Origin of the sequence: Streptomyces rubradiris, assembly GCF_016860525.1 — a bacterium.
GTDB classification, from domain to species: Bacteria; Actinomycetota; Actinomycetes; order Streptomycetales; family Streptomycetaceae; genus Streptomyces; species Streptomyces rubradiris.
In genome coordinates this window covers 169,895-273,460 of sequence record NZ_BNEA01000001.1, presented here as the reverse complement: position 1 = coordinate 273,460, position 103,566 = coordinate 169,895, and the positions used below count along the sequence as shown (strand labels likewise).

The 103,566-nt window shown below is 72.2% G+C and carries 140 protein-coding genes and 4 pseudogenes (2 of these 144 only partly in view); 35 read left to right on the top strand and 109 right to left on the bottom strand.

Going from position 1 to position 103,566, the window contains the following annotated elements; all coding sequences use genetic code 11:
* The 12 genes from Srubr_RS01350 to Srubr_RS01295 form a co-directional block, all read right to left on the bottom strand.
* Positions 1-568 carry the beginning of a phage major capsid protein gene (locus Srubr_RS01350; protein ID WP_189999715.1) on the bottom strand. Its footprint begins 797 nt before the window's first position, so only the first 568 of its 1,365 coding nucleotides appear in the window; it begins with the start codon at positions 566-568; its stop codon lies off the left edge, out of view.
* 11 nt (positions 569-579) lie between these two features.
* Positions 580-1,653: a head maturation protease, ClpP-related gene (locus Srubr_RS01345; RefSeq protein ID WP_189999714.1), complete on the bottom strand. Its 1,074-nt coding sequence runs from the start codon at positions 1,651-1,653 to the stop codon at positions 580-582.
* Positions 1,650-1,919 (bottom strand): hypothetical protein, encoded by a 270-nt coding sequence (locus Srubr_RS01340; protein WP_189999713.1) that lies wholly within the window; start codon positions 1,917-1,919, stop codon positions 1,650-1,652. The genes Srubr_RS01345 and Srubr_RS01340 overlap by 4 nt, the downstream gene beginning before the upstream one ends.
* A complete protein-coding gene (locus tag Srubr_RS01335) occupies positions 1,916-3,388 on the bottom strand; it encodes a phage portal protein (RefSeq protein ID WP_189999712.1) in 1,473 nt (490 codons plus the stop codon). The genes Srubr_RS01340 and Srubr_RS01335 overlap by 4 nt, the downstream gene beginning before the upstream one ends.
* 261 nt (positions 3,389-3,649) lie before the next feature.
* Entirely contained in the window at positions 3,650-4,963 is a 1,314-nt protein-coding gene (locus Srubr_RS01330; RefSeq protein WP_189999711.1) for a phage terminase large subunit, read from the bottom strand.
* Positions 4,960-5,478, bottom strand: a complete 519-nt coding sequence (locus Srubr_RS01325; protein ID WP_189999710.1) for a hypothetical protein — start codon at positions 5,476-5,478, stop codon at positions 4,960-4,962. Before Srubr_RS01325 ends, Srubr_RS01330 begins: the two co-directional genes overlap by 4 nt.
* Positions 5,479-5,623: 145 nt before the next feature.
* Positions 5,624-5,776 (bottom strand): hypothetical protein, encoded by a 153-nt coding sequence (locus tag Srubr_RS01320; RefSeq protein WP_189999709.1) that lies wholly within the window; start codon positions 5,774-5,776, stop codon positions 5,624-5,626.
* 31 nt (positions 5,777-5,807) lie between these two features.
* Entirely contained in the window at positions 5,808-6,029 is a 222-nt protein-coding gene (locus Srubr_RS01315; protein WP_189999708.1) for a hypothetical protein, read from the bottom strand.
* A 26-nt stretch (positions 6,030-6,055) separates the two neighbouring features.
* Entirely contained in the window at positions 6,056-6,481 is a 426-nt protein-coding gene (locus Srubr_RS01310) for a hypothetical protein (protein WP_189999707.1), read from the bottom strand.
* A gap of 28 nt (positions 6,482-6,509) precedes the next feature.
* Positions 6,510-6,869, bottom strand: a complete 360-nt coding sequence (locus Srubr_RS01305; protein ID WP_189999706.1) for a beta barrel domain-containing protein — start codon at positions 6,867-6,869, stop codon at positions 6,510-6,512.
* A gap of 15 nt (positions 6,870-6,884) precedes the next feature.
* The gene (locus Srubr_RS01300) at positions 6,885-7,562 is read right to left on the bottom strand and encodes a hypothetical protein (RefSeq protein ID WP_189999705.1); all 678 of its coding nucleotides are present in this window, start codon (positions 7,560-7,562) and stop codon (positions 6,885-6,887) included.
* A gap of 43 nt (positions 7,563-7,605) precedes the next feature.
* Complete coding sequence (locus Srubr_RS01295) at positions 7,606-7,944, bottom strand: hypothetical protein (RefSeq protein WP_189999704.1); 339 nt, start codon at positions 7,942-7,944, stop codon at positions 7,606-7,608.
* A gap of 102 nt (positions 7,945-8,046) precedes the next feature.
* On the opposite strand from Srubr_RS01295, the gene Srubr_RS01290 reads away from it, so the two are divergent.
* The gene (locus Srubr_RS01290; protein WP_189999703.1) at positions 8,047-8,298 is read left to right on the top strand and encodes a hypothetical protein; all 252 of its coding nucleotides are present in this window, start codon (positions 8,047-8,049) and stop codon (positions 8,296-8,298) included.
* Positions 8,295-8,618, top strand: a complete 324-nt coding sequence (locus Srubr_RS01285; protein ID WP_189999702.1) for a hypothetical protein — start codon at positions 8,295-8,297, stop codon at positions 8,616-8,618. The genes Srubr_RS01290 and Srubr_RS01285 overlap by 4 nt, the downstream gene beginning before the upstream one ends.
* A 150-nt stretch (positions 8,619-8,768) precedes the next feature.
* Here Srubr_RS01285 and Srubr_RS01280 read toward each other — a convergent pair whose 3' ends face one another.
* On the bottom strand, positions 8,769-9,179 hold the full coding sequence (locus Srubr_RS01280) for a hypothetical protein (protein WP_189999701.1): 411 nt from the start codon (positions 9,177-9,179) through the stop codon (positions 8,769-8,771).
* Positions 9,180-9,322: 143 nt separating this feature from the next.
* Here Srubr_RS01280 and Srubr_RS01275 point away from each other — a divergent pair, with 143 nt between their 5' ends.
* A complete protein-coding gene (locus tag Srubr_RS01275) occupies positions 9,323-9,508 on the top strand; it encodes a hypothetical protein (protein WP_189999700.1) in 186 nt (61 codons plus the stop codon).
* Positions 9,509-9,560: 52 nt separating this feature from the next.
* Here Srubr_RS01275 and Srubr_RS01270 read toward each other — a convergent pair whose 3' ends face one another.
* The 11 genes from Srubr_RS01270 to Srubr_RS01220 form a co-directional block, all read right to left on the bottom strand.
* Positions 9,561-9,827 (bottom strand): hypothetical protein, encoded by a 267-nt coding sequence (locus tag Srubr_RS01270; RefSeq protein ID WP_189999699.1) that lies wholly within the window; start codon positions 9,825-9,827, stop codon positions 9,561-9,563.
* 8 nt (positions 9,828-9,835) lie between these two features.
* Entirely contained in the window at positions 9,836-9,973 is a 138-nt protein-coding gene (locus Srubr_RS01265; RefSeq protein WP_189999698.1) for a hypothetical protein, read from the bottom strand.
* A gap of 88 nt (positions 9,974-10,061) precedes the next feature.
* Positions 10,062-10,232 carry a hypothetical protein gene (locus Srubr_RS01260; protein ID WP_189999697.1) on the bottom strand — a complete coding sequence of 57 codons (171 nt, stop codon included), beginning with the start codon at positions 10,230-10,232 and terminating at the stop codon, positions 10,062-10,064.
* A 44-nt stretch (positions 10,233-10,276) separates the two neighbouring features.
* Entirely contained in the window at positions 10,277-11,113 is an 837-nt protein-coding gene (locus Srubr_RS01255; protein ID WP_189999696.1) for a hypothetical protein, read from the bottom strand.
* On the bottom strand, positions 11,110-11,694 hold the full coding sequence (locus Srubr_RS01250) for a hypothetical protein (RefSeq protein ID WP_189999695.1): 585 nt from the start codon (positions 11,692-11,694) through the stop codon (positions 11,110-11,112). The genes Srubr_RS01255 and Srubr_RS01250 overlap by 4 nt, the downstream gene beginning before the upstream one ends.
* Positions 11,691-11,984, bottom strand: coding sequence for a hypothetical protein (locus tag Srubr_RS01245; RefSeq protein ID WP_189999694.1), 294 nt, complete (start codon positions 11,982-11,984; stop codon positions 11,691-11,693). The genes Srubr_RS01250 and Srubr_RS01245 overlap by 4 nt, the downstream gene beginning before the upstream one ends.
* Positions 11,985-12,262: 278 nt before the next feature.
* On the bottom strand, positions 12,263-12,742 hold the full coding sequence (locus tag Srubr_RS40155; RefSeq protein ID WP_229927003.1) for a hypothetical protein: 480 nt from the start codon (positions 12,740-12,742) through the stop codon (positions 12,263-12,265).
* A 161-nt stretch (positions 12,743-12,903) separates the two neighbouring features.
* Positions 12,904-14,028: a hypothetical protein gene (locus Srubr_RS01235; protein WP_189999693.1), complete on the bottom strand. Its 1,125-nt coding sequence runs from the start codon at positions 14,026-14,028 to the stop codon at positions 12,904-12,906.
* 275 nt (positions 14,029-14,303) lie between these two features.
* Positions 14,304-14,555 carry a hypothetical protein gene (locus Srubr_RS01230; RefSeq protein WP_189999692.1) on the bottom strand — a complete coding sequence of 84 codons (252 nt, stop codon included), beginning with the start codon at positions 14,553-14,555 and terminating at the stop codon, positions 14,304-14,306.
* Entirely contained in the window at positions 14,552-14,794 is a 243-nt protein-coding gene (locus tag Srubr_RS01225) for a hypothetical protein (RefSeq protein WP_189999691.1), read from the bottom strand. The genes Srubr_RS01230 and Srubr_RS01225 overlap by 4 nt, the downstream gene beginning before the upstream one ends.
* The gene (locus Srubr_RS01220; RefSeq protein WP_189999690.1) at positions 14,791-15,000 is read right to left on the bottom strand and encodes a hypothetical protein; all 210 of its coding nucleotides are present in this window, start codon (positions 14,998-15,000) and stop codon (positions 14,791-14,793) included. The genes Srubr_RS01225 and Srubr_RS01220 overlap by 4 nt, the downstream gene beginning before the upstream one ends.
* A gap of 153 nt (positions 15,001-15,153) precedes the next feature.
* Between Srubr_RS01220 and Srubr_RS01215 the strand changes: the two genes are divergently transcribed.
* From Srubr_RS01215 to Srubr_RS01200, 4 genes are all read left to right on the top strand, one after another.
* Positions 15,154-15,453, top strand: coding sequence for a helix-turn-helix domain-containing protein (locus tag Srubr_RS01215; RefSeq protein WP_189999689.1), 300 nt, complete (start codon positions 15,154-15,156; stop codon positions 15,451-15,453).
* Positions 15,446-15,742: a hypothetical protein gene (locus tag Srubr_RS01210; RefSeq protein WP_189999688.1), complete on the top strand. Its 297-nt coding sequence runs from the start codon at positions 15,446-15,448 to the stop codon at positions 15,740-15,742. The genes Srubr_RS01215 and Srubr_RS01210 overlap by 8 nt, the downstream gene beginning before the upstream one ends.
* A 196-nt stretch (positions 15,743-15,938) precedes the next feature.
* Entirely contained in the window at positions 15,939-16,145 is a 207-nt protein-coding gene (locus tag Srubr_RS01205) for a hypothetical protein (RefSeq protein ID WP_189999687.1), read from the top strand.
* Between the two features lie 21 nt (positions 16,146-16,166).
* Complete coding sequence (locus Srubr_RS01200) at positions 16,167-16,454, top strand: hypothetical protein (protein ID WP_189999686.1); 288 nt, start codon at positions 16,167-16,169, stop codon at positions 16,452-16,454.
* A gap of 133 nt (positions 16,455-16,587) precedes the next feature.
* Here Srubr_RS01200 and Srubr_RS01195 read toward each other — a convergent pair whose 3' ends face one another.
* From Srubr_RS01195 to Srubr_RS01080, 24 genes are all read right to left on the bottom strand, one after another.
* Entirely contained in the window at positions 16,588-16,758 is a 171-nt protein-coding gene (locus Srubr_RS01195; protein ID WP_189999685.1) for a hypothetical protein, read from the bottom strand.
* A 161-nt stretch (positions 16,759-16,919) separates the two neighbouring features.
* Positions 16,920-17,120, bottom strand: coding sequence for a hypothetical protein (locus Srubr_RS01190; protein ID WP_189999684.1), 201 nt, complete (start codon positions 17,118-17,120; stop codon positions 16,920-16,922).
* A complete protein-coding gene (locus tag Srubr_RS01185) occupies positions 17,113-17,400 on the bottom strand; it encodes a hypothetical protein (protein ID WP_189999683.1) in 288 nt (95 codons plus the stop codon). Before Srubr_RS01185 ends, Srubr_RS01190 begins: the two co-directional genes overlap by 8 nt.
* A complete protein-coding gene (locus Srubr_RS01180) occupies positions 17,397-17,648 on the bottom strand; it encodes a hypothetical protein (RefSeq protein WP_189999682.1) in 252 nt (83 codons plus the stop codon). The genes Srubr_RS01185 and Srubr_RS01180 overlap by 4 nt, the downstream gene beginning before the upstream one ends.
* A 53-nt stretch (positions 17,649-17,701) precedes the next feature.
* Positions 17,702-17,908, bottom strand: a complete 207-nt coding sequence (locus tag Srubr_RS01175; RefSeq protein WP_189999681.1) for a hypothetical protein — start codon at positions 17,906-17,908, stop codon at positions 17,702-17,704.
* A gap of 147 nt (positions 17,909-18,055) precedes the next feature.
* The gene (locus tag Srubr_RS01170; RefSeq protein WP_189999680.1) at positions 18,056-18,406 is read right to left on the bottom strand and encodes a hypothetical protein; all 351 of its coding nucleotides are present in this window, start codon (positions 18,404-18,406) and stop codon (positions 18,056-18,058) included.
* Between the two features lie 19 nt (positions 18,407-18,425).
* Positions 18,426-18,896: a hypothetical protein gene (locus Srubr_RS40150; protein WP_229927002.1), complete on the bottom strand. Its 471-nt coding sequence runs from the start codon at positions 18,894-18,896 to the stop codon at positions 18,426-18,428.
* A gap of 153 nt (positions 18,897-19,049) precedes the next feature.
* A complete protein-coding gene (locus Srubr_RS01160; RefSeq protein WP_189999679.1) occupies positions 19,050-19,757 on the bottom strand; it encodes a hypothetical protein in 708 nt (235 codons plus the stop codon).
* A 96-nt stretch (positions 19,758-19,853) separates the two neighbouring features.
* Positions 19,854-20,027: a hypothetical protein gene (locus Srubr_RS01155; protein ID WP_189999678.1), complete on the bottom strand. Its 174-nt coding sequence runs from the start codon at positions 20,025-20,027 to the stop codon at positions 19,854-19,856.
* Positions 20,024-20,467: a hypothetical protein gene (locus Srubr_RS01150; protein ID WP_189999677.1), complete on the bottom strand. Its 444-nt coding sequence runs from the start codon at positions 20,465-20,467 to the stop codon at positions 20,024-20,026. Before Srubr_RS01150 ends, Srubr_RS01155 begins: the two co-directional genes overlap by 4 nt.
* Before the next feature lie 32 nt (positions 20,468-20,499).
* Positions 20,500-20,682, bottom strand: coding sequence for a hypothetical protein (locus Srubr_RS01145; RefSeq protein WP_189999676.1), 183 nt, complete (start codon positions 20,680-20,682; stop codon positions 20,500-20,502).
* Positions 20,679-20,993: a hypothetical protein gene (locus Srubr_RS01140; protein WP_189999675.1), complete on the bottom strand. Its 315-nt coding sequence runs from the start codon at positions 20,991-20,993 to the stop codon at positions 20,679-20,681. Before Srubr_RS01140 ends, Srubr_RS01145 begins: the two co-directional genes overlap by 4 nt.
* Before the next feature lie 49 nt (positions 20,994-21,042).
* The gene (locus Srubr_RS01135) at positions 21,043-21,234 is read right to left on the bottom strand and encodes a hypothetical protein (RefSeq protein ID WP_189999674.1); all 192 of its coding nucleotides are present in this window, start codon (positions 21,232-21,234) and stop codon (positions 21,043-21,045) included.
* A 26-nt stretch (positions 21,235-21,260) separates the two neighbouring features.
* Positions 21,261-21,461, bottom strand: a complete 201-nt coding sequence (locus tag Srubr_RS01130) for a hypothetical protein (RefSeq protein ID WP_189999673.1) — start codon at positions 21,459-21,461, stop codon at positions 21,261-21,263.
* Complete coding sequence (locus tag Srubr_RS01125) at positions 21,458-22,300, bottom strand: hypothetical protein (RefSeq protein ID WP_189999672.1); 843 nt, start codon at positions 22,298-22,300, stop codon at positions 21,458-21,460. Before Srubr_RS01125 ends, Srubr_RS01130 begins: the two co-directional genes overlap by 4 nt.
* Positions 22,301-22,328: 28 nt before the next feature.
* Positions 22,329-22,625: a hypothetical protein gene (locus Srubr_RS01120; RefSeq protein WP_189999671.1), complete on the bottom strand. Its 297-nt coding sequence runs from the start codon at positions 22,623-22,625 to the stop codon at positions 22,329-22,331.
* A gap of 41 nt (positions 22,626-22,666) precedes the next feature.
* On the bottom strand, positions 22,667-22,990 hold the full coding sequence (locus Srubr_RS01115) for a MazG-like family protein (RefSeq protein ID WP_189999670.1): 324 nt from the start codon (positions 22,988-22,990) through the stop codon (positions 22,667-22,669).
* Between the two features lie 15 nt (positions 22,991-23,005).
* Positions 23,006-23,209 carry a hypothetical protein gene (locus Srubr_RS01110; RefSeq protein WP_189999669.1) on the bottom strand — a complete coding sequence of 68 codons (204 nt, stop codon included), beginning with the start codon at positions 23,207-23,209 and terminating at the stop codon, positions 23,006-23,008.
* Complete coding sequence (locus Srubr_RS01105) at positions 23,206-23,478, bottom strand: hypothetical protein (protein WP_189999668.1); 273 nt, start codon at positions 23,476-23,478, stop codon at positions 23,206-23,208. Before Srubr_RS01105 ends, Srubr_RS01110 begins: the two co-directional genes overlap by 4 nt.
* Positions 23,475-23,747, bottom strand: coding sequence for a zinc finger domain-containing protein (locus Srubr_RS01100; protein ID WP_189999667.1), 273 nt, complete (start codon positions 23,745-23,747; stop codon positions 23,475-23,477). The genes Srubr_RS01105 and Srubr_RS01100 overlap by 4 nt, the downstream gene beginning before the upstream one ends.
* Positions 23,748-23,765: 18 nt before the next feature.
* The gene (locus tag Srubr_RS01095; RefSeq protein WP_203854905.1) at positions 23,766-24,236 is read right to left on the bottom strand and encodes an NUDIX hydrolase; all 471 of its coding nucleotides are present in this window, start codon (positions 24,234-24,236) and stop codon (positions 23,766-23,768) included.
* Positions 24,233-24,532 (bottom strand): hypothetical protein, encoded by a 300-nt coding sequence (locus Srubr_RS01090; protein ID WP_189999666.1) that lies wholly within the window; start codon positions 24,530-24,532, stop codon positions 24,233-24,235. Before Srubr_RS01090 ends, Srubr_RS01095 begins: the two co-directional genes overlap by 4 nt.
* Entirely contained in the window at positions 24,529-25,224 is a 696-nt protein-coding gene (locus Srubr_RS01085; protein WP_189999665.1) for a zinc finger domain-containing protein, read from the bottom strand. The genes Srubr_RS01090 and Srubr_RS01085 overlap by 4 nt, the downstream gene beginning before the upstream one ends.
* A complete protein-coding gene (locus Srubr_RS01080) occupies positions 25,224-25,511 on the bottom strand; it encodes a hypothetical protein (RefSeq protein WP_189999664.1) in 288 nt (95 codons plus the stop codon). Before Srubr_RS01080 ends, Srubr_RS01085 begins: the two co-directional genes overlap by 1 nt.
* An 881-nt stretch (positions 25,512-26,392) precedes the next feature.
* Here Srubr_RS01080 and Srubr_RS01075 point away from each other — a divergent pair.
* Positions 26,393-26,677: a type II toxin-antitoxin system Phd/YefM family antitoxin gene (locus Srubr_RS01075; protein WP_189999663.1), complete on the top strand. Its 285-nt coding sequence runs from the start codon at positions 26,393-26,395 to the stop codon at positions 26,675-26,677.
* A 133-nt stretch (positions 26,678-26,810) separates the two neighbouring features.
* On the opposite strand, the gene Srubr_RS01070 is transcribed toward Srubr_RS01075, so the two are convergent.
* From Srubr_RS01070 to Srubr_RS00970, 21 genes are all read right to left on the bottom strand, one after another.
* Complete coding sequence (locus Srubr_RS01070; RefSeq protein WP_189999662.1) at positions 26,811-27,005, bottom strand: hypothetical protein; 195 nt, start codon at positions 27,003-27,005, stop codon at positions 26,811-26,813.
* Complete coding sequence (locus Srubr_RS01065; protein ID WP_189999661.1) at positions 27,005-27,331, bottom strand: hypothetical protein; 327 nt, start codon at positions 27,329-27,331, stop codon at positions 27,005-27,007. The genes Srubr_RS01070 and Srubr_RS01065 overlap by 1 nt, the downstream gene beginning before the upstream one ends.
* 169 nt (positions 27,332-27,500) lie before the next feature.
* A complete protein-coding gene (locus tag Srubr_RS41555) occupies positions 27,501-28,067 on the bottom strand; it encodes a WhiB family transcriptional regulator (RefSeq protein WP_203854904.1) in 567 nt (188 codons plus the stop codon).
* Between the two features lies 1 nt (position 28,068).
* Complete coding sequence (locus Srubr_RS01055; RefSeq protein ID WP_189999660.1) at positions 28,069-28,938, bottom strand: helix-turn-helix domain-containing protein; 870 nt, start codon at positions 28,936-28,938, stop codon at positions 28,069-28,071.
* On the bottom strand, positions 28,938-29,294 hold the full coding sequence (locus Srubr_RS01050) for a restriction endonuclease (RefSeq protein WP_189999659.1): 357 nt from the start codon (positions 29,292-29,294) through the stop codon (positions 28,938-28,940). Before Srubr_RS01050 ends, Srubr_RS01055 begins: the two co-directional genes overlap by 1 nt.
* Positions 29,291-29,512, bottom strand: coding sequence for a hypothetical protein (locus Srubr_RS01045; RefSeq protein ID WP_189999658.1), 222 nt, complete (start codon positions 29,510-29,512; stop codon positions 29,291-29,293). Before Srubr_RS01045 ends, Srubr_RS01050 begins: the two co-directional genes overlap by 4 nt.
* 412 nt (positions 29,513-29,924) lie before the next feature.
* Positions 29,925-30,164, bottom strand: coding sequence for a hypothetical protein (locus Srubr_RS01040; protein ID WP_189999657.1), 240 nt, complete (start codon positions 30,162-30,164; stop codon positions 29,925-29,927).
* Positions 30,161-30,532, bottom strand: a complete 372-nt coding sequence (locus Srubr_RS01035; protein ID WP_189999656.1) for a hypothetical protein — start codon at positions 30,530-30,532, stop codon at positions 30,161-30,163. The genes Srubr_RS01040 and Srubr_RS01035 overlap by 4 nt, the downstream gene beginning before the upstream one ends.
* Positions 30,532-31,284 (bottom strand): exonuclease domain-containing protein, encoded by a 753-nt coding sequence (locus tag Srubr_RS01030; RefSeq protein WP_189999655.1) that lies wholly within the window; start codon positions 31,282-31,284, stop codon positions 30,532-30,534. Before Srubr_RS01030 ends, Srubr_RS01035 begins: the two co-directional genes overlap by 1 nt.
* Positions 31,285-31,348: 64 nt before the next feature.
* The gene (locus Srubr_RS01025) at positions 31,349-31,651 is read right to left on the bottom strand and encodes a hypothetical protein (protein WP_189999654.1); all 303 of its coding nucleotides are present in this window, start codon (positions 31,649-31,651) and stop codon (positions 31,349-31,351) included.
* On the bottom strand, positions 31,648-32,439 hold the full coding sequence (locus Srubr_RS01020) for a hypothetical protein (RefSeq protein ID WP_189999653.1): 792 nt from the start codon (positions 32,437-32,439) through the stop codon (positions 31,648-31,650). Before Srubr_RS01020 ends, Srubr_RS01025 begins: the two co-directional genes overlap by 4 nt.
* Entirely contained in the window at positions 32,436-33,317 is an 882-nt protein-coding gene (locus tag Srubr_RS01015) for a PD-(D/E)XK nuclease-like domain-containing protein (RefSeq protein ID WP_189999652.1), read from the bottom strand. Before Srubr_RS01015 ends, Srubr_RS01020 begins: the two co-directional genes overlap by 4 nt.
* Positions 33,314-33,544, bottom strand: a complete 231-nt coding sequence (locus Srubr_RS01010) for a DeoR family transcriptional regulator (RefSeq protein WP_189999651.1) — start codon at positions 33,542-33,544, stop codon at positions 33,314-33,316. Before Srubr_RS01010 ends, Srubr_RS01015 begins: the two co-directional genes overlap by 4 nt.
* Positions 33,541-33,738: a hypothetical protein gene (locus tag Srubr_RS01005; RefSeq protein WP_189999650.1), complete on the bottom strand. Its 198-nt coding sequence runs from the start codon at positions 33,736-33,738 to the stop codon at positions 33,541-33,543. Before Srubr_RS01005 ends, Srubr_RS01010 begins: the two co-directional genes overlap by 4 nt.
* A complete protein-coding gene (locus Srubr_RS01000; protein ID WP_189999649.1) occupies positions 33,735-34,202 on the bottom strand; it encodes a hypothetical protein in 468 nt (155 codons plus the stop codon). The genes Srubr_RS01005 and Srubr_RS01000 overlap by 4 nt, the downstream gene beginning before the upstream one ends.
* Complete coding sequence (locus Srubr_RS00995; protein ID WP_189999648.1) at positions 34,199-34,579, bottom strand: hypothetical protein; 381 nt, start codon at positions 34,577-34,579, stop codon at positions 34,199-34,201. The genes Srubr_RS01000 and Srubr_RS00995 overlap by 4 nt, the downstream gene beginning before the upstream one ends.
* Positions 34,576-35,640 (bottom strand): hypothetical protein, encoded by a 1,065-nt coding sequence (locus Srubr_RS00990; RefSeq protein ID WP_189999647.1) that lies wholly within the window; start codon positions 35,638-35,640, stop codon positions 34,576-34,578. Before Srubr_RS00990 ends, Srubr_RS00995 begins: the two co-directional genes overlap by 4 nt.
* On the bottom strand, positions 35,637-35,819 hold the full coding sequence (locus tag Srubr_RS00985) for a hypothetical protein (RefSeq protein ID WP_189999646.1): 183 nt from the start codon (positions 35,817-35,819) through the stop codon (positions 35,637-35,639). Before Srubr_RS00985 ends, Srubr_RS00990 begins: the two co-directional genes overlap by 4 nt.
* The gene (locus Srubr_RS00980) at positions 35,816-36,250 is read right to left on the bottom strand and encodes a DUF6197 family protein (RefSeq protein WP_189999645.1); all 435 of its coding nucleotides are present in this window, start codon (positions 36,248-36,250) and stop codon (positions 35,816-35,818) included. Before Srubr_RS00980 ends, Srubr_RS00985 begins: the two co-directional genes overlap by 4 nt.
* A gap of 89 nt (positions 36,251-36,339) precedes the next feature.
* Positions 36,340-36,642 (bottom strand): DNA-binding protein, encoded by a 303-nt coding sequence (locus tag Srubr_RS00975; RefSeq protein WP_189999644.1) that lies wholly within the window; start codon positions 36,640-36,642, stop codon positions 36,340-36,342.
* A 3-nt stretch (positions 36,643-36,645) separates the two neighbouring features.
* Positions 36,646-36,909 carry a helix-turn-helix domain-containing protein gene (locus tag Srubr_RS00970; protein ID WP_189999643.1) on the bottom strand — a complete coding sequence of 88 codons (264 nt, stop codon included), beginning with the start codon at positions 36,907-36,909 and terminating at the stop codon, positions 36,646-36,648.
* 174 nt (positions 36,910-37,083) lie between these two features.
* On the opposite strand from Srubr_RS00970, the gene Srubr_RS00965 reads away from it, so the two are divergent.
* On the top strand, positions 37,084-37,500 hold the full coding sequence (locus Srubr_RS00965) for a helix-turn-helix domain-containing protein (RefSeq protein WP_189999642.1): 417 nt from the start codon (positions 37,084-37,086) through the stop codon (positions 37,498-37,500).
* A gap of 426 nt (positions 37,501-37,926) precedes the next feature.
* A complete protein-coding gene (locus tag Srubr_RS00960; protein WP_203854903.1) occupies positions 37,927-39,288 on the top strand; it encodes a tyrosine-type recombinase/integrase in 1,362 nt (453 codons plus the stop codon).
* A gap of 75 nt (positions 39,289-39,363) precedes the next feature.
* On the opposite strand, the gene Srubr_RS00955 is transcribed toward Srubr_RS00960, so the two are convergent.
* Entirely contained in the window at positions 39,364-40,632 is a 1,269-nt protein-coding gene (locus Srubr_RS00955) for a serine hydrolase domain-containing protein (RefSeq protein ID WP_229927017.1), read from the bottom strand.
* 309 nt (positions 40,633-40,941) lie between these two features.
* Here Srubr_RS00955 and Srubr_RS00950 point away from each other — a divergent pair, with 309 nt between their 5' ends.
* Together Srubr_RS00950 and Srubr_RS00945 are read left to right on the top strand one after the other, a co-directional pair.
* Complete coding sequence (locus tag Srubr_RS00950; RefSeq protein WP_189999859.1) at positions 40,942-42,723, top strand: M4 family metallopeptidase; 1,782 nt, start codon at positions 40,942-40,944, stop codon at positions 42,721-42,723.
* 202 nt (positions 42,724-42,925) lie between these two features.
* Complete coding sequence (locus Srubr_RS00945) at positions 42,926-43,792, top strand: universal stress protein (protein WP_189999858.1); 867 nt, start codon at positions 42,926-42,928, stop codon at positions 43,790-43,792.
* Position 43,793: 1 nt separating this feature from the next.
* Here the strand turns inward: Srubr_RS00945 and Srubr_RS00940 are convergent, their stop codons facing one another.
* From Srubr_RS00940 to Srubr_RS00930, 3 genes are all read right to left on the bottom strand, one after another.
* The gene (locus Srubr_RS00940) at positions 43,794-45,029 is read right to left on the bottom strand and encodes a DUF4032 domain-containing protein (RefSeq protein ID WP_189999857.1); all 1,236 of its coding nucleotides are present in this window, start codon (positions 45,027-45,029) and stop codon (positions 43,794-43,796) included.
* A gap of 108 nt (positions 45,030-45,137) precedes the next feature.
* On the bottom strand, positions 45,138-45,920 hold the full coding sequence (locus Srubr_RS00935) for an MBL fold metallo-hydrolase (protein ID WP_189999856.1): 783 nt from the start codon (positions 45,918-45,920) through the stop codon (positions 45,138-45,140).
* Between the two features lie 84 nt (positions 45,921-46,004).
* A complete protein-coding gene (locus Srubr_RS00930; RefSeq protein WP_189999855.1) occupies positions 46,005-46,634 on the bottom strand; it encodes an alpha-ketoglutarate-dependent dioxygenase AlkB in 630 nt (209 codons plus the stop codon).
* Positions 46,635-46,752: 118 nt separating this feature from the next.
* Between Srubr_RS00930 and Srubr_RS00925 the strand changes: the two genes are divergently transcribed.
* Together Srubr_RS00925 and Srubr_RS00920 are read left to right on the top strand one after the other, a co-directional pair.
* Entirely contained in the window at positions 46,753-47,382 is a 630-nt protein-coding gene (locus Srubr_RS00925; protein WP_189999854.1) for a TetR/AcrR family transcriptional regulator, read from the top strand.
* A 129-nt stretch (positions 47,383-47,511) separates the two neighbouring features.
* Positions 47,512-49,185, top strand: a complete 1,674-nt coding sequence (locus tag Srubr_RS00920; RefSeq protein ID WP_189999853.1) for an FAD-binding dehydrogenase — start codon at positions 47,512-47,514, stop codon at positions 49,183-49,185.
* 65 nt (positions 49,186-49,250) lie between these two features.
* On the opposite strand, the gene Srubr_RS00915 is transcribed toward Srubr_RS00920, so the two are convergent.
* A complete protein-coding gene (locus tag Srubr_RS00915; protein ID WP_189999852.1) occupies positions 49,251-49,601 on the bottom strand; it encodes a DUF488 domain-containing protein in 351 nt (116 codons plus the stop codon).
* A gap of 179 nt (positions 49,602-49,780) precedes the next feature.
* Here Srubr_RS00915 and Srubr_RS00910 point away from each other — a divergent pair, with 179 nt between their 5' ends.
* Together Srubr_RS00910 and Srubr_RS00905 are read left to right on the top strand one after the other, a co-directional pair.
* Positions 49,781-51,214: a M1 family metallopeptidase gene (locus Srubr_RS00910; RefSeq protein WP_189999851.1), complete on the top strand. Its 1,434-nt coding sequence runs from the start codon at positions 49,781-49,783 to the stop codon at positions 51,212-51,214.
* A 148-nt stretch (positions 51,215-51,362) separates the two neighbouring features.
* Positions 51,363-51,812, top strand: a complete 450-nt coding sequence (locus tag Srubr_RS00905; protein ID WP_189999850.1) for a DUF6098 family protein — start codon at positions 51,363-51,365, stop codon at positions 51,810-51,812.
* A gap of 63 nt (positions 51,813-51,875) precedes the next feature.
* Here the strand turns inward: Srubr_RS00905 and Srubr_RS00900 are convergent, their stop codons facing one another.
* Complete coding sequence (locus tag Srubr_RS00900) at positions 51,876-52,130, bottom strand: WhiB family transcriptional regulator (protein WP_189999849.1); 255 nt, start codon at positions 52,128-52,130, stop codon at positions 51,876-51,878.
* 248 nt (positions 52,131-52,378) lie between these two features.
* The gene (locus Srubr_RS00895) at positions 52,379-53,266 is read right to left on the bottom strand and encodes a LysR family transcriptional regulator ArgP (RefSeq protein ID WP_189999848.1); all 888 of its coding nucleotides are present in this window, start codon (positions 53,264-53,266) and stop codon (positions 52,379-52,381) included.
* Between the two features lie 66 nt (positions 53,267-53,332).
* Here Srubr_RS00895 and Srubr_RS00890 point away from each other — a divergent pair, with 66 nt between their 5' ends.
* Together Srubr_RS00890 and Srubr_RS00885 are read left to right on the top strand one after the other, a co-directional pair.
* Positions 53,333-53,947 carry a LysE/ArgO family amino acid transporter gene (locus Srubr_RS00890; RefSeq protein ID WP_189999847.1) on the top strand — a complete coding sequence of 205 codons (615 nt, stop codon included), beginning with the start codon at positions 53,333-53,335 and terminating at the stop codon, positions 53,945-53,947.
* An 86-nt stretch (positions 53,948-54,033) separates the two neighbouring features.
* Positions 54,034-55,359 carry an MFS transporter gene (locus tag Srubr_RS00885; protein WP_189999846.1) on the top strand — a complete coding sequence of 442 codons (1,326 nt, stop codon included), beginning with the start codon at positions 54,034-54,036 and terminating at the stop codon, positions 55,357-55,359.
* A gap of 13 nt (positions 55,360-55,372) precedes the next feature.
* On the opposite strand, the gene Srubr_RS00880 is transcribed toward Srubr_RS00885, so the two are convergent.
* A complete protein-coding gene (locus tag Srubr_RS00880) occupies positions 55,373-55,831 on the bottom strand; it encodes a cyclic nucleotide-binding domain-containing protein (RefSeq protein ID WP_189999845.1) in 459 nt (152 codons plus the stop codon).
* Between the two features lie 287 nt (positions 55,832-56,118).
* Positions 56,119-56,361 (bottom strand): hypothetical protein, encoded by a 243-nt coding sequence (locus Srubr_RS00875; protein ID WP_189999844.1) that lies wholly within the window; start codon positions 56,359-56,361, stop codon positions 56,119-56,121.
* Positions 56,362-56,690: 329 nt separating this feature from the next.
* On the opposite strand from Srubr_RS00875, the gene Srubr_RS00870 reads away from it, so the two are divergent.
* On the top strand, positions 56,691-57,545 hold the full coding sequence (locus Srubr_RS00870; RefSeq protein WP_189999843.1) for an RNA polymerase sigma factor SigF: 855 nt from the start codon (positions 56,691-56,693) through the stop codon (positions 57,543-57,545).
* Between the two features lie 4 nt (positions 57,546-57,549).
* Here the strand turns inward: Srubr_RS00870 and Srubr_RS00865 are convergent, their stop codons facing one another.
* The 5 genes from Srubr_RS00865 to Srubr_RS00845 all read right to left on the bottom strand — a co-directional run bounded on the left by Srubr_RS00865 (position 57,550) and on the right by Srubr_RS00845 (position 64,220).
* The gene (locus Srubr_RS00865; protein WP_229927016.1) at positions 57,550-59,796 is read right to left on the bottom strand and encodes an FUSC family protein; all 2,247 of its coding nucleotides are present in this window, start codon (positions 59,794-59,796) and stop codon (positions 57,550-57,552) included.
* Positions 59,797-59,860: 64 nt separating this feature from the next.
* Complete coding sequence (locus tag Srubr_RS00860; protein ID WP_189999842.1) at positions 59,861-60,070, bottom strand: DUF4287 domain-containing protein; 210 nt, start codon at positions 60,068-60,070, stop codon at positions 59,861-59,863.
* A gap of 95 nt (positions 60,071-60,165) precedes the next feature.
* A complete protein-coding gene (locus tag Srubr_RS00855; RefSeq protein ID WP_189999841.1) occupies positions 60,166-61,542 on the bottom strand; it encodes an NAD(P)/FAD-dependent oxidoreductase in 1,377 nt (458 codons plus the stop codon).
* A 213-nt stretch (positions 61,543-61,755) separates the two neighbouring features.
* The gene (locus tag Srubr_RS00850) at positions 61,756-62,190 is read right to left on the bottom strand and encodes an ATP-binding protein (protein ID WP_189999840.1); all 435 of its coding nucleotides are present in this window, start codon (positions 62,188-62,190) and stop codon (positions 61,756-61,758) included.
* Positions 62,191-62,333: 143 nt separating this feature from the next.
* Positions 62,334-64,220, bottom strand: a complete 1,887-nt coding sequence (locus tag Srubr_RS00845) for an AMP-dependent synthetase/ligase (protein WP_189999839.1) — start codon at positions 64,218-64,220, stop codon at positions 62,334-62,336.
* Between the two features lie 150 nt (positions 64,221-64,370).
* On the opposite strand from Srubr_RS00845, the gene Srubr_RS00840 reads away from it, so the two are divergent.
* Positions 64,371-64,604: a DUF6480 family protein gene (locus tag Srubr_RS00840; protein WP_189999838.1), complete on the top strand. Its 234-nt coding sequence runs from the start codon at positions 64,371-64,373 to the stop codon at positions 64,602-64,604.
* Positions 64,605-64,623: 19 nt separating this feature from the next.
* Here Srubr_RS00840 and Srubr_RS00835 read toward each other — a convergent pair whose 3' ends face one another.
* From Srubr_RS00835 to Srubr_RS00810, 6 genes are all read right to left on the bottom strand, one after another.
* A complete protein-coding gene (locus tag Srubr_RS00835) occupies positions 64,624-65,712 on the bottom strand; it encodes a glutamate--cysteine ligase 2 (protein WP_189999837.1) in 1,089 nt (362 codons plus the stop codon).
* A gap of 93 nt (positions 65,713-65,805) precedes the next feature.
* On the bottom strand, positions 65,806-68,007 hold the full coding sequence (gene glgB, locus Srubr_RS00830) for a 1,4-alpha-glucan branching enzyme (protein WP_189999836.1): 2,202 nt from the start codon (positions 68,005-68,007) through the stop codon (positions 65,806-65,808).
* Positions 68,008-68,010: 3 nt separating this feature from the next.
* A complete protein-coding gene (locus tag Srubr_RS00825) occupies positions 68,011-69,375 on the bottom strand; it encodes a maltokinase N-terminal cap-like domain-containing protein (RefSeq protein ID WP_189999835.1) in 1,365 nt (454 codons plus the stop codon).
* A gap of 32 nt (positions 69,376-69,407) precedes the next feature.
* Positions 69,408-71,126: a maltose alpha-D-glucosyltransferase gene (gene treS, locus Srubr_RS00820; RefSeq protein WP_203854902.1), complete on the bottom strand. Its 1,719-nt coding sequence runs from the start codon at positions 71,124-71,126 to the stop codon at positions 69,408-69,410.
* Complete coding sequence (locus Srubr_RS00815) at positions 71,123-73,114, bottom strand: alpha-1,4-glucan--maltose-1-phosphate maltosyltransferase (protein ID WP_203854901.1); 1,992 nt, start codon at positions 73,112-73,114, stop codon at positions 71,123-71,125. Before Srubr_RS00815 ends, treS begins: the two co-directional genes overlap by 4 nt.
* Positions 73,115-73,225: 111 nt before the next feature.
* Positions 73,226-73,525: a DUF5133 domain-containing protein gene (locus tag Srubr_RS00810; protein ID WP_189991810.1), complete on the bottom strand. Its 300-nt coding sequence runs from the start codon at positions 73,523-73,525 to the stop codon at positions 73,226-73,228.
* 302 nt (positions 73,526-73,827) lie between these two features.
* Here Srubr_RS00810 and Srubr_RS00805 point away from each other — a divergent pair, with 302 nt between their 5' ends.
* Entirely contained in the window at positions 73,828-74,340 is a 513-nt protein-coding gene (locus Srubr_RS00805) for a pep a2 (RefSeq protein WP_189991808.1), read from the top strand.
* A complete protein-coding gene (glgX, locus tag Srubr_RS00800) occupies positions 74,337-76,481 on the top strand; it encodes a glycogen debranching protein GlgX (protein WP_189991805.1) in 2,145 nt (714 codons plus the stop codon). The genes Srubr_RS00805 and glgX overlap by 4 nt, the downstream gene beginning before the upstream one ends.
* 15 nt (positions 76,482-76,496) lie before the next feature.
* Here the strand turns inward: glgX and Srubr_RS00795 are convergent, their stop codons facing one another.
* Positions 76,497-77,312, bottom strand: coding sequence for a VOC family protein (locus Srubr_RS00795; protein WP_189991803.1), 816 nt, complete (start codon positions 77,310-77,312; stop codon positions 76,497-76,499).
* 129 nt (positions 77,313-77,441) lie between these two features.
* On the opposite strand from Srubr_RS00795, the gene Srubr_RS00790 reads away from it, so the two are divergent.
* Positions 77,442-77,756 carry an ANTAR domain-containing protein gene (locus Srubr_RS00790; RefSeq protein ID WP_189991801.1) on the top strand — a complete coding sequence of 105 codons (315 nt, stop codon included), beginning with the start codon at positions 77,442-77,444 and terminating at the stop codon, positions 77,754-77,756.
* A 79-nt stretch (positions 77,757-77,835) separates the two neighbouring features.
* On the opposite strand, the gene Srubr_RS00785 is transcribed toward Srubr_RS00790, so the two are convergent.
* Positions 77,836-78,627, bottom strand: coding sequence for an RNA polymerase sigma factor SigF (locus Srubr_RS00785; RefSeq protein WP_189991799.1), 792 nt, complete (start codon positions 78,625-78,627; stop codon positions 77,836-77,838).
* A 403-nt stretch (positions 78,628-79,030) separates the two neighbouring features.
* Between Srubr_RS00785 and Srubr_RS00780 the strand changes: the two genes are divergently transcribed.
* The gene (locus tag Srubr_RS00780; RefSeq protein WP_189991797.1) at positions 79,031-79,555 is read left to right on the top strand and encodes a hypothetical protein; all 525 of its coding nucleotides are present in this window, start codon (positions 79,031-79,033) and stop codon (positions 79,553-79,555) included.
* Positions 79,556-79,781: 226 nt separating this feature from the next.
* On the opposite strand, the gene hemC is transcribed toward Srubr_RS00780, so the two are convergent.
* The 3 genes from hemC to Srubr_RS00765 all read right to left on the bottom strand — a co-directional run bounded on the left by hemC (position 79,782) and on the right by Srubr_RS00765 (position 83,408).
* On the bottom strand, positions 79,782-80,717 hold the full coding sequence (gene hemC / locus Srubr_RS00775; RefSeq protein WP_189991795.1) for a hydroxymethylbilane synthase: 936 nt from the start codon (positions 80,715-80,717) through the stop codon (positions 79,782-79,784).
* Positions 80,718-80,820: 103 nt separating this feature from the next.
* A complete protein-coding gene (locus Srubr_RS00770; protein WP_189991881.1) occupies positions 80,821-81,801 on the bottom strand; it encodes an ATP-dependent DNA ligase in 981 nt (326 codons plus the stop codon).
* Positions 81,802-81,938: 137 nt separating this feature from the next.
* On the bottom strand, positions 81,939-83,408 hold the full coding sequence (locus tag Srubr_RS00765; protein WP_189991793.1) for an MFS transporter: 1,470 nt from the start codon (positions 83,406-83,408) through the stop codon (positions 81,939-81,941).
* A gap of 254 nt (positions 83,409-83,662) precedes the next feature.
* Here Srubr_RS00765 and Srubr_RS00760 point away from each other — a divergent pair, with 254 nt between their 5' ends.
* Complete coding sequence (locus tag Srubr_RS00760; protein ID WP_189991791.1) at positions 83,663-84,337, top strand: TetR/AcrR family transcriptional regulator; 675 nt, start codon at positions 83,663-83,665, stop codon at positions 84,335-84,337.
* A 22-nt stretch (positions 84,338-84,359) separates the two neighbouring features.
* On the opposite strand, the gene glpK is transcribed toward Srubr_RS00760, so the two are convergent.
* Both glpK and Srubr_RS00750 read right to left on the bottom strand, forming a co-directional pair.
* On the bottom strand, positions 84,360-85,874 hold the full coding sequence (gene glpK, locus Srubr_RS00755) for a glycerol kinase GlpK (protein ID WP_189991789.1): 1,515 nt from the start codon (positions 85,872-85,874) through the stop codon (positions 84,360-84,362).
* A gap of 45 nt (positions 85,875-85,919) precedes the next feature.
* Positions 85,920-86,687 (bottom strand): IclR family transcriptional regulator, encoded by a 768-nt coding sequence (locus Srubr_RS00750; protein ID WP_189991787.1) that lies wholly within the window; start codon positions 86,685-86,687, stop codon positions 85,920-85,922.
* Between the two features lie 319 nt (positions 86,688-87,006).
* Here Srubr_RS00750 and Srubr_RS00745 point away from each other — a divergent pair, with 319 nt between their 5' ends.
* The 3 genes from Srubr_RS00745 to Srubr_RS00735 all read left to right on the top strand — a co-directional run bounded on the left by Srubr_RS00745 (position 87,007) and on the right by Srubr_RS00735 (position 88,394).
* Positions 87,007-87,378, top strand: a complete 372-nt coding sequence (locus Srubr_RS00745; protein ID WP_308439891.1) for an ATP-binding protein — start codon at positions 87,007-87,009, stop codon at positions 87,376-87,378.
* A 171-nt stretch (positions 87,379-87,549) separates the two neighbouring features.
* Positions 87,550-87,930 carry a DoxX family protein gene (locus Srubr_RS00740; RefSeq protein WP_189991783.1) on the top strand — a complete coding sequence of 127 codons (381 nt, stop codon included), beginning with the start codon at positions 87,550-87,552 and terminating at the stop codon, positions 87,928-87,930.
* Positions 87,927-88,394, top strand: a complete 468-nt coding sequence (locus Srubr_RS00735) for a peroxiredoxin (RefSeq protein ID WP_189991781.1) — start codon at positions 87,927-87,929, stop codon at positions 88,392-88,394. The genes Srubr_RS00740 and Srubr_RS00735 overlap by 4 nt, the downstream gene beginning before the upstream one ends.
* Positions 88,395-88,414: 20 nt before the next feature.
* On the opposite strand, the pseudogene Srubr_RS40140 reads toward Srubr_RS00735, so the two are convergent.
* Together Srubr_RS40140 and Srubr_RS00730 are read right to left on the bottom strand one after the other, a co-directional pair.
* Positions 88,415-88,555: pseudogene (locus tag Srubr_RS40140) on the bottom strand (cupin domain-containing protein); the annotation flags it as partial.
* 4 nt (positions 88,556-88,559) lie between these two features.
* On the bottom strand, positions 88,560-89,597 hold the full coding sequence (locus tag Srubr_RS00730; RefSeq protein ID WP_189991779.1) for an LLM class flavin-dependent oxidoreductase: 1,038 nt from the start codon (positions 89,595-89,597) through the stop codon (positions 88,560-88,562).
* Between the two features lie 439 nt (positions 89,598-90,036).
* On the opposite strand from Srubr_RS00730, the gene Srubr_RS00725 reads away from it, so the two are divergent.
* Entirely contained in the window at positions 90,037-90,504 is a 468-nt protein-coding gene (locus Srubr_RS00725) for a MarR family transcriptional regulator (RefSeq protein WP_189991777.1), read from the top strand.
* A 52-nt stretch (positions 90,505-90,556) separates the two neighbouring features.
* Here Srubr_RS00725 and Srubr_RS00720 read toward each other — a convergent pair whose 3' ends face one another.
* Complete coding sequence (locus tag Srubr_RS00720) at positions 90,557-91,354, bottom strand: SAM-dependent methyltransferase (protein ID WP_189991775.1); 798 nt, start codon at positions 91,352-91,354, stop codon at positions 90,557-90,559.
* Positions 91,355-92,038: 684 nt separating this feature from the next.
* On the opposite strand from Srubr_RS00720, the gene Srubr_RS00715 reads away from it, so the two are divergent.
* From Srubr_RS00715 to Srubr_RS00705, 3 genes are all read left to right on the top strand, one after another.
* Positions 92,039-92,857: an SDR family NAD(P)-dependent oxidoreductase gene (locus tag Srubr_RS00715; protein WP_189991773.1), complete on the top strand. Its 819-nt coding sequence runs from the start codon at positions 92,039-92,041 to the stop codon at positions 92,855-92,857.
* Positions 92,854-93,843 carry an alpha/beta hydrolase gene (locus tag Srubr_RS00710; RefSeq protein WP_189991771.1) on the top strand — a complete coding sequence of 330 codons (990 nt, stop codon included), beginning with the start codon at positions 92,854-92,856 and terminating at the stop codon, positions 93,841-93,843. The genes Srubr_RS00715 and Srubr_RS00710 overlap by 4 nt, the downstream gene beginning before the upstream one ends.
* Positions 93,844-93,925: 82 nt before the next feature.
* The gene (locus tag Srubr_RS00705) at positions 93,926-94,591 is read left to right on the top strand and encodes a TetR/AcrR family transcriptional regulator (RefSeq protein WP_189991769.1); all 666 of its coding nucleotides are present in this window, start codon (positions 93,926-93,928) and stop codon (positions 94,589-94,591) included.
* Between the two features lie 70 nt (positions 94,592-94,661).
* Here the strand turns inward: Srubr_RS00705 and Srubr_RS41285 are convergent, their stop codons facing one another.
* The 10 genes and pseudogenes from Srubr_RS41285 to Srubr_RS40135 form a co-directional block, all read right to left on the bottom strand.
* Entirely contained in the window at positions 94,662-95,303 is a 642-nt protein-coding gene (locus Srubr_RS41285; RefSeq protein ID WP_268257567.1) for an MsnO8 family LLM class oxidoreductase, read from the bottom strand.
* 98 nt (positions 95,304-95,401) lie between these two features.
* Positions 95,402-95,665 (bottom strand): annotated as a pseudogene (locus Srubr_RS41280) (hypothetical protein); the annotation flags it as partial.
* Between the two features lie 103 nt (positions 95,666-95,768).
* Entirely contained in the window at positions 95,769-97,295 is a 1,527-nt protein-coding gene (locus Srubr_RS00695; RefSeq protein WP_189991767.1) for an MFS transporter, read from the bottom strand.
* 168 nt (positions 97,296-97,463) lie between these two features.
* Positions 97,464-98,168 carry a TetR/AcrR family transcriptional regulator gene (locus tag Srubr_RS00690; protein ID WP_189991765.1) on the bottom strand — a complete coding sequence of 235 codons (705 nt, stop codon included), beginning with the start codon at positions 98,166-98,168 and terminating at the stop codon, positions 97,464-97,466.
* Between the two features lie 499 nt (positions 98,169-98,667).
* Entirely contained in the window at positions 98,668-99,465 is a 798-nt protein-coding gene (locus Srubr_RS00685; protein WP_203854900.1) for an LLM class oxidoreductase, read from the bottom strand.
* Between the two features lie 40 nt (positions 99,466-99,505).
* On the bottom strand, positions 99,506-100,630 hold the full coding sequence (locus tag Srubr_RS00680; RefSeq protein WP_189991764.1) for an LLM class flavin-dependent oxidoreductase: 1,125 nt from the start codon (positions 100,628-100,630) through the stop codon (positions 99,506-99,508).
* 47 nt (positions 100,631-100,677) lie between these two features.
* Positions 100,678-101,163 carry a flavin reductase family protein gene (locus tag Srubr_RS00675; RefSeq protein WP_189991762.1) on the bottom strand — a complete coding sequence of 162 codons (486 nt, stop codon included), beginning with the start codon at positions 101,161-101,163 and terminating at the stop codon, positions 100,678-100,680.
* A gap of 54 nt (positions 101,164-101,217) precedes the next feature.
* Positions 101,218-101,610: pseudogene (locus tag Srubr_RS00670) on the bottom strand (3-ketosteroid-9-alpha-hydroxylase); the annotation flags it as partial.
* On the bottom strand, positions 101,556-102,044 hold the full coding sequence (locus tag Srubr_RS41785; RefSeq protein ID WP_373313396.1) for a hypothetical protein: 489 nt from the start codon (positions 102,042-102,044) through the stop codon (positions 101,556-101,558). The pseudogene Srubr_RS00670 and the gene Srubr_RS41785, both read right to left, overlap by 55 nt.
* A 199-nt stretch (positions 102,045-102,243) precedes the next feature.
* Positions 102,244-102,450, bottom strand: a complete 207-nt coding sequence (locus tag Srubr_RS40135; RefSeq protein WP_229926539.1) for a hypothetical protein — start codon at positions 102,448-102,450, stop codon at positions 102,244-102,246.
* Between Srubr_RS40135 and Srubr_RS00665 the strand changes: the two genes are divergently transcribed.
* The 3 genes and pseudogenes from Srubr_RS00665 to Srubr_RS40130 all read left to right on the top strand — a co-directional run.
* On the top strand, positions 102,440-103,150 hold the full coding sequence (locus Srubr_RS00665) for an IclR family transcriptional regulator (RefSeq protein WP_229926538.1): 711 nt from the start codon (positions 102,440-102,442) through the stop codon (positions 103,148-103,150). The two genes, Srubr_RS40135 and Srubr_RS00665, sit on opposite strands and share 11 nt — an antisense overlap.
* Before the next feature lie 113 nt (positions 103,151-103,263).
* Positions 103,264-103,434: pseudogene (locus tag Srubr_RS41780) on the top strand (tyrosine-protein phosphatase); the annotation flags it as partial.
* Between the two features lie 22 nt (positions 103,435-103,456).
* Positions 103,457-103,566, top strand: the 5' end (the start) of a protein-coding gene (locus Srubr_RS40130; RefSeq protein WP_229926537.1) for a tyrosine-protein phosphatase. 196 nt of this gene lie beyond the right edge of the window; 110 of the gene's 306 nt are visible here — the first part of the coding sequence; the start codon lies at positions 103,457-103,459; the stop codon falls past the right edge of the window.

Below are 103,566 nucleotides of genomic sequence, written 5' to 3'. Positions count from 1 at the left end.
CCCGCAGCGTCTCCATCGGGATGACGCGGGCACGCGGGCGGACCACGGACTGCTCCAGTGCGACCTTCAGCATCTCGGACCGGAGGCTCTCGGGGATGAGGAACCCGCCGTCGGCCGGCACGTCGCTGCTGAAGTTCTTCAGCTGGGCGAGCTTAGCCTGCGCCTCGGCGGTGTCCCGGCTGGAGCTGCCGCGCCAGATGGCGTGGAAGTACTCGCCCGAGCTGGCAAAGAGGTTGTCGACCTTGGCGCCGAGCGCGGCCCTGTTGTAAAGGCCCTTCGACCGCTCGGTCTTCGTGGCCTGGGCGTACGGGTCGGGCATTGCGGCGCGCAGGTCGGGCCGCTTGATGTCCTCGGCTCCCTGCTCGCGGAGGAAGTTCGCGAAGCCAGCCTGCACGGCTTCGTCTACCTGCCGCTGGAGGTCGGTGCCGTCGCCCTGTTGCTTCTCGGCATACGCCTTGATGAAGTTCGTCAGGTCCTGCGGGGAGCTGACGACGTCCTTGGCCTTGGCCGGGTCCGCGAGCATCTCCGCCAGTTCGTCGGCGTTGCGCGGGATGGTGGTGGGTGCCACAAGTGCCTCCTTCAGGCTTCCGTCGCCGCGCTGGACGACGCCGTGGTGGTGAGGTGGGAGACCAGCACCGACCACGCGTCGGGCTCGTCCTGGGTGAGGTGGGCGGTGAGCGCCGCCCACTCGTCTACGGGTGCTTCTGGGGCCGGCTCGCTGGCCGGTGCCGGGGCGGGTTCGACGGGCGTGGCCTCGGCGACCGGCTCACACGCGGCCGTGTCCTCGGCGGGCGGGGTCGTGGTGCCGCCTAGTTCCTCGGCGCTGCGTTCGCGGACGGCCTCGCGCAACTTGGCCACGGTTGTCTCATCGAGGAGGTCGGCGATGCTGATGACGAGCTGGGGCTCCGGCTTGTCGGTCTCGGCCTTCGGCTCTTCGCGGCGCGGCCCGGTGTAGCCGTAGGCGGCGAGGTCGTAGGCGCGGTGCATGTCCGGCTCAGCCTCATCGGGCTCCGCGGGGGTGCCTGCCTTCGGCGCCTGCACGGCCTCGTCGGCGAGGCCAGCGGCGACGGCGTCCTCGGGGAGGTACCAGGTCTCGGCGCGCATCCGGGCCCGCCACTCGTCGCGGGTGCCGCCCGCGCGCTGAGCGTAGGCGTCGGCGATGTTGTCGCTGATCAGATCGAGGAGTTCGGCCATCTCTTCCATGTCGGCCGCGTTGCCCATACACACACCACTGGCGTCGTGGATCATGAGCATGGTGTTCGGGGCCATCTCGATCCGGTCCCCGGCCATCGCGATGACGGAAGCGATGGAGGCGGCGATCCCGTCGACCTGCACGGTGACCTGCGCCGGGTGCGAGCGGAGGGCGTTGGCGATGGCCACGCCTTCGAACACGCTGCCACCGGGGCTGTTGACTCGCAGCCGGATGCTGGGGGCGGTGATGCCGCGTAGGTCCGCGATGAACTCGTCCGCTGTCGCGCCGAGCCAACCGCCCACCTCGTCGTACAGCATGACCTCGGCTTCGTCCGCCGACGCCGCGTTGCTGATCCGGTACCACGAGCGGGCCTCCACGCCGAGGCGTGCGCGCTCTCGGTCGGCCTGCTCGCGCTGGCTGGCCTGGAAGGTGGCCGCCTTACCGGGCAACGTGATCATCATGGCTGCGCCTCCTCGGCAGGCGGGGTCCAGCCGAGCCGGACCAGCAATTCCTTCGTTGCGTCCGGCAGGACGACATGAACCTGCGCCTCGATCGGAAGCTCCTCGGCGATCACATCGAGACGGGCCTCTGCGAGCGGGCTGCTGTCGAGCTTCAGCGACAGTCCGACCAGCGCCCGGGAGATGTCGTGACCGTCCAGTTCGACGGCCCACCCGGCTCGACCAGTTGGCTTGTTGATCCGCAGCGTGCGCGGTTGGCGCTCGCTCATGAGCCCTCTCCCTTGCGGCCGCGCTTGACGACCTTGCAGCGGCAGTCGTTGCCGTACCGGGCGCCCTCGCAGTGCACGTAGCCGGAGCCGCCCGGGTAGTCCCGGTACGCCTGCGCGCGGTTCCTGTACGTGCGGCCGTCCTGCTCCGCGCACGGCTCGCACCGGTCGTCGTCGTCCGTCGTGACCACGACCCACCGCTGCGCGTTCTCGATGTCCTCACCCAGCAGGCCGGCCACCGACTCACGCCACGCGGCCGTCGCAGCCGGGGCCGAAACGCGCCGCATCTCCGGCAGACCAACCGCCGAGAGGATGTCGTCGGGGTCCCACGCACCAGCGTCCGCGAGCGCCTTGGCCGCGTTCGCGCGGGCCGTAAGCTGCATGGCCTCCGTCTCGGCGTCGTCCGGGACAGGGTTGACGAAGTCGAACTCCAAGCCTTGCCCGGTCGCGCCGTACAGCGGCAGCAGCTGGTGGTTGAGCGCGTCCCGGATCGCTTCGAGGTCGGGGACGACGAGCCAGCGAGCGAACATCCTCTCCCCGGCGTCGCCGTTGGCCCGGTTGACGTCGTCCACGGATCCGAGCATGGGCTTGGGAAACCCGAACGCCTCGCGGATGACTTCGCTGCCAATGCCGCGCAGCTCGGCGAACTGCATGTCGCGCTGGCTGTACTTGCGGTCGATCCACTCACCCTGTTCGAGGATGGCGACGCGGTGGGCGTTGGCGATGCCCTTGTGCTGTTCGTTCCAGCGGTCGCGGATCTCGTTGAACTGGTCGTCGTCCAGGCGCTGGTCGAAGCGGAGGATGCCGCCCGGCTCGGCGCTGTTGAGGAAGAAGTTGCGGTTCCATTCGGCGGAGTAGCGGACCGCATCGAGGTCGGTGAGGATCGCCTGCACCGGGCCGATCCCGCGGTAGGGGTCGGTGGGGTGTGGGGTCCTGATGAAGATCACGTCTTCCTTGCGGAGCGCGATCTGCTGCCCGTCCGGGGATGTGTACATGTACCCGGCGAGGAAAGTGTCCGGGTCGGGTACGGGGGTCATGCGGTCCGGGCGCACGGGCCAGAGTTCCAGCGGCAGGTTCACGCCCTCCCGGCGCGCTACGACCCACCACTGCTCACCGGTCAACAGCTTGTGCTGCGCGCCGGCTTCCACGAACACGGACTGCGTGTAGAAGTCGTTCGGCCGGTTCCACAGCTCCAGGGCCGCGTGCGACGTGACCTGAACGCGGTCTTCCTTCTTGCCCGATCTCGCCTTACGGAAGAGGCCCCACTCGACGCCGGCTTCGGCCTTGGCGGTCCTGTTGACGATGGCGAAGAGGGTGCCGACGGAGCCCATGGCGTTGAGTTGGGCCGTGGTACTGCGGTTGGCGCCGAACAGGCCGCGGCCGTAGGACTGGGAGCGGGAGGCGAAGGGGACCGGGGTCTGAGCTGCCGTGGCTGCTCGGTTGAGGAGCGCGCCGAGGAGGGTCCGTGCCAACGCCCCTCCAGTTCGCTACTGGCTGCGTCTGCCCTCGTGGATCCGGAAGTTGAGGACGAAGCACCCGATGCCTGCTGTTGCCATGCCTGCTGCCAGGCCCAGCCACACCATGGCGGAACCCGACAATAGGATGATCCCAGCCGTGTCAAGCAAGAACGGCGCCAACTTCCGCCACAACAGGGCCCACCTGCGGAATCGATCGTTTCGGCTGGTCATTGCGTCCTCGTCTCGTCGGTGGCGGCATGTATGGTTTCGACACTCTTACAGCCAGCGAACCCGCGGCCGACCGAGGAGATCCCGCGCGGCGACCATGTACCGGGCGGCATCCATCGAGTGGTCATTGGCCTTGACCGGCTCCTCTTTCAGCCCGCCGACGTTGCCGGGTTTCACGGCCCAGACGTAGCCGGAGACTTCCTCGGCGAGGCCGATCGGGAGGGACTGCGCGTCCATCTCTGGGTCGCGCTCCAGCAAGGCGTCCCGGAAGACGTGCAGCCGCGCGCGGCCGTCGGGCTGGACCTTCAGCCGGGACTGGAGCGCCTGGATGCCGTCCGAGACGCCCTTGTGTGCGGCCTGTGTGCCCATGCCGAGTTTCCGCTCCAGGGTGGCGCGGTCTTCGGCGTCGTGGTCGGTGATGACGGCGCGCGGGCGGGGCTGCCCGGCGAGGAGCCGGTCGCGGATGACGTCGGCGTGGTCCTCAACCAGCATGCGGGTACGGACCCATTCGCGGATGAGGTAGAGCCGGCCGTCGGGGTCCTCGGCCCAGAGTTGAGCGACGAATGGCGCTGTGTATCCGAAGTCGATCGTGACCCACCGCGTCCAGCCGGCGGGCACGTCGAACGGTTCGATGACGTGCACCGGTTCGGACCAGCCCTCGTAGACCAGGCCCTCTGCGGCAGCCCAGATGCCGTCGCGGTAGCGGAGCCGGCGGACGCCCGTCAATGCGTCGAGCTTGGCCATGTAGTCGACGCCACGCTCGGTCAACGACCCGTCTTCGCGGACGTAGAGGGGGTTGTCGCGGTGCAGGCTGTGCAGCATCCGCATGGTGCCCTCGTCGCACCGCTGCTTGATCCAGTGCTTCGGGTGGTCGGGGTTGCAGGCGAGGACGATCTGCCGGTACGTCGGCGCGGTCCCGCGGAGCCGGGTGATCAGGGTCTCCAGCGCGGTCAGCGTGATCTGGGTGGCCTCGTCCACGTAGATCCGGGAGAACTCGGTACTAAGGAACTTCTCCGGCCTGTCCAACCCGCCGACGAGGATCTCGGCGCCGTTCGCGAACTGGTACGCCGCCGGCTTCCTGGGCGAACCGCCGAACCACTTCACGACGCCCTCGGCGAGCGCGGCCGGCGCGACCTGCTGCTCGAACGTCACCAGCGTCGACCCGGTGAGGCTGGCGTGGGTCTGCCGGACGATCAGGCTGCGGCAGCCCGGCACCATCAGCGAGGTGTAGAACGCCTTCTGGAGCATCGCCAGGGACTTCCCAGTGCCCGCCGGCCCGGCGATGCAGATCTCCTGATCGCGCGCGGACAGCAGGGTCTTGGCGCCGCCGCGGGGTTCGTACCGGACGACTGTGGAGGTCACACGAGATCCTCTGGGTCGACACCGACGAGCTGGTAGGTCACGCCGCCGGAGACTTCCGTCTTGGCGGGCTGGTCGACGCCGTGGAGTTTGCGGTAGCTCTCGCGGATTCGGAGGGCGGTCTGGATGGCCTGCATGCGGGGCCCGTCGTCGGGGAGGGGTTGGCCGTCGTCGCCGACGACGATCCTGCCGTGGCTGACGACGACGTGGTTGCGGTCGATGATCTCGCGGGCGAGGAGGTACAGCTCGTCCAGCTGTTCGGACTCGGTCTGAATCAGCTTTTCGACGGCGGGTCTGATGACGTCGGCCTTGGCGTTTTGGATGGCTCGCCAGGCGCCGCTGCGGTCGTGGTAGCCGAAGAGGTCGGCGATCTGCTGGAAGGTGGTGCCGGGGTGGTCGGCGAGGTATTGGGCGGCTGCGGCGTCGCGTTTGACGGTGTCGATGCTGCGTTGGAATTTGCCGTTGCCGTCGCGGGGGCGGGCGCGGAAGTCGTAGTCGGGGTCGTGGTTGGCGGTCACGGTGGCCCCTCTCGTGTAGTTATACGTATAACGGTTGGCGTGGTTTGATGGTAGGTGATGCGTGCAACCGGGGTGGCGGCTGAGGGCGCGCGCAGGACGGAGGCCCCGCACCGGTGGCGTGTGCGGGGCCTTCAGTTCGCGGGGGTCAGTCGTCGTAGTAGGTCATGAGTCGCCACTGCTCGATAGCCTGCTCGGGCGGAAAGTGGTCCTCGGGGGCGCATCCGCCGCCGGGGTGGAAGGGGCAGTAGTTGTCGGGGACGTCCGTGTGTTCCCAGTCCTCGTAGCTGTCGTCGGGCATGGGGTTCCTCTCGTCCTGTCGTTTCGGGTGGTCAGGCAGAGCGGATGATTGCGAGGCAATCCGAGCACCAGCGCTCGCCCGGCTTGTCGAGCTTGAGCGGCACGTCCTGCTTGGGCCACGGCATCACGATGCCCTCGGTATCGGAGCAGGCGATCGCCTGGAACTCCTCGATCACGCGGCCGACCGGTTTGTGCCAGACCAGCATCTCGGTCAGGCCACCGTCACCTCGGATGCGTTCGGGGGTAGCGAGCATGGGGTTCGTCCTGTCGTGTCGGGCGGTCAGGCGGCGGGGGTCGCGTAGGACCGGAACCCGATGCGCGCGGCTTCAGCGGCCAGCGTCTCGCGCCAGCCGTCCGGCGGCGGGTGCTCGGCGTCCTTGCCGTCACCCTGGTAGTACAGCCACGGTTCGGAGTCGGCCCCGACCGCGATGAACTCGATGCCGAGCCGCTTGGCGTCAGCAAGCAGGGTGTCCACGGCGATGGACAGCCCGCTGCGGATCTTGGCGTTGCGTACCGGATAACGGGTCTGGAGCGTGCCCTCGGTGGAGACCTGTCCGGTCTCAGGGTCGTTGTCGGCGAACCCGTCGTCCATGTAGTCGAGCTTGGCGTGCCAGCCTCCGTAGGGCTCGCCATGAATGCGTTCGGCGAGCGGGCTGTAGGTGACGGTGATTCCGGTGGACCAGTAGCGGCCCAACTTGCTGATCACGGCGGAGTCCTCTCGTGATGGTGGGCGGTCAGGTGGTGGGCTTGATGACGGCGAGCAGGGCGCGGAGCTGGTCCGTCGTCACCTTGGGACGCGCCTCGTCCTTGACGTCGATCCCGGCCGCCGACAGCTCCATGAACAGCGCCGCACGCTGCTTCATGTCGTCGTACTGCTGCTGCGTCATCAGGCGCGCACGGATACCGCGGTTGCCCTCCTCGACTCCCGTTTTGCGATCGAACCGCTCGCGGCGCTCGTGACCGTGCAGGGTGACGTACAGGTACCTCGTGCCGATCCGGGAGACCGTGACGGGCTCGTCTCCTCGGAAGCGGTTGCCGGTGACGAGGATCAGCGGGTCGCCGACCTTCACGTTGGCGAGTCCGGTAGCGGCCATGACAGGCTCCTTTCGTCAGACGGTGGGCTGGAAGGCGGTGCAGGGGCAGACCTGGATGGGCCCCAAGGTGCCGTCCGGCTGGCGGTCCCGAGGCAGGTTGACCCAGCAACTCCTGCCACTGTGGTGGTGGTCGGCTCCCGAGTGCCCGCACTCCGGGTTCGCACAGATCGCGTCACGCGGCGGGAGCACCCCGGCCACGGGCTGCGGCGCGCCCTCCTCCCGGAAGTCCACCAACGCCACCGGGTACGGGCCGTTCTGGTCGGGGTCGACGCGGTCCCGGAAGTCGTCCCAGCCCTCGCGCCAGTCGTTGCTGTAGAGCCCCTCGTTGTCCGCGCCCGCCCGGACCGCGCCCGCGTCCTCGACGGTCTGGGCGATCGCGTGCTCGCCGATGGTCTGCTGGAAGCGGAGGTAGACGTCCTCGTCGAGGATCGTGCGGAGGTAGGCGTCGATCTCGGTGGGCGTGGCATGGAAGCGGGAGGGCAGCGCAGGCGCGGCGGCGAGCGCGCGGAGGTCGCCCATCGTGAGGCCGGTGGCGACGCCGTCGCCGTAGATGTTGCGGGTGGCCTCCACCATCAGGCGGGTGTCGTCCTCGTCCTTGTAGACGGCGAGCACGTGCGCAAGCGCCTCCTCCGGAGTGGACGGCTCCGGGTGCTCGTTGATGAACGCGTAGGTCTCACGGGTCCGACGGATCACGGCAGAGTCCTTTCGTGGCGGTGGGTTGAGCGTATGGCGGGGGTCAAGCAGCGAGGGTGAGGCGGGCGCGGGCGGCCTTGAACTGCGGCTTGCGCGGCCGGTAGATGACGGCAATGCGGGCGACCTCGGCCGGCGTGTACCGGGTGCACTGGCGGGCGCGGCCGTGGGTGTAGCTGACGGAGGGGGTGCCGGTGACGCCCGCCTTGGTGGCGTTCTTGCGGAGGGAGCCGGCGACCGAGCGGGCCTCACGGACGGGGAGCCCAGCGGCCAGACAGTGGGTGGCGAGGGTGCCGGTGCCTTGGCGGCGGATCTTCGCGGCGGCCTGGTGCTGGGTGCGGCGGGCGCGGAGGATGGCGCGGCGGGTGCGGTTGGCACTGATCATCTGGTCCCCCTCGGTTTCTTTAACCTTGTGGGTACACGGTAATCGTTAACCGTGTACCCACACAAGGGGTTGTCGCGAAAAATCCGTGTGGGAACATGAGGTATGGCCCCAGACGACAAGGACCACACCTTCGCCACCCGCTTCCGCATCCCCCGCCGCATGTGGGACGCCTACGGAACAGCCGCCGACCGCCAAGGAATCGACCGCAGCGCCGACCTGGTCGACCACGTCCGCTCGTTCATCAAGCAGCACGGCAACGACCACGAACTAGCCGAACTGGCTGCCGCCGAACAGGAGCTGGCCGAACGCCGCGCACGCAAGGGCGGCAGGCCACGAAAGGAGAAGACCGGGTGAATGCCCTGGAGACCGTCGAGCGCTGGATCGAGTCGCTTCAGATCCTCGCGAGCCACGCCGACAGCCCGACGGAGGAGCAGCGCGCGGAGATGGCGGCTGTCCGTCAACGGATGCTCCACGCCTACGTGCATGAACTCGCGAATCAGCAGCGGGCGGTGGGCTTCGACTGGTACGAGGAGCACGCCGAGGGCGCGGTGATGGCGCGTGACTACCTCGCCGACCTCATCGACTCCCACGTTGGGGCGGGCCCGGTGCGCCCGGACGAGGAGCCCGTCACCGGAGACGACCACGACTTCCAGCGCGGCGACGGCCACGTCTAGCGGTGCACCCGCTGCCAGCTTCCGCACGCACAGTGGGCGGGCGGCCCGTGCCCGGGGCGCCCGTTCAAGCCGGGCGAGTATGTCTGAGCCCACCGCATGACGACGACCCCGCCCGGACGATCCGGTGCGGGGCCGCTGCACATCCTGGGGTCAGTACTCGCCCATCTCCCGCAACTCCTTCTTCACCTGCCCCTGGTGCTTCGGGCAGTACACCCGCACCCCCATCACCAGCAACTCGTACGCAGCATCCTTCGGCGTCCCCCAGTCCGACCCGTAGGGGTACAAGCCGCCCTCGCCGAACAGCCAGTTCACGCTGTGCCCCTGCTCCAGGCCGGCGCACCACTGGCCCGGGAGCGCGGCCAACTCCTCGTCGGACGGCGGCTTGTCGATCCAGCTCTGGATGCCCGCCGAGCGGGCCGCCGTCAGGAACGTCTCCCGCTTGTCGACGGTCGGCGTCGGGCTCGGTTTCGTCTTGGCTGTCTCGCCGCCGCTCTCTCCGCACCCGGCGAGCGCGAGCATGGCGGTGAGCAGGGCGGTGACGGCGGTGGTGCGGCGGCGCATGGGTCCCCCCAGGTGGCGGCAATCGTCCGCCGCATCATCCGCTGCCGTGTAGGCCGCGTGAAGGCGTCGTCACTGATCTGTGACCGACCCTCGTTCGAGCGAACCGGTGGCCCCACCCGCGCGCCCCCGGCACACTGCTGCTCATGGCGATCAGGTACGGAGTCCAGGCAGACACCCGCGAGGAGTGCATGCAGGCGCTGACCGAGCTGTGTGAGCGGCTCGGCGCGAGCCCCGCCATGCTGCCCTCCGACACCTTCGGCAACGGCTGGCTCGCCCGCGCCCGCGCCGTCCCGCCGGCCGACCGCGCGCCCGAGCCGGGACAGCAGTAGACCCCCGCCGACGGGGGACGGCGGGGGTCTCACAACTCAGTCTGGCAGTCGATCAGGTGGTGAGGTCGCGGGGAACTTTGCCTGCGGCGTAGGCGGGGAGGTCCGGGCGCAGCTCGTTGAGGAACTCGACCGTGTACTCCAGGCGCCTGGTCGAGATTGCTACGAAGCGGGCGCCGCAGGGCCGGGCTTCTGGATCGGGGGTGCCCCAGCCGGACATGAGGCGGGTGTGATGGGTGTCCTCGATGCGCGTCCCCTTCCCGCATTTGCTGCACTTGGTGGAGTACGAGTCGACCAGAAGCACGGCGGTCCCCTCAGTCATGGTGCCCATCATCCCTTCTTCGGCGTGCCGGGGACGGGCTTTTCGGCACGCTTCACCCAGCCACCGCGCGAACTGCTGTACGTCGTCTCGTGGCCCTTCAGCCGGGGGTCGGTGGGCTCTGGGGATTTCTTCCAGCCGAGTGCCATGATGGCGGTCTCCTGTCTCCTGAATCGGGATGGGAACCGGGGCGGCCGGGTCGCCTGGCAGCAGTCGGCCGCCCCGGGATCTGGTCGGTCAGGCGCCGCGCTGGCGACGCATCTCAGCGGCGATCTCGTCGGAGTTGGCGCCAGCGGCGAACGCCTGCTTGATCGCTTCCATGGGGATGTGCGGATCGGTGAGGCAGTCCGGCCCACCGTGCGCGAGCACCACTCGGGCGGCTTCCTCGATCGCGGTCTGCTTGTCCATGACGGGTCCTCTCTGGTTGAACCGGGGCGGCTGCCCCGGGGGCTTTATGCGCGGACGGTGCCGCGTCGGCGGTGGGTGTCAGCGAGGTCGTAGACGATCAGCCCGCCATCGGTGCGCACTACACGCACCCCCTCTCCGGGTCCCTCTTCACCGCTGTCGTCGTCGTTGTCGTCGGCGGGCTGACCTGCACCGACGACACCCGAAGAGGGGTCGACAGGGGGTAGGGAGGGGACCTCATCCCCGCGCAGGCCGGCCGCCGACGACCGGCCCTTCATCCGGACGTCCTTCACCGGCCACCCCATCCCGGCGGCTGCGGTGCGCACCGCCTCGGTGGTGGTGCCGAGGTGCTCGGCGAGGGGGACGAGTTGGGCGTGCGGGGTGCCGATGTCCCGGACTGCGGCAATGAGCGCGACAGGGGAGACGGGCGGCGGACCAGCGGAGGCGGGGACCTGCTCGACGGCGGGCTCCGACGGCGCCTGCTTCGCCTCAGCCGCGTCGTCCCCGCCGGGTACAACGTCAGCTGGCGCCGGGACCGGAGCCGGCTGCCAGTCGGCCCGGCCGGCGCGGTACGCCGCGGCGATCCACACCGTCGAGCACGCGGCCAGCAGCCACCACCAGGCGCCGGACTCGATCCGGTGGTACGCCCACCCGCCCAGCCGAACGCCGACCTTGCGGAGGATCCAGACGGCGGCGGCCAGCAGCGCCAGACGGAATGCCTTGTCGAACCCGGACGCCTCGCCCACCCAGGTCCTGGCGCGCCGGCTCGTGCGGCGCAGCCGCTGGATCGTGCGTCGCGCCCAGTGGGCGCCCAGCCGTGGGCTGCCGACGGCGACCCGGTCGACGGCCGCGCGGAGCCACTGGGCGGTGGTCGGGGCGCTCACGCCAGATCCCCGAGGTCCGCATTCTTGATGATGCCGAAGGCCTGGCGCCCGAGGTCGTTGGTGCCGCCGATGACGGTCTGCGCGACGAGCGCGGCCGTGCCGGTGCTGATGCACAGCATCAGGCCGATGAAGACGCCCTTCTTCCACTTGCCCTTGGGCAGCTTGGGGATCTTCTTCCGGACGATCCAGAGGGCGATGACAAGGGCGGTGACAAGGACGGCACCGTACTCGTCAAGGCGCGGCGCGGTGGCCTGTGCGAACTCGGCGCCGTCCTGGCCGGTCACGAACCCCATGATGGCGCCGCCAGCCCCGTTGCCGCCCCAGCGCAGCACGCTGCCCGCCTTGCCGAGGGCTCCGGAGGGGCACCCGACCATGAGGATGCCGAAGACAATGCCGAAGACCAGGGGGATCAGGGCCTTGGGGTCACGGGCTGGGCCGCCGGCCTCGGCGGGGGCGCCTGCCTTGCCCTTGCCGCCTCCCCCACTTCCGCCCTTCCACCACTGCCACAGCTCAGCGCCGAGGAGGCCGAGGGCGAGGGCGAAGCCAGCGGTTGTGACCGTGCTGGTCGCGAATTGGTTCATGACGTGTGCACTCCGGTGGTCCAGAAGACGAGCGTGGTGATCGGGAGAGTCAGGGCGGTGGCCTCGGCGGTGGCGTACAGGACGAGCCGGGCCGCGGTGGCGCGGACCTTGGGCCCCCACAGGTCCGGGTCAGCGTGCCGGGCCTGGATCCGGGCGGCGTTGTCCCACCAGGCGACGATGGCCAGTGGGGTGACCGCGATCACCCAGGTCCCGGTGAGGGAGGCCTGCTCGCGGACATCGGCGAGGACCCAGGCCCACGGCCCGGACAGCGGGAACGCGGCGAGGGCCATCACCGCGTGGTAGCCCCAGCGGATCCGGCGCCACCAGGGTGGATCCGGGGGCGGCTCAGGCGGTCCGGCGTCGATGGTGACGTGGACGTGGACGTCGACCGGGACCGGCTGAGGCGGTACGACGGCCGGTCGCGGGCGGTGCCGCCACCAGTCCGGACCGGGGCCCGGGGCGGGCGGGAACGGAGGCGGGGGTGGAGGAGGTGGCGGGGGCGTGCCCGGCGCGGGCAGCGCCTCCCCCGCGGGGATGACTCGGGTTGGGGTGATCGGGTGACGACCGCTCACAGCGACCACCCCGCGCAGGCGAGCGCCACGGCAGAGACGGTGGCCAGGGCAGTTGCGGCCCAGATCCGGCCGGCGCCGAACGCGTCCAGCGCGGCCAGGCCAGCGGCGATACCGACCGCGAACCCGAGCGGCGGGAACACGACCAAGGCGGTGAGCAGCAAGAACGGCAGGGCTGCGGTGGCTCCGATGCCGGCGAGGAGGGCGATGGCCCATCCTCGGTGGCGCATCAGCCAGGTGGTGATAGCGCCGGGCAGCAGTGCCGCGGCGAGCAGGGCGAGCAGCATTGAGGGTGGCCCTTCGGGGCGGGAAGGCGGGCGGGCCGGTGGCCCAACGGGCAGCAGCGCGCCGGCGGGGATGATGCGGGTGGGGGTCACGAGGCGTGGCTCCACGGTGGGCTCCTGATGGCCGAGGGGGCGGGCGCCTAGACCACGGAGGTAGTGGCGGGCGCGTAGCTCGTCGGCGCCCTCGCTGGTCATGCGGCGGTCCTCACGGGTCGGAGTGGGTAGGTCGGGGTCTGCTCGCCGGGTCTGCACGGGGTGCTCGCCGGTCACTCGCCGTCCCTGGACTGCTTCCGGCAGTCGCAGCGAGGGCCAGACCCGGGTGGTGCTGGCCCTCACTGGTGGTGCCGGACGCTGGGCTACTCGCCTGCGGGAGCGGTCTCTTCCTTCGTCATCAGGGCGGCCCAGGCGCGGCGGACGCGCTCCTCGCTGCCGACGAATCCGAGGTCGCGGAAGTCGGCGCTGGCCTGCCGGTAGGAGCGGGGAGGGTCGTCGGAGTAGCGCAGGAACCGCAGCACGACATCGAGCTGCTCGTCCGTGAGCGGCTCACCCGGCACGGGGGTCGGCACGCCCGTCACGGCGGCGAGGTCGGCGAGCGTGACGGGGGGTACCAGGGGCGTGTCGACCGTGCCGGGATCCGGGTCGGTGTGGTCGTTGACCTGCGTGTCGGTGTCCGTCACGGGCTCAGGGACATCCGTGTCGAGGGCGGGCTGAGGAGCCGGGTGCACGGTGGGGTCCGTGTCGTCGGCGGCACGGTCCGTGCCGGTGGGGAGGGCGGGCGTGCCGGGTGCCGTGACGGCCAGTGCCAGGGGCCGTGCCGCGAACGCTGCCGCCAGCTCGCCGTGCTCCTTGTCGGACTTCCGCAGCCGCTGCTCCGCCTCGGCGCGGACCTTGCTGATCCGCTTCTCCGCCTTCGTGAGCGTCTCGGCGCGGGCGATCTGCCGCTCCATCTCCGCGAGGTGGCCAGCGGTCTCGGTGAGGACGTCGGTGGTGGCCTCGGACCGTAGGTGCCGGGCGTCGGCGGCGGCGAGGGCGCGGGCGTTGCGGTCGGCGGCGGACTGGGCGGCGATCTTGTCGGCGGTGGCGCCGTCGGCGAGGACGTTCCCGGCGAACAACCTGAGCCCCATGAAGAGGGCGGCGGCGACGGGGACGAAGGCGAACACCTTGGCGTGGCCGAGGATGAACAGGGTGCTGGTGGAGACGCCGAGTGCGAGCGCGGACAGCCCGAGCATCACGGTCATGCCGATGCGGGAGCGCTGCCGGATCGCAACTTCCGACATGCGGAGGGAGCCGATCCACAGGGCGTCGTAAACGAGGGCGACGGACCAGCCAACGATCATGCCCAGCTTGCCGTGCAGGCCGAGCATGGGGCCGAGCTGGCCGCCGACGGTGATGGCCACGAGGGCGAGCGCGGCCAGGGTGAGGAGCGTCTCCACGACGGCGAACACGTCGAGCCGCGCCGCGGTGGCACGGATGCGTTTCATCGGGTTCCTTTCTGAGGTGCCGGCCCCCGCGGACGGGGTTGGGTTGGGGTGCGGGGGCCGGCGGTCTGGTGGGTCAGTGGAGGTGACGGCCGAGGAGGATGGCGCCGAGGATCAGCGGCCAGGCCATGGCGAGGAGGTAGAAGGCGCGCATCAGGTGGTCCCCCTGCCGCCGCAGGTGGTGCAGGGTCGCCAGACGGTGACGTGTCCGCCGTCGGGCTTCGGTGTGGTTTCGGGGAAGCCGCCTTGGCCGCCGCAGCCCTGGCATGTGGGGGCGGTCACGGGGTCACCTCGGGGCGGGGCAGGGCGCGGCAGCGCTCGGCGTGGGCCTGGGCCTGGCGGTGCGCGGAGTCCTCGAATTTGAAGCTGTCCTCGTGGGGGCAGCCGGTGCACTTGGTGTCGTAGCGCCGGCTCCCGGCGCGCCCGTTGTCGGTGAGGTCGACGGTGGCCCCTGCGACGGTCCAGTAGCGGGCGATGGTGCCCTCGGGCCATGGGACCTGCCACGGGGTAGAGACGGGCTGCTGGATCATCGGGTCACCGCCGGGCGCAGCGTGTCGAGGTAGCAGCGGATCTGCTCGTTGCTGAAGCCGTGGCCGTGGGCGGCGGCCTGGTAGCGGTCGAACGCGGTCCGTTCGTCGTCGGTGAGGGGGTTGCCCTGCTGCGCGCGGGCTTCGGCGAGGCCGAGGGCGACGGCGGCCCAGTGGAGGGCGGCGGCGTGGTCGCGGGTGGGGGTGCCGTCGTTGATGCTGCTGGGCTGCTGGGTGCTCATGCGGTCACCGCTGTGGTGCGGCGCAGGCCGAGGGTGCGGCGGTCGCGGCGCGCGATGGACTCGGCGTTCTCGGTGGCCGTGGCCTCGCTGGCGGCGTTGATCTCCCGGCAGCGGGTGCAGTGGGTGAAGTGGTAGGCGCGGGCGGCGGCCACGTACAGGTTGCCGGGGGTGGGCTGTGCCGGTTGGGGCTGGGTACGATCGGGCACGGTCTCTCCTGGTCTGATCAGGGGAAGGCTGGCCCCGGCGGAGGTGCGAACTCCGGCCGGGGCCGTTCTGTTAAGCGACTCCCGGTCGCTTGCCCATGACTGTAGGGGTCCCCTACGCTCTTGGCAAGCGGCCCCACGAATGAAGGGCCAGGGATGGACGACGAGGAGGTGCGCCGCGTGTCAGACGCCCTCGATGCGGTCGAACAGATCGCGGACCGGGAAGAGCGGGTCAGAGCCCAGAGCAAGATCATGGCTGAGCAGGTCCGCCGAAATAAGGTCTGGGCGCAGGAGCGCAGCGAGCTGATCCGCGAGCTGTGGAACGACGGCAACGGGCTCTCGTATCGGCAGATCGCCGACCGCCTCGGGATCAAGCTCAGCACGGTGCAGGACGTCTTCCGTGGCTACAAGGGGTCGGGGACCGTGCGACCGAAGAAGGAGGCGTCGGATGGATGAGCTGGCGAAGTGGCGTGACGAGGTGTCCCGCCTGCGGAAGCTGCTGCACGAGGTAAGCGAGTTCCTGTACAGCGATCCGTCTCCAGAGGGGATGCGGCTCCACCATGAAACGCACGAGGCGTTCAAGAGGACCAGCACGATGCTCATGGGCGATGAGACGCCGATGAAGGATGTGAGCTGGATGCCGACGGCGCCGGGCTGCGAGAACTGGCGACGGGAGCACCGGGCGGACGTATGTCCGATGGGTACCTGTCAGCGGTGCCGATATCTGGAACGCTTCGGATCTTGAACAGACGATAGCCCCGGTCCACTGTGGCCGGGGCTATCGTCATGCTGGGCGGGTTCCAGGCGCCGTAGCAGTGCTGCCGGTGCGCGAGCAGCTGGTCCGCCCGGCAGCACTCCCAGAATCACACCCCTGTCAAGCGGCGCTCCGTCCGGCCGTACCCAGCAGGCCGTTGTCAGTGCCGTGCGGCAGGCTGTCCACCATGCCTGTGGTGATCGTGTACCCGCCCGACGAAGAAGGCGGCCGGCGCATCCGAGTCGACGGAGAGATCTCGGGCCGCGCGTTCGGGCTGAAGGACATGGTCGAGTTCCTACGCCGGGCCGGCCTGGACACGATCGAGGACACCGACGTGGTGACAGCCGGCTGGATCGAGTGGCGGGGCGGCGGACCGGACGCGTGGGAGCACTGACCGGGGCTATCTGCCGGGCGGGTGACACGGCGCGAGAATCCCGTGCCGTCGGCGGCGGCCGGCCGTTGGCAGGGCATGGAGCCGGTAGACGAGGAACTGTCGAAGCTGCTGGACGAGGGCGGCGAGTTGATGCCGCTGCTGACGTTCGGGGAAGCGCGTGCGCTGCACTACGTCGCCCACCTGTTGGGCCTCGGTGATGCTGCGGCGGCGGATGCTGCTCGGGAATTGGAGACGCGGTTGGAGCGTCGGCTCAAGGTGATGTTCCCGGGGCAGGACATCCTGCTGAAGACGGCGTACTACGAGTACTGACGCACGACCGCCCCGTCTCAACCGTGGAGACGGGGCGGAAGGCTGTGCGCCGGGTAGCTACTCCGGTGCTTGGCAGCCGATCGGTCGACACCACCCTGGGTGCCGTACTGCCACGCTCAGGATGCCACGGCCGTCAAGCCGGGCGCTGGGTACGCAGCCGCTCGAAGCTGCGCCCCATCTCTTCGCCCGCCTTCTGCACAGCCGGGGCCATGGCGCGGACCATGGCGCCCAGAGCGGCGCCGACCTCGGTTACGCGCTGCGCGGTCTTCGGGTTCGGTCGGGGCTTGATGATTTGGACGGGCATGGTCTCCCCCTTCGGACGGCTGAGTTCAGGATGGCACGGCAGCGGCTTGAGTTCACCACATGCGGCAGGCCCGCCACAGCAGCTCGGCGGCGAGAAGGTGGCCGCGTTCCACGAGCCAGCAACCAACGACGTCGATGCGGCGGGTGATCCAGCCGTGCAGGTCAGGCACGATCGTCTCCCTGGGTGGCGACGACGAGCAGTTGGACGAGGTTCTGGAACCAGACGGGTTCAGACACCCGCTCGGGCGGGACGGGCCAGCCGTGCGGGCAGGTTGGTGGCGGAGTGCTACGCCACCACGGGGCGTGGGAGCGCCCGCAGACGCACTCCCACGGGGTCACGGCCCAGCCGTGCGGGTCAGTCATGGGGCTGCTCCTGGTCGATGGTGTCGAGGATCTTGCGGGGGCTGAGGTCCGACCAGCCGTTGAGGGCCCATCCGGCGAGGGCGCGGACTCGGGTAAGGGCGGCTTCGGCGCGCGCCGCCCGTGCCCGCTGCTCCTCGTAGGCCTCGGGTGGTGGTGTGGCGTCGCCGCGCCCGCAGTGCTCGCAGTAGCCGCGCGCCACTTCGCGGAGCGCGTTGAGGGCGTCGTACAGCTGGTCGAGTTCGGTATCGGTGATCGTGGACGCGGTCCGGCGGTCGGTCACTTCTGTTCCCTGGTCGCGGCGGTCGTCCAGCGGGTAACGGGCGGCCGGCATCCGACCTGGGTGACGTAGTCGATGACGTCGTGGATCTGATCGATCTCGGTGTCCCTGTCGTCCAGGTCGAGGCTGGCCATCAGGTCCACGAGTGCAGGGATGGTGTGTTCGGAGATCTCGCCGGTGGCGTAGAGGCGGCTGATGGAGCCGCCGTCGCGGTAGGGGCGGAGGATGTCGCGGATCTGCTGCTCGGTCACGTGCTGCTCCTGGTGGGAGGGGCCGCCCCCGCGCGGGGGCGGCCGTGGTCAGGTCAGGGCTCGGTGGGGTGTCGTTCGATGGCGATGATGGCGCTGTCGCGGAGTGCGATCTCACTGCCGCCAGCGAGGATGAAGGTGGCCAATTCACCGCCGCTCCTGTTGCGGGGGTCGAGTCGTTCGAGGTGGTCGATCAGCGTCATGCCGCCGGTGAGGACTTCAGCGGTGTGTTCGGTGGTGCCGACCGCGTAGCGGATGGTCATGGTCTCGGTGGTGAAGGCTGCGATGGCCTTCCGTGCTTCGGTGTCTTTGTCGGTGTTGATGGCGGGTTCTCCTTCGGTTACGGCTGTTCGGTCATGCTGCTGCTCCTGGTGGTGTGGGCCGCCCGGGTGTGCCGGGCGGGCGGCGGCCTACTGCTTGTTGAGGGCGCGGGCCACGGCGAGGGCCCACGGGTTGACCACGCCCTCGTCGTCGCCGTCGGCGAGGTCGTCCAGTAGGTCGGTCAGCAGGAGGCCGACGGCGGGGTCCATGGCGGCGGCGTAGTTGCCGACGGGGGCGTGGACGTAGGGGACTCGGCCTCTGCCGCCTCCGCCGAGGAGCGGGCGCGCTCCGGTCGCCCACAGGGTGGTGAAGGTGGAGTCGGGTTGGTCGGGGAAGTGGCGGGTGGCATGCCAGGTGCTGCTGCCGCTGTTGTCGGCTGCTGCGGTGGCGAGCGCCCGGAGCTTCTCGGCGGCGGTTCGGATTTCGTCGGCGGGTGTCACGGGTTCTCCTCGATGTGGGTTATGGCTGGGAGTTGAGGCGTGCGCGGATCCAGTCGGCGTCGGACTCGGCGACGTGCGCGCCTGCGACTCGGGCGACGATGATCTGGGTCGGCTGCCCGTAACCGTCCCGCTCGGGTCCGATGCGGGCGCCCCAGGGCTGGCCGTGGTCGGGCGGGGTGTGGCCGTCGGGGCAGTGGGGGCAGCCGGGCACCAGTTCGTAGCGGGGTGCGTCCTCGATGGCGCGCAGGACAGCGATTGGGTCGTCGGCGGCGGGGTCGTCCCAGACGATGCGGGTGTGGCCGCCGTGTCCGTGGACGGCTTCGGCGTCCGCCAGGCTCTCCCAGAAGACGGTGGACGGCCGTTCTCCGCGCCAACGGATGGACACGGTCCCGTCAGGCCACCGGACGCCGTCGGCGACCCGGCCGGTGCCGGAGACGCCGGTGATGTCGGTGGTGCGCTGAAGGTGGAAGCGGCGGGGCTGTTCGGTCATGGGTCTCTCCTCGGAGTGTGGGGCTCTGTGCGCCTGCCTGTGGCGCGTTGGCGGTGCGGGGTGAAGTGAGGGGCCGGGCAGGACTGTTCGGGGCGCACAGGCCCGTGCAGCCCCTCTGTGGGGGCCGCGCAGTCTCACGCGGCCCCGGCAGGCTCAGTCCGTCTCGGGCTGCCCGGACCGCGCCTCGTCAGCCAGCCGACGCAGCCAGCCGATTACCGTCTGCCACTCGGCGTAGGTCTGGCTCTCGGGGCGGAGGATGGCGACGGCTCGGGCGTCGAGGTGCGCGGCGAGGCTGGTCAGGGTCTGCGGGCGGACGTCTGGGACGGCCTCCTGGTCGGGCGCGGGCAGCACGGCCAGGACCGCGTCGGCGAGGGCTTCCACGTCGTAGGTGCAAAGGGCGCAGCGGGCGTCGAACCGGTACTCCCGGTGGTTGGCCTTCACCCCGAGGTCGGCGTAGTCCGCACGCCGGGTGGTGAGCAGCACCTCGGCGATTCGCCCCCGCAGCGCCTCCCGGGCGGTGGCGGGCGCCAGGCGGGCGGTCAGGTGGGCGGCCGGGTCACCGCAGCTGTCCTGCGGCTGGCATCCAGCGGGCGGCTGGGTGGCCTGGTCCGCGGGCGGGGTGGGCTGCGTCTGGTCGGCCAGGTCCTCGGGCTGGGGCTGGTACCCGCCGCAGGGGCACTTCCCCTCCCCGCGCCCGTAGTACCACTGGCACTGGCAGTAGACCCCGCCGAGCTTGACGTGGCGATCCTTCGGATGCCTGCACGTGCACGACGCGTCACTGTCCTGGAGAGCACGCCGGGCGGCCTGGCGTTCCTCAATAGCGTTCCGCCAGTCGGCGCGGTCGGTGGTCGGTTCGTTCACGGTCACTCCTGGCGGCTGGTGCGGTCGGTCGGGGTGTGGGAGGCTGGGCCGGCCCGGCCGCGGTACGAACGCGGCCGGGCCCTTGCGTTCGGGTGCTCAGCGGCCGCGGAGGGCACGAGCAAGATCCCGCGTGCGGAAGGCGGCTGGCCGGGTATCGATGGGCAGGCCAGCGCCGCGTGACCCGGTGGCCAGGTACTCGCGCCGCTGGTCCGGTGTGGCCCGGCGGATCCATTCGAGGCAGGCGATGGTGATCGGGTCGGTGGCAGTCACGCCGTCTCCATGGTGGCGGCCCACTGCTGGATGACCCGCTCCAGGGCAGCAGCGCCATCCCACCGGCCGGCGCGCTGCGAACCGGTGGGATGGCCGGTGTTGAGCAGGCTGTGGACGGCGGCGAGCACGCTGGCCGGGTCGGCCCAGCCGTCGACCCGAAGGGCAGCCGGCTCGCTGTGGGTGCCGGTGTCGTGGCGGCGCAGCCACTCCCAGGACGGGCCGGGCGGGTAGATGCCGTCGGGGTCGGTGCCGTGCCATTCCCAGCGGAGGAGGATGCCGTCGGGCCACGGGCTGGTGTCGAGGGTGATGACGGCGGTGAGCTGGGGGTGGGTGCCGGGGCCGTCGGCGGTGGTGGTCCAGGCGTCCTCGATGTGGTGGCCGGCGGTGGTGAGCGCCTGGATGACGGTGGAGATGTAGGGGGCGTGGGGTGTCTCGGTCACGTTGCTGCTCCTGGTGGCTGGTGTGGGTGTGGTCACGGCCGGGTGGATCGCAGTTCCCGGCAGCGCTCGCCGTCGGCCTCGTGCCGCTCCATCGCCGGCGACTTGCGGTCGCCGTGGTCGGGGCAGTCGGGGTCGGGGATGATCCCGCCGCACACCTGGACCGGGCAGCGGCAGGCCGGGGACGGCTGCACGTAGGGGACGCGGTGCAGGATCACGACGGGCTCCCGGTGGTGAGGAGCAGGTGCACGCGGGCGGCGATCTCGGCCGGCGTGGCGGCGTCGAGCGACTGCGGGTCGCCGACCTGGTCGACGCGGCCGAGTCCCCAGTCGACGCCGTACCGCTCGGTCCAGCCGATGACCAGCTGCTCGCCCGGGTCGGCGTCCAGGACGCGCATCGCGTGGGGGGTGAGGTCGATGACGATCGCGGACTCGTGGGCGTCGACCACGGTGTGGTCGTAGACCTCGATGGCGGCGGCGACCTCACGGACCCAGGTGTCGGGCATCTCGTCGTAGAACTGCATGGTCATTTCCTCCTGTTTTGTGTCGTTTTGGGACGGTAGCGGTGGGGTCTGACAGTCAGTGGCGGTGCAGCCGGGGCAGCGGGATGACGAACTCCAGGCCGGCGGGCAGCGGGTGGGTGTCGCACCAGGCGCGCATGCGGTCGCGCCAGTTGGCAGCGGCGATGATGCCGTTGCAGGTGGCGGTGACCGGGGTCCAGCTGTGGCCGGTGCGGGACTCAACGGTGAGGCGGACGGTGTAGGTGTGCATGGTCGTCTCCGGTGGTGTGGGTGTGGTCACGGCCGGGCGGCGTCAGACACGGCGGCTCGGAGGTTCTCGATGGCGCGCGCCTCATCGGCAGCGGCGGCACGGAGCGACTGGCAGGCGGCCCGCAGCCGTGCGGACCGGTCCTCGCTGCGGGCGATCAGCCAGTCGATGATGGTCTCCGGGCTGTAGCGGACGATCTGGTCGGCCGGGATGCGGGCAAGGTCGCTCATCGGCGGGCCTCGCTCTCCGCGGTCTCGCACCCGGGGCAGTCGTCCACGTGCTCGGGGTCGTCGCTGTCGTCGGCGACCACGTGTGTTTCTTCCTCGTCCGGTCCGGCGAGGTTCTCCCGCAACGCGGTGGCCCGCTCCGGGTCCAGCTCCAGCCAGTACGGTTCGCCAGCGGGTCCGGACAGCAGCACGGTGACGCTGTCGTCGTCGCCCCACATGACGTCGTCCAGGCCCCAGCGGAGCAGCGTGGGCTCGGGCGCGTCTCCGTCTGTGACGCCGGGGCCGAGGATGTTGGCGATCTCGTCGTCGCCGAATCCGTCGCGGCGGAGGCTCGCGGCCATCTCGTCGCTGTCGTCGGCGACGACGAGCGTCTCCACGGCGGTGGGAATGTCGACGGTGCGCACCAGGTACGCCGGGACCTTCTGGCCGTGCTCGCTCAGCCAGTTACCGACATCCGTGATCGCCTGCTCGCGCGCGGTGGCGAGTCCGGCGCGGAGCCTGTTCAGCTCGGCCACGTCGAGGTCGTGCTGCTCGCGGAGACGCTGCTCGTATGCGCGCTGGCCGGCACGTTCGGCGCGGAGGCGCTCGATCGTGCCGCGCATCTTCTTCATCGCGGTCTCGTCCTCGCCGTGCCAGCGGATCAGCTTCGCGATCTCGGCTTGCTGCTCGCTCGCGTCAACGCGGAGGCGGCGGATCTCGGCGGCCATCTGAGGCACGTCGGTCCCGGCGAGGATGTCGGCCTCGTCCTGCCAAGCAGCGTCGAGGCCGGTCGCGTACTCGTACAGGCCGGCCGCGCGGGCTTCGATCTCGTCGAGGTCGAGGGGCTGCGGGTCGTGTGGCATCAGGTCTCCAGGGGTGTGAGGCGGGTGGTTAGACGGTGGGCTGCGGCTGGGCGGCAGGGCGGCGACGAGTGCAGACGCGGTCGGTGTGCCAGACCTGTACGAGGTGCCGGGGACCGAGGAACTTGGTCTGCTCGCTGGCCAGGCCCCAGGCGATGGGCATGCCGTCGCGGTTCCACAGGCGGGCCGCGGGTTCGGTCACGCCTCCGAGCCAGTCGGACGGCGGGGCTTGGCAGAGGCAGGTCCGGAGTTCGTCGATGCCGTCGTTCGCACGCCGCATGGGCGGTAGGACGGTGAGGCGGATCCAGTCCGCGGCTTCGGGAGTCATGGCGGCGTGCTCCTTGGTGGTTGGGGTTGCGGTGTGCGGGGTCAGGTGGTGGGGGTGCGGGGCCGGTCTGCGATCGCCTTGAGCTTGTGGGCGAGGACGGTTTCTGGTTGGTCGGTGATGGAGGTGAGAGCGACCGTGGCGGTGACGATCACGTCGACGAGTTCGTCGGCGACGTCGGCGGTCGTGTGGGTGGTGCCCTTGCGGGGGTTCTGGCCGACGGTGCCGATCCAGGCCTGGGCGACCTCGCCGGCCTCCTCGGTCAGCTTGAGGATGCGGAGGGTGATCTCCTGCTGGGAGCGGCCGTTCTGCTGGTCGAGCCAGGTGGTGAGGTTGTGGATTGTTGTCCACTGGTCGGGGGTGAGCATGGGTCTCCTTCGGGGTTAGGCGGCGTTCTGGCGGGCGTTCACGCGTTCGGCGGGGCGTGCGGCCCCGGGTGTTCCGACGGCGTCGCAGAGGGCCTGCCAGTGGGCGTCACGCTGGGCCTGGGTCCAGTGGCTGGGCTGGTGGTCGCGGGCCTGGGTGCCGGGTGCGGGTTGGGGGCGGATGGGGATGGTCTCGGCGAGGAGCCGGTCGAGGGGGCTCACAGCTGGTGGTCCTTGATGTGCCGCTCCTCGTCCTCGCGCTCCTTGTCGTGGCAGCGGATGCAGAGCTTGGCCTGAGGCTTGTGGTGGAGGCGCCGTGAGCACCAGCGGTCGTCGGTGTCCTCGATCTGCTCGATCCACTCCAGGGCTTCGGGGAGGCGCACGAGTCCGGCGACGTCGATGCAGTCGTGTTCAGGCTGGTAGGTGAAGAGGGGGCGGGGCTGCTTGCAGCGTTCGCACTGGCCTTCGATGGGGGTGGGCGTGGTGGTCATGCGGCGGTTTCCTCGGCTTCCTGGTAGCGGCGGTTGTGGACGGTGTGGCGGGCGCGGCCGTCGTCGTGGCAGGGCACGGTGGGCTCGACTTGGCAGGTGGGGCAGACGGCGGTCTGCTGCGCCCAGGCGGAGATGCGCTTCGGGTGGGGTTCGGGGAGGTGTTGGCCGGTGGTGCGGAGGGTGCAGGGTCGGCCGGCGGGTGCGTGGCAGTGGGGGCAGGCGATGGTGCGGGCGGGGTGGGTGGTGGTGCTGTGGATGAGGGCGCGCAACGCCGGGCTTGCGGGTGGTCACCGGGCTTCGCCGCCGGTGCGGCGGTCGATAGCGCCGATCCACGCGACAGCGACAGCGGCGACCTGGATCAGCTCGGCGCGCAGTCGGGCCGGGACCCGTTCTGCCTCGGCCTCTGCGACCTCCTCGGTGAGGATGTCGGCCCAGGTGCCGTATCCCGATCCGAAGGCGCTCTCGCACCAGCGGCGCGCTGCCTCGGCGCGGTCCTGCTGGCTCTTGTTGCCAGTGCCGTCGGGGTGGTTCTTCTCGCCCCACTTGGCGTCCTGGCGGGCGCGCTCAGCCTGGATCTCGCCGAGGATCGGGGCGTCGGGGCCGAGGGTGCGGCCCATGTAGGCGGCGACGTCAGCGAGGAGGCGGGCTCCGAGGACGGTGCCCCAGTCGTCGGTGCCGAGCCGGATCGGGGTCTCGGCGATAGCGGCTTCGATGACGGCGGCGAGGGGCTTCAGCTCGGCGAGCTGGTCGGCGTTCATGCGGTCTCCTCGGTGTCGTTGGTGCGGCGGATGGTGACGGCGGGGCTGCGGGGTGGGAGCGGGTCGTTGCGGTGCTGCCAGGCGTGCCAGCCCTGGACGGGGTGGGTGATGAGCCAGGCGATGTTCTCGACGGACAGGAGCGTCCAGACGGCTGCTCGGCGGAGGCCGGTGGCCCGGGTGGTGCTGTAGAGCTGCCAGTTGGCCCAGTTGAGGGCGCGGTGTACGGGTCGGCCGCGACCGATGCCGTATCCCCCGAGCCAGGCGAGGATGAGCGCGACGACGAACAGCGTGGTCATGCGGTCTCCTCGGTGCGGGGCTGGAGGGTGGCGTGGCTGGCGGCTTCAAGGCGGCTGGGGTGCGGCTTGGTACGGCGGCGGCTGGTGGTGGCCCCCTTGGGATCGACACGGCGGGAGCGGCACGGCTCGCCAGCGGGGGCGTGGCACCAGTCGCAGGTGACCGCGAGGGGGTCGGGGAGTCCTGCGGCTATGGCTGCGCGCCGTGACGCCTTGATGGGGCGGTAGCCGTCGAGGACTTCGTCGACGTGGCGGGGCACGTAGCTACCGAGTTGTTCGAGACGACGTTCCGCTTCTTCTGCGGCGGTCCCTGCGGTGATCTCTTTGACGGCAGCGGGGGCGGCTTCACCACGGACGACGGCCTGTCGCTCGTTGCGCAGGGCGGTGATGTAGCCACTGATGTCGTCGGGATCCAGCTCGGGGTGGGCTGTGGGCTCGAAGGTGCCGTTGTGGCGGTTCATGCGGTCGCGAACGGTGGCGGCCCAGCGGGTGGCGATCTCGGCGGGAAGAATCGGCCAGGTGCTGGTGGCGTAGTGCTCTTGCGCGGCCTGGACGGCGTAGTCGTAGGGGACGTCAGTGAGGATGCCGGCCCACATGAGGATCTGGGCGCGACGTTCGGTGGGGTCTTCGCGACGGACGCGGGGATCAGCGAGTGCGATCTGCGCGATCAGGTGGGGGATCTGCTCGGGCTCCATCAGGCGCCTTTCGACTTCTGCTGCCGCAGCTCTTCGGCGATAGCGGCCATGTCTTCGAGGTACTCGGTCGTCTTGCTGGGGCCGGCGACGGGGCGGGGGCCGGTGTAGGTGGTGGGTTCTTGGAGGCCGGTCCAGCCGCGGAGGAAGTACTTGGCGCTGTAGGGCTGGGTCTTGGCGGCCTGCCATGCGCGGGCTGCGTGGTCGACGAGGGCGGGGACTCCGGCGCGGCGGACGGCGTTGCGGAGTTCGAGCCACTCGGCTGCTTGGAAGCTCCAGGAGACGGTCATGCCGCGGGCTTCCATGGCTTCGATGAGGGGTTGGACTTCCCCTCGTCCCGAAAGCGGGACCACGTTGGCGCCCGGCTGTGTTCCGGAGGGGGGAGGGGGAGGTGGTACCTCCGTAGGAGGTACCTGGGACGGGACGGGTGGGGTGGGGACGGGGGCAGCGTCACCGTGACGGCTGGTAGACGCGTCTACATGGGCGTCTACATTCCGGGGCGCACTATCGTTGACCTGCCCGTTTCCGTTCCAGGCACCAGCATTCTGTTGTGAGTTGGCACCCGAACTCGATGCGAACTCGTCCTCAACTCGATGCGAGTTGCGTTTCGTTTTGGGGGCAACTCGCATTGAGTTGCCTTCCGAATCCGAGCCGTGTCCGTTTCGTCCGTCGTGCTGAGACGCGTCTACACCGGCGTCTCCGGCTGCGGCGCGCTTACCCTCGCGCCACCGCTGCTGCCGCTCGGATTTGGCCTTGCGTGCGATGTCGGTCTCGGCTCGGCTGGGGTTCTTGTCGAGGTAGTCGTGGATGACGTAGGAGTTGACGTCGACTTCGGGGCACGAGGCGCAGTCGTGGCCGTGCTGGTGCCACAGTCCGGCGTCCACGAGTGCCTTGATCATGCGGGGGGTGCCGTACATCTTGGCGACGTGCTTCGGCACGACTCCGTCGGTCACCTGCTGGGCGACCCAGGATCCGCACCGAACGTAGAGACCGACGGCCGGCGTGCCTGCGGCGAACACCTTGGGATGGCAGTGAAAGCCATCATCGATCTTGAACCAGGACATCGGCACTTCTTTCGGTCGTGCGGAACCAAGGGGCTTGCGCGTCTTGGCAGCGCTGGCCTTGCACTGCCATGCTACTTTAAAGATTGGCCAACTTGGAAGGATTGGTAATGACTTACACTCTGGCCATGGCCCTTCACCCGAAGATCGAGATCAAGGAAGACGGCGTGGCCGAAGTCGGCATGACCGACGCGCGCGCCGCGCTGACGTCGCTGATCCGCGAGGTCAGCTGGGGCCAGCGGCCAGGAGCCTTCACTGAGCGCGGCAAGCGGGTGGCAATGCTCGTGCCGCCCGAGTTCTACGAGCAGGCGGTCAGAGAACGGGCTGCCCTCGAACGCGTGCGCAACCAGTGGCCTGACGTGTACTCGGACCTGTTCGGCGATCTCCCCGGATGACACCGTTCCCCTCCCCCTCTCCGGGCCCCGCACCGCGCTGGTGCGGGGCTCTGCTGTCACTGGCCGATGGGTGCGCCGCAGCGTCGGCAGAACCCGGCGGACGGCGGCAGCGGATCCCCGCACCCCGGGCAGCTCATGAACTGGTCTCCTCGGTCACGGGCCCGTGCTCGGCAACGAGGACCCGCCAGCGGATGAAGTGGGAGCCTGTCGCGGTCCAGCGGGCGCCCTGCTTGGACCAACGGCGGCCGGTCCGGTCGCTGACCGCCCGGACGTCGGTCGGGGCCTGGAAGCTGCCGGGCCCGTCGGGGCGCCAGGTACGGGCGGCCATCACGTGATCCTCCCGGCCTGCGCCGCGCGGGTGCCGCGCCACACGGACACCGCGGAGTGCTCACCCGACGGGCGGAGCGTACGGTCGAACCCGCAGTGCTCCAGGAGCCCGTCCCGGACGAGGGCCTGCGTGAGGTTTCCCCAGTCCGCGCGCGGGTTGCCGGGCTCCGGGAGGTCGTTGTCCTTCGCGACCTCGTACACCGTGAACCTGCGGCCGGACTGCGCGGCGGCCACGAACACGGGCCGAACCAGGTCGCACCAGCTGTGGTAGTCCACGGCCGGCGCGGGCACGCTGCCGTCCAGGGCGGGCTGTATCGGCGCGATCATCGGGCGTCCTCCTCCTGCTGCGGGCGCGGCGTGTAGGCGGGTGGTGGTTCGGGGAGGCCCGCCGCCCGCCAGGGGCTGTGCGTCGAGCACAGCCACCCGGCGGGGGTACAGGCGGACCGGAACATCTGCGGGACGGGGATGCCGCAGACCGGGTCGGCAGCGGCGTCCATCAGGCCGCGGCCGGTGTACTCGCGGCCTGTCGTTCGGCGCCGTCGGACAGGTGCTCGGGCCGCACGCACTCCGGGGTGCCGCAGGTGCGTCGTACCGCGCCCTCGGGCGCCCGGCCGCGGCCGACGATGAACGCGAACTGGGCGGGCGTGTAGGCGCGGCCCCGGAACTTCGGCTTGACGGAGCCCGTCCATGCGAGGTGGTCGCCGAGCGTTGCGAGGGTGCTCTCCGCGAACACCTCCTGCATCGTCCGCTGCCGTGGCGGCTGCTCGGCGAGACGGAGGCGCCGCTGGGTTTCCAGGGCTGTCAGCTTCCACTGGACGGCCCTGCGGCGGATGTCGCGGCGCTCGTCGTCCGTGAGTCCGCCCCACACGCCGTCCTCAATGCGCTCGTCCAAAGCGTGGTTGAGGCACTCCTCGCGCACCGGGCAGCCGCGGCACACAGCCTTCGCGGTCCCCTCGGCGCCCGTACTGAAGAACAGCTCGGGGTCGTAGTCCTGGCACGCGCTGCGGGTCCGCCAGTCTGGCTGCCGGACCGTGTCAGGGACAGCGCCGGTGTAGTTGCTCATGTCAGGCTCCGAAGATCGCGTTGAAGAGGGACGCCGTGCGCTGCCGCATAGGCCGGTCTTCCAAGTGCCCACCGGCCAAGCACCCCGGCACGCCGCACACGGGCCGGGCTTGGCCCTCGGGGACGCGGCCGTAGTGGAGACGGAATGCGATCCGGTACGCCGAGTGATTGGCGCCCCGGTATCTCAGATTCGGCGTGGTGTTCGTGATGGGGCCCGTCCAGCGGACGTGCCCACCGTCGATCGGTTTGGCGCGCAGCCGGAACGCCTCTTCCAGGGATGTGGCCCGCGGCTTGATCCGGCGCGGCATGGACGGGTCGCGCTGGGCGCGCTTGTCCAGCACCTTGCACATGCCGCAGTAGGCGCTGCCGTCGGGCTCCAACCTGCCGTGCTCTGCTTGGTCGTGGCCTCGAACGCACTGGGTGGGCAGGTCTCCGAGACCGCGCTCAGCCCGCACTTTCCGCCGGGCTTCCTGCCGTCCGGCTTCGTCGTTGACGTGGTCGGGGGCAACGCAGTGCGGGTATTCGCACTCGGCCTTGACGTAGCCCTGCGGGGGCCGACCGTGTTTCTTCTCGAAGGCGATTGCGGCGGGGCTGTAGCTGGCCTCCTTGTACCGCATGACCGGCGTGCTGGTAGCACCGGCGCGTTCGCCGAGCCATTCCAGGTGTCCGCCGTCGATGAGCTTGGTACGGGTGGCCCACTTTTCTTCGAGGGTGAGGGGCTGCAAGGTGACGTTGGGGATGTCGTACTTGCGGCGCAGGCGGGCGACACGGGTCTTATCGACGTGGAGTTCGCGGGAGATCCGCAGGTTGCTGTACCCGTCGCGGAGCAACGCGAGGATGTCCGTGTCCGAGGCGTTCACGGGGGCGGGCATCAGGCAGTCACCCCCGCGGCGAGTTCGTCCAGCGTCAGCTCGACGTACGGCTGCCGGGCGCCCGGACGGTCCTTGCGGGCGGTGAGCCGCCAGTAGCGGCGCCCGCGCGGGAGTTGCTCGGCGAGGACCGGGACCGCGCCGATCATCTGCGCGAGGTCCCACAGCGCGTTCCACTCGGCCGGCGGCAGGGCGCCGCTGCGCTTGCACTGGACGAGCAGGATCTGCCCCGGCTTGATCGCGACCAGATCGACCTTGCTCTTGGAGCCGGCGGTGCGCAGGACTTCGTAGCCCTCCTCGCGGAGGTGGGCGCGGACGCGGTGCTCCAGCGCGCGGCCCTTCTCGTAGTTGCTGGTCATCGCTGACCCCTTTCCATCAGGCGGCGCAGCCCTGTGGCGGCGACGGCGGCCGGCCAGAACACGGTGACCAGGGCCAGGGAGAGGCAGGTGCGGACCGGGTCGGTGAACATCGCCGCGTCGACCAGCGGGTGTTCACGTCCGGCTACGGCGAGTGCGACGGTGAGGGCGACGATGCCGAGCGCCCACACGGCGAGGACGATGATGGCTGCGACGGTCATGCTGCCCTCCCAACGTGATCACGGTGCGCCGCGCCGGAGGGCGCCAGGCCGAGGGCTTCGAGGACGAGGCGGCAGTCCGCGACCCCTTTGGAGCGAGCCGCGACAGCCACTGCGGCCTGTGCCTCTTCGCGGCTCCAGTGACTGGAGACCGAGTGGCGTCGTGTGTAGGAACGCTGCTTGGCGGCGTGCGCGTCGCGGCATGCCTGGCAGGGCTCCTCGCCTTTGCGGAGGTGTCGCTGGTAGGCGCCGTCCGTGCCGCACGGTGCGGGCGAGAGGGCAGGGGGCGGTCCATCAGCAGGCCGACCGTGGTAAACCCACCGGGTGAGGCAGGTCCGGCACCAGCCGTGGCCTCCGTGCTCACGGCGTTTCCCGCACGCGTCACAGGTGATGATGCGACGACGCTTCCGGCTGCTCACAGCCCCTCCCCGACGAGGTGGCCGGCGTCGCAGCGCAGCGTGGTCCCGTGCACGGTCGCGGGGAGGGTGGTGCCGCAGGTCGGGCAGTACGTCCACTGCTGGACCATGACCGCGCCGTGCACCGGTGCGTGGCGGGGCCGGGCCGCCGCCAGGCGGACTGCCCAGCGGACGGCGGCGGTGGCGATGACGAGGGCTCCCATGAGGGAGGCGGCGCCGAGGGTGATCGCCGGGGTCACGACGCGCTCTCCTCGACCGGCTGGAGGGCGGCGAGCTGCGCGCGCAGCACCACGATCTCCTGCTCCTGCTGCATGTTGACCTTGTGCAGGGCGCGGACCTGCTCGTCCAGTGAGCGCCGGGCCCGCTCCAACAGGGCCAGCTGCTGCGCGACCCGGGCGCCACCCACCGCGGGCTGCACCGAGACGGGGGTGTCCGGGTGCTCGTCCTGGAGGTGCTGGAGCTGCGAGCGGAGGTCGTCCCGCTGAGCCTGGAACCGGGCGATCGTCGTGGCCTGCTGCTCGATCTTCGCCTCGGCCAGCTCCCGGCGGCCGGTCTCGACCTTCAACGCGCGCTGGATGTCGACGTACTTGGACTTGGCGACCAGCATCACTGGCCCTCCGTTCGCTGAGCAGGGATCAGGGGCCAGTCACCGCGCACGGTTTTTGCGCGGTCCTCTTTGCCGGGGGTGTTCCGGAAGTACTTGGCGAGCGATTCGGCCTGCTCGCGCGCCCACTCGACCTGCATCTCGTGCAGCTGGGCGAGGGTGGCGTTGCCGATCTTCGAGTGGACGTTGGCAATCCGCCACGCCACCCGGCACGCGGCCAGCGCATCCGCCGCCGCGTCATGCGCGCCGTCCAGCGGCACCTGGTAGTGGCGGCACAGGTCCGTCAGCGTCCGCTTCCCGCTCCGGTACGGGTCGACGTGCTTGTCCAGCACGAACGGGTCGACGACCCGCAGGTCCGGGCCCACGGTGTCAGCGAGCGGCTGGACGCCGTGCCGGCGTGCCTCCCGGTCCAGCATGGTCAGGTCGTAGGCCGCGTTCATGACGATGATCGGGATCCCGGACATGACCACCGCGGTCAGCGCGGTGACGACCTGCTCGACAACCTCGCCGGCCGGACGACCCTCGGCACGGGCTAGCTCGGTGGTGATGCCGTGCACCGCAGCGGCCTGCTCGGGGATCTCGACGCCGGGGTCGGCCATCCAGGTGGCGGATGCGACCGGCTGAGCGCCGCCGCACTGCACGACGCACGCGGTGACGATCCGGTCCCGGACCGGGCTCACGCCCGTGGTCTCCAGGTCGAAGCCGCAGAGGCGGCCGAGGTACCACGGCGGGGCCGCGGTGTGGTTCTGCTCCATGAGCTGTGGTCTCCTTGGGGTGGCCGCCCCGCACTGCCCGCGGGGCGGCCGATCTGTGTGCGGGCTAGAACGGCGGCGTGTCATCCCACGGATCGCCGAGGACCGGCTCTTTGCGGGCGGTGGGCGACTTCCAGGCCCACGCGGGCCGCGTGTCCCACGTGCCGGTGATGAAGGAGTCGATGAGGTCGTCCAGGTTCAGCCCGGCTTCATCGAGACCCCGCGCGAAGCGGGTCAGCCGACGGTGTTCGGGGCCATCGCCGTGCACCAGGGCCTCGGCCAGGTACTCGGCGAGCATCGTGCGGAGAGTGCCGAACGCTGCGCGGTAGGCGGTCACGTCGAGGGCTACGGTCTCGGTGCGCTCGCTCATGCCTGACCGCCGGGCTGCGCGACCTCGGGCCAGTTGCCGGAGCCGGCGGGCGGGGCATCGTCCCACAGGGCGTCGGCGGCGGCGTCGGCATCCGTCTCGACGTCGATGGCTTCCGGCTCACCGTCGGGCTGCTGCGGCGCGGGCGCCGGGACCGGGGCGGTGATGGCGGCCACCGACAACGGAGCCTTCTGCGGGACCAGCTCGCCGTGCACGAAGTCCCCCAGCTCCTCCGCGACGTACGGCATGCCGTGCAGAACATCGGAGGCGATGAGTCGGCAGATCTCACCGGTGGCGCGGGCGACGAGCATGGTGCGGGGCTGCTTCTTCCACTGGTCCTTGCCGAGCAGGCCCAGCCGCTGCGCGCGGGGGATGTCCCACTCGACTTCCTGCCAGGTGTCCTCGTCCTTGCGCAGGCCGCGCATCTTGCAGTACGTGTCGGTGGACTCCACGAGCTGGATCTTGTGACCGTGCGCCTGGACCAGGCCCCGCATGGCGTGCGCCCGCAGGGCCGGCGAGCCCTGGATGATGTCGATGCTCTTCAGGGTGGCCATCGGCTTGAGCCCCAGCTCGGAGCCGGCGAGGATCGCGGCGGCGATGTCGCCGGGCTTGCCGCGGAGGGAGGCGGGGACGAAGCTCGTGGCGGCGAGCTTGGTGGCCATGTCGTAGGCGAGGCTGGCTTCCTGCGCCCACGCCACGAGGGCGGTGGTTCCGGCGGTCGGCTCGGGCTGCGGAGCCTGCTGCTGGGCGACGGTCTGCTGCTCGTCGCGGGTGGCGACTTCGGTGCTCACTGGAGGTACTCCTCGGCTTGGCGGAGGGTGTCGTAGGAGGGCATGGAGATCGTGGGGATCTCGGTGACGGGGCCGGTCCAGTCGGGCCAGATCCCCGTGCGCTCGCAGTCCGCGTAGAGGCGGAGGGCGCGTTGGTTACGGGCGCGGCCTATGTCCCGGTCCTGTTGCGCGAGTTCGCGCACCGTGATCAGATACGGAGCCTGCTTCGACTGGAAGACGAAGACGAAGCGCATGTCCTCCGGGTCCAGGGCGGCCCAGATTCCGTCGGTGTAGAAGGCGTCCTGCTGGTGGTACGAGTGGTCGCGGATCGCGCGGGACACAGTGTCCGGGTCAGCCGACTTGATCGTCTTGTAGTCAGCCGCGAGGACCAGGCCCGGGAGCTCCTTGAGCCAATCCGGGCGGACCCGGCAGCGGATACCCGTCTCCCGGTCAGTCCAGAAGATCGACAGTTCCGCGCGGCCGGTGCCCGGGGTGAACAGCGGTCCAGCGATCGGGTGCTGTCGGATCGCCTCGGCCATCGCCTGCACCTGGTCGTGCTCCTTGGGGAGGAGCGGCACCAGACCGAGGGCGTACGCCTCGTCGCGCTGGTTCTGGGCGGCGGTTTTCTTGTAGTCCGGGAAGTCGATGATCCGGAACTCCGGGCCCTCGCCGAGGACCAGCTTGTGCGCGGCGTGCCCCAGGTCGAACTCCCGCTTCGGTGCCGGCGGGTTGTCCCGGTCGTACTTGAATTGGGCGGGGCAGCCGGGCGGCAGCAGGGCGCGCAGCCCGGACGAGGAGATGGACGTGCGGTCGGCGTGGTATTGCTCGGCGGTCAGGTCGTCCCGGATGACCGGGCCGGCGGCCGGGGCCTGAGCCCCGGCGTCGGTCGTAATGGTCACGCGTGGCCGTCCTTCCAGGTGAGGGTGTAGTAGCGGTCGTCCGCCGGCCCGTGCTCGGTGAGCTGGCCGTGCCGGGCGAGGTACTGGAGGTCGCGGCGGGCGGTGGTCCGGGACGGGCCCCAGCCGTGCGCCCGGTAGAGGGCCATGACCTCGCCGGTGCGGACCTCGTGGGGCTGCTGGCGGATGGTGTTGAGGAGGCGGGTGCGGCGCTGCTGGGCGGTGCTCACGCGGTACCTCCGGGGATCCAGCCGGGGTAGTCCCGGTCACACGAGCAGGCTTCGGGGTGGTCGCAGGCGAGCCGGGCGAACGACTCGTCGGCGGGGTCGAGCTGGTGTCGGGCTTCGGCGGCGATGCCCTCGGCGAGACGCTGCTCCCGCTGCCGGGCGACCAGCGCGGTGATCTCGGGCTGGAGCGCGGTCATCGGGCCGCCTCCTTGGTGACGTCGGTCAGTCCGACGTGCAGGTGGACCTCCCAGTCGTCCTCGGCGTAGGCGTACGCCTCCCAGTTGCCACGCCAGAAGCGCCAGCCGAGCGCGGTCCGTTCGCCGTCCTCGGGGTGGGTGGTGACCGTGTCGCAGCGGAACCGCCAGTCGTGCTGGGGGAACTCGGACTGCGCGTAGGTGTGGCCGGGCTGGAAGAAGGCCCGCGCGGCGTCACTGCGCTCGCCGTAGGTCAGACGGGTCAGCGCGTCCACCACGTCCTCGATGGCCCTGTTGTAGGCCACGTCATCCGGCTGACCGGTCGCATCCGTCAGCCGCTCGGCGACAGCCGCAGCCGTGGCGTCACGAAGCACCTCGACACGGTGCGCGCCGATCTCCAGCTTGGCCTTGTCCGGGGAGATACAGGCGCCAGTCAGGCGCTCATACAGCCAGTCGTGGGCGCTCATGCCGCGCTCCCTTCGCGCTGGGTGGGGACCTCGGCGGCCCGCAGCCGGAACCGGCCCAACACCCGGTTCACCTCGGTCAACTCCTCGTGCAGGCGACGCGCGTCCGTCATCGACACCTCGACCTGCGCCGTCTCCATCCCGGCCACGTCCTCGACCTGCTCCAGCGCCGCGTCCAGTTCCCCTTCGCGGGCAACGCCGGTCACGACGGCGGCGAGTTCGTCCAGCGCGTCGATCACGTCGTCCCGGGAGTCCGGGTCCGCCCAGTGCTGCACCAGCTGCATCAACGTGTCGGTGCGGATCTGGTCCAGGCGGAGCACACCGTGCAGGTGGTTCACGCCGAGCGAGAAGGACTGCTGCGGCTTCTTCGAGTGGTTCATCGGGCGGTCTCCTCGCCGGGTCCGGGTGCGGTGTTGTGGGCGTGCTGCGCCTCGGCGATCGCCCGCCAGGTAGCGCAGGTGTCCTCGACCTCGGCCAGCGCGTCCCGGGCCCCGCCGGTCTCCAACGCGCCAACGAGACCGTCCAGGAACTCCGCGAGGTCCTCGTCATCCATCAGCCGCGCCCACGGCATGGCCGGCGGGTACGAGGTGCGCTCGACCATCCCCTCCGCCGCCGCGCGAACCTCCGCGACCCACTCGGGCATCGGCAGCGGGTTCTCCCACCGGGTCGCCTGCTTCTCGGCCTTCTCGCAGAGATCGAGCACCGCGTCCAGGCAGCGGGAGAGGTAGGTCAGCTCCTCCGCGATCGTCGGCTCCGCACCGACGTACCGCGCGCGCTCCTTCTCCAGCTCCGCGATCCGGTCCCGATGCTCACGCAGCGACTCGGCCGCCTCGGACAGCGCCTCGTTCGTCGCGTGCCGCTCCGCCTCCAACTCGGCGACCCTGGCACGAAGCCCCTCGGCCTCAGCCTCAGACGACAAGGCACGGCCGTGCATCTTGTTGTAGACGGACCACAGGACGGGACTTTCGTCACCTGCCGCGTAGCGCTTCACCTCGGCGCTCATCGCGTTGACCTGCTCGTCGGCCTTCCGAAGGCCCTCCCTGTACCGTTCGCGCGCGGCCACCAACTCGGTCTGCAACCGCTGGCACTCGGCCGTCAGATCCGCCACGTGCCGCTTGTTGCCCTTCGCGACGGCCGTCAACGTGTCGACCCGATCGCAGAACTCGTCCCGCTGCGACCGCATCTCACGCCGCCCGCGCTGCGCCGACTTCAACGCCAGCCGCAACCGCGCCGTCTCCAACTCCTCCTCGTACAAGGAGAGACTCACGCCGGTGAGTTCTTCGTGCGCCTCGTCCAACCGGCCCTGGAGGTCAGTCGCAGACTCCGGCGACATCAGCAGGCCCGCCGACTCCAGCGCCAGCGCGATCCCCGTGGCGGTCTGCTTCTGCTGCATCGCGGCGAGAATGACCCCGGCCGCGGAGTTCACCGAGCGGGTGTTCATGCCGCCACCCCCGGGATGAACTCGGCGTGCACCTGCTCGATCGCGGTCAAGTACAGCTCCCGCTTCCACGGCTCCCACGCCGCCCAGTCCGGGCCGTACATCTCCAGGAACTCCTGGTCCACCTCCGCGAGGCGGGCCTCCTCCAGGTCCTCCGCACGGACCATCCGCAGCGCACTCATGCCGCCACCTCGTTCGCGTCCGCAGCCGCCTCCAGCACCGCCACGACCGACTCGACGGTCCGGCCCTCGACGTCGCCCCAGTTCGCGACGTGCGTCTCCAGCCAGAACGGCTCGTCGTTCCACGCCGGCTCGCCGTCCACCACCAGCCGGTCCGCCAGCGTCTTCACGGCGGCCTCGGCGAGCGGCGTCTCCCGGTGCGGGCTGCCCGACACGACGCAGCGGATCGCCGCGACGATCGACAGCGGACGGTTGGCGTGCGAGGTCTTCGACACGCGGTCGAACGGGTCCGGGCAGTAGTCGCCCTGGTGGTGGCCGTTCGCCACGATCAGCCGGGCCGCCGCCCGGAACACCGCCGGGACGGTCGTCGGCCGCGCCTGCGGCGACTGGTGCAGCGGGAGAACCCTGCTGCGGATCTGCAATGATGTGGTCACGGTGACCTCTGCTTTCTGGTTGGTAGGGGCGCCGAGTCGGGGGTCGCCGGGCCTGCAAGCGGGCGGCCCTTCGGCGCGTCAGGGGTAGATCAGGCGGCGACAGCGGCCCGCGAACGGGCAGTCGGCTGGCGGCGGGACCGCGGCATCGAGCGACCCTGACGCGGGTCGCCGGCGCTGCGGATGGTGTGGATGGCGGCGCGCTGCTCGCGGTTCGTGACGATCAGCCCGCGCTTTCCGTTCCGGCCGCACAGGTGCGGGTTCTTCTTCAGGAGACGGCGGAGCCAGTTGGTGCTGGCGCGCAGCACGTAGGCCGTCTCCTGCACGGTCATGTACTCCTGGTCCGGGTCCGCCGGCGGTTGCGGCCGGTGGTACCAGCTCTTGTCCGTGGGCACGGGTCATTCCCTTTCGGCAGGGTGAGGAGGGTCCTCGGTGGGGCGAGGAGGCGTGAGCCGTAGGCGTGCATCGGTCGCGTTGAGGGCTTCGCGGAGGCGCCGGTACGTCTGGGGGCCCATGTGTCTGCGGGTGCCGGTTTCGAGGTGGCTGACGTAGCGGGGGGTTATGCCCGCACGTTTGGCCAACTCGGTCTGAGTCAGGCCCGCTTGCATGCGCTCCTCGCGGATCGCGTCCCCGTTGACCTCGTAGGTCAGCGGTTGGTGCATGCCTTGAGATTAACCTTGGTTGACCCTGGTTGTCTACCCCTGCGCGGACTAGATTGACCTTGGATGACCTTTAGGGAGAGCGTAACTGGCCGTGTATGACCCTCCACGCACCAGTCTCGGTTGATTACCTGGTTGGAACTGGATGGAACTGGATGGACCTGAGAACATGTCGACATGGCCACCCCCGATCTCGACCGCCTCGCGGAGCGCGTGAAGATGCACCGCCTGGAGCAGTACTCATCGCGCGACGCCGCCGCAGCAGCAGCCGGCATCTCCCGCAACACCTGGAAACGGGTCGAAGAGGGGCAGGAGGTGTATGAGTCCACCTACGTCAAGGTCGACAAGGCGCTCGGTTGGGCAACCGGTAGCTGCATCGCCATCATCGAAGGCGGCGATCCCGTCTTCGCCGACAGCCCGACAACGTCGTCACCGGACCCCGCGCCGGGGATGACCGAGAAGCAGGCGCGCGACATGGCGTGGGATACAGCGAGGGCGACCCTGCCGACTGCCCCGGTTGGTGAGCTTGACGCTTTTGTGAACGAGCTTGTGGAGAACCTGCGAAGAGCCGGAATCGTGACCGACGGCCCCTGACTAGGGCAGTTCTCTCGTACAACCTTTCCCCCGTAGCCGAATCGTGACCTCCAAACGCTGATGAAACCTCAACAACCCCCTCCCGCTCACACGTTCGGCATGCGAGGCTGACAGCACCCACCCGCGGAGGTCCCAAGCGACAAAGGGGGACCGGTGAGTAATGTCATCTATCTCGATCTTGGGCCGAACAGCTTCGGCTACCCGACCCAAGTAGCAGGAGAGAAGGTGTGCGTCCTGTCCTCCAGGACTGTCGAAGACCGTGCCATTCAGGGGCGCGTGAGGCTGTTCATGAAGGCGCAGGGCCGGGACTGCGAATCCTGCGGCGGCTGCCCGATAGGTCAGGCATCGTAGGGGTCAGTCCAGCGGAGGCGGTGGCGGCAGGGGTGCCCGCCACGCCCCCAACTCACCAATCATTGGGGGGTACATATGCCCAGTGTGGAAGTGCGCGGCAACTCGATTCGCGTCAAGTGGTGGAATGGCGAATACAAGCTCGACGCCGACGGGAAGCCAACCAAGAAAAAGCTGTACGACTCCGCCTCCGGGCCCGAGCCGGGCACCCCGTTCAAAGACGAGGAAGAGGCCCACAACTACGGCCTGGACCGCGAGTATGAGGTCCGGCACGGCAAGCACATCCCGCGAGCGTCCAGCAAGACGCCGATGGATGAGTACGCGTGGACCTGGTACAAGGCTGCTGACCTGCGGCCACGGTCCCTCGAAGTCTACAAGTCGATGATCAAGACGGTCATTGCTCCCGACTGGCAAGGACGACCCGTCGGAGAGATCACACCCATCGAATACGACCGCTGGAAAAAAAACATTGAGCAGCGGTACTCCGACAACTACGCCTCTCAGCTCTGCGGTCTCTTCCGCACGATGATGGTCGACGCGATGACCAAGTACAGATTGCGCACCGACTTGCCTATCGTCACGCAGAGCCGACGGGGTAAGTACACGAAGAAGAAGATCCGGCGCGAGAAGAAACACCTGCCCATCGAGCCCATCCACCAACTCGCCGTCAACGCCCACACCGTGTGGGGATATACCGGTTGGGCGTACATCTGGACAATCGCCTTCACCGGCATGCGCCCACCCGGCGAAATGCGCGGTCTCCAGCGCGGCTACGCCTCCCCGCACTGGCCAGCCTCCGACCCCGATGAGGAACAGCGGTCAGAGGCCCTGGGTAGGTACGGTGACAGCCTCCACGCACTGCGAGTCCAGTACCAGGTGTACCGCGTCGCGGGAAAGCCGATGCTGGCCGGCCCGAAGTACGAGTCGCATCGCACGCTGGTGATCCCGCCCTTCCTCCACCGCATGCACGAGGCCGTGCTGGCGAGCCACAACGAGCCCTTCGTCTTCACATCGATGACGGGGCGCCTGCTGATGGGTGCGAACTTCAACCGGGAGTACTGGTACCCGATCCGCGACGGGGCCGAGGAACGGACTGGGCGCTACGCACGACCGAAGGTGCCGGCCGTGCCTGAGATGGCCGGGCAGGACATCTACCGTCTGCGGCACTGGCACAGGGCGTTGCTGGACGAGCCCGGCGCCGATATCCCGAGGGTGGCCAAGGAAGGTCGCATGGGCCACGAGTTGCCCGGGATGGAGGGTGCCTACAGCGAGGTGACGCTGGCGATGGAGGAGCGGATCGTGCAGTACCTGCAAGAGGTGTGGGAGAAGCGGATCGTTGCGGCGGGGCTCTGGGTGCCACCGTTCCCCATCCGTCTCCCATCGGCGGACGGTGATGTGGAGTCTTCGCTGTTCAGCGCGTTGCCGGTGCTTGATGGATAATCATGCAGGGCATGGTGTCCCGGACGGCCCGGTTCCGCCAAGATCACCGAGCGTGTCGGCCGGCCCGCGCTCCGGTCACTTCCCGCAGAACGCCGACTCCAGCGCCCCGGCCAGGGTGTTGAGCACCTCGGTGTTGTTCGAGGTGTTCGCCATGGCCGTGAGGGTCCGTTCGCCGTCCTTCGTGCCGAACGAGTAGGTGTAGTAGCCCTGTACCGCGCCCGTGTGCCCGTACACCGACACCCCGCAGGACAGGTCGCGCCGCCGCAGCCCGAGGCCGTACGCCGTCGTGCTGCTCACCTTGGTGAACCGCTCCATGTCGGCGAGCCGCGCCGCGGACAGCAGCCGGCCCCCCAGCAGCGCGCCGTAGAAGACGTCGAGGTCCCGGGCGCTGGAGATGAGTGCCCCGGCGCTCTGCGCCCAGGACACGGTCTGGGCGGTAGCGTCGACCAGCGGGGCGCCCGCGCGGTCCGGGGTCAGGTACCCGCGGGTGTGCCGGCCCGGGATCGCGGTGTCCGGGTGGACGTAGAAGGTGTCGGTCAGCTTCAGCGGCTGGATGATCCGGTCCCGGTAGGCGGTCCGCACCGGCTTGCCGGTGAGCTTCTCGACGAGCAGCCCGGCGACGACGAAGTTGGTGTTGGAGTAGGAGTAGGCGGCGCCGGGCGCGTTGGTGCGGGGCTTCTTCAGGGAGAGGGCGACCAACTGCCGGTAGGTGAAGACCTTTTCGCGGACCGCCTCGAAGCCGGAGACGCTCGCGGCGAACATGTCGTCACTGTAGTCGTACAGTCCGCTGCGGTGGCTCAGCAGATGGCGGACGGTGATCCGGTCGTCCGGCAGCAGGCCCGGCAGGTAGCGGTTGACCGGCGCGTCCAGCGCGAGCCGGTGTTCGTCGACGAGTTGGAGCAGCACCACCGTCGTGAAGGTCTTGGTGACGCTGCCGATCCGGAACCGGTCACCGGTGCTGATGGCCCGTCCGGTGACGCGGTCGGCGACGCCGCGGGTGACCCGGTGGGTCCGGCCGTGGTCGTCGATCCGGGCCAGCGCTCCCGGCGCCCCCTGGGCCACCACTGAGCGCAACACCGTTGCCAGACCAGCGGTGTTCGGCGCCGGCAGCGCCGCCGTTGCCGGGCCGCGCGGCGCCGCCGCTGCCAGCCGTGCCGCCGCCGTCGCCGCCTCCCGTGCCGCCGTCGCCGCTGCCTGCCGTCCCCCCGCCGCGGGAGTCGCCGCTGCCTGCCGTGCCGCCGCCTGGGTGTCCGGCGTTCCCGTCGCCGCCCGCGCCGGGACCGCGAGCAGCGACAGCGCGACCGCGCCGAGTACCCCTGCCCGCCCCACAGTTGCTGAGACCATCCCCTGCCCACTTCCGTCCGGTCGGTTCCTGATGCGATATCGGTCACATTCCGCCCTGGGAACCTAGGGGATGAGAACCCCGTCTCCCCGGTCGACACACGATGGGTCATGCGGTGATCACTCTGTGGCTGTCCTGTGTAAAGGATTGCCATAGAAGTGCGCGAAATGGATCATTCCGGCTTTACGTGTCCATGACTGATCGGCAAGGGTTACCCCGGGGCCAGACCAGCCCCCGTGGCGCCCGACCGCGCCATGTCTCAAGGCGGTTGACGACCTCGGCCGCCTGCGTACGAAGGAACCCTGATCAGATTGCGTAGACCGCACATACGCACCGTGGCGGTCGCCGTCGCGGTGGCGACGGCTGCCACGGGCCTGGCCGGTACGGCCTTCGCGGGTCCCGGCACGGGGGAGCGGCACGCCGCCTCGGCCTCCTCGAACGCCGCGGTGGTGGTGGAGGCCGCGCGCACCGCGGCCTTCGCGCACGCCTCGGCGACCGGCGTCACCAAGGGCGACCAACTGCACGCCCAGGACGTCATGCTCGACCCCGAGGGCGCGCGGCACGTCCGCTTCGTCCGCACCCACAACGGCCTGCCGGTGCTCGGCGGCGACCTCGTCGTCCACCTCGACGGCAAACTCGGCTACGCCGGGGTGACCCGCGCGGCCGGCCACACGGTCAAGCCCGCCGCCAAGGCCAGGCTGACGCCCGCCCAGGCCGCCGCCGCGGCGGCCAAGGCCGCGAAGGGCGACGCGGGCGGCGCCCAGCTCGTGGTGGACGCCCGGGCCGGCGCCTCCGCGCTCGCCTACCAGGTCACCGTCACCGACCAGGACACCGCCCGCACGGTCGTCGTCGACGCGGTCACCGGCAAGGTGCGCAGCAACACGCCCACCCGGGACGAGTTCCTGTCGCCGAAGCTGCTCGACGCCCTGCGCGAGCGCGGTGAGACCCTCGACCCGGCCACCGGCACCGCCCCCGCCGCGGCCGCCTCCGGCCTGGCCGGCTCCGGCGCCACCGGCGCCACGCGCTACCCGTCGGCCGCCAAGGGCACCGGCAAGACCCTCTTCGTGGGCAACGTCGGCCTCACCACCACGCAGACCTCGCGCGGTCACTACCAGCTCAAGGACCCGAACCGGTACGGCACCGAGACCCGGGACGCCAAGGGCTCGTACACCGAGAAGTTCAGCGCCGGCGCCAAGTTCACCAACACCACCAACGTGTGGGGCAACGGCAAGACCAGCAGCCGGGCCACGGTCGCCGCCGACGCCCAGTACGGCGTCACCAAGACGCTGGACTTCTACAAGTCCACGTTCCAGCGCAAGGGCATCCGCAACAACAGCAAGGCCGCCCAGGCGATGGTCCACTGGGGCAAGAAGGTCGCCAACGCCTTCTGGGACCCCACCTGCAACTGCATGCTGTACGGCGACGGCGACGGCCAGATGTTCAAGAAGCCGCTCGTCGTCCTCGACGTCACGGGTCACGAGCTCACCCACGGCGTGGTGGAGGCGACCGCCAACCTCCAGCCGACCTTCGTCGACGCCGACGGCAACCAGTACGGCGAGCCCGGCTCGCTGAACGAGTCGCTCGCGGACATCTTCGGCTCGAACGTCGAGTTCTACGCCAAGAACGCGAAGGACACCCCGGACTACCTGGTCGGCGAGAAGCTGGGCCTCGCGCAGAAGTTCCTGCGCCGCCTGGACCACCCGTCGCTGGACAAGCTCGAGGGCACCATCGACTACTGGTCGCCGGACACCTACTACACCGAGGTACACGCCGGTTCCGGTGTCTCCTCGCACGCCTACTACCTGCTCGCCGAGGGCAGCGGCAAGAAGAAGATCGGCGGCGTCACCTACAACTCGCCGACCTACCGCAACCTCCAGGTCAAGGGCATCGGCCGGGCCAAGGCGACCGCCATCTACTACCGGGCGCTCACCCGCTACATGGTCTCCAGCACCGACTTCCACCAGGCGCGCACCGCGACGCTGAAGGCGGCCAAGGACCTGTACGGCGCGAACAGCACCGAGTACAAGACGGTCGACAAGTCGTGGGCCGCGGTGAACGTCACCGCCGCCAACACCCCGCGCGCCCGCCACTGACGGACGACGCCGGACCTCTCAGCACCACCGGATGCCCCGCCCCGCGCGGGGCATCCGGCCGTTCGTTCCCTTGGCGAGGGCGGACCGGCCGTCCGCCCGGGTCCGCTCCGGCGCACCGCGGTACCCGGGCCCGGATCGGGCACCATGATCGTGAGGGCACGGCGACACGCTCGTGCGCGCGGGACGACGAGGAGGCCCACGGATGACACGCCCGATCACGGCAGGTGTGGACGGTACGCAGGAGAGTCTTGCCGCGCTGGACTGGGCGGCCAGGGAGGCGGTGCGCCGGGGACTGCCGCTGCGCGTGGTGCACGCCTGGCGGTACGCCGAGGCGCTGGCCGCGGCCGACCGGGACACCCAGCACGGGTGGGCCGCCCAGGGCGCGGAGGGAGCGGTGCGCTCCGTCGCCGAGCGGCACCCGGGGCTCGCGGTGACCACCGACCTGGTGGAGGGCGGGGCCGCGGACGCGCTGGCCGAGGCCGCGGCCGGGGCCGAGATGCTGGTGCTCGGCTCGCGCGGGCACGGGCCCGTCGTCGGGTTCCTGCTCGGCTCGGTGGGGCAGCAGGTGATCGCCGAGGCCACCCGGCCCGTGGTGCTGGTGCGGGCCGGGGACGAACCGGCGGCGGAGGCGGCCGGCCGGGACGTGGTGGTCGGCCAGCAGGGCGGCCCCGAGGACAGCGCGGCGGCGCTGCGGTTCGCGTTCGAGGCGGCGGCGGCCCGGGGCGCCGCCGTGCGGGTGGTGCGGGCCTGGACCCTGCCGCCGGTCTTCGCCTACAGCCCGGGTTCGCTGCGGCTGCTGGACGAGGCGGGCGGACTCGAACCGTACGAGAAGCAGGCGCTGGCCGACGCCGTGCGGCCCTGGCGGGAGCGGTTCCCCGAGGTGCCCGTCGCCGAACACGTCGAGATGGGCAGCGCCGGGCAGGTGCTGCTGGCGGCGGCGGACCGGGCCCAGCTGATGGTCGTCGGCCGCCGGGCGCACCGTACGGCCGTCGGCGCCCGGATCGGCTCGGTGGCGCACGGGGTGCTGCACCACGCGGGCTGCCCGGTGGCCGTGGTCCCGCACGACTGACCTACTCGGGCTCGGCCGGCTCCAGCGTGGCGCGGGCCCGGGGCAGGACGTTCTCGATGTAGTCCTTGACGGCGGTGTCCAGCCCGATGTCGTGCTGGGCGCGCTCGGACAGGTACCAGCGGTGTTCGAGCAGCTGGTGGTAGATCTCCGCGGGGTCCATCGTGCCGCGCAGCTCCGGCGGGACGGCGCGCACGGTGGGCCGGAACACGTCCCGGACCCAGCGGTGGGCGAGTACCTCCGGCCGGGCCGCGAGGGGATCATCGGGGGCGTAGTCGTCCTGGGTGGCCATCCAGCTCTCCAGGTCGCTCAGCAGCCGCCGCGCCTGGTTCTCCTCGGTGTCCAGCCCGGTCAGCCGCAGCAGCTGCCGCTGGTGATGGCCGGCGTCCACGACCTTCGGCACGAAGGTGACCGTGTCGCCGCCCGAGGAGTGCTCGATCTGCATCTCGGCCACGTCGAAACCGAGGTCGTTCAGCCGGCGGATCCGGCGCTCGATGTAGTGGTACTTGCCCGCCGGGTACACCGAGGTGCGGGTCAGTTCCCGCCACAGCCCCTGGTAGCGGGTGCAGATCTCGTGGCCGAACTCCACCGGGTCCACCGACGGGTGCAGCGCGCCGGACGCCTCCAGGTCCAGCAGCTCGCCGCTGATGTTCACGCGGGCGAGGTCCAGGTCGTAGTCCCGCTGCCCGGGGCTGAGCCGCGGGTGCAGCTCGCCGGTCTCGGCGTCGACCAGGTAGGCCGCGTAGGCGCCCGCGTCGCGCCGGAACAGGGTGTTGGACAGCGAACAGTCGCCCCAGGCGAACCCGGCCAGGTGGAGGCGGACCAGCAGCACGGCGAGGGCGTCCATCAGCCGGTGCATGGTCGCCGGGCGCATGGTCGTCTCGAACATCGACCGGTACGGCATCGAGCCGCGCAGGTGCCGGGTGATCAGGACCGGTTCCAGCGGGGCGCCCGAGCGGTCGGTGCGGCCGGTGACCACGGCGAGCGCGTCGACGGCCGGGATGCCGAGCCGGTCGAGGTCGCGCAGCAGCCCGTACTCGCGCAGCGCGGGCCGCTCGGCCAGCTCCTTCACGGCGATCACCTCGTCACCGGCGTGCGCGTAGCGCACCACGTGCCGGGAGATGCCGCGCGGGAGCGGCACGAGGTACTCCTCGGGCCACTCCTCCAGCGGGGTGTCCCAGGGCAGGGCGAGCAGGAGTGCGGGGTGCTCCGGGTTCGTGGCGCTGATCTGCAAGGCCATGACACGAACCCTAAGGCCCCGCACGGGTGTTGCAGGAGGCCGCGTCAGGGGGTGCCGGGGACCCGTCCCGAGGGCGTTCCCAGGGCACCCTCCCGAGGGCTCAGGGGCTCAGGGATGTGCTCCGCCCGCGCGGGTTCTCCGGGCTGCCCGCTCCCGGGCCTGTTCGGCCGCCGCGCGCACCGGGCCCCGGTGCACCGGCCCGTGGCCCGGCAGCAGGACGTCCCCGTCGAGCGCGCCGATCACGTCCAAGGAGGTCACGACCCGGGCGCGTTCGTGGTGGAAGAAGTCGGGCAGGATCTGCGGGCCCTTGATCCGCGCGGTGGCGTGCCCGCTGACCAGCGCGTCCCCGGAGATGACGATGCCCGCCCGGGGCAGGTGGTAGACGCAGTGGCCGTCGGTGTGGCCGGGCGTGTGCACGGGCACGGGACGGCCGGGCAGGTCCAGCGGGGCGCCGTCGGCCGCCGGGAACGGCTCGGGCGCGGTGACCGGGTGCTGTTCGGTGCCGCCGGCCTTGATCACGTGCACCGCCCAGGGCAGGACCCCGGGCCGCCAGGCGTTGCGTATGACGTCGCCGATGGTGGCCTGCTGGAGGAAGTCCCGCCGCGCGTGCGGCACTTCGGCCGGGTGCAGGTACACCGGCGTGCCGTGGGCCGCGCGCAGGTACTCGGCCGAGCCCAGGTGGTCGTTGTGCGCGTGGGTGATCAGTACGGCGGTGACCGCCTCCGGGGAGGCGCCCACCTCCGCGAGCGATTCCAGCAGCGCCGGGCGGTCGCCCGGATAGCCGGTGTCCACGAGGGTGACGGCGTCGCCCTCCTTCAGGATCACCCAGTTGACGTTGTTGCCGTGAACCAGGTAAGTGCCGTCGGCGACTTGGCGTACATCTGCCCGCATGTTCTCCCCGCGCCCCTGTGATCGTCGGTGGAAGGACAGCCAATCAGACGGGCCGCCTCCCCGCGCAAGGGCGGGGTCGGCCGGTCACCGTACGCCGTGTGGCCGGAACTGGACGCTGATGCGCGGTCCGGTGGCCCGGCCGGTCTTGGGGACGCAGTGCTCCCAGGTGCGCTGGCACGAGCCGCCCATCACGATCAGGTCGCCGTGCCCGAGCGGCCGGCGCACCGTCGGGCCGCCGCCGCCCGCCGGGCGCAGCAGCAGGTCGCGGGGCGCGCCGACGGAGAGGATCGCGACCATGGTGTCCTCGCGGGCGCCCCGTCCGATGCGGTCCCCGTGCCAGGCTACGCTGTCCCGGCCGTCCCGGTAGTAGCACAGCCCGGCGGTCGTGAACGGCTCGCCGAGCTCCTCGGCGTAGTGCCGGGAGAGCACGGCGCGGGCCTCGTCCAGCACCGGGTGGGGGAGCGGGTCGCCCTCGCCGTAGTGGGCCAGCAGCCGGGGTACGGCGACGACGTTGTCGTACATCTTCCGGCGCTCCGCCCGCCACGGCACCTCGGCCGCGAGCCGTTCGAACAGCGCGTCGGCGCCGCTCAGCCAGCCCGGCAGGACGTCGATCCAGGCCCCCGCGCCCAGCCCGGTCCGGCGCAGCGCGTCCAGCGGGCCGAGCCGCAGCTCGTCGGTCTGGTCGAACAGGGAGCCCTGGAGGTGCGTGGCCATGGGGCCAGCCTACTCCGGGAATCGAAAATGCGTTCAATTTGATCACCGGCGGCGTTCGGACCCTTTCGATACACGGATGTATTCGATACATTCGCGTATCGAACGAGAGGACGGTCGGATGGAACCGGCGGAACGGTCGCCCGCGCGTGTCACCCGGCGCCGGGCACACACCCGGGCCCGGCTGCTCGACGCCGCGTTCGCCGTGTTCGCGGCGAAGGGGTTCGGGCGGGTCACCATCGAGGAGGTCTGCGAGGCGGCCGGATTCAGCCGGGGCGCCTTCTACTCCAACTTCGCCACCCTGGACGAGCTGTTCTTCGCCCTCTACCGGGAGCGCGCGGACCTGATCGCCGGCCAGGTCGCCGACGCGCTCGCCCAGGACGGGCCGGACCTGGACGTCCCCGCCTCCGTGGACCGGGTCACCGAGGTGCTGCTGCTCGACGTGGACTGGCTGCTGGTGAAGACCGACTTCCTGGTGCATGCCGCCCGGGACCCGGCCGTCGCCCGCACCCTGCTCGACCACCGGGCCCGGCTCCGCGCGGCCATCGCCGACCGGCTCGCCCGGGCCCGGGGGCACACCGCGCTGCCCGCCGTCCTCGGTGACGCGGACGCCGCCGCGCGCGCCGTGGTCGCCGCCTACGACGGCGTCACCACCCAGCTGCTGCTGGACCGGGACGTCGAGGCCGCCCGGGCCTGGCTGGCCCGGCTGCTCACCGCGCTGCTGACGGACGGCAGCCGCATCCCGGCGTGACGCCGGAACGAGCCCGCCGACGAGCACCCCGCCCGCCGCGTGCACCCCGACGAGCCCCCTCGCTGCCCGCCGCACAGCACTCCCGAGTCCCGAGCCCCCGACGGCCACCCCGAGGAAAGGACACACACCATGGACGCGGACGTCATCGTCGTCGGAGCGGGCCTCGCCGGGCTCGTCGCCGCGCACGAACTCACCAGCCGGGGCCGCCGGGTGGCCCTGGTCGACCAGGAGAACGCCGCCAACCTCGGCGGCCAGGCGTTCTGGTCCTTCGGCGGCCTCTTCCTCGTCGGCTCGCCCGAGCAGCGCCGGCTCGGCATCAAGGACTCCTTCGGCCTCGCCTGGAGCGACTGGCAGGGCAGCGCGCGCTTCGACCGGCTCGCGGACGAGGACTCCTGGGCGGTGCGCTGGGCCCGCGCGTACGTCGAGTGGGCGGCGGGGGAGAAGCGGTCCTGGCTCGCCGGGCACGGCATCGAGCTGCTGCCCACCGTCGGCTGGGCCGAGCGCGGCGACCTGCGGGCCGACGGGCACGGCAACTCCGTGCCCCGCTTCCACATCGCCTGGGGCACCGGCACCGGCGTGGTCGAACCCTTCGTCCGCTCCGCCCGGCAGGCCGCCCGGGACGGCCTGCTGACCTTCCACCACCGCCACCGGGTGGACGAACTGGTCGTCGAGGGCGGCACGGCACGCGGGGTGCGCGGCACGGTCCTCACCCCCGACGACTCCCCGCGCGGCGTCGCCTCCGGCCGCGACCGCGCCGGCGACTTCGAACTGACCGCCCAGGCCGTCGTCGTGACCACCGGCGGCATCGGCGCGGACCACGACATCGTCCGCCGCTACTGGCCCGAGCGGCTCGGCACGCCCCCCGCCCGGATGGTCACCGGCGTCCCGGCCTACGTCGACGGCCGCATGCTCGACATCAGCGCCGAGGCCGGCGTACGGCTCGTCAACCGCGACCGCATGTGGCACTACACCGAGGGCCTGCACAACTGGGACCCGATCTGGCCCGGCCACGGCATCCGCATCCTGCCCGGACCGTCGTCCGTCTGGCTCGACGCCCTCGGCCGCCGCCTGCCCGACCCCTGCCTGCCCGGCTACGACACGCTCAGCACCCTGAAGTACCTGCGCACCACCGAGGACATCGCCGGCTACGACCACTCCTGGTTCATCCTCACCCGGAAGATCATCGAGAAGGAGTTCGCGCTCTCCGGCTCCGAGCAGAACCCCGACATCACCGCCAAGGACCGCAGGGCCGTGCTGCGCGACCGGCTGCTCGGCAAGGGCGCCCCGGGACCCGTGCGCGCCTTCCTGGACAAGGGCGAGGACTTCGTCACCGCGGACAGCCTGGAACGGCTGGTGGAGAAGATGAACGGCCTGACCGGCGAGCGACTGCTGGACGCCGCCGAGGTGCGCCGCCAGATCGAGGCCCGGGACGCGCAGATCGCCAACCCCTACAGCAAGGACGCCCAGGTCCAGGGCATCCGCAACGCCCGCCGCTACATCGGCGACCGGCTCGGCCGGGTCGCCGCCCCGCACCGCGTCCTCGATCCGGCCGCGGGCCCCCTCATCGGCGTCCGGCTGCACGTGCTGACCCGCAAGACCCTCGGCGGCATCCAGACCGACCTGGACTCCCGGGCCCTCGGCACCGACGGCACCCCCATCGAGGGGCTGTACGCGGCGGGCGAGGTCGCCGGGTTCGGCGGCGGCGGGGTGCACGGCTACAACGCCCTGGAGGGCACCTTCCTCGGCGGCTGCCTGTTCTCCGGCCGGGCGGCGGGCCGGCACGCGGCCCGGCACACGGGCTGAGCTTCGGCTCACCGGCTGAACCCCGGCACACGGGCTGAACTTCGGCGGCAGGCGCGGACCGCGGCTCAGCCCCGGAGCAGCTCCAGCAGGACCCGCGCGTGGCTCTCCTCCGGCCGCTTCGACGCCGTCAGGAGGGTCACGGGCCCGTTGCCGGCCGACGCGCGCAGGCCGTCGAGCAGCCGGGCGGCCTCCGGCGCGTCCAGCTCCGCCTCGTAGCGGCGGCGGAACTCCTCGTACGACCCCTCGCCCGCGTGGTACCACTCGCGCAGCTCCGCCGACGGCGTCAGCCCCTTCGGCCACTCGTCCACGTGCGCCTCGTCCTTGGCGAGGCCGCGCGGCCACAGCCGGTCCACCAGCACGCGCAGACCGTCGTCGGGCTCGGGCGGTTCGTAGATCCGGCGCAGGCGCACGCTCACGGCACGGGGCTCCTTCCGGGACGGGGACGGTGCCGCGAGCGTACTGCGTGCCCCGCCGCCCACCGGGCGGCGACGCGACGCGACTCGACCGGAGGAAACCGGAAGAAGGGCGGATCGGGGGCGGCGACCCGCCTACGCTGACGGCCAGTCGATCACCGGCCACTGACCGAGGAGCGCATGTGACGCCACCGCGCAGACAGCCCGTCCGCCGCCGTACCGCCGTCCTCGCCACCGTCCCCGTCGCCCTGGCCGCGCTCCTCGCCACCACCGGGGCCGCGGCCCCGCTGGTGGCGAGGAGCACGGCACCCGGCACCACCGGCTCGCCGGGCGCGGGCGACCCGTACTTCCCGCTCAGCGGCAACGGCGGCTACGACGTGCGCCACTACGACCTGACGCTCCGTTACGACCCGGCCGGCCGGCGCCTCGACGGCACCGCGGTCCTCACCGCCCGCGCCACCCGGCGGCTGACCCGCTTCGACCTCGACCTGTCCGGGCTGACCGTCACCCGGGTCACGGTCGACGGCCGGACCGCCCGCTTCGCCCGCGACGGACGGGAACTCGTCGTCACCCCGCCCGCCGCGCGGGCGAAGGGCCGCGACTTCCGGGTCGCCGTCACCTACCACGGCACGCCCGAGCCGGTCACCGACCCCGACGGCTCACCGGACGGCTGGATCCCCACCGACGACGGCGCGTTCGTCGCCGGCCAACCCCAGGGCGCCATGACCTGGTTCCCGGCGAACGGCCACCCGAAGGACAAGGCGTCGTACGACTTCACGCTCACCGTGCCGCGGGGCCACACCGCCGTCGCCAACGGCGTCCTCCTCGGGCAGCGCACCGCCCACGGCAGGACCACCTTCCGCTGGCGCCAGACCGAGCCGATGGCCGCCTACCTGGCCACCGCCACCATCGGCAGGTTCCGCACCGAGCGGTACACCACCCGTGACGGCATCCAGGTGTTCAACGCCGTGGACCCCCGCGAGGCGCGCGCCGCCGCGCCCGTGCTGAAGAAGCTGCCGTCCGTGCTGGAGTGGGAGAGCCGGCTCTTCGGACCGTACCCGTTCCGGGCCGCCGGTTCCCTCGTCGATCACGCCCCGGACGTCGGCTACGCCCTGGAGACCCAGACCCGCCCGGTCTACGACTCCGCGCCCGACCTCGGCACCCTCGTCCACGAGAGCGCCCACCAGTGGTTCGGAGACTCCGTCTCCCTCACCGCCTGGCGGGACATCTGGCTGAACGAGGGCTTCGCCACCTACGCCGAGTGGCTCCACTCCGAGCAGCACGGCGGCCCGAGCGCCCAGCAAACCTTCGACGCCCGCTACGCCCGCCCCGCCGGCGACGCCCTGTGGGCCTACCCGCCCGGCGACCCCGGCAGCGGCGAGCACCTGTTCGGCACGCCCGTCTACGAGCGCGGCGCCATGGCCCTGCACGCGCTGCGGCGGGCCGTCGGCGACCGGGACTTCTTCCGCATCCTGCGCGCCTGGGCGGACGGGCGCCGCGGCGGACACGGCACCACCGCCCAGTTCGTCACGCTGGCCGAGCGGATCTCGGGCAAGCGGCTGGCGGGGCTGTTCCGCACCTGGCTGTACGCGCCGGGCAAGCCGGACCGCGCCTGACATCCGGACCGGTGCCCGCTCCACCGCCCCCGGCGGGGGCCGGGCGGCGAGCCCCGGGAACCGGAGCGGAGCGCCGCCGTCCGATTTCCGGCGCGCGGCCGGGGTACTCCGGTCGCGTCGCGTACGCGCAGCACAGGGAGGTCAAGCCATGAGCGCACCGGACGACCTGCCGGTCGTGACCACGCTCGCCGACGCGGCCGGTCTGGTGCGACGCCACCAGGGACTGTACGTGCGGTGGTCCAAGGGGCCCGGCACCGATCTCCACAAGGTGTCCAGCACCGACGAGCTGACCGGCGTGTCCATGCCCGGGCTGTCCGCCAACCCGCTCGACGTGGAGCAGTGGTGGGACGGCCGGTCGGTCGAGCTGTGGGTGGCCCGTCGGCTCTACGACTACGCGCACCTGCCGCACGACAAGGGGCCCGGCGTGCGGCCCTGGGTCCTGAGGGGCCGGGAGACCGGCCGGGGCCCCGACAACGAGCCGCTCGTGGCCGACGTCGAGCCGCTGTGCTGGATCGCCGAGAACGTGATCGAGGAGGCCCGGGACGAGGTGACCCGCCAGGAGCGGGAGTGGGGGACCCTGCGCCGCAAGGGCGGCTGAGCCGCGCGGCGGGGACCCCGTGCCGGGAGGGCCGCCGTCCCTGGATGCCCGCGGGCCCGCAGGTCACCCGGAGCGGGGCCGGGAGCGGGCCCGGCGCCGGTGCAGCGCCCGGCGCTCCAGCTCGGTGGTGCCGCCCCACACGCCGAGGGTCTGGCCCGTGTCCAGCGCCCAGTCCAGGCACTGCTCGCGGACCGGGCAGCGCCCGCACACCGCCTTCGCCCGCTCGGTCTGGACCTGCGCCGGGCCGGTCGTCCCGACCGGGAAGAACAGATCGGGATCCTCGTGACGGCACGCGGCATGGTCGCGCCAGTTGTCCATCGGAAGTCTCCTGGATCGGTGGAAGTCGTCCGTGCCTGTCGTAGGCGTTCTCGCGTCCGGGTGACCGGTCGGGAGGACGTGAAACGGCACAACCGCCGGGCGATCCCGGGAAGATGGCCTCGCGGTGGCCCGGACACCGGTCGCGCGACGACCGCGGCCGGCCAACCGGCAGGGCAGCGGGGGCGGATGGGGCCCCACGGACGCTACCGCCAGCCCCCGCCGGGCAGTTCGGACGGCTCCGGCGCCGCTCAGCGGCGCAGTGCCCGCGCCGCCGTGGCCGTCACCGCGTCGGCCAGGGCCGCCAGCGCGGGGGAGTGCAGTCTCCACTGCTGCCAGTAGAGGGCGACATCGGTGTGCTCGCCCGGGACCAGCACGGTCAGCCGCCCGCGCGCCAGCAGCGGCCCGGCCTGGACCTCCGGGACCATGCCCCAGCCCAGCCCCGCGACGACCGCGTCCAGGAACCCCTCCGAAGTCGGTACCTGGTGCCGGAACGGGCCGGCCGAGGCATGGCCGAGCCGGCGGGCGAAGTCGTCCTGGAAGTCGTCCTTGCGGTCGAAGACCACCACGGGCGCCCCGGCCAGCGCCTGTGCCGCCGGCCGGCCCGCCAGCCGGTCCGCGACGAACTCCGGCGCGGCCACCGGCAGATACCGCATCCGGCCCAGCGGGCGGACCGCGCAGCCGGGGACCGGGTCGGGCGAGGAGGTCACCGCCGCCATCACCAGGCCCTCGCGCAGCAGCGCCGCCGTGTGGTCCTCGTCCTCCCGGTGCAGCTCGAAGCAGAGGTCCGCGACCTGGGACAGGGCCGGCAGGAACCAGGTCGCCAGCGAGTCCGCGTTCACCGCGACCGACACCCGCGTGGCCTCCCCGGTGCCGTCCAGCCCCAGCTCGCCCCAGGCGTCCCGCTCCAGCCGGGCGAGCTGCCGGGCGAACCGCACCAGCACCGCGCCGGACTCCGTGGGCCGTACCGGTCTGGTGCGCTGGAGCAGCACCCGGCCGGTGCGCTGTTCCAGGGCCTTGACCCGCTGGCTGACCGCCGACGGTGTCACGTGCAGCGCGGCGGCGGCAGCGTCGAAGGTGCCCTCGTCCACCACGGCCAGCAGGGTCCGGACCTGTTCCACGGGAAGCTCTGTCATCACGCGTGCTAAGGGTACGTAAAAATCATTAGCTGTACTTGAGACCGCGGTGTCTCTAGCGTCGTCGGCATGAACCACGCCCTGACCGCCGCTGCCGCCGGATTCGGCACCGGACTCTCCCTGATCGTCGCCATCGGCGCCCAGAACGCCTTCGTCCTGCGGCAGGGGGTGCGCCGGCACGCCGTCCTCACCGTGGTCGGCATCTGCGCCCTGTCCGACGCGGTGCTCATCGCGCTCGGCGTCGGCGGGGTCGGCGCGGTGGTCGTGGCCTGGCCGGGCGCGCTCCGCGCGATCGGCGTCGTCGGCGGCCTCTTCCTGATGTGCTACGGCGTCCTGGCCGCCCGCCGGGTGCTCACGCCGGGCACGGGACTGCGCGCGGAGGGCGAGGCGGCCGGCTCCCGGCGCCGGGCCGTGCTCACCTGCCTGGCGATGACCTGGCTGAACCCGCACGTCTATCTGGACACCGTGTTCCTGCTCGGCTCGCTGGCCGCCGACCGGGGCCCGCTGCGCTGGACGTTCGGGCTCGGCGCCGCGCTCGCCAGCCTGTGCTGGTTCACCGCCCTCGGCTTCGGCGCCCGGCTGCTCGGCCGGTACCTGGCCCGGCCCGGCGCCTGGCGGGTGCTCGACGGGCTGGTCGCCGCCACCATGCTGGTGCTGGGCGTGAGCCTGGTCGCCGGGGCCTGACCGAAACCCGTTCGATGTTCCGCTGGTTGCCGCTGAGACAGTTAGCCTCACGAAGCGAAAAGATGTAACGAGCAACCAGGATACCCGTGGACACCAGCGAGAGCAGAAGTACCGAGAACGGCGAGAGCGGCGGCACCGAGACCACGACCGGCGCGCCGGCGGCCGGGGAACCGCCCCGGCGCGGCTGGCGCCGCTGGGCGATGGACACCCGCCCCCTGCGCATCCCCGCCTACCGGCGGCTGTGGTCGTCGACCATCGTCACCTCCGTCGGCAGCCAGCTGACCGCCGTCGCCGTACCCAAGCAGATCTACGACATCACCCACTCCTCGGCCTGGGTCGGCTACGCGAGCCTGGCCGGGCTGGTGCCCATGGTCGCCTTCGCGCTGTGGGGCGGGGCGGTCGCCGACGCCGTCGACCGGCGCAAGCTGATGCTGGTGACCAACAGCGGCATCGCGGTGACCTCGCTGCTGTTCTGGGCGCAGGCCGTCACCGGCCTGGACTCGGTCCCCGTGCTCATGGTGCTGCTCGCGCTGCAACAGGCGTTCTTCGGCCTCAACGCGCCCGCCCGCAGCGCCTCCATAGCCCGGCTGGTCCCGGCCGGGCAGCTGCCGGCCGCGAACGCGCTCGGCTCGACGGTGATGCAGACCGCGCTGGTGGCCGGCCCGCTGCTGGCCGGCGCGCTGATACCGCTCATCGGGCTGCCGGAGCTGTATCTGATCGACGCGCTCGCGCTGTGCGTGACCGTGTGGGCCGTCTTCCGGCTGCCCGCCCTGCCGCCGCTCGGCGGGAGCGGCACCCGCCGGGCCGGGCTGCGCGAGATCGCCGACGGGTTCCGGTACATCTCCCGGCACAAGGTGCTGCTGCTGTCCTTCCTCGCCGACATCGTCGCCATGGTGTTCGGCATGCCCCGCGCCCTGTTCCCGCAGCTGGCCGCCGAGACCTACGGTTCCTACGGCGAGGGCCTGGCGCTGGGCGTGCTGTTCGCCGGCATCCCGGTCGGCGCGGTGCTGGGCGGCCTGTTCTCCGGCGTGTTCTCGCGGGCCCGCCGGCACGGCTGGATGGTCACCGGGGCGGTCGTCGGCTGGGGCGTGGCCATCGTCGGGTTCGCGCTGAGCGGCAACCTGTGGATCGCGGTGGTCTTCCTCGCCGCGGCCGGCGTCGCCGACATGGTCTCGATGGTGTTCCGCGGCGCCATCCTGCTGTCGGCCGCGACGGACGAGATGCGCGGCCGGATGCAGGGGGTGTTCACCGTGGTCGTCGCGGGCGGGCCGCGACTGGCCGACGTGCTGCACGGCACCGCCGGAGCCGCCTTCGGCCCGCGGGCCGCCGTCGCGGGCGGCGGCGCCCTGGTCGTGGTGGCGATGCTGGCCCTGGCCGGCGCCGTCCCGGCACTGCGCCGCTACCGCGTCTGACGGCAGGGCCCGGCTAGAGGGGGCCGACCCGCCGGCGCATCGTGTACTGCTCCATGAGCTTCCCGCGGGTCGTCTCCAGCCGGTGGGCGAGGATCTCGGCCACCGTGCGCACCACCGACAGCCCGAGCAGCGGGTCCTCCACGCACAGCGCGAGTACCGACGGCCCGTCGAACTCGTAGGCGCGTACGTCGGTGAAGGCCACCGCGCCGAAGTCCCACTCGTACGGGGGGAAGAGCCAGGACCAGCCGAGCAGGTCGCCCGCGCCGAGCGTGGCCACGGTCACCCGCTGCCGGGGAGTCACCTGGGTGTCCAGGTGGACCGCGCCCGAGCGGATCACCCAGAACCGGTCGGCCGTGCCGCCCGCCTCGAAGATGCGGCTGTCCTCCGGGAAGGAGACCTCCTCGGCCACCTCCATCAGGCGCTCGCGCTGCGCCTGGGGGAGGGCGGTGAGCAGTTTGATCGCTTTGGTCATGGCGCGGGGCTCCTCGCCGGCGGCGGTTGCGGTGCGGGTGCTGTGCTGGGACGAACGGCGTCTCAAGCCCATTTCAGCCGCTGCCGCCGCCCCGGGCACCTCGAGACGGGGCGCCCGTCGGCCGCCGGCCGCTTCCGGGCAGGGAAAAGCCCTGGCTGGACGGGGGAAACCAGCCAGGGCCGTATGTGGTGACGCGAGGCGGGGCGCGGCGTGGTCCCGCGCGGCTCCCGCACCACGTATGGATGAACAATAAACCATTTACGGGCCTCCCCGTAGCCCATATCGGGTCAGGTGACCTGTTTCACTCCGTCCGTCCGTACGGGGTCCCCGCCCGGGCGGACGATCTCCTCCAGCACCCGCAGCACCGCTTCGAAGGCCCGCGCCCGGTCGGCCGCCTCCGCGGCGCCCTCCGGATCCGTCACCGCCAGGCTCCCGGCCCGCTCCCGCCATGCCCGCTCCTGCGCCGCCGCGTGCTCCCGGCCGCGCCGGATGCGGCGCAACAACTCGTCCGCGTCCACGACATCCGTCATGTCCGGCGGGTACCCGCGAGTTCCCGGGTGATGACACCCGCACCGAGCGTGCCCGGACCGGACCCCGCCCCGGCCCGCGTTCCGCTTGCGCCGAACCGGTCGGCGAAGTTCCGTTCGCGAGGGTGTTTGCCCGCTGGGCGAGGGGGCAGGCGGAGTCTCGTGCTTCGGACCGGAGGCGCGCGCCCAGCGGGGAGAAGACCCGCTGCCTGGGCCCCTTCCGCCGGGCCCGGCGGCGAACCCGCGGCGAAACCCTGACACCACCGTTCGGGCCAGAACCCGGAACCCCTGTTTCCGGAGGTGCCCTGCAACACGTTCAGGAGCGATTCCGCATGCTGACCGACATGTCGACAAGCCGTCCCGGCACGACCGCCCCCGCCACCGGCGGGACGCCCGCCCGCCGCAACCACGACGACGCCCCCGACACCGCGGCGCTGTTCGCCCGGCTGGCTGAGCTGGAGGACGGCCCCGAGCGGGACGCCGTACGCGATGAACTCGTCACCGCCTGGCTGCCCATGGCCCACCGGATCGCCGGGCGGTTCCGCGACCGCGGCGAGTCCGTGGAGGACCTGCGTCAGGTGGCCGCGCTGGGACTGGTGAAGGCCATCGACCGGTTCGACCCGTCCCGCGGCGCCTTCGAGAGCTACGCCGTGCCGACGATCACCGGGGAGGTCAAGCGGCACTTCCGCGACCGGATGTGGGCCCTGCGGGTGCCCCGCCGGGTCCAGGAGCTGCGCAACCGGGTCCGGGTCGCCCGGCGGGAACTCACCCAGAACCCCGGCAGCCCCGAGCCCACCGTCGCCGACATCGCCGCCCACACCGGGCTCACCGAGGAGGAGGTCGGCGCCGGCATGGAGGCGCTGGAGAGCTTCAGCACCCTCTCCCTCGACGCCGAGCTGTCCGCCGGCGACGACGGCTACAGCCTCGCCGACACCCTGGGCGAGACGGACACCTCCTACGACGTCGTCGTGGACCGGGAGGCCGCCAAGGAAGGACTGCGCCGGCTGCCCGAGCGCGAGCGGGCCATCCTCTACATGCGCTTCTTCGAGGACATGACGCAGAGCCGCATCGCCGACCGGCTCGGCATATCGCAGATGCACGTCTCCCGGCTGATCAGCCGCAGCTGCGCCCGCATCCGCGAGGAGGCGCTCGGCACCCACCGGCCCGGTCCGGCCGGGCGGCGGTAGCCGCTCAGCCGGCCGGACCGCCGGTCACACCGAGCGGACGCGCCAGACCGGAGACCGCCTCGTCCAGCCGCTGCAGATGGCGCAGGACCCGGTCGGTCACCCGGCCGTAGCGCGGGGTGCGCAGGGTTCCCGGCTCCAGCATCGACGCGATGCTGGAGCCGCTCTCCATCTCCACGGCGGCCCGCGGGTCCGCCACATGCGCCGCGATCGCCTCGATGTTGTGCACGATCCGTCCACACGCCCCGCGCAGCCGCGGATCGGCCGCGATCGAGGGGTGCGTCGGCAGCAGCTCCGCCGTCGCCGCCAGGGACCGCCCGTGGTACGCGCAGGTCTCCAGCAGCGCCACCACGTACCGCACCGAGTCCCGGCGCGAGCGCAGCGGCGTGATCGGATGGGTCAGCGGCTGGGTGGCCGCCCGCAGGTCCGCCAGCGCCTGGTCCAGCTCCCGCGCCCGCTCCACCAGATCGCCGCCCGTCCCGCCGCTCAGCTGGTCGACGGCGCCGCGCGTGACATCGGCGAGCCGGTCCAGGACCGCCACCAGCAGCTCGTTGGTACGGCGGTCGGTGTGCACCGGCAGCACCACCGCCGCGGCGAACACCCCGCAGGCAGCGCCGAGCGCCGTCTCCTCGATCCGCAGCACCAGCACTTCCGCGCTGTAGGTGTTCAGCAGGGTGTACAGCAGCCCCAGCATCGCGGTGACGAAGAACGACATCAGGGTGTACGACAGCGGCGCGCTGTAGAACATCGCGAAGATGAACACCAGCACCAGGCCGAACGCCAGCCAGGTGTGGTGCCCGACCAGCCCGGCCAGCCCGATGCCCGCCACCACGCCGAGTACCGTGCCCAGCAGCCGCCGGTAGCCCTTCACCAGGATCTCGCCGGTGGAGGCAGTGTTCAGGAACACGATCCAGCAGGTCAGCACCGCCCAGTACCAGCGCTGACTGGACAGCAGCTCACCGCCGGCGATGGCCAGCGAGGACCCCACGGCCACCTGGAGGGCGGCCCGGGTGGTGGGCCGCGCGAGCCCGGTCGGCTCGGCCTGCGGGGTCCGTTCCTCGCTGATCTCGATCGCGGCGTCCTCCGCGTCCAGCTCCTCGCGCGAACGGGTGGTCGCCGGGGTGTCGGCGGACTCGTCGTCCTGCGGGCCGTCCAGGGCCAGCCGCAGACCGAGCGAGGCGCGGGCCGCCTCGCCGAGCCCCCGGAAGACGTCCTGCACGGCCGGGGACGCCTCGGGCAGGTTCTCCTCCTCGCGATAGCCCAGCAGCCGGTTGCGCACCTGGGCGAGCGCGGTCCCGGACGTCTCCTTGGCCGGCCGCAGCATCAGTACCCGCAGCGCCCGCAGATCCCGGCGCAGCGCGGCGGCCGCCCCGTCCCGCACCGGCGACTCGACCCCCGAGGGCACCGGAGCGCCCGGCAGGTGCAGGGTGAGGGTGTCGGTCCGCTCGGCGCTGCGCGCGGTGAGCAGCAGCAGCCCCAGCCGCTCGGCCGCGATCTCGGCGTCGGCGACCCGGCGCTGGAGCAGCCGGGCCACCGCCGGGTCCGAGGTGCCGTCCTCCAGCCGGCCCTGGATCATCAGCGCCGTCTCGTGCAGCCGGGCGGTGCGGGTGCGCAGCTCCTCCAGCACCTTCTCCACCTCCTCGGGCCCGGCGTCCGGCAGCTTCGCCTGGCTGGCGATCAGCTGGGCGAGCCGGGCGCGGAAGGCCCGCCGCAGCCGGTCCAGGGTGCCCGCCGGGGTCTGCGGCAGCAGCACGAACCGGGCGGTGGCGCTGCACGCGAACGCCACACCGATGACGCCGTACAACGCGGGCAGCACGGCCGGTGTGGCCTGCACGAACAGCGACAGGAAGTAGATCTGGAACCCGATCAGCCCGAGCGCGGTGCCGCGGTCGCCGAACCGCCGCCCGTAGACGGCGCTGAAGATCAGGGCGACGAAGAACAGGTCGCCGACGACGACGTGCTGGTTGAGCAGCGCGCCCAGCGACACCGAGGCCAGCGCCACCGGCAGACCCAGCGCGAGCGTGACCGCCTGCCGGGCGGGCTGCTTCTCCCGGATGGCGAAGGTGGCGACCATCGCGGCCATGGCCCCGGCCACCAGACGGGGCACCGGAACGCCGATGCCGGCCAGGACGGCGAGCGTGAGGGTGATGGCGGTGACCGTGCGCAGTCCCGCCGTCAGCCGGAGCAGCCCGGGGTCCGACGCCGCGAGCCGGTCCCACAGCCGTACCCGTCCCGACCGTCCCGCTGCCCTCACTTAGCCGCGCTCTCTCCCGTGCCAGCCATCGATTCCATGATCCAGCATCGCACGCGCGCCCGGGCTACCTGCCCTCGGCCAGGGTGGCGGTCACCAGGGCGTTCGCGTGCCCGTGGCCGAGCCCGTGCGCCGACTTCAGCCAGCCGACCAGCTCCATGTGCCGGGTCAGCGGCGAGGACCGGATCAGCTCCTGCCACTCGCCGACCGGGCGGCCGTACTTCTTCTCGATCGAGGGGAAGTAGCTCGCCGGGCCCTTGACGGTCTTCTCGGTCATGGTGGTGCGTCCCTCCGTGCGGTGTTCCGTGATCACCTGGTAGGACGGCCCGCCCGGCGCGGACTCATCGGCGGCCGGCGGTGAGCACGGTCACATCAGGACGGTCCGACGGCCGCGCCCTCCACCCGGGCCCGCACCTGTTCCGGTGTCAGATAGGCGTCGGTGAACTCGAAGTCCTTCAGCCGGGCGGGCTTGCGGGCCTGGAAGCCGGTGCGCACGAAATCGTCGCCCGCGACGGCGTTCAGCAGCCAGTTGGTCATCACCCGGGTCTTGGCGACGTTGGTGCGCAGCGCCGACCAGTGGTAGCCGCGGGCCACCGCCTGGGCGGGCACCCCGCGCAGCTCCACACCGAGCGGCTTGGACACCGCGTCCTTGCCGCCGAGGTCGACGACCAGGCCCAGGTCCTTGTGCTCGTAGGGCCGCATCGGCTGTCCGCGCAGCGTCGCGATGACGTTGTCGGCGACCACCTTGCCCTGCCGCATGGCGTGCTGGGCGGTGGGCGGGCACACCGCGCCCTCCTCGCCCTTGGCCAGGTCGGGCACGGCCGCGGAGTCGCCGAGCGCGAACACCCCGTCGTGGCCCGGCAGGCACATCTCCGCGGTCACCGCCAGCCGCCCCTTGACCGTCTCCGCGCCGAGCGTGGCGATCAGCGGGCTGGCGACCACCCCGGCCGTCCAGATCAGGGTGCGCGTCGGCACCACCCGGCCGTCGGTGAAGGTGACCTCCTCGGCGCCGGCCTTGTCGATCGACACCCCCAGCGAGACCTCGATGCCGCGCCGCCCGAGGATCTCCTGCGCGCTGCGGCCCAGCTTCTCGCCCAGCTCCGGCATCAGCTTGGGCGCGATGTCGATCAGGTGCCAGCGGATCAGGCCCGGGTCCAGGCGCGGGTAGCGCTGCACGGCGGCGTGGGTGAGGCGCTGCAGGCAGGCCGCGGTCTCCGTGCCCGCGTAGCCGCCGCCGACCACCACGAACTGCAGCCGCGCGGCCCGTTCGGCCGGGTCGTCGCTGGCGTCCGCGAGATCCAGCTGGGAGATGACGTGGTCGCGGATGTAGGCGGCCTCGGCGAGCGTCTTCATCCCGAAGGCGTGCTCGGTCAGGCCCGGGATGTCGAAGGTGCGGGTCACACTGCCCGGGGCCAGCACGATGTAGTCGTAGGGCTCGTTGACGATCTTGTCGGTGATGGTGCGGACGACGCACACCTTGGACCTCAGGTCCACCCCGATCGCACCGCCCGGGATGATCCGGGTGCGGTACTTCTTGCTGCGGCGCAGCGACAGGGCGATCGACTGCGGCGTGAGCACGCCGGAGGCGACCTGGGGCAGCAGAGGCAGGTACAGCTGATAGGAGAACGGCGTCACCAGCGTGACGTCGGCCTCGTCGGGGGCGAGTTTCCGCTCCAGGCGGCGGACGCACTCGACTCCGGCGAAGCCTGCGCCCACCACCAGGATCCTGGGTCGTGTCACGGTGTTCATCCCTTTCTGCGGCTCCGGGCGGTCCGGCTCGACACTGTTCGCGTGCCCTGGACCGCCGTGCGCCAACTCCGATCCCACCGCGCCCGCGGCCACCTTGCCAGCCGGGCGCGGCAGGCAGACGAACGCGTGGGGGGCGGCCTCGCCCCCGCTGCCCGGTGGAGTAACCGGTGCGCGCCCGCCTACACGTCCTGTGGCCGCCCGCCCTCCCCGGCGTCACCAGGGCAGGAACGCGTGGATGTCCTTGCCCTTGTCGTGCACGACGACGCTGACCTGGCTGCACAGCGTGTGCACCAGGTGCCAGCCGATCCCGCCGCCACCGGTGCGTGGATGGAAGGGCCGCGGCTCCGGGCGGGCCGGGTTGGTGTCCCGCATCATCACGTGCACCCCGTCGAACGTGCGGCGCATCCGCAGGTCGAACGGGCCCGGCGCGTACTGGATGGCGTTGGCGGCCAGTTCGGTCACCACCAGCAGGATGTCGTCCCAGTACTCCTGCGCGCCCGGCGGCGCCTGACGGGAGAGGGCACGCAGGAAGTCCTCCGCGGCGAGCCGCGCCCCCGTGACGTTGCGCAGCTCACCCGGGAAGGAGAACGTACGCTCGTACCTTTCCTCCGAAGGTGGTGTGTCGTCCCAACGCGGCTCCGTCGCCATCTCGCTTCCCCGGCCCCGACCGGCCCCGCCGGTCCGGGCGGTCGTCGTCGACTGATCTCTTCGCTGCGCTGCGGGTTCCCCCTGCCGCGCGGACTATCCGTCTGCCCTCCCCGCCCCACGGTTCCCCCGGCGGCGCCACCTCCTCAGCGGAACACGTCGTCCGGCTCGTCCCACTCGGCCGGCTCCCGCACCACCGGCCGCGGCCGGGACCGCGCCGCGTACATCGTCTCGATCTCGGCGGCGTAGTGCCGTACCACGGCGTCCCGGCGCGGCTTCAGGGACGGTGTGAGCAACCCGCCGACCGCCGCGAACGGTTCCGGAAGGACACGGTAGACCCTGATGGACTCCGCGCGGGACACCGCGCTGTTGGCGGCGGCCACCGCCCGCGCGATCTCCTCCCGCACCGCGTTCTCCTCCCGCGCCTTCCGGGCCCGCGCGTCCCCGGGCAGCGCGAGCGCGGTCCGCCAGTGCGCGGCGAAGTCCGGGTCCAGGGTGATCAGGGCGCCGACGCAGGGCCGGCCGTCGCCGATCACCACCGCCTCGTGCACGAGCGGATGGGCGCGCAGCCGCTCCTCCAGCAGGGCCGGCGACACGGTCTTGCCCCCGCTGGTGACGATGACGTCCTTCTTGCGCCCGGTGATCGTCAGATAGCCGTCGGCGTCCAGCCGGCCGAGGTCCCCGGTGGCCAGCCAGCCGTCGCTGAGCGCCGCCCGGGTCGCCCGCTCGTCGCCTGCGTAGCCCTGGAACACCGAGGGCCCGCGGACCAGGATCTCCCCGTCGTCGGCGATCCGGATCCCGGTGCCCGGCAGCGCGGTCCCCACCGTCCCGGACTTCTCCCGGCCCAGCGGCTGCATGGTGATCGCGCCGGAGGTCTCGGTCAGTCCGTAGCCGTCGTGCACGAACACGCCGATGCCCGCGTAGAACAGGCCCAGTTCGCGGCCGAGCGGGGAACCGCCGGAGGCGCCGCGCACCACCCGGCCGCCGAGCGCCGCCCGCACTCCCCGGTACACCGTCCGCTCGTACAGGGCGTGTCGCAGCCTCAGCTCCAGCCCCGGACCCGGCCCGGCACCGAGCCGCCGGCGCTCCTCGGCCGCGGCGAACTCCCGCGCCGTGCGCGCGGCCCGCTCGAACAGCGCGCCCTGGCCCGCCTGCCGGGCGGTGCGCAGGAAGGACTTGTACAGCCGCTCGAACACCGACGGCACGCCGTACAGGTACGTCGGCCGGAACGTGCGCAGCGCCGACGCCGGCACTGCCCCGGACACCTCCGGCTCGTGCGCCAGCAGCACCCCGCCGCGCACACACGTCAGCATGATCATCAGGCCGTACACATGGGAGAACGGCAGGAAGGCCAGCACGGACGGCCGCTGCCCCGGGGCCGCGGCGGTGTGCGCCCAGCCGGCCAGCAGGGTGTCACACGGGTAGGCCAGGCCGCGGTGGCTGAGCGCGCAGCCCATCGGCCGGCCCGAGGTGCCGGAGGTGTGGACGACGGCCGCCGTGGCGTCCGGCGGCACGAGCCGGCGCAGCGACTCCACGGTGGTGTACGGCACCGCAGCCCCGCCCGCGACCAGATCGGCGAGGGCGCCCGCGTCCAGCTGCCAGACGTGCCGCAGCCGGGGCAGCCGGGCGCACACCGTGCCGACGGTCATGACGCCCTGCTCGTCCTCCACGATCACGGCGACGCAGTGCGTCTCCCGCAGCATCCACTCGACCTGGTCGCGCGCGGAGGCCGGGTGGACGGGCACCAGCTCGGCGCCGACGGCCCACAGCGCGTGGGCGAGCACCGTCCACTCGTGCCGGGTCCGGGCCATCAACGCCACCCGGTCGCCGGGGGAGATCCCGGCGGCGACCAGGCCCCTGGCCACGGCCACCACCTCGTCGCGCAGCTCGGCCGCCGTCACCGTGCGCCAGCCGCCGCCGGTCTCCGCGCGGTGCGCCAGCACCGGCAGCGCGGGATCGCGTTCCGCCGCGGCGAAGACGCTGTCGGCGAGGCCGCCGGTGAGCGGCGGGGCGGCGGGGGCGACGTTCCGCATGCGCTGCTCCCGGGGTACGGAGGGTCACTCCGCCGACCGGCTCGGTGTCGGCGGTGCTCGAATGTAGCTCAGGGAACAGCGTTCGGTGACCGGGATCGGAGAAGTCGTGATCGGCTGATGATGTGGGCGGGTTGGGGGGACTCGGGGGACATGAGTCATGTGAACCCCGATCCGGAGCCCGAGCGCAGCACCGGGCTGGAACCCGGCGGCTCGGTCCCGCCCGGCGAGACCCCGCCCGCCGAGAGCAGCCTGCCCGAGGCCGGGCCCCGGGAGACGCACAACACGTCGAAGGGCTGGGCGAAGGCGCCGCTGACCGTGATCCTGGTCCTGGTGATCCTGATCGCGGCGTTCTTCCTGGCCTACGCGCTGGCCCTGATCCTGTGACCGCCGCCGGGCGGGACGCTCAGCCCTGGGTGCGCCGGACGCACTCGGTGACGACGTCCCGCAGGCTGCCGGTGCGCTCCAGCAGCAGGCGCTGTTCCCGCGCGCCGTTGCCGCGGCGCAGCAGTTCCGCCACGCCCCGCTCGGCGCGGTCGGCGTCTCCGCCTGCGGTGAGCGCCTCCCCGGTGTGCTCCAGCAGGGATTCCAGCACCCCCGCGGCGGGCCGGGGCCGCAGCGTGACCGGGTCCAGCAGGTCCTCCTCCAGACCGAACCGGGCGGCCTGCCAGTCGGCCAGCCGGATCAGGCTCACCCCCGGGTCGGGTACCGGCCGGCCGTCCCGCCACTCGGCCGCGGCCGTCTCCACCAGGGCGCGGACCAGCGTCGCGAGCAGGACGGCGGTCTCCGCGCACAGGCACACGTCCGCCACCCGGACCTCCACCGTCGGGTAGCGGGCGGACAGCCGCGCGTCGAAGTAGACCATGCCCTCGTCCAGCACCACCCCCGTGTCCACCATCTCGGTCACCCGCCGGTGGTAGCGCTCGGGCGTCCCGAACGGCTCGGTCGGCCCGGCCGACGGCCAGCGGTTCCACACCCGGCTGCGATAGCTGGCGTAGTCGGTGTTGCGGCCCTGCCAGAACGGGGAGTTGGCGCTCATCGCCCGCAGCACGGGCAGCCACGGGCGGAGCCGGTCCAGGACGGCGACGCCCTCCTCGTCCGATGCCACGGAAACGTGCACATGACATCCGCAGACGAGCTGGTCCCAGGTCGGTATCCCGAACCGCTCGGCCAGCCACTGGTAGCGCGCGTTCACACTGAGCGAGGGGCTGACCGGCAGCGGCGAGGTGGCCAGCGCGGCGACCCCGCAGCCGATCTCCCCGGCGTGCCGGGCCGCCTCCTTGCGGCAGCGGACGATCTCGTCCCCGAGCAAGGCCATGTCCGACTGCGGATGCGTGGCGAACTCCAGCATCTGCCCGAACAGTTCCTTCTCGAAGACCTGCTGCCCGGGATCGTCCTGGGCGGCGCGGGCGAGGACGGCAGCCGCCAGCGCCCTCGGGTCGCCGCTGTCCGGATCGACCAGGAGGAGTTCCTCCTCCACTCCTACGGTGCGCACGTGGTGCCGCCCTTCCATGTCGTGCCGCGAGGGGCAGTCGGGTTCTGTACGACCCCGAATGCCCCTCGGACGGCCACCGACACCTGTGGCGGCTCAGCCCTCCGGCACCAGCCACACCGTGGCCAGCGGAGGCAGCGTCAGGGTGAGGAACCCGTCCTCCGCCCTGACCGGCCCCCCGGCGCCGACACCGCCGCCGCCGTAGCGCACCTCGTCGGTGTTCAGCTCCTCCCGCCAGACCGCGCCACCGTCGGGCACCCACAGGCGGTAGCCGTGCCGGACGACCGGGGAGAAGTTCGACACCGCCAGCAGCGCGCCGCCGTCCGCGGCGAACCGCAGGAACGCCAGCACGTTGTCGTCCGCCGCGTCGCACAGCACCCACCGGAAGCCGCCCGGGTCGGTGTCCCGCTGCCACAGCGCCGGCGTCGCCCGGTACACCCTGTTCAGGTCCCGGACCAGCGACTGCACACCCCGGTGGTCGCCCGCCGAGTGGTAGTCGTCACCGAGCAGCCACCACTCCGGCCCGTGCGCCTCCGACCACTCCGCCCCCTGCGCGAACTCCTGCCCCATGAACAACAGCTGTTTGCCGGGGTGGGCCCACATGAACCCCAGATAGGCACGGTGGTTGGCGCGCCGCTGCCACCAGTCGCCGGGCATCTTCGACACCAGCGCCCGCTTGCCGTGCACCACCTCGTCGTGCGAGATCGGCAGGACGTAGTTCTCGCTGTAGGCGTACACCATCGAGAACGTCATCTCGTGGTGGTGGTACTTGCGGTGCACCGGCTCCTTCTGGATGTACTCCAGCGAGTCGTGCATCCAGCCCATGTTCCACTTCAGCCCGAAGCCCAGCCCGCCGCCGTCGGTCGGCCGGGTCACCCCGTCCCAGGCCGTGGACTCCTCGGCGATGGTCACCACGCCCGGACAGCGCCGGTAGACGGTGGCGTTCATCTCCTGGAGGAAGGCCACCGCGTCCAGGTCCTCCCGGCCGCCGAACACGTTCGGCTCCCACTGTCCGGAGTCCCGTGAGTAGTCCAGGTAGAGCATGGAGGCGACGGCGTCCACCCGCAGCCCGTCGATGTGGAACTCCTCGCACCAGTAGACGGCGTTCGCCACCAGGAAGTTGCGCACCTCGGTGCGGCCGTAGTCGAACTCGTACGTCCCCCAGTCCGGGTGCTCGGCGCGCGAGGCGTTCCCCGGCTCGTACAGCGGGTCCCCGTCGAACCGGGCCAGCGCCCAGTCGTCCTTCGGGAAGTGCGCCGGCACCCAGTCCATGATCACCCCGAGCCCGGCCCGGTGACAGGCGTCCACGAAGTACCGGAAGTCGTCCGGCGAGCCCAGCCGGGGCGTCGGCGCGTAATAGGAGGTGACCTGGTAGCCCCACGAACCGCTGAACGGATGCCCGGCCACCGGCATCAGCTCGATGTGCGTGAAGCCCATCTCCCGCGCGTACGCGGGCAGTTCCTCCGCGAGCTGCCGGTAGGTCGCACCGGGCCGCCAGGACGGCAGATGCACCTCGTACACCGAGAACGGCGCCTGGTGCACGGGGGTGTCACCGCGGTGCGCCATCCACTCGGCGTCGCCCCAGGCGTAGTGCGAGGCCGTCACCACCGACGCGGTGTCCGGCGGTACCTCGGCGCACCGCGCCATCGGGTCGGCCTTCAGGAACCGGTGGCCGTACCGGGAGGTGATCTCGAACTTGTACCGGGTGCCCTCGCCGATCCCCGGCAGGAACAGCTCCCACACCCCGCACGCGCCGAGCGAGCGCATCGGGTACTGCGTGCCGTCCCAGTACGTGAAGTCCCCGGCGACCCGCACCCCCTGGGCGTTCGGTGCCCACACCGTGAACCGGGTGCCGGCCACGCCCTGGTGGACCATCGGCTCCGCCCCGAGCGCCCGCCACAGCTGCTCGTGCCGGCCCTCCCGGATCAGATGCAGGTCCAGCTCGCCCAGCGCGGGCAGGAAGCGGTAGGGGTCGTGCACCTCCCGCTCCCCGTCGTCGTACGCCACCAGCAGGGTGTACGACGGGATGTCCGGGCGGGGCAGCACGCCGGCGAACAGCCCGTCGCCCTCCGAACGCAGCTCGGTGCGCTCCCCGCCGGCCAGGACGCTCACCGCGCGGGCGTTCGGGCGCAGCGCCCGCACCAGCGTGCCGCCCGGCACCGGGTGGGCGCCCAGCAGGGCGTGCGGATCATGGTGCGCCCCGGCCAGCAGCCGGTCGCGGTCGGCCGGGTCCAGCGGGGCGGCCACGGGCGGCACGGGGCCCGCGGCCTCGGGGCGCGTGGTGTCGCGCAGCGCCATGCGTCAGCCTCCCCACACGGCGAGCCGCTTGATCGCCGCCATCGGTACCGGCAGCCAGTCCGGCCGGTGTCTCGCCTCGTACAGCACCTCGTACACCGCCCTGTCCGTCTCGTGCGCGCGCAGCAGCGCGTGCTTCTTGCGTGGATCCCAGCCCGCGCGGGCCGCGTAGCCCGCGCAGAACGCCTCCCGGCAGCGGCGCGCCCACTCGGGCCGCCAGGGGCGGCGCTGCCGGGCCGCGTAGTCGAAGGAGCGCAGCATCCCGGCGACGTCCCGCACCGGGGACTGCGGGGTGCGCCGCTCGGCGAGCGGCCGGGACGGCTCGCCCTCGAAGTCGATGACGAACCAGTCGCGGCCGGCCCGCAGCACCTGCCCCAGGTGCAGGTCGCCGTGGACCCGCTGGGCGGGCGGCCCGGTGTCGCAGGTGGCCAGTGCCGCGAACGCGGCCCGCAGACCGGGCACGAAGGGCAGCAGGCCGGGCACGGCGTGCGCGGCGGCGTCCAGCCGCGCGCGCATCGCCTCGGCCGTACGGCCGTTCTCGCCCGGCCCGGCCGGCGGGAAGGCCTCGGCCAGCGCCAGGTGCACCTCGGCCATGGCCCGGCCCAGCGCGCGGGCCTCGGCGGTGAAGTCGTCGCCCGCCGCGAGCGCGGCCAGCGCCAGCGACCAACCGTCGGTGGCGTCCGGCAGGAACGGCTGGAGCACCCCGAGGGTGGCCGGGCGGGGATCGGCCGTGGAGAACCAGGCCACCGGCGCCGGCACCCGGGAGCAGCCGAGGGCGGCCAGCGCCGCCGGCACCTCCAGGTCCGGGTTGACGCCCGGCTGGATCCGGCGGAACAGCTTCAGGATGTACGCGTCGCCGTACACGATCGAGGAGTTGGACTGCTCGGCGTCCAGCAGCCGCGGCGGCAGCCCGCCGGGCACCCGGGCGGCCGGGTCCGCCTCGAACCGCAGCGGGCCCGCCGCGCCGGGGTGCCGCAGCCGCTCCAGCAGCAGGTGGGCCGAGCGCGGGTCGTGCAGCGCGTCGTACACCGCGAGGCCGGCCAGCGGTCCGTCCACGGCCCGCCCGATGAACGCCCGCTCCAGCCGCGGCACGAGGTGCGGGCGCACCCCCAGCAGCAGCTGGTAGCAGTCCCCGGGCGGGGGCGTGCCGCCGGGCGTGGGCACCGGCACGTGGGAGGCGTGCACCAGCAGGTGCAGACAGCCTGGGAACAGCTCGGTCACGGACAGCACCGACAGCTCGGTGACGGGCCGGTCCTTGCCCGCGAACCAGCGTTGCCTCGGCAGCCAGTCGCGCAGCAGCCCGCCGAGCGAGTCCAGCGGCCCGTCGAGCCCGGTCGCGGTGCGCGGCCGGGGAGTGATGGTCTTCGGCATGGTGACGCGTCCTTTCCTCGGCGCCGGACGGGTCAGCGGCGGCGGCCGATGCGGGATGCGACTCGGGTGAGCCGGAACCAGTAGAAACCGTGGCCCTGCAAGGTGAGCAGGTAGGGCAGTTCGCCGATGGCGGGGAAGCGCACTCCGCCGATCAGTTCGACGGGGTGCCGTCCGTCGTAGGCCCGCAGGTCGAGTTCGGTGGGCTGGGCGAAGCGGGAGAAGTTGTTCACGCACAGCACCAGGTCGTCGCCGTGTTCGCGCAGGAACGCCAGCACCGCCGGGTTGGACGACGTCAGTTCCGTGAACGACCCCAGTCCGAAGGCGGGGTTCTGCTTGCGGATCTCGATCATCCGGCGGGTCCAGTGCAGCAGCGACGACGGGGAGGACATGGACGCTTCGACGTTGGTGACCTGGTAGCCGTGGACCGGGTCCATGATCGTGGGCAGGAACAGGCGTCCCGGGTCGCACGTCGAGAAGCCGGCGTTGCGGTCGGGGGTCCACTGCATGGGGGTGCGGACGGCGTCGCGGTCGCCGAGCCAGATGTTGTCGCCCATGCCGATCTCGTCGCCGTAGTAGAGGATCGGCGAGCCGGGCAGGGACAGCAGCAGGGCGGTGAACAGCTCGATCTGGTTGCGGTCGTTGTCGAGCAGGGGGGCGAGGCGGCGGCGGATGCCGATGTTGGCGCGCATGCGGGGGTCCTTGGCGTACTCGGCCCACATGTAGTCGCGTTCCTCGTCGGTGACCATTTCGAGGGTCAGCTCGTCGTGGTTGCGCAGGAAGATGCCCCACTGGCAGTTCGAGGGGATCGCGGGGGTCTTGGCGAGGATCTCGGAGACCGGGTAGCGGGACTCGCGGCGCACGGCCATGAAGATGCGCGGCATGACGGGGAAGTGGAACGCCATGTGGCACTCGTCGCCGCCGGCGGAGTAGTCGCCGAAGTAGTCGACCACGTCCTCGGGCCACTGGTTGGCCTCCGCCAGCAGCACGGTGTCCGGGTAGAGCGCGTCGATCTCGCGGCGCACCCGTTTCAGGAACCGGTGGGTGGCGGGCAGGTTCTCGCAGTTGGTGCCCTCTTCCGCGTACAGGTAGGGCACCGCGTCCAGGCGGTAGCCGTCGATGCCGAGGTCCAGCCAGAATCTGAGGGCGGCCAGGATTTCCTCCTGGACGGCCGGGTTCTCGTAGTTGAGGTCGGGCTGGTGCGAGAAGAAGCGGTGGAAGTAGTACTGGCCGCGCACCGGGTCGAAGGTCCAGTTGGAGACCTCGGTGTCGACGAAGATGATCCGGGCGTCCTGGTACTGCTTGTCGTCGTCGGCCCACATGTAGTAGTCGCCGTAGGGGCCGTCGGGGTTCGTGCGGGACTCCTGGAACCACGGGTGCTGGTCGCTGGTGTGGTTCATGACGAAGTCGATGATCACCCGCATGCCGCGCTGGTGGGCGGCGTCCACGAACTCCACGAAGTCGGCGAGGTCACCGAACTCCGGCAGCACGGCGGTGTAGTCGGAGACGTCGTAACCCCCGTCCCTGAGCGGGGACTTGAAGAAGGGCGGCAGCCACAGGCAGTCCACGCCGAGCCACTGGAGATAGTCCAGCTTGGCGGTCAGGCCCTTCAGGTCGCCGACGCCGTCGCCGTTGCTGTCCTGGAAGGAGCGGACCAGGACCTCGTAGAAGACGGCGCGTTTGAACCACTCCGGGTCCCGGTCCTTGGCCGGAGTGTCCTCGAAGGTGTCCGGTACGGGCTCGTTGACGGTCATGACGCTGCGGGCCCTCCGATCCGGGGCGTCGAGCGCCCGACGTGGAGCACGTGCGCGGGCGCCCGGCCGGGCGTGAGCCGCACGTAGTTGGTGCCGCCCCAGTGGTAGGTCTCACCGGTGAGTTCGTCATGCACCGGCACGGACTGGTGCCGGTCCAGGCCGAGTCGCGGCATGTCCAACGAGACCGTGGCCTCCTGGGTGTGGTGCGGGTCGAGGTTGACGACCACGACCACCGTGTCCGTCCCCGTGCGTTTGCTGTAGGCGAGCACGGCGTCGTTGTCGGTGTGGTGGAAGTGGAGGTTGCGCAGCCGCTGGAGTGCCACATGGCGGCGGCGGATGGTGTTCAGGCGGGTGATGAGCGGGGCGATGCTCCGGCCCTCGCGCTCGGCGGCCTCCCAGCCGCGGGGCCTGAGCTGGTACTTCTCCGAGTCCAGGTATTCCTCCCCGCCCTCCTTCAGCGGGGTGTTCTCGCACAGTTCGTAGCCGGAGTAGATGCCCCAGGCGGGGGAGAGGGTGGCGGCCAGCACGGCACGCACCTCGAACGCGGGGCGCCCGCCGTGCTGGAGGTAGGCGTGCAGGATGTCGGGGGTGTTGGCGAAGAAGTTCGGCCGCATGTAGGCCGCCGCCTCCCCCGTCAGCTCCGTCAGGTACTCCGTCAGCTCCTGCTTGGTGGTGCGCCAGGTGAAGTAGGTGTAGGACTGCTGGAAGCCGGTCTGGGCCAGGGTGTGCATCATCGCCGGGCGGGTGAACGCCTCCGCCAGGAAGATCACGTCCGGGTCGCCGCGGTTGATGCCGGCGATGACCCGTTCCCAGAAGACCACGGGTTTGGTGTGCGGGTTGTCCACGCGGAAGATGCGCACGCCGTGGGCCATCCAGTGCCGCAGGATGCGCAGGGTCTCGGCGACCAGGCCGTCCATGTCGGCGTCGAAGGCGATCGGGTAGATGTCCTGGTACTTCTTCGGCGGGTTCTCGGCGTAGGCGATCGAGCCGTCCGGGCGGTGGTGGAACCACTCGGGGTGCTTCTCCACCCAGGGGTGGTCCGGGGAGCACTGGAGCGCGAAGTCGAGTGCGACCTCCAGGCCGTGCCGGCGGGCCTCGGCGACGAAGAAGTCGAAGTCCTCCAGGGTGCCCAGGTCCGGGTGGACGGCGTCGTGGCCGCCTTCGGGGGAGCCGATCGCCCAGGGCACGCCGACGTCGTCGGGGCCGGCGGTCAGGGAGTTGTTGGGGCCCTTGCGGTGGGTGGTGCCGATGGGGTGGATCGGGGGCAGGTAGACGACGTCGAAGCCCATGTCCGCGATCGCCTTCAGCCGGCGGGCGGCGGTGCGGAACGTGCCGTGGGGGTGTTCGGCGGTGCCCTCGGAGCGGGGGAAGAACTCGTACCACGAGCCGTACAGGGCGCGTTCGCGCTCCACCAGCAACGGCATCGGGTCCGAGGCGGTCACCAGCTCCCGCAGCGGATACCGGGCGATTACGTCCTCCACCTCGGGGGACAGCGCCGCCTTCAGCCGGTGGTGGACCGACAGGGTGTCGTCGCCGAGGGCGCGCGCCGCGGCCAGCACCAGGTCCCGCCCGGGGCCCCTGGGCACCCCGGCGGCGGCCCGCTCGTACAGCTCCGCGCCCTCCTCCAGCACCAGACCGGTGTCGATCCCGGCCGGCACCTTCACCGACGCGGTGTGCCGCCAGGTCGCCAGCGGATGGCTCCACGCCTCCACACGGAAGGTCCAGCGTCCCGTCACGTCCGGGGTGACCTCCGCTCCCCAGCGGTCGCTGCCCGGCGACAGCTCCCGCATCGGGGTCCAGGGGCCGCGCCGGCCCGCCGGATCGCGCAGGACCACGTTCGCTCCTACGGCGTCATGCCCTTCGCGGAACACGGTCGCCGTGACCTCGAACGTCTCCCCGGCCACCGCTTTCGCCGGGCGCCTGCCGCACTCCACGGCCGGCCGGACGTCACGTACCGGTACACGGCCGATGGCCGGGGTCCTGCGCATGTATCTCACCTCCGCCGTGCGCGGAGCCGGGCGCCCGGCCCGGCTCCGCGATCCGATCAGTCGGGCCGGTGACTCGCCGGACCCGCGGGGAACGCCTTGCACGGTGCCAGGTCAGGGGCTTGGCGCCGTGGACCGCCGCTCCGACGGCGGCCCTCTTCGCGCCGTCCGGCGCGGCTGCGGCCGCCCGTCCTGCTCCCGCAGGTAGGCGACCAGGTTCGTGCGGAGATAGCGCTCGGCGGCGTCCACGGCCTCGCGGGCGCAGCGCTTGCCCATCAGCACGCACAGGGTGTACCCGGAGTCCTCGAAGGTGGCCCGGACCGTGCGGTCGTGCGGCGCGGCGAGCATCACGCGCTCCCACGCCCGGTAACGCCGCAACTGCCGGGCCACTTCGGCCTTGGCGGGTAGCAGCATGGCCCTCTTCACCTTCCACGCTCTCGACTGGGCGCGTTCCCGACGGTCGGGTGGTGTCCGCGCAGGGGAGGGCACGGCACCGTTACGGCGATCGAGGCTTTCACTCATGGTGCACGCGCGAGGACGCAGCGTCCTGTTGGATCTTCGACGCGTGGGGCCGTCGGTGGCTCGTGTTGCACGAATGGCGTAGTGCCCGCACCGTGGAAGTGACTCTGAAGCGATCAACGCTCACGCTGGGTGTCCGGAAATCCCTCCGGGCGGGCGAGGGGAGCGAGAGCTTCGCCGGTGAGGAGCAAGCGACGATGAAGACCGCAGTGCCCTGCTACTACCACCTCGACGTGGAGGTCGGCCCGGAACGGGTGGGACAGGTCAGCCGCATCCTGGCCGCCCATCTGCGCCACTGGGACCTCGACAACCTCGTGGAGCCCGTCCGCCGCGGCGCCGAACTGCTGCTGCGGGCGATCGACGCGCACGCGAGGAACAAGCACACGTCCATCGAGATGTGGTGGAACGGCCAGCACCTCATCACCGCCCTCGGCGGCGAGGACCCCGACCTGCGCCCGGAGGCGGACCTGCGGTCCTGCCTGGCCGACATCGCCGCCATGAGCGACGGCTGGGGCTGCTGTGCCACCGGCACCGGCGGCACGATCATCTGGTTCTCGCAGCGTGCCCGGGCCGGCCAGCGCGTCCCGCTGGTCCCCCTCGCCCCCGACTCCACGCTGCGTACCGGCCTGAAGGTGCCCCGCGATCAGCCGGTGACCGTGCTGGCCGGTCCCGGACCCGCCCACGGCGCCACCCTGGAGGGCGGCCGGTGACCGCCCGTACGTCACGCACAGGGGTGCCCGTCTGGAGCGGGCACCCCTACCCGTTGGGCGCCTGTTTCGACGGGCAGGGCACCAACTTCGCCCTGTTCAGCGAGGTTGCCGAGCGCGTGGACCTGATCCTCGTCGACGACGCCGGCGCCGAGACCCCCGTCCGGCTGCACGAGGTCGACGGCTTCGTCTGGCACGCCCGCCTGCCCGGCGTCGGCCCCGGACAGCGCTACGGCTACCGGGTGCACGGCCCCTGGCAGCCCGCGCTCGGCCACCGCTGCAACCCGGCGAAGCTGCTGCTCGACCCGTACGCCCGCGCCGTGGACGGCCAGATCGACAACCACCCCTCGCTCTACGAGCGCGCCCCGGACGGGCCGGCCCCGGCCGACAGCGCCGGCCACTCCATGCTGGGCGTGGTCACCGACCCGTTCTTCGACTGGGGCGACGACCGCCCGCCCCGGACGCCGTACGCGGAATCCGTCATCTACGAGGCCCACGTCCGCGGGCTGACCCGCACCCACCCGGACATCCCCGAGCGGCTGCGCGGCACCTACGCCGGGCTCGCGCACCCGGCCGTGACCGAACACCTCACCTCCCTCGGGGTGACGGCGGTGGAGCTGATGCCGGTGCACCAGTTCGTCCAGGACGGCATCCTCCAGGACCGCGGCCTGTCCAACTACTGGGGCTACAACACCATCGGCTTCTTCGCCCCGCACAACGCCTACGCCGCCTTCGGCACCCGCGGCCAGCAGGTCAACGAGTTCAAGGCGATGGTGAAGGCGCTGCACGCGGCCGGCCTCGAAGTCATCCTCGACGTGGTCTACAACCACACCGCCGAGGGCAACGAGTTCGGTCCCACGCTGTCCTTCCGGGGCATCGACAACGCCTCCTACTACCGTCTGGTCGACGGCGACTGGGCGCACTACTACGACACCACCGGCACCGGCAACAGCCTGCTGATGCGGCACCCCTACGTGCTCCAGCTGATCATGGACTCGCTGCGGTACTGGGTCACCGAGATGCACGTCGACGGCTTCCGCTTCGACCTCGCGGCCACCCTCGCCCGGCAGTTCCACGAGGTGGACCGGCTCTCGGCGTTCTTCGACCTGATCCAGCAGGACCCGGTGATCAGCCGGGTCAAGCTGATCGCCGAACCGTGGGACGTGGGCGAGGGCGGCTACCAGGTGGGCAACTTCCCGCCGCTGTGGTCGGAGTGGAACGGCAAGTACCGGGACGCCGTACGGGACTTCTGGCGGGCCGAGCCCGGCTCGCTCGGCGAGTTCGCCTCCCGGCTCACCGGCTCCTCCGACATCTATCAGCACAGCCGGCGCCGGCCGCGCGCGAGCGTCAACTTCGTCACCGCCCACGACGGCTTCACGCTGCGCGACCTGGTGTCCTACAACCACAAGCACAACGAGGGCAACGGCGAGGACAACCGGGACGGCGAGAGCCACAACCGGTCCTGGAACTGCGGCGCGGAGGGCGACACCGACGACCCGGCCGTCCTCGAACTGCGCGCCCGCCAGCAGCGCAACCTGCTGGCCACGCTGCTGCTGTCGCAGGGCATCCCGATGCTCTGCCACGGCGACGAACTCGGCCGCACCCAGCGCGGCAACAACAACGCCTACTGCCAGGACAACGAGACTTCCTGGGTGGACTGGGACCTCACCGAGGAGCAGCGCGCCCTGACCGCGTTCACCCGGCGCCTGATCGCCCTGCGCGCCGCGCACCCGGTGCTGCGCCGGCGCCGCTTCTTCCGCGGCGAGACGGCCACCAACGCCCGGCAGCCGCTGCCCGACCTGGTGTGGCTGCGGCCCGACGCCCGCGAGATGACCGACCGGGACTGGCAGCGCGCGGACGCGCACTCCGTCGGCGCGTTCCTCAACGGCGACGCCATCGCCGAACGCGACGCCTACGGCCGCCGCATGGTCGACGACTCCTTCCTGCTGCTGGTCAACGGCTACTGGGAGCCGGTCGTCTTCCGGCTGCCCGACGACTCCTTCGGCGAGCGCTGGACCACCCTGATCGACACCGCCGACCCCGACGGCATGCCCGACGAACGCGAACGCAAGGCGGGCACCCGGCTCCGCCTGGAGGCCCGCAGCCTGGTCCTGCTGTCCCGTCCGTCCCGCGCCACGGGCTGAACCCGGGGGCGGATCTCAGCAGCAGACGCCGCGGGCCGTCACCGTGAACTGCGCTCCGTCGGCGTCCCGCAGGATCGCCTCCCGCTCGCCGTCCTCGCGCAGCACGCTGCCGCCGTGCTTCTCCGCCGCGCGGGCGCAGGCCGGCACCTCGGTCACCGTGAAGTGGATCTGCCAGTGCGGACGCACCGAGGGGTCCGGGGCGGCCTCCACCGCGCCCGAGTCGATGCGCGCCACCACGTCGCCCTCGCTGCGCAGCAGCACCTCGCCGCCGTCGTACTCCACCTCGCAGCAGCCTGGTTCCCCGGTCGCCCAGTCCAGGATCTCGCCGTAGAACATCGCGGCGTCGAAGGCGTCCCGGGTGTGCAGCCGCGCGAAGGTGGGGGCCGCCTGCCGCCACGCCTCCCAGTTGGTGACCAGGTCGCCCTGCCAGATCCCGAACGTGGCGCCGTCCCGGTCGGCGAGCAGCGCCGCCCGGCCCGGCGGGAAGGACAGCGGCCCGACCGCCGCCGTACCGCCGCGCTCCCGGACCCGGGACACGGCCACGTCCGCGTCCCGCACCGCGAAGTACGGCGTCCACGCCACCGCCATCTGCCACATGGAGGCCACGGCGGCGATCCCGGCCACCGGGACCCCGCCCGCGAGGGCGATCCGGAAGTGCTCGCCGAGCTTGGCGGTGCGCCAGCGCCAGCCCAGCACGGCCGTGTAGAACTCCTGGGTGGCCTGGAGATCACGGCTGGTCAGGCTCACCCAGCAGGGCGCGCCGAAGACGGAGTGGGTGGAGACGACGTCCTCGCCGCGCGGCGCGCCGCCGGTGGTGCTGTCGTGGTTCATGGCAGTCGCGTCCTGCTCTCGGGGCCCGGGCGGCCACCGGTCATACACCAGTGTCCGGCCGGACGGGGTCGACATGCCTGTCGGGTACCCCGGGTGGCAGGGGTGCAGGCCCGTGCGCACGATGGAGGGATGGCAGAGAGCGAGCCGGACCGGATCGCCGCGTTGCAGGCGGAGGTCGACCAGATGAAAGAGGCCATGGCCTCGCACGCCGTCGTGGACCAGGCGATCGGCATGATGGTGGCCCTCGCCCGGGTCACCCCGGACCAGGGCTGGCAGATCCTCAAGGAGGTCTCCCAGCACACCAACATCAAGCTGCGCCACATCGCCGAGCTGATCCTGATCTGGGGGCGGCGCGGCGACCTCCCGGACCACATCCGGGCCGAGCTGGAGGACGCCCTGGACCGGTACGGGCCCGCGCAGGTGCCGGGGACCGAGGGGCAGTAGGGGGAGCGTGTCCCACGGCCGCGGGACGCGCGGCCGGCCGGGCGTGCCCGGCGCGGGGGCCGCCGTACGGGTACGGGGGTCAGCGGATCTCCGCGAGCAGTTCCTCGCGCAGCCGGTCGAAGCAGCCGCTCAGCAGCCGCGAGACGTGCATCTGCGAGATGCCGAGCTCTGAGGCGATGCAGCTCTGTGTCATGCCCTGGAAGAACCGCAGGTAGAGAATGGTGCGCTCGCGTTCGGGCAGCGCCTGGAGGCATGGTCTGACCGCGGCCCGGTCCACGACGAGGTCGTACCCCGGGTCCGGTCCGCCCAGGGAGTCCCCGAGGGCGTAGCCGTCCGTGCCGGAGACCTCGGCGTCCAGGGACAGCGCGGAGAAGCACTCCAGCGCCTCCATGCCGGTGCGTACCTCGTCCTCGCTGAGCCGGGCGTACGCGGCGATCTCCGCGACGGTGGGCGCCCGGCCCGTACTGGTCTGCGTCAGGTCCTTCACGGCGGCGCGGACCCGGTTGCGCAGGTCCTGCACCCGGCGGGGCACGTGCAGGGTCCACATGTGGTCCCGGAAGTGCCGCTTGATCTCCCCGGTGATGGTGGGCACCGCGTACGCCTCGAAGGCGCGGCCACGGGCCGGATCGTAGTGATCGACGGCCTTGACCAGGCCCAGCGCGGCCACCTGGTACAGATCCTCCAGTGCCTCGCCACGGCCGCGGAACCGCACCGCGATCCGCTCGGCCATGGGCAGCCACAACCGGACCAGGTCGTCCCGCAGCGCCCGGCGCTCGGGGCAGTCCGGCAGCAGGGCGAGCCGCTCGAAAGCGGCGCCCGTGTCCGGGGCGTCGTCGTGGGGATGGGATTTCGTGCTGCCAGTGACACGCATCGCGCGCACCTCTCTCGGCAGGTGCTGATGGGACAGACACCGTGGGAGGTGCGCTCGGACCATGGAGTGGGACACCGGGGGCGGGCCATGCCGTCTCCCACGGACGTGCCTCCTGTCCGAAGCACTTCTGTGCCCTTTCCCGCCGAGGGACACCTCCAAACAAATTATAGTAAACGCGGCAAAAGGGACTAATGGGGGCCGGAGATCGCCGATCTTGCCGTGGACGTGATGTGCGGCACGCCCGGCCCGGCGGCCGGAACCCGCCGCGGACGCGTTCTTCCTGGGCAGCGCTTGATCACCGGTCGGCGGGGGCCAATTCCCCTGACCACGCTGCGTTCCCGCCATTTGACAGTGCGCTCGGCGCACAGATAGACAGCAGCTCTGGAGGGTCGAGAGGGGCACTGTGTACGAGCCGAACGTGGTCGGTGACTGGCAGGAGTGCGACGAGCATGCCGGTCTGCGGGTCCGCGTCCACCGCCTGGAGGCGGCCGAGCCGCCGCGCGGACGGGACGACGCCGCCGCCGGGCTGACGTATTTCAGTGTCCGGGTGACCGTGGAGAACCGCGGCACCCGGCCCTACGGCATCCACCTGGAGGACGGCCAGATCGACGTGCGCGTGGGCCCGGACGGCGAGGGCGCCTTCATCGACTGGCGCAACTCCCAGTTCGTGGAGGGCTTCGACGTCTACCCGCTGCGCCGGGCCACCGCCGTGATCTACGCCGCCGCGCCCGAGGCCGCCCTCAGCCACGTGGACGTACAGGTGCAGCTGCGGGTGGACGACGACTGGGCCGGCCGCCGGCTGTGGGCGGGCGGCATCGGAGTCCTGGAGCCGGCCCCGACGGCCGCGTCCTCGGCCACCGGGCAGGGCGGCCTGGCCCACCAGGTCTCCGCCTTCCTGCGGGACCAGGCGGAGCCGGGCTCCGCCTGACGCGCACCCGCGCCGCACGGACCGGACGGCCCCGGTGCGGGCACGTCATACAGGGTCCCGTGCGGGCACCTCTTACGTGACCCCACGCGTCACTTCGTACGCGGCCCCGCGCGGGGTTTTTGTACGCGGCCCCGCGCGGGCGCTTCGTACGCGGCCCCGGGCGGGCCTTCGTACGTGGCCCGCGCGTGGCGTCGTGCGTGGTTCGGTGCCGGACGGCGTGCGCGGTTCAGTGCGGGATGCCGTCGATGATCTCCCGCGCGCCCTGCCGCAGCAGCGCGACCGCGACCGAGGTGCCGAGGGTGGCCGGGTCCAGCCGCCCCGCCCACTCGTGGGCGTTCAGCCGCGTCTTGCCGTCGGCGGTGAACACGCAGGCGCGCAGGGAGAGTTCGCCGGCGCGGTCCACGTGCGCGTACCCGGCGATCGGGCTGTTGCAGTGCCCTTGCAGCACGTGCAGGAACATCCGCTCGGCCGTCGCCTCCCGGTGGGTGTCCGGGTCGCCGAGCCCGCTGACCGCGTCGATCAGCCCGGTGTCGTCCTCCCGGCACTGCAGGGCCAGGATGCCCGCGCCGATCGGCGGCATCATCGTCTCCGGCGACAGCACCTCGCTGATCACGTCGGTCCGGCCGATCCGCTCCAGACCGGACACCGCGAGCAGCAGCGCGTCCGCCTCGCCCGCCGCCAGCTTCTCCAGTCGGCGGTTGGCGTTGCCGCGGAACGGCACGCACTCCAGATGCGGGTGGCTCGCGGCCAGTTGGGCGATCCGGCGGACCGAGGAGGTGCCGATCCGGGTGCCGGCCGGCAGCTCGTCCAGGGTCAGCCCGTCCGGGTGCACCAGCGCGTCCCGGATGTCGTCCCGCTTCAGGAACGCGGCGAACACCGTGCCCGCGGGCAGCGGCCGGTCGGCGGGCACGTCCTTCACGCAGTGCACCGCGAGGTCCGCCTCCCCGGCGAGGAGGGCCGCGTCCACCTCCTTGGTGAACGCCCCCTTGCCCTCCACCTCGGAGAGATCGCCCAGCCACTTGTCGCCGGTCGTCTTCACCGGGACCACCTCCGTGCGCACCCCCGGGTGCAGCACGGCCAGCTCGGCACGGACCCGCTCCACCTGGGCCAGGGCCATGGGGGAGTCGCGGGAGACGATACGGATCAATTCCGGTGCAGACATGAGGACACGATAGACCCTGGGCCGGTGCGGCACCGCTCGCGGGCGGCCGTAGGAGCCGTCGTGCCACGGGGGTTGGGCCCGCCGGCCGCGTGTCCCGCGGCCCCTACCGAGGCTCCTCGGGCAGGTCTGCCGCCGACTCCTCCGGCGTGAGGTCCGGGCGCGAGCGCAGCCAGGACGGCTGGCGCAGTATGCCGTGCCGGGTACGGGTGCTGTAGCTGACCTCGCCCACCAGCCGGGGCACCACCCAGCGTGCCCGGGGAATCCGCGGCACCGGGTCGAAGGGGCACCGGTCGCTCGCCGCCTCCCGCAGCAGCTCCGCCAGCCGGACGCGTTCCGCCTCGCTCCAGCCGGTGCCCACCCCGCCGACGTAGCGCAGCCGGCCCTCCGCGTCGCGCTGCCCGGCCAGCACCGCCCCGGGCAGTCCGGTCAGCCGGCCCTTCCCGGGCAGCCAGCCGCCGATGATCACGTCCTCGGCGCGCATGTTCCGGATCTTGATCCAGGCGCGGGAGCGGGCCCCGGGCTCGTACACCGAGTCCAGGCGCTTGCACACCAGGCCCTCCAGCCCGTGCTCCCGGGTGGCGCGCAGCGCTTCGGCGCCGTGCCCCGTCACCGCGCGCGGGGTCGACCAGTACGGCCCGGCCAGGTCCAGCTCCTCCAGCCGGGCCCGGCGTCGCGCGTACGGCAGCCGGAGCAGCGGCTCGGTCAGGTACGGCACGTCGAACAGCACCAGGTGCACCGGCACCTGTGCGGCCCGGCGCGCCGCCCGCGCGGGGGCGTGCGCGAGGCCCATCCGGCTCTGCAGCAGCTGGAAGTCGGCCCGTCCTCGCTCGTCCAGGGCCAGCACCTCGCCGTCCAGCACGGCGGGCGTGGGGCCCAGCACGGCGCCCAGCGGCCGGAGTTCGGGGTAGGCCGCGGTGATGTCCTCGCCGGAGCGGGCGCGCAGCAGCACGCTGCCGTCGCCGGGCAGGTAGACCATCACCCGCTGGCCGTCCTGCTTCGTCTCGTACGCCCACCGCCGGTCCTGGGCGGCGGGCGGCAGGCCGCCGGGGGTGGCGAGCATCGGCGCGATGAGCGGCAGGGGCACGGCGGTCACGGCAGAACATCTCGACCACCCCCGGCCCGCTCACGCGCCTTCACCCCACGGTTCCCCTGAACGGTCCTACCCGCTCGCGCCGGCGCGTCCCGGCGGCAGCCCGCCCCACGCGCCGGCGCGCCCCCGCGTCAGCCCACCGGCTCGGCCGACGCCTCGGCGGTCGTCGCGGCCGGGGTGCCGGCCGGGCGGTGCCGGGGGAGGAACCCGGCGAGCAGGAAGGCGAGGGTCGCCGCGCCCGCGCCGAGCGCCATGACGGCCTTGAAGCCGTTCTCGGACGGCAGCGCGTGGCCGCCCAGGCTGGTCGTCATCTGGGCCAGGATCACGCCCGCCACGGCACTGGCCACGGAGGTGCCGATCGACCGCATCAGCGTGTTGAGACTGTTCGCGGCGGCCGTCTCCGAGGGCGGGACCGCGCCCATGATCAGCGCGGGCATGGCGCCGTAGGCGAAGCCGACGCCCGCGCCGATCACGCAGGAGACCAGCACCAGATGCCAGATCTCGCTCATCAGCACGATGTTCAGCCCGTACCCGGCGGCGACGATCAGCGCGCCCGTCATCAGCGTCGTCTTCGGGCCCCGCGACTTCGTGACCAGGGCGGACAGCGGGGCCGTGGCCATCATGACCAGGCCCTGCGGGGCCATGACCAGGCCGGCGGCGAGCATGGACCTGCCCAGGCCGTACCCCGTCTGCGTGGGCAGCTGGAGCAGCTGCGGCAGCACGAGGGCCATCGCGAACATGGAGAAGCCGAACGCGATCGAGGCGAGGTTGGTGAACAGCACCTGGCGGCGGGCCGTGGTGCGCAGGTCGACCAGCGGCTCGGCCGTACGCAGCTCGAAGAAGCCCCAGGCCACCAGGGCCACGACGGCGAGCGCGAACAGGCCCAGGGTGGTGCCGCTGCCCCAGCCCCAGTCGGCGCCCTTGGAGACGGCGAGCAGCAGCGCGACCAGCCCGACGGCCATGCCGAGCGCGCCGGCCAGGTCGAACCGGCCGCCGGTGCGCACGCCGGACTCCGGCACCAGGCCCAGCACCAGCACGGCCGCGACGACGCCGAGGACCGCGGAGGTCCAGAACAGCACGTGCCAGTCGTAGTGGTCGGCGATGAACGCCGCCGCGGGCAGCCCCAGGGCACCGCCGACCCCGAGCGAGGCGCTCATCAGCGCGGTGGAGCCGGCCAGCTTCTCCACGGGCAGCTCGTCCCGCATGATGCTGATGCCGAGCGGGACCACGGCGGCGGCCAGGCCCTGCAGCGCCCGGCCGGTGATCATCGGCACCAGCCGGTCACTGAGCGCGCACACCGTCGAGCCGGCCACCAGCAGCACCAGGCTGGCCAGCAGCAGGCGCCGCTTGCCGAACATGTCACCGAGCCGGCCGGCCACCGGGGTGGCGACGGCGGCGGCCAGCAGGGTGGCGGTCACCGCCCAGGCGGCGTCGGACGGCGAGGCGTGCAGGTAGCCGGGCAGCTCGGGCACGATCGGGATCACCAGCGTCTGCATCAGCGACACGGTGATGCCGGCCAGGGCCAGCACCGCGACCACGGCACCCGGCCGGGACGGGGCGGAACGGCCGGCCTCGGCGGGCCGGACGGGGGTGTCGGGCATGAGGAACCTTCCGGAAGGACGGAGGAACGGAAAGCACGAGAGAACCGAGAGAACAGGGAGCGGTGAAGCCACCTTTTAAGTCAACTGCTTGACTTACTCTAGCGAGCCCGAACGCGGGTCCGGTCCGGGGAGGCGGTCCGGGCGCCGTAGGCTGTGAACCGGCTGGACCTCGCCCGCCCCGGCCGAGGACCCGTGGGGCGGAGTGCGGGACGGACCGCCCCCGGGGTGGCGCACGTCCCGGAGCGGTGGTGAGCATGGCGCGCAGGACGGCGCGGACCGAGCAGGTGAACGCGACGCGGGAGGCGATCCTGACCGCGGCGGAACGGCTGTTCGCCGAGCACGGCGTGTACGCCGTCTCCAACCGCCAGGTCAGCGAGGCCGCCGGCCAGGGCAACAACGCCGCGGTCGGCTACCACTTCGGCACCAAGGCCGACCTGGTCCGCGCGGTCGCCCGGCGGCACACCCGGCACATCGAGACACTGCGGGAGCGGGCCCTGGAGGAGACCGCGGGCTCCACGGACGTGCGCGACTGGGTCCACTGCCTGGTCCGCCCGGTCACCGAGCACCTGGCCGGACTCGGCAGCCCCACCTGGTACGCCCGGTTCTGCGCGCAGGTGATGACCGACCCGGCACTGCACGACATCATGGTCGAGGAGTCCCTGGCCTCGCCGGCGCTGCGCGAGGCGGTCGAGGGCCTGAACCGCACCCTGCCGGACCTGCCGCCCGAGGTCCGCGCCGAACGCGGTCAGATGGTCCGGCTGCTGATCCTGCACACCTGCGCCGAGCGCGAGCGGGCCCTGGCCGAGTCCGCCCCCACCCCGCACGCCACCTGGAGCGCGGCCGCGACCGGGCTCGCCGACGCGATCGTCGGCCTGTGGCTGGCCCCGGTCAGCGCGCGGACGGCGGCGCCGGGGCTTTCCCGGGAGTAAGGGCGCTCCGGGGGCTGCCGGGTCAGCGGGCGCGCGGTGGTCCGGCCCAGCCCAGGGACCGTTCGACGGCCCGTTTCCAGTTGCCGTACTCCGTCTCCCGCCGCTCGGGGTCCATGCCGGGCAGCCACTGCGCGGCCCGGTGCCAGTTGCGGCGCAGCACCTCCAGGCCGGGCCAGTAGCCGACGGCGAGGCCGGCCGCGTAGGCGGCGCCGAGGGAGACCGTCTCGGCGACCATGGGCCGTACCACGGGCACGTCGAGCACATCGGCCAGGAACTGCATGAGCAGGTTGTCGGAGGTCATGCCGCCGTCCACCTTGAGCTGCGGCAGGGGGACCGGGAAGTCGGCGTTCATCGCGTCGACGACCTCCCGGGTCTGCCACCCCGTGGCCTCCAGCACCGCCCGCGCCAGGTGCCCCTTGGTGATGTACGAGGTGAGGCCGACGATGACCCCGCGCGCGTCGCTGCGCCAGTGCGGCGCGAACAGGCCCGAGAAGGCGGGGACGATGTAGCAGCCGCCGTTGTCCTCGACCGTGCGCGCGAGGGTCTCGATCTCCGGGGCGCTGCCGATCAGGCCCAGGCGGTCGCGGAACCACTGGACGAGCGCGCCGGTGACCGCGATCGACCCCTCCAGGGCGTAGGCCGGGGGCTGGTCCCCGATCTTGTAGGCGACCGTCGTGAGCAGCCCGTGCCGGGAGCGTACGACCTCGTCGCCGGTGTTGAGCAGCAGGAAGCCCCCGGTGCCGTAGGTGCACTTGGCCTCGCCGGGGGAGAAGCAGGTCTGGCCGAAGAGCGCGGCCTGCTGGTCGCCGAGGGCGGCGGTGAGGGGGATGCCGGGCAGCAGCGCCCGCGTCTCGCCGTACCGCTCGGCGGAGGAGCGGATCTCGGGCAGCATCGGGCGGGGCACGCCGAAGAAGTCCAGCAGCTCGTCGTCCCAGTCGAGCGTGCGGATGTTCATCAGCATCGTGCGGCCGGCGTTGGTGGCGTCGGTGAGGTGCAGGCCGCCGTCGGCGCCGCCGGTGAGGTTCCACAGCAGCCAGCTCTCCATTGTCCCGAACAGCACCTCGCCGTCCCGGGCGCGCTGCTCGACGCCCTTGACGTGGTCGAACAGCCAGCGGATACGCAGCGCCGAGAAATAGGTGGAGGGCGGCAGGGCGCACCGGTCGAGGAAGAACCTCTCGCCGGGGTCGCGCAGGAGGTCCTCGACCAGCGGCGCGGTACGGGTGTCCTGCCAGACGATCGCCCGGCCCGTCGGGGCGCCGGTCCGCCGGTCCCAGAGCACCGTCGTCTCCCGCTGGTTGGCCACTCCGATCGCGGCGACCTGAGCCTTGTCGACGCCGGCGGCGGACAGCGCCTCGGGCACCACCCGGCGCAGGTTCTGCCAGATCTCGACGGCGTCGTGCTCCACCCAGCCGGGCCGCGGGAAGTGCTGCCGGTGCTCCCGCTGCGCGACCGAGACCAGCCGCCCCCGGTGGTCGAAGAGGATGCAGCGGGTCGAGTTGGTGCCCTGATCGACCGACATCACATACCGTTCCGTCATGATCGGGTCTGCCTTCCGACGGAGATCCGGGGGCGGCCGTCCCGCCTACCAGCGGGCGGCTCCCAGGTCTCTGGAGATCGCCCGGGCGGCCTCGCGGACCAGGCTGATCAGCGCGGGCCGGGGCCGGCCCCGGCCGTCGCAGATCCGCTCCACCGGCCCGGACAGCCCGATGGCGCCCACGACGAGCCCGCCGTGCCCCCGGATCGGCGCGGCGATCCCGGCCTCGCCCATGCTCATCTCCTGGATCTCGGCCGCCCATCCGGCCTCCCGGACGGCGGCGAGCGCCCGGGCGAGCCGCTCCGGATCGACCAGCGTGTGCCGGGTGTACGCCGCCGGCTCCGGCTCCCGGTCCGGTTCGGCCGTCGCCGTGCCGAAGGCCAGCAGTACCTTGCCGAGCGAGGAGGCGTGCAGCGGCAGCAGCGCGCCCACGTCCAGGGTCTGGAAGCTGTCGTCCGGCCGGAACACGTGGTGGACGACGAGGACCCTGCCCTCCAGCGGGGTGCCCAGCCGCACCGCCTCCCCGCTGCGGGCGGCCAGGGCGTCGGCCCAGTTCAGGGAGCGTGAGCGCAGTTCGTTGACGTCCAGGTAGCTGGTGCCCAGGTGCAGCAGGGCGGCCCCGAGCTGGTACTTCCCGGTCGCCGCGTCCTGCTCCACGAAGTCCACGTGCTGGAGCGTGCGCAGAATGCCGTGGGCGGTGCCCTTGGCCAGCCCGAGCGAGGACGCCACCTCGCCGAGCCCGAGTCGGCGGGGCCCGCCGGCGAGCAGCCGCAGGATCGCCGCGGCCCGCTCGATCGACTGGACCGGTCCGGCCATGAGGCGAGCCTATTACCGCCGGGGAGGCTTCGCCCCGCGGGGTGGCCCGGCGGTGGGGCCCGGCGGCCCGGCGACAGGCCCCGGTGGCCCGGCGAGAGGCGCGGTGGTCCGGGCCGGAGCGCGGCCGCGGCCGGGGCGGCGACGGAGACGTTCGGTAATGCCGACCGGCGTTCATTGACCCGCCCGATTTGTCTCCCTAACGTGCTCTGAGGCCCGGAAGACGCCGAGACAAGCGCGCGAGACCGGCAGCACATCGGGAGAGAACATGGTGGCCCAGCTCAACAGTCTGCTTCGGGCGGCACATGAACACGTGTGTCCGGTGCCTCCCGTCGCCGGCGCGGTGTCCGCCGTACGCCGGCGGGCGGCGGCGCTCCTCGCCGAGTGGAGGGTGTGTCCGGAGCTCGTCGAGGACTCGCTGCTCGTGGTGTCGGAGCTGGTCACCAACGCCATCGTGCACGCCCGCCCGCCGGCCGAACTCCGGCTGTCCTGGCTGCGCGGCGACCACCCCGCCATCCTGCGCGTCGAGGTCACCGACGCCGGACCCGACCCCGCCGCGGGCGCGACCCGCGCCGGGATCGACCCGGACGAGCACGGCCGGGGCGAGGCGATCGTCCACGCCCTGGCGACCCGCCACGGCATACGGGTCCACCCCGGACGGGTCACCCGCTGGGCCGAGCTCGTCGCGGCCTGAGGCGGCCCCGGTCAGGCTCGGTCCCGGCCCACCCGGGGTCACCCGCTGGGCCGAGCTCGTCGCGGCCTGAGGCGGCCCCGGTCAGGCTCGGTCCCGGCCCACCCGGCACCGGGACCCCGAGCCGTCCTACGCTCCAGTAATATCCGGCGGCAGGCCACCACAGGAGGAACCGTGCCCCGGTCCGAACGCTCACCCCTGCTGCTCGCCGGCCTGCTGGCCGCCGCGGGAGCCGCCCACTTCGCCGTACCCCGGCAGTTCGACGCGATCATCCCGCACTCGCTGCCGGGCCCGCCCCGGGCCTGGACCTACGGCAGCGGGGCCGTCGAACTGGCGCTGGCGGCCGGGATCGCCGCGCCGCGCACCCGCGCGACGGCCGCGAAGGCGGCGGCCGCCTTCTTCGTCGGTGTCTTCCCGGCCAACGTCCGGATGGCCGTGGACTGGCGCCACCGGCCGGCCCCGCTGCGGGCGGCGGCCCTGGCCCGGCTGCCCCTCCAGGTGCCCCTGGTGCTGTGGGCGCGCGGCGTGGCCCGCGGCGGAAAGGGCCGGTCGTGACCAGGCCCCTCGCGGTCGGGGACACGGCGGAGGACTTCGCCCTGCCCGACGAGACCGGGACCACCCGCCGGCTCACCGGACTGCTGGCCGACGGGCCCGTCGTGCTCTTCTTCTACCCCGCCGCCCTCACCCCCGGCTGCACCGCCGAGGCCTGCCACTTCCGGGATCTGGCCGCCGAGTTCGCGGCGCTCGGCGCCCGGCCCGTCGGCATCAGCGGGGATGCCGTCGGCAAGCAGCGGGAGTTCACCGACCGGCACCGGCTCGGCATGCCGCTGCTGTCCGACGCCGACGGCGTGGTCCGCGAGCGGTTCGGCGTCCGGCGGGGCTTCTCCCTGGCCCCGACCAAGCGCGTCACCTTCGTGATCGCCGGGGACCGTACCGTCCTGGAGGTGGTCCGCAGCGAGCTGCGCATGAACACCCACGCCGACCGCGCCCTCGCCGTCCTGCGCGCCCGTCGGGGCTGAGCGGCGGTCACCGGCCGTGGGCAGCCCGGGTCCGGTGCGTCCTCGGAGAACGGCGAGCCGTGCGGCAGCACGTACAGGACGTCCAGGACCAGCGGGGTGCCGCCCAGGTTCCTTTCCCGCGTCCGGTCCAGGCGCCCCGGGTACCCGGCACGGCCGATGCCCGGGTTACCCGGCGGGCCGCCAGCCCAGGGCCGGTCCGAGCTTCGTCGCCATGTCCGTCAGGATCTGCGCGTAGTCCTCGTACTCGAAGGTGAACGGCAGGGCGAACGCCACCTCGTCGACCTCGCGGAAGGCGGCGTGCGCGTGCAGCCGCTCGGCCAGCTCAGCCGAGGTGCCGACCAGGTCCGGCGCGAACAGCTGCCGTGCCGGGCCCTGCGGGGAGGCCGTGCGGGGCAGCCGCCGGGCCGCGTACTCCGCGTACTTGGCGCGCTGCGCGGGGCTCGCGGAGTCGGTCGGGATCACCACCAGCCCGTGGGAGACCCGGGCCGCCTCCCCGTCGGGGTGGTGGGCCCGGAACTCCCGGATGAGGGACGACTGGATCGCCGCGAAGTCGGGCGGCCCGTCCGCGCCGCCGGTGTCCTCCACCTTCACCACGCTGCTGGTCAGGAAGTTCATGCCGTGCTCGCCGGCCCAGCGCGCCGAGCGCAGGCTGCCGCCGCCGTACCACATCCGCTCCCCGAGCCCGGGGGAGTGCGGCTGGACGATGTCGGAGAAGACCTCGAACCCCTCCGTCCCGCTGAAGTCGGTGGCGGGCTTGCCGCGCACCAGGTCCAGCAGCCGCCGCACCCGCTCGAAACCGAAGTCCTCCGCGTCGGCGGTGTCCGGGTAGAGGGCGCCCTTGACCCGGTCGTAGTGCGCCGGCGGGCCCACGCTGACGCCCGGGTTGAGCCGGCCGCCGGACAGCACGTCGACCGTCGCCAGGTCCTCGGCGAGCCGCAGCGGGTTCTCCCAGCCGAGCGGCGTCACCGCGGTGCCCAGCTGGATCCGCCGGGTGCGCTGCGAGGCGGCGGCCAGGACCGCGACCGGGGACGAGATGCCGTACTGCAGATGCCGGTGGCGGATCCAGGCGCTGTCGAAGCCGAGCCGCTCGCCCAGTTCGATGAGGCGCAGCGTGGACTCGTGACCCCGCCCGGGATCCGCCGCGTCGAACAGGCCGATGGTCAAGAACCCCAGCTTGCGCAGCGGGCGAGAGGTGGGCGGCACGGGTCCTCCAGCGCGGTCGTGTGTCGGCTCCGCCACGATTCTGGCAGGCGAGTGTGACAACCGTGTGATCAATCCGTGCGGGCCGCCGGCAACGGGATCGCGCCCTCGACCTGGGCGGGCGGATCGGGTTCCCGCGCGGGGGTGCCCGTCGCCGTGGTCGTCGGCGCTGCCGACGGGGTGGACACATCGCCGGCGAGCCGTGGGTACGGCCGGTCGGGTCGCCGCGCCGAACCAAGAGGCGAGCACACCGTTGCGGGCGGCCCACAGGATCGGGGGTTCAGCCGCGACAACTGCTCGACGCGGCCCGGTCAGCCGCCGGTAGGCGCCGGCCCGGGCCGCGCCCCGTTGCCGTCCGGCGTGACACCGGCCGGCCTTGATCTCAAGCATGGTCGAGGTTCTACGGTGCCCGGGTCAGCGATCGTCCGCAGGAGGTACCGCCGTGTCCGCCCAGCCCCGCACCGACGCCGAACTCGCCGCCGAGCCGGCCGCGTACTGGACCAAAATCGCCTACGAGGCCCTCATCGCCTTCATCCGTGCCCGGCAGGCCGAACTGGGCTTCACCCAGCCCGGGTACTGGCTGCTGCGCCACCTGTCGCAGCACGACCTCTCGGCCGACGGCCGCGGGATGACCCTCGCCGAACTCCGCCAGACCATGAGCACCTACCTCAGGCCCGAGGACGACCTGGCGGCCGAGGCCGAGACCCTGCTGGAGCGCGGTCGGCTCACCCGCGACGGCGACGGACGGCTGTGGATCACCGCGGCCGGGGAGGAGGCCCGCGCCACCCTCAAGCGGCACGCTCCCGCGATCCGCGACCACATCCACCAGGGCATCTCCGACGCCGACTACGTCACCACCGTGAAGGTCCTCCAACGGATGATCCGCAACACCGGTGGCGCGACGCGCTAGTAGGCGTGCGACGAGGAGAGCCCGGTGGCGCGCGGCGCTGCCCGTGCGGGGGTCACGGCTTGCGGGCGAGGCCCCCGTGCTCGGCGACGACCTCCGGGGCGGGCGCACCGGGTTCGGGGCGCCACTGGGTGACCGGCACGACACCGGGCTCGACCAGCTCCAGGCCGTCGAAGAACGAGGTGATCGCCTCCACGGTACGCAGGTTGTACGGGACCGCGCCGCTGTTGTTGTAGGCCTCCTGGGCCTGCTCGAAAGCCGGGTCGATGCCGAGCGACCCGTCGTCGGCACACAGGTAACTGCCGGACGGCAGCGCGCCCATCAGCCGGTCCACGATGGAGCGGGCCTGATCGTCGTCGGCGACGTGGCCCAGGATGTTGCTGAGGATGAGCGCGGTGGGCCGGGCGAGGTCCAGCGTCTTCGCGGCGATCGAGAGGATGCGGTCCGGGTCCGTCACATCGGCGTCGACGTAGGCGGTCGCGCCCTCGGGGGAGGAGTAGAGCAGCGCCCGGGCGTGAGCGAGGACCATCGGGTCGTTGTCGACGTAGACGATCCGTGCCTCGGGGGCGAGCCGCTGGGCGACCTCGTGGGTGTTCTCGGCGGTCGGCAGGCCGGTGCCGATGTCCAGGAACTGCCGGATGCCCGCCTCGGTGACGAGATGGCCGATGGCGCGGCGCAGGAAGGCGCGGCTGCCGCGGGCGATGGCGACGATGCCGGGGAAGACGGCGGTGTACGCGTCGCCGGCCGCCTCGTCGACCGGGTAGTTGTCCTTCCCGCCCAGCCAGTAGTTCCAGATGCGGGCCGAGTGCGGCACCGAGGTGTCGATCGCCGGGTGCGACGCCGGATGGGTCATCAGTGGTGTCCTTCTCTCCTCCGGGGCCTGGTTCCGGCCACGGCCCTCCCCCAGGGGCCTGGACCGGCCCGTGCCCAACTTACGCCCCGGCACCGGCCGAGGTGGGCGCGGGCAGGTAGCGGTCCCGCGGCGTCCGGTTCCTGGAGAAGCCGCCGGAGGCCAGGACCACGCCCCGGCGCGCACGCACCTCGACCGGGCGGCCCGCGCGGTACGTCCGTACCGCCCGCGACGCCGCCCGCGCCCTCGTCGTACAGCAGCTCCTCCAGCGGCGCGTCGAGCCAGAGGCAGCCGCCGAGCCCGGCCAGGGCGAGGCGGAGCCGGGCCACCAGCACCTCTCCCAGGGCGACCGGTTTTCGGCCGAGGGCCAGGTCCCGTACGGCGCGCAGACCCACCTCGGCACGACGCGCCGGCCGGCCCAGGTCCGTGCCGCCATGTCCAGGTGGCGGAAGTCGTAGGAGGTGATGGTGGCGCCGTGGGCGGGCAGATGGGCCGGGCGTCGCCGGGAGCAGTCCTCGTCCCGCTGAGCGGGATTCCCGGCCCGTCGTCCGCCGGGCCCTGTTAGGAAGGCTCCGCCCCGGACCGCCGGGGCTCCGGGCGCCCGTCGCGACGCGCGGCGCGGCCGTCCCGTCGAACCCGAGGAACGTCGAACCCGAGGAATCCCGAGGAGATCCGGTGGAGCTCTCGATGCCCGAAGACACCCTGCCCGTGGCCGGGTCACCCGTGGGGGCGTCGCCCCCGGCCGCTTTCGACCTGACCGGGCGGGTGGCCCTGGTCACCGGTGCCGCGCGCGGCCAGGGGGCGCGGCACGCGCGGACGCTCGCCACCGCCGGCGCGTCGGTGGTGCTCACGGATGTCGACGAGCGGGGCGGTGCGGCCGAGGCGGAGGCGATCCGCCGCGATCTGGGGCGTGCGGACGCCGCGCTCTTCGTACGCCACGACGTCTCGTCCGCCGAGGACTGGGCCCGCGCGGTCGCGTACGCCCGGGAACGCCTCGGCCGGCTGGACGTCCTGGTCAACAACGCCGCGCTGTGGCGCACGGCGCACGTGACAGAGCAGTCCGAGGAGGAGTTCCGCACGCTGTTCGCGGTGAATCTGCTCGGCCCGTTCCTCGGCATCCGGGCCGTGCTGCCCGCCATGCGTGCCGTGGGCGGCGGGTCGATCGTCAACATCTCCTCCACCGCCGGACTGAAGGGCATCCCGGGGCACAGCGCCTACGGGGCCACGAAGTCCGGGCTGCGCGGAATGACCAAGTCGGTCGCGCTCGACGTGGCCGCCGAGGGCATCCGCGTCAACTCGGTCCACCCCGGCGTGATCGACACCCCCATGATCGCCACGGTGACCGGTACCGGCGACGCCGCCCGCGAGGAGTGGCCGCACGTCCCCGCGCGGCGGATCGGTACGCCCGACGACGTCACCGGCCTGGTGCTCTTCCTCGCGTCCGACGCCTCCGCCTATGTGACGGGCGCGGAGTTCGCGGTCGACGGCGGGCTGGCGGCGCAGTGAACGACCCGTCCCCGGCCCCGGCCGTCCTCACCCCGGCGGCCCGCGCCCTCGCCGACGCCCTCACCGCAGGCTTCCCCGCGCTCGGCCCCGGCACGGACGCCGCCGCCGTACGGCGCGCCATCGCCCGGCCGCCCGCCCGGCGGCCCGCGCTCGCGTCGGTCACCGACCGTACGATCCCCGGCCCGGCGGGGGCCCCGCCGCTGCCCGTACGGATCTACCGTCCGTACGGGCCGGGACACGGCCGGGCGCGGGCCGAGCCGGGCCCTTCGCTCCCGCTCGTCCTCTTCTTCCACGGCGGCGGATTCGTGCTGTGCGGGCTCGACAGCCACGACGGGCTCTGCCGTCGGCTGGCGGCCGGGACCGGCGCCGTGGTCGTCTCCGTCGACTACCGGCTGGCCCCGGAGCATCCGGCCCCGGCGGCGGTCCGGGACGCCCGCGCGGCGTTCGGCTGGGCCGTGCGCCATGCGGCGTCCCTCGGCTGCGACCCCGCGCGGATCGCCGTGGCGGGCGACAGCTCGGGAGGCAACCTCGCCACGTCGGTCTGCCTGACGGCGCGCGACCGGGGCGGCTCCCGGCCCGCCGCCCAACTGCTGATCTACCCCGCGCTCGACCCGCGTCTGGACACGGCGTCGATGCGGGACTTCGGTACGGGCCACTTCCTCACCGCCGCGGCGATGCGCTGGTACTGGCAGCAGTACCTCGGCGGCGCCGAGCCGACCGCGGAGGTCGCGCCCGCGCTCGCGGAGGACACCGGCGGGCTTCCCCCCGCGCTGCTGGTGGAGGCGGAGTGCGATCCGCTGCGGGACGAGGGGCGGGCCTACGCGGCCCGGCTCGACCGGGCCGAGATCCACCGTGCCCGGGGGATGTTCCACGGCTTCATCGACTTCGCCGACGAGCTGCCCGAGGCGGCCGCCGCGCAGGAGCGCGCCGTGGCCTGGCTGCGGGAGCGGCTCGGCGTCGACGGCACCCCGGCGCCGGGCACCTGAACCACGGGCCGCCGAGACCGCACGCCTCCTGCGGGGGGGGCGTGTGGTACCGCCCCGGGAAGCGCGCGGTTACGCTGCCGCGATGAGTGACACGGCAGCGCGCAGCACCCCCGCCCCCGTCCCCGCTCCCGTGAGCGGTCCGGCCGGTGCCGGCGGTTCCCCGGGTGAGGGGCGCGTGCACCGGACGATCCTGCGCGGCGCGGCACAGGCGCTGCGCACGCACGGCCGCGGCGTGGGCATGGCCGAGATCGCCCGGACCGCCGGTGTCGGCCGGGCCACGCTGTACCGCCATTTCGCCGACCGGGAGGCGCTGTTCGCGGAGCTGACCCAGTTCGCGGCGGACGAATGCGTACGGGCCCTGCGCCGGGCGGACCTTTGCGGCGCGCCGGTCCGGGACGCGGTCCTGGCCGCGACCCGTGCGCTGCTTGCCGTGGGACGCGAGTACTGGGTCGTCGGCCTGCCCGGGCCGGCGAGCGAGCCGACACGGCGCGAACTGGCCGTCGCCCGCCCCCTGTCGGAGCTGGCCGCGCGCGGCCAGCGCGAGGGCGTACTGCGGTGCGACCTCCCGGCGGAGCGGCTCGGCGCGCTGCACGGCGCCCTGATCCAGGGCGCCCTGCTGTACCCGCAGTTCATCGGCGAGGAGCTGGAAGAGGCCGCGCGGTCCGTCACGTCCCTCTACTTCGACGGGGCGGCACGTCGGCGGCCGGAACCTCAGCCGGCGGCCATCGCCTCGGCCACGAGCACGTAGGAGCGCGGGCGGGCCCGCTGGTCGTGGACGCAGGTGTTCACCATCGGTTCGTCGGCCCCGGTCGACTTCATCAGCCGGCCCAGCTCCTCCCGGACCGTGAACGGGTCACCGACGACGGCCGGGGCGCCGAACGGGCCGGCGGCGCCGTCGAGCCGGGCCGCCGCCTCGTCGGCGGGCAGCAGCGCGTCCGGCAGCCCCCGGGCGATCCGCGGCCGGACGAGTTCCTGGGAGGCGCGTGGCGGCGGGCCTCCGCAGCGGTGTCGGCGGCGACCACGGTCACGGTGATGAGGGTACGAGGCCGGTCCCGCGCCGCCGAGGGGCGGAAGGTGTCGCGGTACAGCCGGAGGGCGTGCTCCGCGTCGCCGCCGCCGAAGTGGTGGGCGAAGGCGGAGCGAAGCCCCGCGGCGGCGGCCAGGCGTGCGCCGTACGTGCTCGAACCGAGGATCCACAGGGGCGGGGGCACGACCGGTCCGGGCACCGTGCGGATGGTGCCGTACGGGTGCCCCGGCGACCACTCCCGCTCCCCGAGGAACGCCTGCAGCTCCGTCACCGCCTGCGGGAAGTCGTGCGCGTCGGCGCGGCGGAGCGCGCGGGCGGTGGCCGGACCGGTGCCCGGCCCGCGTCCCACGCCGAGGTCGATCCGGCCGGGGTGGAGCGCGGCGAGCAGGGCGAACTGTTCGGCCACCGCGAGCGGGGCGTGGCGGGGCAGCATGACGCCACCGGAACCGATGCGCAGCCGATGCGGAGCCGGTTCGTCCGCGCGGCCAGGTGCGCCATCAGGACGGGCGGGGTCCCCATGGCGAGGCCGGGGTGGTTGTGGTGCTCCGTCACCCACAGCCGCCGGTAGCCGAGTTCCTCGGCGTGCCGGGCGAGACCGACGCTCGCGGCGACGGTGTCCGCGGCGGTGAGACCGCTGGGGATGATGGTGGGGTCGAGGACCGACAGGGCGGTCGTCACGGGTGGGACTCCAACCGGTGGGCGGGCGGGCGTGGGTGGGATGCGCCGCGGCCGTCGTACGGGGCCTGAGCGCCACGCCGCCCCGCCGGTGCGGAACGGCGGGGCGCGCTGCGGCATCGGGGCGGCCGACGGAGGTGACGGGCGTTGCCGACCGGCAGGCGACGCCCCCGGCGGCACGGCCCCCGGCCGCCCGGAGCCGGCAGCTCCAGCGGTACGGGCGTCAGACCTGCTGCGCCGGTTCCGCCGTCCCGGACGGGGCCGGGGCGGAGGCCTCCGCGTCCCGCGGGCCGGCCTCCGGGCCGCCGGGTGCGCGGGCGTCGACCGCGGCGAGGACCACGACGGCCGCGACGAGCAGGATGCCGACCGACCACCAGAAGGCGGTGGTGAAGCCGTCCACCATGCCGGCGGACAGGGCCGCTTCCTCCCCGGCGTGGGCGTCGACGTAGGCGGCGGTGACGCCGGCGGCGATGGTGTTGAGCAGGGCGGTGCCGATGGCGCCGCCGATCTGCTGGGCGGTGTTCACCATGGCCGAGGCGACACCGGCGTCGCCCGGCCGTACGCCGATGGTGGCGAGGGAGATGGCGGGGATCATGGCGGTACCGAGTCCCAGACCGAACAGGAGCTGTCCGGGCAGGACGAACAGGGCGTAGGCGCTGTCCGCTTCGAGCTGGGTGAGCAGCAGCAGCCCGAGGGCGGCGAGGAGGAAGCCGGGGCCCATGATCAGGCGGGGCGGTACGCGGGGCAGCAGGCGGGCACCGATCTGGGTGGAGCCGGCCATCAGGCCCACCGTCAGGGGCAGGAAGGCGACGCCGGTCAGGGCGGCCGAGTAGCCCTTGACGACCTGCAAGTAGTAGGTGAGGAAGAGGAACAGGCCGAACAGGCCGATGATGGCCAGGCCCAGGGAGAGGAAGGCGCCGCCGCGGTTGCGGTCGGTGACGACGCGCAGCGGGAGGAGCGGGGCCTTCACCTTCGCCTGGAGGGCGACGAAGAGGACGAGGACGATCACTGCGCCGGCCAGCAGGGCGATGGTGGTGGCGTCGTCCCAGCCGTGGGACTCGGCGCGGGTGACGCCGTAGACCAGGCCCGCGAGGCCGAGGGTGGAGAGCACGGCGCCGGGCAGGTCGAGCGGGGAGCGGTTGCGGGCGCCGGCCGGTTCGCGGATGACGGCCGCCGCTCCGGCGGCGGCGAGGAGCGCGACGGGGGCCAGGACGTACAGCGTCCAGCGCCAGTCGAGGTACTCGGTGAGGACGCCGCCGAGGAGGAGGCCGATGGCGGCGCCGCTGCCGGAGATGGCGGCGTAGAGGCCGAACGCCTTGCCGCGTTCCTGGTGGTCGGTGAAGAGGACCGCGAGGAGGGAGAGGGCGGCCGGTGCGAGCAGTGCGCCGAAGGCTCCCTGGAGGGCGCGTGCGGCGAACAGCAGGATCTGGTCGCCGGCGGCGCCGCCGAGGACGGAGGCGGCGGCGAAGCCGATCAGGCCGGTGAGGAAGGTGCGGCGGCGGCCCCACAGGTCGGCGATTCGGCCGCCGAGCAGCAGGAGACCGCCGAAGGTGAGGGCGTAGGCGGTGACGATCCACTGCCGGTTGCCGTCGGAGATGCCCAGATCGGCCTGGGCCGAGGGTAGGGCGATGTTGACGATGGTGGTGTCCAGGTTGACCAGGAGCTGCGCCATCGCGATGAAGGCGAGGGCCTTCCAGCGCCGTGGGTCGGGGGTGGTTGGTGTGACCGGTGATGCCGTTGTTTCGGACATGGCTGTGCCACCTCGGCTCTTCACAAGAGGAACGGTCGACGCCAGGAGTCGACCAGGTATGTCATGGGCATGACAGGTTGACGCATCCGCCGGACCGGCGGCCCGAGGCGGGATGCGTACGACTTCGCGGTGGAGCACCGCGTCAGGCAGCGCTCCGGGGACCCGGTTTCAGCGGCGGAGGTCCTCCAGGGTCGCCGGGCGGCCCGGCAGTTCGGCGCTCGGCCACCCGGGCCCGCCGTCCGGCAGCCCGCCACCGTCGGGCAGCCCGCCGCCCGGGAGTTCGAGACCGGCCAGGAAGAGCCGGACATGGCGCTCCGTGAGGCGCTCGTTGCCGGCGCGGACGCCCTCGGGGAGCGGACGGGCGAGCTGACTGAGGGCCACCATCACATCGCCGACCCCGACGTCGGGCCGCATGCGGCCGGCCCGCTGCGCCCGCCGCACCGCCTCCTCGGCCACCGCGTCCACGCGCCGCCGGGCCGCGTGCAGTTCGGCGTCGTCCACCCACAGGTGGTCGGGGAGCATCAGGCACAGTGCGCCGATGCCCTCCTCCACCGCGCCGACAGCGAAGCGGCGCAGCGCCTCGAAGGGGTCGGCCTCCTCGTCGAGGGCGGCCCGGCCCCGCTCGGAGATCCGGTCGGCGACATCGAGGCAGACGCCGTGCACCAGGGTGTCCCGGTCGGGGAAGTGGCGGTAGAGCGTGGCGCTGCCGACTCCCGCCGTGCGGGTGATCAGGTCCATCGGGGCGCCCGTCCCCCGGACGGCGAAGACCTCGCGCGCGGCGGCGACGATGCGCTCCCTGTTGCGGGCCTGATCGGCCCGCCGTACGGGCTTCGCCTCCCGGGTCCGCACCGCACCGGCGACATCGTCCGCCATCACGCTCACCCTGCCCCTCTCCGCTCGGCCCCGCGCATGGAACCGCGACCTACAAACGGAGAATATCTCTCCTCTTCGCCGAGGCATAGAGCTAAACGGAGAAATTCTCTCTGTTTTTTGTGCGGCGGTACGAGGCCGCGGGGTGACGCCCAGGGAGCCGGGGCCCCGACCCAGCTGCTCGCGGAGGGTCCCCGGCCCGTACCCGCGGCGCGTGAGTCCGCGCTCCTGGCGCACGGGCACCGCGTGGTCGATGAAGTCCTCGAAGGTGCCGGGGGTGATGACGTAGGTGATGTCGAAGCCGTCGACTCCGGCGGCGGCCCAGGTGCCCAGCTCGTCGGCGACCTGCTCGGGGGTGCCCACGACGCGTGTGGTGGTGATCAGCCGGGCCAGGCCGGCGAACGCCCGCGTCTGGTCGGGAGCGCCTTCGACGATGCCCCGACGGCACCGTGCGCGACCTCCGTGCGCAGCTCGTTCAGCGGCTTCTCCGGGTCGATGGCGCTCAGGTCCCCCCGATGTTGCCGCTCATGCGGATCATCAGACCCTCGACGCTGATGTGGTCGTCGATCTCGTCGTTCTTGCGCTTGGTCTCCTCCTCCGTGCTGCCCACGACGAACGACAGACCCTGGAAGAACGCGATGTCGTCGGCCCGGCGGTCGGCGGTCGGCGGCCGGCGGCGACCGCCCTGGCCCGTACGTCCTCGATGTCGGTCCGGGCCGTCGGCGGGTTGGGGGCGAGGATGAAGGTGCCCTCGGCGTGCCGGGCCGCGAAGGAGCGGCCGGCCCCGAGGAGCCGGCCTGGAAGAGCAGCGGGGTGCGCAGCGGCGAGGGCTCGGAGAGGTGCGGCCCGGCGACGCGGTAGCGGGCTCCGGTGTGGTCGACCGGGTGGACCCGGGCGGGATCGGCGTGGACGCCGTTCTCCTTGTCGCGGACGATGTTCCAGGCGATCCGCCCCTTGGTGAGGGGGTCGAGCGTCGTCGCCTTCCGGGCGAAGGCGAAGGGGTGCTCCTGGAGACGGAGCCGGTGAAGGCGAAGTCCAGGTGTTCGGTGGCGTGGGCGAGCGCCGGTACGAGGACGGACGGATCGTTGTCGGGGAACTGGGTGGCCTCGCGGACCGCGGTGTCGAGGCCGCCCCGGTAGACGTCGTATGTACCGATGACGTCGGCGAAGAACAGCGTGTCGAAGCGGCCCCGTCCCAGCATGCGGGCCGGCTCGGTCCAGGCGTCCAGGCCGGTGTAGCCGGTCTGCCGGGTCGCGGGACGCCGCCACAGGCCGTGGTTGATGAAGGAGACGCAGTTCATGGTGAACGCGTTGAACAGCAGGGCTTGTCCGACACGGCGGTCACTCGCCCCCCGCCGCGCGGAAGTGGGGAATGACCTTCTCGCCCCACTGGCGGATGGTCTCCATGCACGCCTCCTGCGGCACGGTGCCCATCTGGATCAGGCACATCACCTCGTCCACGCCGATCCGGCGCAACTCCTCGACGTAGGTAATGGCGTCCTCGGCGGAGCCGTAGGCGTGGTCGGCGTTGTAGGTGCCGGTGTCGCTGGGCGTGACCGGTATCTCCGCCTCGTGGAGCTTCGCGACCAGGCGCTCGCGGCCCCGCTCCAGGGCGGCGGCCTCATCGCCCGCTTCCGTACGCTGGTCGGGCACGGGGCCGTCGCCGTACCAGTGGGCGATGGACTCGGCGAAGTAGCGCTGGCCGCGCATGCCGATCCGGCGGGCCCGCTCGGCGTCGTCCAGCACGATCGTCGGGCAGAGCGCGGCGAAGTGGTCGTTGATCTCGGTGGAGACCAGCCGCTCGCCGGAGCGCCCCGCGATGGCGGCGTCGTAGATCCCGCGCAGGTGCCGGATGTTGTGCGCACCGGCGAAACCGAGGACCAGCGCCCCGATCCCGTACTCGGCCGCCAGGCGCAGGGATTCGTCCTTGGAGCAGGCCATGAACAGGGGAGGGTGCGGGGCCTGCACCGGTCTGGGCAGGATCGCGCCGGGGCCGATGTCGAGCGAGCCGTGCCACTCGAACCGCTCCTCGCGCCAGGCGCTCGCGAAGATGCGCAGGGCCTCCTCCATCTGCGGGCGGGTGTCCTCCGGACGGACGCCGTACATGGACATCTCCTGCCGCGTGGCGCCGCGCCCGGAGCCGATGTCGACCCGGCCGCCGGAGAGCACGTCGAGCATGGCGGCGCGCTCGGCGACCCGTACCGGATGCTGGTAGCCGAAGGGCATGGTGACCACGCCGTGGCCGATACGGATTCTGGAGGTGCGGGCGGCGACCCAGGTGAGGAAGATCTCGGAGGCGCTCATGTGCGCGTACCACTTCAGCGCGTGGTGCTCGACGGCCCAGATCCGGTCGAAGCCCATCTCTTCGGCGAACACGGCCTGTTCCACGCAGTCGTGGAGGACCTGGCGCTCGTGTTCCGGGGTGGGATCGGCCATCTGGGCCTCGAAGATCATGGAGAACTTCACGTTCCTGCTTCCTTCTTCGCGAGGTGGGCGGGGCGGGCCGGGGCTGTTCAGGCGGGGGTGAGCCGCCGGTACGTCCGGCGGAAGTAGAGGAGGGGGTCGGCGTCGCGCAGGGACCGGGCCCGGGTGACCCGGCCGATCACGATCGTGTGGTCGCCGCCCGGGAGTTCGTCCTCGATGTCCGCCTCGAAGCAGGCGAGGACACCCTCCAGGACCGGTGCGCCGTTGTGGCCCGGCTGCCACGCGGTCCCCGCGAACTTGTCCCCTCCGCTGGCGGCGAAGCACCGGGACAGCTCGCACTGGTCGGCCGCGAGCACGTTCACCGCCAGCCGGCCCGCCGCACGGATCAGCGGCCAGCTGCGGGAGGTACGGGCCGGGGAGAAGGTGATGTACGGCGGGTCCAGCGAGAGCGAGGCGAAGGACTGCACGGCCATGCCCGCCGGGCCGTCCGGGCCCTGGGCGGTGATGACCGCCACGCCGGTGCCGAACGTCGACGCCGCGTCACGCAGTGCGGACTCCTCGATCAGTGGGGACATGCGGGTTCCTTTCCAGGGCGGTCGGGGGCCTTGGGGGAGCGGTGCCGGAGGCGTTCAGGGAGTGCCGGGCGCGCCGGTCCGGGCGAGGCCGGCGGCCATCTCCCGCTCCCACGCCGCACCGGCGCGCCGGGTGTCCACCTCGAACTCGAACCGGTCCGTCGTCTCCGGCCGGACCCCGGCCACTTCCACGCGGACCTGCTCGTACCAGCGGCGGAGCTGGTGGACGGGCCCGCCGCCGTCCGACGGCGACGGGCTGTCGACACGCGTCTTGTGCCGCCAGATCCCGAGGTCCTGGTCGAAGGCCACCCGCATGCCCCGGGCGGTCCGCTCGGCCATGTCCGCGGCCTGCCGGGCGGTCGTCCCCGGGAGCCTGCGGACCCTGACGCCGTACATCAGCACGAAGCTGTCCGCGGTGACCGGGTAGTGGCAGTTGACGAGGACGGTCTCCGCCTCCGTGCCGTCGCCGCAGGGGCGGCCAGATGCGGTCGATCATGTAGGAGGGGCCGTAGCAGGCGGCGTCCGGGCGCGGACTCAGATCGGCGCCGATCAGCTCCATGCCGGAGTCCCGGCGCGGGGTGCTCTCCACGTACATCGCGGCGACATGGCCCTCGAAGACGGTGGTGAACCGGTCGGCACCGAGTGGTGCTGTGCACATAGAAGAAGTGCGCCATGTCGACGATCTCGCGGCAGTGGGAGCCGTCGATGCGCAGCGAGTGCCAGGTCCGGTCGCTCCACTCGTCGCTGAACGCGCCCTCGATGCGCGGGATCGTGACGGCCTCCGGCGGGGGCGCGCCCTCGGGGTCGTACCAGAGGGCGCGGAACGCTCCGGGGGCTTCCCGCCTCGATGGTTCCGACCGCGTGCTCCGTGGCGCCGGGGGCACTCATGGGACGTCCTCTCCTGACTCCGCGCCGTCGGCCGGCCGTCAGCCGCGGCGCCGGCTCGGATGCCGGTGCGCCAGAGTCTCGGGCGGCGCTTCGCGGCTCACCAGAGAGGCTCCCGCTGAACGGGACACCGGCGGCGGAACACAGCCCACCGGCCGGCCGCAACGTACAAGACTGGCGCTTACCGCGTGACTTGGGTTACACATGGGGCTCCGACGTACGAGACACATGTGTCTCGCCGGTATGGCCGAGGAGTCCCATGTCCGCTTCCGCGTCCTCTCCGGCGCCGCCCTGCCCGCGGCCTTCCGGGCCGCTGTCCGCGCCGCCCGCGTCGTCCTCCGCGTTACCTTCCGCGGCGCAGCGGACGCGGTCCCCGGTGTCGATGATCGACCGGGTGGTGTCCATCTTCGACGTCCTGGAACAGGCGGACGGCCTGACGCTGGCGCAGGTGGTACGGCGCACGGGACTGCCGCGTTCCTCCGCGCACCGCATCCTCGAGCAGCTCGTGGAAGTCCGCTTCCTGCGCCGGGACGACAACGACTACCGTCTCGGCATGCGGATCATGGAGCTCGGTTCCGTGATGTATCACCAGGACCGGGTCCGGGCCGCCGCGGTGCGCCACCTCCACCGGCTGCACGCCTGGACCGGGCTGGCCGCGCAGCTCGCGGTGCTGGACGAGGGGAAGGTTGTCTACCTCGTCCAGGTCGGCGGACGCTCCGGCATCCCCTCGCGGTCACTGGTGAACGGACGGCCGCAGGCCCACCGGACCGTGGTGGGGAAGGCGCTCATGGCCCACTCACCCGCCGCGTGCCGCGAAGCGGAGCTCGCTCCGCACCGCTTCCGGGCCGAACTCGCCGACATCCGGGAGCGCGGTGTCGCCTGCGGCCACGAGGAGACCATGCCGGGCGTCGGGTGCGTCGCCGCGCCGGTCATCGGCGCGGGCGACACCGCGGCGCTCGCCGCCGTGTCGGTCAGCGGCCCGCTCGACCACATGAGCTTCCCGAAGCTCGCGGCCATGGTGCGGCGTACGGCGGCGAGCGTACGGCGCGGAGCCGCGGAGTCCGGCGGTGGTGACGGTGACGGCGACGGACCGGCCGCCTCCTGACGCACACCCGCGCCGGTGCCTGCCCCAGGTCCCACCGCCCCTCGTCCGCCTCTTCCTGGAGCGGAGTTCCCTTGGACATCCCCAGACGCACCTTCCTCGGCGCCGCGGCGGCCGTGGCCGTCACCACCGGCACCGCCGCCGCCTCGGTCGCGTCCGCCGCCCCGGCCGCCATCCGTCACTTCCCGCTGCACGGCGCGGCCAACCTCCGTGACCTGGGCGGCTGTCCCACGCGGAGCGGCCGGCAGGTCGGTCACGGCCGGGTCTACCGCTCCGACGCGCTGAACAGGCCCACCCCCCGACGACCTGGTGAGCCTCGAAGGCCCCGGCCTGCGCACGGTCCTCGACCACCGGATCCCCCCGGAGGTCGACTCCGACGGCGCGGACATCCTCTGCCCGGGCCTCCTCCCCACCTCCCA

Coding starts and splice junctions, on each gene's coding strand:
- Srubr_RS00720 (WP_189991775.1), bottom strand. CDS start 91,354: ATGACCCATCCGGCGTCGCACCCGGCGATCGACACCTCGGTGCCGCAC.
- Srubr_RS00925 (WP_189999854.1), top strand. CDS start 46,753: ATGGAACCGGCGGAACGGTCGCCCGCGCGTGTCACCCGGCGCCGGGCA.
- Srubr_RS00855 (WP_189999841.1), bottom strand. CDS start 61,542: ATGAACACCGTGACACGACCCAGGATCCTGGTGGTGGGCGCAGGCTTC.
- Srubr_RS00845 (WP_189999839.1), bottom strand. CDS start 64,220: ATGCGGAACGTCGCCCCCGCCGCCCCGCCGCTCACCGGCGGCCTCGCC.
- Srubr_RS00875 (WP_189999844.1), bottom strand. CDS start 56,361: ATGACGGATGTCGTGGACGCGGACGAGTTGTTGCGCCGCATCCGGCGC.
- Srubr_RS01320 (WP_189999709.1), bottom strand. CDS start 5,776: ATGCCCGACGACAGCTACGAGGACTGGGAACACACGGACGTCCCCGAC.
- Srubr_RS01070 (WP_189999662.1), bottom strand. CDS start 27,005: ATGGCCGCCCGTACCTGGCGCCCCGACGGGCCCGGCAGCTTCCAGGCC.
- Srubr_RS00920 (WP_189999853.1), top strand. CDS start 47,512: ATGGACGCGGACGTCATCGTCGTCGGAGCGGGCCTCGCCGGGCTCGTC.
- Srubr_RS01030 (WP_189999655.1), bottom strand. CDS start 31,284: ATGGAGCAGAACCACACCGCGGCCCCGCCGTGGTACCTCGGCCGCCTC.
- Srubr_RS01050 (WP_189999659.1), bottom strand. CDS start 29,294: ATGACCAGCAACTACGAGAAGGGCCGCGCGCTGGAGCACCGCGTCCGC.
- Srubr_RS00955 (WP_229927017.1), bottom strand. CDS start 40,632: ATGGTCTCAGCAACTGTGGGGCGGGCAGGGGTACTCGGCGCGGTCGCG.
- Srubr_RS00990 (WP_189999647.1), bottom strand. CDS start 35,640: ATGAACACCCGCTCGGTGAACTCCGCGGCCGGGGTCATTCTCGCCGCG.
- Srubr_RS01280 (WP_189999701.1), bottom strand. CDS start 9,179: ATGCGCCGCCGCACCACCGCCGTCACCGCCCTGCTCACCGCCATGCTC.
- Srubr_RS01290 (WP_189999703.1), top strand. CDS start 8,047: ATGGCCCCAGACGACAAGGACCACACCTTCGCCACCCGCTTCCGCATC.
- Srubr_RS01270 (WP_189999699.1), bottom strand. CDS start 9,827: ATGACTGAGGGGACCGCCGTGCTTCTGGTCGACTCGTACTCCACCAAG.
- Srubr_RS00795 (WP_189991803.1), bottom strand. CDS start 77,312: ATGAACCACGACAGCACCACCGGCGGCGCGCCGCGCGGCGAGGACGTC.
- Srubr_RS00970 (WP_189999643.1), bottom strand. CDS start 36,909: ATGCACCAACCGCTGACCTACGAGGTCAACGGGGACGCGATCCGCGAG.
- Srubr_RS40135 (WP_229926539.1), bottom strand. CDS start 102,450: ATGGACACCACCCGGTCGATCATCGACACCGGGGACCGCGTCCGCTGC.
- Srubr_RS01140 (WP_189999675.1), bottom strand. CDS start 20,993: ATGACCATGCAGTTCTACGACGAGATGCCCGACACCTGGGTCCGTGAG.
- Srubr_RS00715 (WP_189991773.1), top strand. CDS start 92,039: ATGCCCGAAGACACCCTGCCCGTGGCCGGGTCACCCGTGGGGGCGTCG.
- Srubr_RS01095 (WP_203854905.1), bottom strand. CDS start 24,236: ATGAACGCCGACCAGCTCGCCGAGCTGAAGCCCCTCGCCGCCGTCATC.
- Srubr_RS01115 (WP_189999670.1), bottom strand. CDS start 22,990: ATGCTCACCCCCGACCAGTGGACAACAATCCACAACCTCACCACCTGG.
- Srubr_RS01265 (WP_189999698.1), bottom strand. CDS start 9,973: ATGGCACTCGGCTGGAAGAAATCCCCAGAGCCCACCGACCCCCGGCTG.
- Srubr_RS01315 (WP_189999708.1), bottom strand. CDS start 6,029: ATGCTCGCTACCCCCGAACGCATCCGAGGTGACGGTGGCCTGACCGAG.
- Srubr_RS40150 (WP_229927002.1), bottom strand. CDS start 18,896: ATGACCGAACAGCCCCGCCGCTTCCACCTTCAGCGCACCACCGACATC.
- Srubr_RS00825 (WP_189999835.1), bottom strand. CDS start 69,375: ATGCCGAAGACCATCACTCCCCGGCCGCGCACCGCGACCGGGCTCGAC.
- Srubr_RS01090 (WP_189999666.1), bottom strand. CDS start 24,532: ATGACCACGCTGTTCGTCGTCGCGCTCATCCTCGCCTGGCTCGGGGGA.
- Srubr_RS00695 (WP_189991767.1), bottom strand. CDS start 97,295: ATGTCCGAAACAACGGCATCACCGGTCACACCAACCACCCCCGACCCA.
- Srubr_RS01025 (WP_189999654.1), bottom strand. CDS start 31,651: ATGAGCGAGCGCACCGAGACCGTAGCCCTCGACGTGACCGCCTACCGC.
- Srubr_RS41555 (WP_203854904.1), bottom strand. CDS start 28,067: ATGAGCAACTACACCGGCGCTGTCCCTGACACGGTCCGGCAGCCAGAC.
- Srubr_RS01105 (WP_189999668.1), bottom strand. CDS start 23,478: ATGACCACCACGCCCACCCCCATCGAAGGCCAGTGCGAACGCTGCAAG.
- Srubr_RS00890 (WP_189999847.1), top strand. CDS start 53,333: ATGAACCACGCCCTGACCGCCGCTGCCGCCGGATTCGGCACCGGACTC.
- Srubr_RS01205 (WP_189999687.1), top strand. CDS start 15,939: ATGCCTGTGGTGATCGTGTACCCGCCCGACGAAGAAGGCGGCCGGCGC.
- Srubr_RS01210 (WP_189999688.1), top strand. CDS start 15,446: ATGGATGAGCTGGCGAAGTGGCGTGACGAGGTGTCCCGCCTGCGGAAG.
- Srubr_RS01245 (WP_189999694.1), bottom strand. CDS start 11,984: ATGGCCCTCGCCGCGTTCCCGCTGTCCGGGCCGTGGGCCTGGGTCCTC.
- Srubr_RS01230 (WP_189999692.1), bottom strand. CDS start 14,555: ATGATCCAGCAGCCCGTCTCTACCCCGTGGCAGGTCCCATGGCCCGAG.
- Srubr_RS41285 (WP_268257567.1), bottom strand. CDS start 95,303: ATGCTGCCCCGCCACGCCCCGCTCGCGGTGGCCGAACAGTTCGCCCTG.
- Srubr_RS01075 (WP_189999663.1), top strand. CDS start 26,393: ATGACTTACACTCTGGCCATGGCCCTTCACCCGAAGATCGAGATCAAG.
- hemC (WP_189991795.1), bottom strand. CDS start 80,717: ATGTCTGCACCGGAATTGATCCGTATCGTCTCCCGCGACTCCCCCATG.
- Srubr_RS01175 (WP_189999681.1), bottom strand. CDS start 17,908: ATGACCATCCGCTACGCGGTCGGCACCACCGAACACACCGCTGAAGTC.
- Srubr_RS00905 (WP_189999850.1), top strand. CDS start 51,363: ATGAGCGCACCGGACGACCTGCCGGTCGTGACCACGCTCGCCGACGCG.
- Srubr_RS01275 (WP_189999700.1), top strand. CDS start 9,323: ATGGCGATCAGGTACGGAGTCCAGGCAGACACCCGCGAGGAGTGCATG.
- Srubr_RS00935 (WP_189999856.1), bottom strand. CDS start 45,920: ATGCGGGCAGATGTACGCCAAGTCGCCGACGGCACTTACCTGGTTCAC.
- Srubr_RS01135 (WP_189999674.1), bottom strand. CDS start 21,234: ATGCACACCTACACCGTCCGCCTCACCGTTGAGTCCCGCACCGGCCAC.
- Srubr_RS00690 (WP_189991765.1), bottom strand. CDS start 98,168: ATGGCGGACGATGTCGCCGGTGCGGTGCGGACCCGGGAGGCGAAGCCC.
- Srubr_RS01085 (WP_189999665.1), bottom strand. CDS start 25,224: ATGGAGCCCGAGCAGATCCCCCACCTGATCGCGCAGATCGCACTCGCT.
- Srubr_RS01125 (WP_189999672.1), bottom strand. CDS start 22,300: ATGCCACACGACCCGCAGCCCCTCGACCTCGACGAGATCGAAGCCCGC.
- Srubr_RS00900 (WP_189999849.1), bottom strand. CDS start 52,130: ATGGACAACTGGCGCGACCATGCCGCGTGCCGTCACGAGGATCCCGAT.
- Srubr_RS00985 (WP_189999646.1), bottom strand. CDS start 35,819: ATGAGTGCGCTGCGGATGGTCCGTGCGGAGGACCTGGAGGAGGCCCGC.
- Srubr_RS00805 (WP_189991808.1), top strand. CDS start 73,828: ATGAAGACCGCAGTGCCCTGCTACTACCACCTCGACGTGGAGGTCGGC.
- Srubr_RS01065 (WP_189999661.1), bottom strand. CDS start 27,331: ATGATCGCGCCGATACAGCCCGCCCTGGACGGCAGCGTGCCCGCGCCG.
- Srubr_RS01225 (WP_189999691.1), bottom strand. CDS start 14,794: ATGAGCACCCAGCAGCCCAGCAGCATCAACGACGGCACCCCCACCCGC.
- Srubr_RS01340 (WP_189999713.1), bottom strand. CDS start 1,919: ATGAGCGAGCGCCAACCGCGCACGCTGCGGATCAACAAGCCAACTGGT.
- Srubr_RS00840 (WP_189999838.1), top strand. CDS start 64,371: ATGAGTCATGTGAACCCCGATCCGGAGCCCGAGCGCAGCACCGGGCTG.
- Srubr_RS00785 (WP_189991799.1), bottom strand. CDS start 78,627: ATGCGTGTCACTGGCAGCACGAAATCCCATCCCCACGACGACGCCCCG.
- glgB (WP_189999836.1), bottom strand. CDS start 68,007: ATGGCGCTGCGCGACACCACGCGCCCCGAGGCCGCGGGCCCCGTGCCG.
- Srubr_RS01055 (WP_189999660.1), bottom strand. CDS start 28,938: ATGCCCGCCCCCGTGAACGCCTCGGACACGGACATCCTCGCGTTGCTC.
- Srubr_RS01345 (WP_189999714.1), bottom strand. CDS start 1,653: ATGATGATCACGTTGCCCGGTAAGGCGGCCACCTTCCAGGCCAGCCAG.
- Srubr_RS01035 (WP_189999656.1), bottom strand. CDS start 30,532: ATGCTGGTCGCCAAGTCCAAGTACGTCGACATCCAGCGCGCGTTGAAG.
- Srubr_RS00810 (WP_189991810.1), bottom strand. CDS start 73,525: ATGCTGCTACCCGCCAAGGCCGAAGTGGCCCGGCAGTTGCGGCGTTAC.
- Srubr_RS01080 (WP_189999664.1), bottom strand. CDS start 25,511: ATGACCGTCTCCTGGAGCTTCCAAGCAGCCGAGTGGCTCGAACTCCGC.
- Srubr_RS00945 (WP_189999858.1), top strand. CDS start 42,926: ATGACACGCCCGATCACGGCAGGTGTGGACGGTACGCAGGAGAGTCTT.
- Srubr_RS00765 (WP_189991793.1), bottom strand. CDS start 83,408: ATGCCCGACACCCCCGTCCGGCCCGCCGAGGCCGGCCGTTCCGCCCCG.
- Srubr_RS01250 (WP_189999695.1), bottom strand. CDS start 11,694: ATGAACCAATTCGCGACCAGCACGGTCACAACCGCTGGCTTCGCCCTC.
- Srubr_RS00940 (WP_189999857.1), bottom strand. CDS start 45,029: ATGGCCTTGCAGATCAGCGCCACGAACCCGGAGCACCCCGCACTCCTG.
- Srubr_RS00675 (WP_189991762.1), bottom strand. CDS start 101,163: ATGTCCCCACTGATCGAGGAGTCCGCACTGCGTGACGCGGCGTCGACG.
- Srubr_RS00960 (WP_203854903.1), top strand. CDS start 37,927: ATGCCCAGTGTGGAAGTGCGCGGCAACTCGATTCGCGTCAAGTGGTGG.
- Srubr_RS00860 (WP_189999842.1), bottom strand. CDS start 60,070: ATGACCGAGAAGACCGTCAAGGGCCCGGCGAGCTACTTCCCCTCGATC.
- Srubr_RS01235 (WP_189999693.1), bottom strand. CDS start 14,028: ATGAAACGCATCCGTGCCACCGCGGCGCGGCTCGACGTGTTCGCCGTC.
- Srubr_RS00685 (WP_203854900.1), bottom strand. CDS start 99,465: ATGAACTGCGTCTCCTTCATCAACCACGGCCTGTGGCGGCGTCCCGCG.
- Srubr_RS00760 (WP_189991791.1), top strand. CDS start 83,663: ATGGCGCGCAGGACGGCGCGGACCGAGCAGGTGAACGCGACGCGGGAG.
- Srubr_RS01195 (WP_189999685.1), bottom strand. CDS start 16,758: ATGCCCGTCCAAATCATCAAGCCCCGACCGAACCCGAAGACCGCGCAG.
- glpK (WP_189991789.1), bottom strand. CDS start 85,874: ATGACGGAACGGTATGTGATGTCGGTCGATCAGGGCACCAACTCGACC.
- Srubr_RS01120 (WP_189999671.1), bottom strand. CDS start 22,625: ATGACTCCCGAAGCCGCGGACTGGATCCGCCTCACCGTCCTACCGCCC.
- Srubr_RS01005 (WP_189999650.1), bottom strand. CDS start 33,738: ATGACCGCGCTCCAGCCCGAGATCACCGCGCTGGTCGCCCGGCAGCGG.
- Srubr_RS00790 (WP_189991801.1), top strand. CDS start 77,442: ATGGCAGAGAGCGAGCCGGACCGGATCGCCGCGTTGCAGGCGGAGGTC.
- Srubr_RS01295 (WP_189999704.1), bottom strand. CDS start 7,944: ATGATCAGTGCCAACCGCACCCGCCGCGCCATCCTCCGCGCCCGCCGC.
- Srubr_RS00705 (WP_189991769.1), top strand. CDS start 93,926: ATGAGTGACACGGCAGCGCGCAGCACCCCCGCCCCCGTCCCCGCTCCC.
- Srubr_RS01260 (WP_189999697.1), bottom strand. CDS start 10,232: ATGGACAAGCAGACCGCGATCGAGGAAGCCGCCCGAGTGGTGCTCGCG.
- treS (WP_203854902.1), bottom strand. CDS start 71,126: ATGACCGTCAACGAGCCCGTACCGGACACCTTCGAGGACACTCCGGCC.
- Srubr_RS01130 (WP_189999673.1), bottom strand. CDS start 21,461: ATGAGCGACCTTGCCCGCATCCCGGCCGACCAGATCGTCCGCTACAGC.
- Srubr_RS01215 (WP_189999689.1), top strand. CDS start 15,154: ATGGACGACGAGGAGGTGCGCCGCGTGTCAGACGCCCTCGATGCGGTC.
- Srubr_RS00750 (WP_189991787.1), bottom strand. CDS start 86,687: ATGGCCGGACCGGTCCAGTCGATCGAGCGGGCCGCGGCGATCCTGCGG.
- Srubr_RS00850 (WP_189999840.1), bottom strand. CDS start 62,190: ATGGCGACGGAGCCGCGTTGGGACGACACACCACCTTCGGAGGAAAGG.
- Srubr_RS40155 (WP_229927003.1), bottom strand. CDS start 12,742: ATGACCAGCGAGGGCGCCGACGAGCTACGCGCCCGCCACTACCTCCGT.
- Srubr_RS01305 (WP_189999706.1), bottom strand. CDS start 6,869: ATGGCCGCTACCGGACTCGCCAACGTGAAGGTCGGCGACCCGCTGATC.
- Srubr_RS00965 (WP_189999642.1), top strand. CDS start 37,084: ATGGCCACCCCCGATCTCGACCGCCTCGCGGAGCGCGTGAAGATGCAC.
- Srubr_RS01000 (WP_189999649.1), bottom strand. CDS start 34,202: ATGAGCGCCCACGACTGGCTGTATGAGCGCCTGACTGGCGCCTGTATC.
- Srubr_RS00815 (WP_203854901.1), bottom strand. CDS start 73,114: ATGCGCAGGACCCCGGCCATCGGCCGTGTACCGGTACGTGACGTCCGG.
- Srubr_RS01190 (WP_189999684.1), bottom strand. CDS start 17,120: ATGACTGACCCGCACGGCTGGGCCGTGACCCCGTGGGAGTGCGTCTGC.
- Srubr_RS00880 (WP_189999845.1), bottom strand. CDS start 55,831: ATGACCAAAGCGATCAAACTGCTCACCGCCCTCCCCCAGGCGCAGCGC.
- Srubr_RS00995 (WP_189999648.1), bottom strand. CDS start 34,579: ATGAACCACTCGAAGAAGCCGCAGCAGTCCTTCTCGCTCGGCGTGAAC.
- Srubr_RS00930 (WP_189999855.1), bottom strand. CDS start 46,634: ATGGCCACGCACCTCCAGGGCTCCCTGTTCGACCAGACCGACGAGCTG.
- Srubr_RS01045 (WP_189999658.1), bottom strand. CDS start 29,512: ATGACCGTCGCAGCCATCATCGTCCTCGCCGTGTGGGCGCTCGGCATC.
- Srubr_RS00870 (WP_189999843.1), top strand. CDS start 56,691: ATGCTGACCGACATGTCGACAAGCCGTCCCGGCACGACCGCCCCCGCC.